The sequence below is a fragment of the Klenkia terrae genome (assembly GCF_037083865.1).
Classification (GTDB): Bacteria; Actinomycetota; Actinomycetes; order Mycobacteriales; family Geodermatophilaceae; genus Klenkia; species Klenkia terrae.
Genome location: NZ_JBAPLV010000004.1, coordinates 1 through 112,389, shown reverse-complemented (window position 1 = coordinate 112,389; position 112,389 = coordinate 1). Strand labels below are relative to the sequence as shown.

Sequence of the window (112,389 nt, the reverse complement as noted above, 5' to 3'; positions counted from 1 at the left end):
TCGTCATCACCGACCGGGACTACAACCTCGTGGGCCCGGGCGGGGAGCCGTACGTGGCGCCGATGAACCTGTACGACGGGCTCGTCGACACCAACGCGTTCGACTCCGACGTCCAGGTCCTCGGCGTGCCGTTGTCGGCGCTGCCCGAGGTGTCGGGCCGGATCACCTTCGGCGTCCAGTCGGCCAGCTACAACGGCACGGTGGACGACGTCGGCACGGTCAGCACCCCGGCCGGGACCGAGCTCGCGCCCCAGGCGATGAGCTTCGACCCGACCGCCCCGGGCCTGTCCTTCGACGTGGACGGCGAGTCCGCGCTGATGGTGCCGGCGACCGACGGCACGCAGCTGGCCGTCACCCAGGACGCCGCCTCCTACGCCGCGGACACCGCGGTCGGCGGGGACAAGGGCGCGATGGTCGTGCTGAGCCAGAACAGCGGCGCGGTCGGCCGGACCCAGTCGGTGGCCATCGCGCCGTCGGCCGGGGACGCCACGGTCACGACGGTGCCGCCGGCGGACTCCACCCCGGTGGACCCGACGACGCCGCCGGACGAGCAGGTGACCGAGCCGCCGGCGGCCGAGGCGACCGAGTCCCCGGCGTCCGAGGCCCCGGCGTCCACCGAGGTACCGCCCGCGGGCTGACGCCCGCACCGCACGACCCGACGCCCCCCGCAGGAGCCACCTGCGGGGGGCGTCGGTGCGTCCGGGTACGGCGGTGGACCGGCCGGGCACTAGCCTCTGACCCCATGCGCCTGGCAGTGATCCCTGGAGACGGCATCGGCCCCGAGGTGGTGGCCGAGGGCCTCAAGGTCCTCGGCGAGGTGGCCCCCGACGTCGAGACCACGCACTACGACCTGGGAGCTGCCCGCTGGCAGCGCACGGGGGAGCTGCTGCCCGACACGGTGCTCGACGAGCTGCGCGGCCACGACGCGATCCTGCTCGGCGCGGTCGGGGACCCCAGCGTGCCCAGCGGCATCCTCGAGCGGGGGCTGCTGCTCAAGCTGCGGTTCGAGCTCGACCACCACGTCAACCTGCGCCCGGCGAAGCTCTACGACGGCGTCACCAGCCCGCTGGCAGCCCCCGGCGACATCGACATGCTCTGCATCCGCGAGGGCACCGAGGGGCCCTACGTCGGCAACGGCGGGGTGCTGCGCCGGGACACCGCGCACGAGGTGGCCACCGAGGTCAGCCTGAACACCGCCTTCGGCGTCGAGCGGGTCGTCCGGTACGCCTTCGAGCGGGCCGTGGCCCGCCCGCGCAAGCACCTGACGCTGATCCACAAGACCAACGTGCTCACCCACGCCGGGTCGCTGTGGTCGCGCACGGTGGAGGAGGTCGCCGCGGAGTTCCCCGACATCACGGTGGCCTACCAGCACGTGGACGCCGCGGCGATGTTCTTCGTGACCGACCCGAGCCGGTACGACGTGATCGTCACCGACAACCTCTTCGGTGACATCGTCACCGACATCGCCGCCGCGGTGACCGGTGGCATCGGGCTGGCCGCCAGCGGCAACCTGGACGCCTCGGGCACCAACCCCTCGATGTTCGAGCCCGTGCACGGCTCGGCGCCCGACATCGCCGGGCAGGGCAAGGCCGACCCGACCGCGACCGTGCTGTCGGTGGGCCTGCTGCTGGACCACCTGGGCCGCAGCGAGCAGGCCCGCAAGGTCAACGCCGCCGTCGCCTTCGACCTGTCCACCCGGGACAGGGCCCAGCCGATCCGCACCAGCGACGTCGGCGACCGCCTCGCCGCCCTCGCCTCGGGCTGACCCCGCACCGACCGCACCGCCGCTCCACGGGCGCGCACCCGCACCGCGGGTGCGCGCCCGCGCTTGCTCCTCGCGGACCCCGGGTGCGACCATCTGCGGCGATGCACACCGCCGGCACGATCATCATCACCTAGCGCGCAGTCACCTCCCCGACTGCGCGCCGACCCTCCGTACCCCGGGGGGTTTTTTCGTGTCCGGACCCGCACACCCCCCGAGAGGCACGCCGTGACCGAGCAGCAGACCCCCGTCCGCCCCGTCGTCGAGGTCTTCGACACCACCCTGCGCGACGGTGCCCAGCGCGAGGGCATCACGTACTCGGTGGCCGACAAGCTCGCCGTCGCCCGGCTGCTCGACGACGTCGGGGTCGCCTACATCGAGGGCGGGTGGCCCGGGGCGCTGCCCAAGGACACCGAGTTCTTCGCCCGGGCCCGCACCGAGCTGCAGCTGCGGCACGCCGTGCTGGTCGCGTTCGGGGCCACCCGCAAGGCCGGGGTGGCGGTCGAGGACGACGCCCAGGTGCGGGCGCTGCTGGACTCCGGCGCCCCGGTGGTCTGCCTGGTCGCCAAGTCCGACCTGCGGCACGTCCGGGACGCCCTGCGCACCACGCCGGAGGAGAACCTGGCGATGGTGGCCGACACCGTCGCCTTCCTGGTCGGCCACGGCCGGCGGGTGTTCGTCGACTGCGAGCACTTCTTCGACGGGTACGCGTTCGACCCCGACCACGGGGTCGCCGTGCTGCGGGCTGCCTTCGCCGCCGGCGCCGAGGTCGGCGTCCTGTGCGACACCAACGGCGGGATGCTGCCCAGCGGCGTCGGCCGGGTGGTCGCCGACGTCCGGGCCCGGGTCGAGGGCCAGCTGGGCATCCACTGCCAGGACGACACCGGCTGCGCCGTCGCCAACAGCCTGGCCGCCGTCGAGGCCGGCGCCACCCAGGTCCAGGGGACGGCGAACGGGTACGGCGAGCGGGCCGGCAACGCCGACACCTTCACCCTGATCGGCAACCTGGTCACCAAGATGGGGCTGCCGGTCGTCCCCGCGGAGTGCCTGCCCGAGCTGAGCCGGGTCAGCCACGCGATCGCCGAGCTCGCCAACCTCACCCCCGACGACCACCAGCCCTTCGTCGGGGCCTCGGCGTTCGCGCACAAGGCCGGCCTGCACGCCAGCGCCATCAAGGTCAGCCCGGAGCTCTACAACCACCTGGACCCGGTCGTGGTGGGCAACGACATGCGCATCCTGGTCACCGAGATGGCCGGCCGCGCCTCGGTCGAGCTGAAGGGCCGCGAGCTCGGCGTCGACCTGGCCGGGCAGGGGGACGCCGTCGGCCGGGTCGTCGCTGCCGTCAAGGAGCGGGAGGCCCGCGGCTGGTCCTACGAGGCCGCCGACGCCTCCTTCGAGCTGCTGCTGCGCGGCGAGCTGCCCGACGCCCCGGCGCGGCTGTTCGAGCTGGAGAGCTGGCGCACCACCGTCGAGCACCGCCCCGACGGCCAGGTGGTCAGCGAGGCGGTGGTGAAGGTGCTGCTGCCCGACGGCCTCGGCGGCACCGAGCGGGTGGTCACGGTCGGCGAGGGCAACGGGCCGGTCAACGCCTTGGACACCGCGCTGCGGTCGGCCCTGGTGGGCCGCTGGCCGCAGCTGGCCGACGTCGAGCTGGCCGACTACAAGGTCCGCATCCTGGGCTGGACCGGCGGCACCAGCGCGACCACCCGGGTGCTCGTGGACACCGCGGACAAGGCGGGGGAGTGGACCACCGTCGGGGTGCACGAGAACATCGTCGAGGCCTCCTGGCTGGCGATGGTCGACGCCCTCACCTACGCCGTCACGGTGCGCTGACAGAAGGACCCCGTCGCCCCCCACGACGCGCTCCGCGCGCCGCGGGTCCCTGCGACGGGGCCGTTCCATCACCTCACCGTGGAGGCCAGCAGGCAGAACTCGTTGCCCTCCGGGTCGGCGAGGACGTACCAGGTCATCTCCTCGGTGCGCGGTCCCTGGCCGACGTCGGCCCGGGTCGCGCCGAGGTCCAGCAGCCGCTGCAGCTCGGCGTCCTGGTCCCGGTCGGTGGCGTTGAGGTCCAGGTGCAGCCGCACCTTGCCCGGGGTGGGGTCGGGGGTGGGCAGGAAGTCCAGCCCCGGCACCGGGCCCTTCTCGGGCTGACCGGGCGGGCCGAGGCTGACCACGCCGTCCTCCTCGCCGGTCACCTCCCAGCCCAGGACGTCGGCCCAGAAGCGGGCCAGGCGGGCGGGGTCGACGGCGTCGACGGCGACGGAGGTGATGCGGGCTGCCATGCCCGCCGATCCTGGCCCGGCACGGGCCCGACCGCACGCCAGTAGCCTCGACCCGTGCGCATCGTCCGTTACGCCTCACCCACCGGCATGTCCTTCGGCGTCCTCGACGGCGACGGCCAGGTCGCCCAGATCGAGGGCCACCCGTTCGGCCAGATCAGCTTCACCGGCCAGCGGCACGCCGCGGCCGACGTCCGGCTGCTCTCGCCGATCCTGCCCAGCAAGGTGGTGTGCGTCGGCAAGAACTACGCCGACCACGTCGCCGAGATGAAGACCGGTGATGCCCCGAAGGAGCCGCTGCTCTTCCTCAAGCCCTCCACCTCGGTGATCGGGCCCGGCGACGCCATCCGCATCCCGCCGGGCAGCACCAACGTGCACCACGAGGCCGAGCTGGCCGTGGTCATCGGCGCCCGCGGCGCCCGGCACGTGACCGAGGAGCAGGCGGTGGCCAGCATCTTCGGCTACACGATCGGCAACGACGTCACCGAGCGGGACATGCAGCGCGCGGACAACCAGTGGACCCGCGCCAAGGGCTTCGACTCGTTCTGCCCGATCGGGCCCTGGATCGAGACCGACCTGGCCGGCATCGGCAAGGACCCGGCCGACCTGCAGGTCACCTGCACCGTGGACGGCGAGCTGCGCCAGGACGGCCGCACCAGCCAGCTGCTGTTCGGCATCCCCACCCTGATCTCCTACATCTCCCAGGTCATGACGCTGCTGCCCGGCGACGTGGTGCTCACCGGCACCCCGGCCGGGGTCGGCCCGCTGCGCGCCGGTGGCTCGGTCACCTGCGCGATCGAGGGCCTGGGCGAGCTGACCAACAGCGTCACCGGCGCCGACACCGCCTCCACCGCCTCGTGACGGCCCCCGGCAGCAGCTCAGGGACGACGCCGGTCCGGACCCGGTTCTGCCCCTCGCCGACCGGCACGGTGCACGTCGGCGTCATGCGGGCCGCGCTGTTCAACTGGGCCTACGCCAAGCACACCGGCGGGCAGTTCGTCTTCCGCATCGAGGACACCGACGCCGCGCGCAACACCGAGGAGTCCTACCGCCACCTGCTCGACAGCCTGCGCTGGCTGGGCCTGGAGTGGGACGAGGGCCCCGAGGTCGGCGGCCCGCACGGGCCCTACCGGCAGTCCGAGCGCGGCGAGATCTACGCCGACGTGCTGGGCAAGCTGGTCGACGCCGGGCACGCCTACGAGTCCTTCTCCACCCCCGAGGAGGTCGCCGCCCGCCGGGTCGCCGCCGGGCAGGACCCCAAGCAGGGCTACGACGGCGCCGACCGGGAGACCACCGACGCGCAGAAGGCGGCCTTCCGGGCCGAGGGCCGGTCCCCGGTGCTGCGGCTGCGGATGCCCGACACCGACCTGTCCTGGCACGACCTGGTCCGCGGCGAGGTCACCTTCGCCGCCGGCGCCGTGCCGGACTTCGTCCTCGCCCGGGCCGGTGGGCAGCCGCTGTACCCGCTGGTCAACCCGGTGGACGACGCCCTGATGGGCATCACCGACGTGCTGCGCGGGGAGGACCTGCTCTCCTCCACCCCGCGCCAGCTGGCGCTGTACACCGCGCTCACCGACATCGGCGTCGCCTCCGGTACCCCGCGCTTCGGGCACCTGCCGCTGGTCATGGGGGAGGGCAACAAGAAGCTCTCCAAGCGCGACCCCACGTCGAACCTGGACCTGTACCGCGAGCGCGGCTTCTTGCCCGAGGGCCTGGTCAACTACCTGGCGCTGCTGGGCTGGGCCATCGCCGAGGACCGCGACGTGTTCTCGCCGGCCGAGCTGGTCGAGGCCTTCGAGGTCACCCGGGTCAGCCCCAACGCGGCCCGCTTCGACCTGAAGAAGGCCGAGGCGATCAACGCCACCCACCTGCGGGCCCTGCCGGTCGAGGAGTTCGTCACCCGGGTCACGCCGTACCTGGCCGGTGCCGGGCTGGTCGAGGCCACGCCGACCGCCGAGCAGCAGCGGGTGCTGGACGCGATCGCCCCGCTGGCCCAGGAGCGGATGGTCGTGCTGAGCGAGGCGGTGGGCCTGCTGGGCTTCCTGTTCGTGGACCAGGTCGTGCTCGACGAGGCCGCCGTGGCCAAGCAGCTGACCGGCCCGGACGCCGTCGAGGTGCTGGACGCCGCCACGGCCGCGCTGACGGCGCTGCCGGCGTGGACGACGCCGGACCTGGAGGCCGCCCTGAAGCAGGCGCTGGTCGAGGAGCTGGGCCGCAAGCCCCGGCAGGCCTTCGGCCCGGTGCGGGTGGCGATCAGCGGCCGCACGGTCAGCCCGCCGCTGTACGAGTCGATGGAGCTGCTGGGCCGCGAGGTCACCCTGGCCCGCCTGGCGGCGGCCCGGGAGGTCGCGACCGCGTGACCGAGCAGGGGTGGTCCTACGTCGGCCCGCCGGCCACCCGGCCGTGGGGCGCGGCCGAGCAGGTGCCGCGGTCCTGGGTGCAGGCACCCCCGCCCGCCGTCCCGCCCGCGCCGGTGCGGGCCGGGCGGCCGGTCACCCCGCCGGGGGCGCCGCCGTTCGACGTCCCGCGGCCCTACGCGTGGTTGATGCGCACCCGGGACTGGGCCTGGTGGCGGCCGCTGCTGGGCCTGCTGATGTTCGGCGTGCTCTACGCGGTGGCGTCGGTGCTCGTCGTCCTGGCGGTCCTGCTGACCGGCCTGGTGCCGGTGGCCGACCTGCTCGAGCTCACCGACCCGGGTGTGCTGCTGCTGACCAACCTGTCGCTGATCGTGGCCATCCCGATCGTGTGGGCGGCCTGGGCGGTCGCCCACGGGCTCGGGCGTGGCTGGTCCTCGTCGGTCACCGGGAAGCTGCGCTGGCGGCTGCTGGTGCCGCTGACGTGGCGGGCGGTGGCCACGCTCGGCGTGGGCGTCGTGGTCACCATCGGCATCTCGCTGCTCGAGCCCGGGACGACGGTGACCGGTCCGGTACCGGGCTACGTCTGGTTGCTGGTCGTCGTCCTGCTCACCACCCCGCTGCAGTCCGCGGCCGAGGAGTACGTCTTCCGCGGGTACCTGAGCCAGCTGGTGGCGGCCTGGTTCCGCACCGAGCGCACCGGCGCGGTGGTGGCCGCCGTCCTCACCGCGGCGCTGTTCTCGGCCGCCCACGCCCCGCCGGATGTGCTGACCTTCCTGGACCGCTTCGTGTTCGGGCTGGCCGCCTCGTGGGTGACCCGGCTGACCGGCGGGCTGGAGGCGGCCATCGTGCTGCACGCGGTGAACAACGTGGCGGTCTTCGTCCTGTCCGGCGCGGTGGGCGGCGGGGTCTCGACGCAGTCGCCGCCGGCCGGGGTGTTCCTGCTGGTGGTCCTGCTGGACACGGTCGCCATGGGGGCCTACGTGGCCCTGGTGGGCGCCGCGCGCCGCACGCTGGCGCCGGAGCTGCTCAGCCCCGCTGTCGACCTGCGCCGGGCGCCGGTGGCCTGGGCGCCCACCTGGGTGCCGGCGCCGCCGCTGCCCGCGCCGGTCCCCGCCGACGGCGGCCCCGAACCCGACGCGCGGTGGTCCCGGCAGGGGGGTGCGTGAGGCGCGCGGACCCATCGGGTAGTGTCTTCGACGGCGCCGCAAGGCCCGCACAACAGCACAGCCCATGGGGTATGGGGTAATTGGCAGCCCGACGGTTTCTGGTTCCGTTAGTCTAGGTTCGAGTCCTGGTACCCCAGCGAGGAACGCTCCATCTCCTCTGTACGATCAGCACTGCAGTTCTGGCCCCGTCGTCTAGCGGCCCAGGACGCCGCCCTCTCACGGCGGTAGCGAGGGTTCGAATCCCTTCGGGGCTACACCTCGAGAGCCCCCGACCCACCCGGGTCGGGGGCTCTCGGCATTCCTGGGCCCACCTGTGCAACAGGGTGCAACCGTTGACGGGCGGCCCGGCGGTGGTCTGTGATCGAGGTCTCAACCCCTCAGCGCGGAGGACCACATGAGCAGGCTCCGGTTCGGCATCTTCCTGGCCCCGTTCCACCCGGCGGGGGAGAACCCCACGACGGCCATCCAGCGCGACCTCGAGCTGGTCGCCCACCTGGACCGGCTGGACTACGACGAGGCCTGGATCGGCGAGCACCACTCGGCCGGCAGCGAGATCATCGCCTCGCCGGAGATCTTCATCGCCGCGGCCGCCGAGCGCACGAAGCGCATCAAGCTGGGCACCGGGGTGACCTCGATCAGCTACCACAACCCGCTGTGGGTGGCCGAGCGGATGGTCATGCTGGATCACCTGACCCGCGGCCGGGTGATGCTGGGCTGCGGTCCGGGCTCCTTGCCGACGGACTCGATGATGCTGGGGCTCAACCCCACCGACACCCGCGAGCTGCTGGCCGAGAACCTCGACATCATCATGCGGCTGCTGCACGGCGAGACGGTCACCGCGACGACCCGCACGCACACCCTGGTCGACGCCCGGCTGCACCTGCGGCCCTACAGCGACCCGTTGTTCGACGTGGCCGTCGCCGCGGTCGCCTCGCCGACCGGTCCCCGGCAGGCCGGCACGCACGGCATCGGGCTGCTGTCGATCGGCGCGACGCTGTCGCCGGACGGCTTCGACGCCCTCGCCCACCACTGGTCGGTCGTCGAGGAGCGGGCGGAGGCGAACGGGCAGACCGTGTCCCGCGCGGACTGGCGGCTGGTCGGGCTCATGCACATCGCGGAGACCCGCGAGCAGGCCTACGCCGACGTGCAGTTCGGGATCGAGAGCTGGTTCCGGTACTTCCAGAAGACCGCGGCCTTCCCGCAGATGGCGGTCGAGGGCGGCGACGTCAAGGAGATGATCGACTTCATCAACGACGCCGGCATCGGCGCGATCGGCACCGTCGAGGACGCCCGCAAGCAGGTGCAGAAGCTGTGGGACCAGTCCGGCGGGTTCGGCGCCATGCTGCTGCTGGCCCACGAGTGGGCCAACCCCGAGGCCACCCGGCGGTCCTACGAGCTCATCGCCCAGCACGTCTTCCCGCACTTCCAGGGCGGACAGACCACGCACGCCGAGGCCACCCTGGGGGCCAAGGATCGGGCCAGCGGCAAGCGGGAGGACTACGCCGCCCAGCAGATGCAGGCGGTCGCCACGATGACCGAGCGCTACGCCGCCGAGGTGGCCGCCAAGGGCTGAGTGCCCGGTCACGCCCTGGGTTGAGCCTGGTGCGGCCGGGGGACAGGAGCCCCCGGACGCACCCAGCGAGGGTGCCCACGACAGGAGCACCCATGGACCTCGGCATCAGCGGACGCACGGCACTGGTCACCGGCGCCGACTCCGGCATCGGGCTGGAGACCGCGCGGCTGCTGCTCGCGGAGGGCGTGCGGGTGGTGATCACCGACGTGGACCAGGCGGCGCTGGACGAGGCCGCTGCCGGGCTGGACGGCGACGTCACCGCGGTGGCCGCCGACCTCACCGACCCCGAGGACGTCGCCCGGCTGAAGGCCGCCGTCACCGAGGCCGTCGGGGACCCGGCGATCCTGGTCAACGCCGCGGGCATCACCGGTGCGCAGGGCCTCTTCCACGAGATCGACGAGGAGGGCTGGCGGTCCACCCTGGAGATCGACTTCTTCTCGGTGGTCCGCGTCGTCCGGGCCTTCGTCGACGGCATGCGCTCGGCCGGCTGGGGCCGGATCGTGCTGCTGGCCAGCGAGGACGCCGTCCAGCCCTACGTCGACGAGCTGCCTTACTGCGCCGCCAAGGCCGCCGTGCTCAGCCTGACCAAGGGCCTGTCCAAGAGCTACGGCTCCGAGGGCGTGCTGGTCAACGCCGTGTCCCCGGCCTTCATCGCCTCGCCGATGACCGACGCGATGATGACCAAGCGGGCCGACGAGAACGGGACCTCGTTCGACGAGGCGGTCGAGTCGTTCCTCGCCGACGAGCGGCCGGGCATGGAGCTGGGCCGCCGCGGCCAGGTCGAGGAGGTCGCCTCGGTGATCGCGTTCCTGTGCTCCGAGCGGGCCAGCTTCGTCAACGGCAGCAACTACCGCGTCGACGCCGGTTCGGTCGCCACGATCTGAGGACGTCCCGGCCCGGTCGTCGCTGTGCGGCCGGGCCGGTGTTAGCGTTCACAATCGTGATCGCGACCACTCGTCACCTGGCCGACGGCCGGGAGATCGTGTACTTCGACAGCGTCCCGACCCCGCGCGAGGCGGTGGACCCCCGCGACCTGCCCCCGGTGGCGACCCGCTCGCAGGTCCGCTGGGACCCGCTGCTGGGGGAGTGGGTGGTCATCGCCGCACACCGGCAGACCCGCACCTTCCTGCCGCCGGCCGACCAGTGCCCGCTGTGCGCCTCGACGCCGGCCCGGGCCACCGAGGTCCCCGAGGCCGACTACGAGGTCGCGGTCTTCGAGAACCGGTTCCCGTCGCTGTCCACCGAGGTCGACCGGGACGTCCCCGCGCACGCCGAGGGCAACCCGCTGGTCGCCCTGCGGCCGGGGGAGGGGCGCTGCGAGGTCATCGTGTTCACCAGCAACCACGACCGCTCGTTCGCCGACCTCGGGGCCGAGCGCGCCCGGCTGGTGGTCGACGCCTGGGCGCACCGCACGGAGGCGCTGTCCGCGCTGCCCGGCGTCGAGCAGGTGTTCCTCTTCGAGAACCACGGCGAGGAGATCGGGGTGACCCTCGCCCACCCGCACGGGCAGGTCTACGCCTACCCGTTCCTCGCCCCCCGGGTGCAGAAGATCCTGGGCCAGGTCGCCACCTACGAGGGCGACCTGTTCGCCGACGTGCTGGCCGCCGAGCGCTCCGGCCCGCGCGTGGTCGCGGCCAACGAGCACTGGACGGCGTTCGTGCCGGCAGCTGCCCGCTGGCCCTACGAGCTGCAGCTCTTCCCGCACCGCCGGGTCCCCGACGTCGCCACCCTGACCGACGCCGAGCGCGATGCGTTCGTCGAGGTGTACCTGGACGTCCTCGGCCGGTTCGCGCACCGGTTCGACGAGCCGATGAACTACATCTCTTCCTGGAACCAGGCCCCCGTGCACGCCGGCCGCGAGCAGTGGTGGCTGCACCTGCAGCTGTTCAGCTTCCAGCGGGCCCCGGGCAAGCTGAAGTACCTGGCCGGCTCCGAGTCGGGGATGGGCGCCTTCGTGTCCGACACCTCGCCCGAGGGCGCGGCCGACGCCCTGCGTGCGGTGGTCGTGCCGTGACCTCCCCGACGACGTTCCGGGACGTGTTCGGCGCCGACCCCGAGGGCGTGTGGCTGGCCCCGGGGCGGGCCAACGTGATCGGCGAGCACACCGACTACAACGACGGCTTCGTGCTGCCCATCGCGCTGCCGCACCGGGTGCTGGCCTCGGTGGCCCGCCGCACCGACGGCCTGCTCCGGATCGCCTCGGTGCAGCAGCCCGGTGCCGTGGTCGAGCTGCCGATGACTGAGGTCCGCGCCGGCAACCCGGCCGGCTGGGCCGGGTACGTGGCCGGCGTGGCCGAGCAGTTCGAGCTGCCCGGGGGCCTCTCGGTCCTGGTGGACGGCGACGTCCCCGCCGGGGCCGGGCTGTCCTCCTCGGCCGCGGTGACCTGCTCGGTGGCCCTGGCCCTGCGCGACCTGCTGCGGCCGGACCTGCCGCTGGACGCGCTGGTGGACATCGCCCGGCGGGCCGAGAACGACTTCGTGGGCGCGCCCACCGGGATCCTCGACCAGTCGGCGTCGCTGCTCTGCGAGGCCGGCCACGCGCTGTTCCTGGACACCCGGGACCGCAGCCGGCAGCAGGTGCCCCTGGACCTCGCCGCCGCCGGCCTCGCGCTGCTGGTGGTCGACACCGGGCACACCCACTCCCACGCCGACGGCGGCTACGGCGACCGCCGCCGGGAGTGCGAGCGGGCGGCCGAGGCGCTGGGCGTCCCCGCGCTGCGCGACGCCACCCCGGAGGCGGTCGAGGCGCTCGCCGACGACGTGCTGCGCCGCCGGGCCCGGCACATCGTCACCGACGACGAGCGGGTGCTGCAGGTCGTCGGCATGCTCACCGGCGGGGGCGACCCGCGGGCGATCGGCCCGGTGCTGACCGCCGGGCACGTCTCGCTGCGCGACGACTTCGAGATCTCCACGCCCGAGCTGGACGCCGTCGTGGACACCGCGCTGGCCGCCGGGGCGCACGGTGCCCGGATGGTCGGCGGCGGGTTCGGCGGCTCGGCGATCGTGCTGGTGGAGACCGCCGACCTGGACGCGGTCACCGCCGCCGTCCAGCCGGCCGGTGGCAGCTACCGCACCTTCGTCGCCGTCCCCTCGCCCGGCGCGCACCGCGTCGCCTGAGGGGTCCTCCGTGTTCGGGTTCCGCCGCCGTCCCACCGTGCCCCCGGCCCCCGTCGTGCCCTGGCAGGGCGCCGCGGTGCGGGCCGAGTTCGCGCCGCTGCCGGTCGAGCGCCGTCGCGACGTCCCGTCGGTGGTGCTGACCGCGGGCGGGGTCCGGGTGCAGCTGCACGCCTCCGACGTCCGCGCGGTCGGGCGCGGTCGGGCCGGCATCGCGGAGTCCGCCGTCCCGCCGCTGGCCTTCCTGTGCCGGCCGGGCGCCGCGGGCCCCGGGTCGGCGATGCACGACGACCTCGGGCACCTGCCGCCCGACTCCTGGGCGCTGGTCCTGGGCGACGCCCCGCTGGTCGCGGTCGCCGTGCTCGACGGCCCGCAGGCGGCGTCCTTCCTCGCCTGGGCCGCGGACCTCCCGGGCTGAGCACCGTGACCGACCTCCCCGGCCTGCGGGCGTCCTACGACCGGGTGGCCGACGCCTACGTCGAGATGGCCGCCGGTGACCTGGGGCCGCACCCCTGGCTGCGGGCCGCGCTGGCCGCCGTCGCCGAGGACGTGCGCGACCTGGGGCCGGTGCTGGACGTCGGGTGCGGTCCCGGCCTGGTGACGGCGCACCTGGCCGGGCTGGGGGTCGAGGTCTCCGGGGTCGACCTGTCGCCGGGGATGGTGGCCCACGCCCGCCGACTGCACCCGCACCTGCGGTTCGAGGTCGGCTCGGCGACCGAGCTGGACCCGGCGCCGGCGTCGCTGGGCGGGGTGCTGGCCTGGTGGTCGCTGTTCCACCTGCCGCGGCCGGCGGTCGCCGAGGTCGTGGCCACCCTGGCCCGCGCGCTGGTGCCCGGCGGCCAGCTGGTGTGGGGCACCCACGTGGGGGACGGCGAGGTCGAGCGCACCGTGGCCTACGGGGTCGACGGCATCACCTGGACGACGCACCTGTGGCAGCCGGCCGCCATGGCGACGGTGCTCGCCGACGCCGGGCTCGAGCCGGTCGCGGAGCTGAGCTTCCCGCCGATGTGGACCGCGCACCCGCAGGCGCTGCTGGTGGCCCGCCGGCCGGCCTGACCGGTCAGCGGACGGCGCGGCCGATCGCGGCGGCGGCGTCCAGCACGGCGCCGACGACGTCCGGGCTGGGCCGGCGACCGAGCCGCTCGACCGGCCCGGAGACCGAGACCGCGCCGAGCACCGCGCCGCCGGCGTCGCGCACCGGCGCCGACAGCGAGGCCACCCCGGGCTCGCGCTCGGCGACGCTGTGCGCCCAGCCGCGGCGCCGGACGTCGAGCAGCGTGCGGGCGGTGAACGAGGACGCCGACAGCAGCGGGGTGACCTCGTCGGCGGGGGAGAAGGCGAGCAGCGCGTGCGCGGCGGAGCCGGCGGTCATCGGCAGGCGGGCGCCGACCGGCACGGTGTCGCGCAGGCCGGTGAGCCGCTCGGCGGCCGCGACGCAGACCCGGGCCGAGCCGTCCCGCACGTAGAACTGGGCGCTCTCGCCGCTGGCGTCGCGCAGGGTGACCAGGTGCCGGCCGGCGGCGTCGGCCAGCCGGTCGGCCAGGTCGGTGCCGCCGCGGCCGAGCTCGGCGAGGGCCGCGCCGGGGGCCCAGGAACCGTCCGGGAGCCGCCGTACGAGCCGGTGACCCTCCAGGGCCACGGCCAGCCGGTGGGCGGTCGCACGGGGCAGACCGGTGCGCTGGACGAGCTCCGCGAGGCTCGCCGGCTCGTCCGCCACGGCGTGCAGGATCGAGACCGCTTTGTCCAGCACGCCGACGGGGTTAGGCTGTCCCACGAGCTGATACTTGCATCCCATCCAATGAGATGCAACCGAGCCTGAGGAGGCGCAGCCGTGGGGCAGACCCTGGCGCAGAAGGTCTACGAGCAGCACGTGGTGCGGCGCACCGAGGGCGAGCCGGACCTGCTCTACATCGACCTGCACCTCGTCCACGAGGTCACCAGCCCGCAGGCGTTCGACGGGCTGCGGGCCGCCGGGCGCACGGTCCGCCGTCCCGACCTGACGATGTCGACCGAGGACCACAACGTCCCGACGACGAACCTGCTGGCCCCCATCGCCGACCCGGTCAGCCGGGCGCAGGTCGAGGCGCTGCGCACCAACACCGCGGAGTTCGGCATCCGGCAGGCGCCGATGGGCACCCGCGACCAGGGCATCGTGCACGTCATCGGCCCGCAGCTGGGCCTGACCCAGCCGGGCATGACGATCGTCTGCGGCGACAGCCACACCTCCACCCACGGCGCCTTCGGCGCGCTGGCCTTCGGCATCGGCACCAGCGAGGTCGAGCACGTGCTGGCCACCCAGACGCTGACCCAGCGGCCGGCCAAGCAGATGTCGGTCCGGGTCGACGGCGAGCTGCCGGTGGGCGTCAGCGCCAAGGACCTCATCCTGGCCGTCATCGCCGAGATCGGGACCGGCGGTGGGCAGGGCCACGTCATCGAGTACCGGGGCAGCGCCGTCCAGGGCCTGTCGATGGAGTCGCGGATGACGATCTGCAACATGTCGATCGAGGCCGGTGCCCGCGCCGGGCTGATCGCCCCCGACGAGACCACCTTCGCCTACCTGGCCGGGCGCGAGCACGCCCCCACCGGCGAGGACTGGGACGCCGCCGTCGCCGCCTGGCGCGAGCTGCGCACCGACGACGACGCCGTCTTCGACCGCGAGGTCGTCATCGACGCCGCATCGCTGACCCCCTACGTCACCTGGGGCACCAACCCGGGCCAGGGCCTGCCGATCGGCGCCGCGGTGCCCGACCCGGCGTCCTTCGCCGACGAGTCCGACCGGGCGGCCGCGGAGTCCGCGCTGGCCTACATGGGCCTGACCGCCGGCACCCCGCTGCGCGACATCAGCGTCGACACCGTCTTCCTGGGGTCGTGCACCAACGGCCGGATCGAGGACCTGCGGGTGGCCGCCGAGCTGCTGCGCGGCCAGCACGTCGCCGCCGACACCCGGATGCTCGTCGTCCCCGGGTCGGTGTTCGTCAAGCAGCAGGCCGAGGAGGAGGGCCTGGACGCCGTCTTCACCGCCGCCGGCGCCGAGTGGCGCGGGGCCGGGTGCTCGATGTGCCTGGGCATGAACCCCGACCAGCTGGCCCCCGGCGAGCGGTCGGCCTCGACGTCCAACCGCAACTTCCAGGGCCGGCAGGGCAAGGGCGGGCGCACCCACCTGGTCTCGCCCGCCGTCGCCGCGGCCACCGCCATCACCGGGAAGCTGACCGCCCCGGCCGACCTCGTCCCCGCAGGAGCCTGAGCATGGACGCCTTCACCACCCACACCGGCACCGCGGCCCCGCTGCGGCGCAGCAACGTGGACACCGACCAGATCATCCCGGCCGAGTACCTCAAGCGGATCACCCGCACCGGCTTCGAGGACGGCCTGTTCGTCGCCTGGCGCACCAACGAGCCCGACTTCGTGCTCAACCAGCCGCAGTACGCCGACGCCTCGGTCCTGGTGGCCGGCCCCGACTTCGGCACCGGCTCCTCCCGCGAGCACGCCAACTGGGCACTGCTGGACGGCGGGTTCCGGGTGGTCATCAGCGCCCGGTTCGCCGACATCTTCCGCAACAACTCGACGAAGTCCGGGCTGCTGACCGTGGTGCTGCCGCCGGCCGACGTCGAGGCGCTGCAGGACGCCTGCGAGGCCGACCCGACCCTGCCGGTGACCGTCGACCTGGTCGCCAAGGAGGTCCGCTGGGCCGACCGGGTCAGCGGCTTCGAGATCGACGACTACACCCGCTGGCGGCTGCTCGAGGGCCTGGACGACATCGGGCTCACCGAGCGGCACCTGGACGACATCGACGCCTTCGAGGCCGCCCGCCCCTCGTGGAAGCCCCGCACGCTGGCCTGACCGCCGCGCCCGGCCCGGAGGCCGTCGTCCCGACCCGGGACGGCGGCCTCCGGTCGTCCCGGCCGGGAACCAGCGGGGTGCGGACGACGACCAACCCGGTGGATCCCCGACACGCGACCGAGAGGCCCTCCGTGCCCACCACCCGACCCCGCCGGGTCCTGCTGCTCCCGCTCCTGCTGCTCGCCTGCTGGCTGGGGGCCACCGGCACCGCCCAGGCGCACACCTCGCTGACCTCGTCCAGCCCGGCCGAGGGCAGCACCGTCACCGAGCCGCTGTCGGCGGTCACGCTGACCTTCAGCGGGTCGGTCCGCGGCCCGGAGGTGACGGTCGCCGGTCCCGACGGCGCCGTGGTGAGCACCGGGACGGCCACCGGCGAGGGCAGCGCGGTCACCGTCCCGGTGGCGCCGACCGCGACCGGCCCGCACACCATCACCTGGTCGGTCACCTCGGCCGACGGGCACGACCTCACCGGCACGGTCGCCTTCGACCACGCCGGCCCGGTCGCCGCACCCGTCGGACCGGAGCCGGCACCCAGCAGCGCGGCGGCCCCGAGCCCCGCGGCTGCCACCCCCGAGCCGGTCCCGGCCCGGCCCGCCGAGGCCGCCGCGGAGACCCCGGAGGACGAGGGCAGCGGCTCCGGCGTGGCGATCGGGGTCGCGGTGGCCGTGGTGCTCCTGGGTGCCGGCGGTGTCGCGGTCGGACGACGCCGGCGCGGCTGAGCGCCGGCGCCCCGGGTCAGGCCGGGGCGTCCGGGTCGGCCGGGAAGTCGCGGTAGTAGTCGGACAGCAGCGCCCCGGGCCGGCCGCCGAGCACCCAGACGCTGCCCTTGGCCGACGGCGGCCACAGCGCGCCCGCCGTCCCCGGGTAGCGGACGCCCAGCGCCATGAGCACCGAGGGGATCGCGCCGCCCTGGCTGCACACCACGGTGACCCCGGGCTGCGGGCGCGGCTCCAGCCAGCTCTCCACCAGGTCGATGCCGGCCTGCGGGTCGTCGCCGAAGCCGTCCTCGCCGAGCTCGGGCACCTGGCCCAACGGCACGCCCAGGGCGGCCGCCAGCGGGGTGACGGTCTGGACGCAGCGGACCGGGGGAGCGGCGAGCACCTCGGTGGGCGCAAAGGCGGTCAGCACCGAGGCGAGCCGGGCGGCCTGAGACCGACCGCGGCCGTCCAGCGGGCGGCCGGAGTCGGGTCCGTCGAAGTCGCTGCGCTCGCCGGCGCTGGCGTGCCGGACGAGCAGCAGGGTCGGCGACCGCGGCACGTCGGTGCGGGCCAGGTCGGCCAGCACCGCGGCGTCGTGCGGGTGGGTGACCAGCTCGGTCGCCGCGGGCACCGGCAGCCAGCGCAGCTCGTCGACCTCGTCGTTGACCACGAAGTCGCCGGCCACGTGCTGCATCGTCCAGTAGTCCACCCGCTTGGGGCCGTGCCGGTGGACGTACCGGGTCTGCACGCTGCGCCGTCCGACGGCCACCTGCAGACCGGTCTCCTCGCCGACCTCGCGGACCGCGGCCTGCAGCGGGTGCTCGCCCTGGTCGAGCTTGCCCTTGGGCAGCGACCAGTCGTCGTACTTGGGCCGGTGCACGACCGCGGTCTCCAGCACCCCGCCCGCACCCCGCCGCCAGACGGCACCGCCGGCGGCGGGCTGCACGCGCTCAGCCAGCGAGCTCACCGGCCATCACCCGCGCCTGGAAGTCGCGCTGCCCGGTCCGGGTCCAGCTGCCGTCGGCACCGAGCTGCCAGCTGCGGACGTCGTCGGCCATGGCGCCGTCGAACATGCGCTGCAGCTGCTCGGTGGCGTGCACGTCGCTGATCCGCAGCAGCACCTCGACCCGGCGGTCCAGGTTGCGGTGCATGAGGTCGGCGCTGCCCAGCCACCACTCGGGCGACCCGTCGTTGAGGAAGTTGCAGACCCGGGAGTGCTCGAGGAAGCGGCCCACGATCGACCGGACCCGGATGTTGTCGCTGAGCCCGGGGACCTGGGGCCGCAGGGCGCAGATGCCCCGGATCCACAGCTCGACCGGCACATCGGCGCCCGAGGCCTCGTACAGGGCGTCGATGAGCTCCTCGTCCACGAGGGAGTTCACCTTGATCCGGATGCCCGACGGGCGGCCCTCGGCGGCGTGCCGGGCCTCGCGGCGGATCTTCTCCAGCAGCCCGGCGCGGACGCCGTGCGGGGCCACCAGCAGCGAGCGGTAGGTGGTCTGCCGGGAGTAGCCGGTGAGGGTGTTGAACAGGTCGGTGAGGTCGGCGCCGACCCGCGGGTCCGCGGTGAGGATGCCGAGGTCCTCGTAGATGCGGGCGGTCTTCGGGTTGTAGTTGCCGGTGCCGATGTGGCAGTACCGGCGCAGCACCCCGTTCTCCCGGCGGACCACCAGGGCGGTCTTGCAGTGCGTCTTCAGGCCCACCAGGCCGTAGACGACGTGGCAGCCGGCGCGCTCCAGCGAGCGGGCCCAGCTGATGTTGGCCTCCTCGTCGAAGCGGGCCTTGATCTCCACGAGCACCACGACCTGCTTGCCCGCGGTGGCCGCCTCGATGAGGGCCTGCACGATCGGGGAGTCACCGGAGGTGCGGTACAGCGTCTGCTTGATCGCCAGCACCAGCGGGTCGGCGGCGGCCTGCTCGATGAACCGCTGCACGCTGGTGGCGAAGGAGTCGTAGGGGTGGTGGACCAGCACGTCGCCCTCGCGGAGTGTTGCGAAGACGCTCTTGGGCGTCTCGCCCTCGGACAGCCGGGGGTGCGTGCCGGGCACGAACGGGTCGTCCTTGAGCTCCGGGCGGTCCAGCCCGTAGAGGGCCATGAGGGCGGCGAGGTCGAGCAGCCCGGGCACGTGCAGCACGTCGTTGGGGGAGACCTCCAGCTCGTGCAGCAGGACGTCGAGGATCTGCGGGTCCATCGAGTCGGTGACCTCGAGCCGGACGGCGGGACCGAACCGGCGGCGGGCAAGCTCGCGCTCCAGGGCCTGCAGCAGGTCCTCGTCGCGGTCCTCCTCGACCTCGACGTCGGCGTTGCGGGTGACCCGGAACAGGTGGTGGTCGATGACCTCCAGGCCCGGGAAGAGCTGGTTGAGGTGGGCGGAGATGAGGTCCTCGAGGGGGAGGAAGACCGACTCGTCGTCCTCGGTCACCACGGGCACGAAGCGGGGGACGTTGTCGGGCACCTTGACCCGGGCGAACCGCGGGGCGCCGGTCTCGGGGTCGCGCACGGACACCGCGAGGTTCAGCGACAGGCCGGAGATGTAGGGGAACGGGTGCGCGGGGTCCACGGCCAGCGGGGTGAGCACCGGGAAGACCTGGTCGCGGAAGTACTCGCGCAGCCGCATCGACTCGCCGTCGGCGACCTCGCCCCAGTGCACGATGCGGATGCCGTGCTGCTCCAGGCGGGGCGCGACGTCCTGCACGAAGACGGCGGCGTGCCGGGCGACGAGCTCCTGGGTGCGGGCGGCGATGCGGGACAGCTGCTCGCGGATGGTCAGCCCGTCGGGGGAGCGCATCGTGAGACCGGTGCTGTGCCGGCGCTTCAGCCCGGCGATCCGGACCATGTAGAACTCGTCGAGGTTGCTGGCGAAGATCGACAGGAACTTGACCCGCTCGAGCAGCGGGGCGTCCGGGTCCTCGGCGAGCTCGAGCACCCGGGCGTTGAAGTCCAGCCAGGACAGTTCGCGGTTCAGGAAGCGGTCGGCGTGCTGGGCCGTCTCGGTCTGGGTCTCGGACACCGCGACATCTTCTCCTACGCCGGTGAACGGCTGGTGTTCACGCACAGGCCTCGTGCTCGGCCGCCCGGGTGCGCGGCCCGGCGCCCAGTGCCCGGGCCGCCGCGAGGTGCTCGGCGGTGTCGACGTCGCGGCGCAGACCGGGCCAGTCGCCGTCCAGCGCGAGGGCCCCGGACGCCGCGTGCGCCGCGGCCGAGCCGGGCCCGAACGACGGCGCGAGGTCTCCGGTGGTGACGGCCAGCAGGGTGGTGCCGGTGCCCTCGGCGTCGGCGACGAAGGAGCGGGGGACGGCGGCGGCGCGGGTCAGCGCGTCGTCCAGCTCGGCCGGGCGCAGGGCGGGGAGGTCGGAGTTCAGCGCAGCGACCCAGGCGGCGCCGGTCGCGGCCGCGCCGTGCCGCAGCGCGGCGTTGAGGCCACCGGCGGGTTCACCGGCCACCACGCGGGCGCCCAGGCGGGCGGCGACCGCGGCTGCCCGGGGGTCGTCGGTCACCACCCAGAGCGCGCCGACCGAGGGCGCCGCCGCCGCGGCCTCGAGGGTGTCGCCGAGCAGGGCGAGGACGAGCGCCTCGTGCTCGGCGCGGCCGCCGGTGGGCCCCAGCCGGGTCTTGGCCAGCGCGAGCCGCTTCGCGGGGACGACGACCGACCAGCGCTGCACCTGCGCAACGCTGCCACATCTCCCTGCACCTCGACGCCTGACCCGGATCTCCGCGGGCGGCCCTGCCCCGCCGGCCGCCCGGGTCCTGCGCTCGGCCGAGGGCCGGGCCGGGCCGCGGTACAGGTCCTCATAGGTGCCTTCGGGCGTCCCTCGGCCTTGTCTTGGTGACTGCGGTCGTCCGCGGCCTTGCCCGTGCGCCGGTCATCGAGCCCGTCCGTGCCGCCGGGGGCCTCCGTCCTTGGTCTCGTCCTCGCCTGGACTCCGCCCCCGGTCGCGCCCCGTTCGCTGAGGGAGCCAGCGGCCCTGGTCATGCTCCGGTCGCTGCGGATGCCCGCGGCCTTGCTCATGCCCCGGTCGCTGCGGGCGCCCGCAGCCTTGTTCATGCCCCGGGTCCCTGCCCGAGTCCGCTGCCGTCGAGCCGTTGTCCCGGTGCCCCGTCCTCGCGTGGTCCGTCTTGTCGATGCTCTCTGGCCCGGGCCATCGTGCCGGGGGGCTGCCGCCGGTCGCAGGTCCTGGACCGGCGCCGGCGCCAGCTCTGCACCTCTCAACCCGGCGGAGGCTCCGCGCGAACCACTCTCGGCGCAGAGCCACCGAACCCCTTCGATCACCCCCGGTGAGGGGTTCCGAACACAGAATTAGCTGGTCAGCGGCCCGTTCTGCAGCCCGTTTCTGTCAGACCCCTCTGGTGGACTAGGTCCATGACAGCGACGGCGCGACGGTTCCGGGTGGAGGTGACCCCCTACGTCACCGCCGTCCCCGTCGACGCCGCGCCGGTCCCGCGGCTGACCGAGCTCGCGGCCGCCGCCGGGCTCTCCGGTACCGAGCTCGATGCGGAGCTGGCGTCGGTGCAGAAGCAGATGTCGGCCCTGGCCGCGTACCGCGCCGGCCTGATCGAGCGCAAAGCCACCCTGGGCGCCCGCCAGCCCCTCCCGTTCGCGCCAGGCGCCCGGACCGACACCCGCCCCGACGCCGACCCGGACCTCGACCCCTCGGTCCAAGCCGCTGACGACTTCCTGCCCGATGAGGTCGCGGTGCTGCTGAACATGTCCGTCGGGTCGGCCCGGTACCTGGTCGACGACGACCTCACCCTGGTCCGGCAGTTCCCGGCGGTCTGGGAGGCGTTGGCTGATCAGCGGATCGACGAGACCCGCGCCAAGGCGATCGTGCGGGCGTTGCGCTACCAGGCCCGGTCGTGGGGCGGCCCGGTCGACGACGCGATCGTCGATGCCGTCGCCGCGCGCGGGGTGGCGTGGGCCGCGGCTGGGTGCGCGCCGTCGACGTTGCGGGACCGGCTCGAGGCCGCGCTGATCGCTGCTGACCCTGCGGCGGCGGACCGGCGGCGCGAGTTGCGCAAGCGGGAGGCCGGGGTGCGGGTGCAGGGGACGGGCGACGGCCTGGCCGACGTGCGGGTGGCCGGGATGGAGGCTGCGACCGCGAAGCTGGTGAAGGCACAACTGGCGGCGTTCGCGCGGGAGCGCAAGGCCGACGGTGACGACCGCCGGGCCGGGGAGATCGAGACCGAACTGGTGGCGACCCTCATCACCCGCCCCTGGGAAGCCCAGGACCCCGCGGTCGCTCACGTGACCATCAACGCCGACCTCGCCGACCTCCTCCCCGACGCCCCGGCGGAGGCCGACTCGGCAACAGCCGAGGGCACCGTTCCCAGCGACGACGCGGCCAATGACGGAGCGGCCGAGGACGAAGAGGCCGAAGAAGAGGCGCCCGAAGAAGAGGCGGCCGACGCCGACGCCGACGCCGAGCCGGCAACGCGGGACCCAAGGCCCTCGGGGGACCAGGCACGCCAGGACACCCCGGCCCGCGGCGGCAGTCGGGTAGGGCACGTCGGCGGGCTACCGGTGACCCCGGCCGCGGTTCGGTCGCTGCTGCAACGGATCGATGCCCTCGGCCTGACGCACCCCGACGGCGGAGACCTCGACCTCACCATCACCGGCGAGCGCGGCCGACTGCTCGCCGTCGCCACCCCCGAGGAGCTGGTCGCCGCTGCGAAGGGCGGGCGTGGACTCGGACCGCCACCACCGGCACCTGGCTACACACCGACCGCCGCCCAGTACCGGTACCTGCGCGCCCGCGACCGGCACTGCCGCTTCCCCGGCTGCCGACAAGTCGCCCGCGCCTGCGACGCCGACCACGTCATCCCCTACGACCACCACGACCCCGAACGCGGTGGACCGACCTGCGTCAGCAACCTGGCCATGCTCTGCCGACGGCACCACCGCCTCAAGACCCACGCGCTCGGCTGGCGGTTCGCCATCGACCCCGACGGCACCCTGCACGTCACCACCCCCGGCGGCACCACCCGCACGACCAGGCCCCCGGCGATGGGCGAGGTCCTCGACCTGCTCGACGAGCCGCGACCGCCCTACGACCCCGCCGCAGACCCACCGCCGTTCTGACCTGCGCGGGCCGAGATCGGCCGCGACCGGCCCGGCGGCCCGGCGGCCCGGCGGCCCGGGTGCAGCGTTCACCGTTCGTCGTGCTGCTGTTCCCTGCCGAGCACCTCGGCCAGCCCTAGGGTCGGAACATGATCCCGGTGGGGGAGCTCGTCGTGACGGGCGTCGTCGTGCTGGTCCTGGTGGTCGTCGGCGCACTGCTCCTGCGTCGGGCGGTGCGGCGCCGGCGGGAGGGCTGGTACGCCGCCGACGGCGACGGCCCGGCCTCCGACACCCGCGGCGCGGTCAACCGCAGCAGCTGGATGCTCGGCGGCGGAGGTGGTGGCGGGGGCGGCTGACCGTCGGGGTCAGTCGAACTGCGCGGCGTGCAGCGCAGCACCCGCCGGGGACAGGAACCAGGCCAGCAGCCCCAGCGCCACGGCCGCCACGACGACGTGCACCACCACCGTGCCGCGCCCGACGGAGCCGCCGCCGAGCCGCGCGGCCGACAGCAGCGCAGTCCCGCTCAGCACCAGCGCGACGAGTGCCCCCAGCAGGGCCAGCGCGGGGGAGACGAGGTCCAGGACCCGGCCCTCGGTCTGCAGCAGCCCCTCACCGCGCACCCACGGCAGCACGACCGCCCACCCGTACACCGCGGCCGGCACCAGCAGCACGGCGGCGGCGACCGCGGCCCGTCGGCGGGGAGGTGCGGGCGGGCGCCGGGCTCTCCCGGAGGGCGGTCACGGGCACAACGTGCTGGCCCACCCGGCGCGCGTCAACCCCCGTGCGACCTGGTCCGGTGGTTGACGGGGCAAACTGACCGGGTGAGTCCTGACGCCGTCCCCGGTCCGGGGAGTTCCTGGCCGCGGCGACGGTGGCGGCCGCGGCCGAAGCTGGACTGGGCGCTGACGATGTGCCTGCTCGTCGTGTGGCCGGTCTGCGGCCTGATCTACGACCTCCGCCTCCGGCACGCCGAGCGCATCCCGGCCACCGGCGGGGTCCTCCTGGTCGCCAACCACGTCTCGGTCCTGGACCCGCTGGCCTGCGCGATGCTGGTCTACGATGCCGGCCGGGTCCCGCGCTTCCTGGCCAAGTCCGCGGTGTTCACCGGCCTGGCCGGCACCATCCTGCGCGCCGCCGGCCAGATCCCGGTCTACCGCGGCACCTCGGCCGCGCAGTCCTCGATGAGCGCCGCCGAGCAGGCCCTGGCCGCCGGCGAGGTCGTGATCATCTACCCGGAGGGCTCCGTCACCCGGGACCCCGACTGGTGGCCCATGCAGCCGCGCACCGGCGCCGCCCGTCTGGCCCTCACCACCGACGCCGTCGTCGTCCCGCTCGCCCAGTGGGGCCCGCAGCGGGTGCACGACTACCACGCGAAGAAGCTGCACCTGCGGCTGCGCACCCGCGCCGACTACCTGGTGGGGGAGCCGGTCGAGATCGCCGACCTGCGGGACCAGGTGCGCACCGGCCGCCCGCTGTCGGCCGAGCTGCTCCAGCTGACCACCGACCGGCTCATGGGCCGGGTCCGCGACCAGCTCGGCGAGATCCGCGGCACCACGCCCCCGGTCGCGATCCACCCGCGGCCCGGCCGCACCCCGGGCGACCTGCCCGGCGCGGCGGGCGCCGCGTGACCCGCGCCGCGGTGCTGAGCGCGGGCAGCTGGGGGACGACGTTCGCCAAGGTGCTCGCCGACGCCGGTTCCGACGTCACCCTGCACGCCCGCCGTCCCGAGCTCGCCCGGGCCATCACCGCCGACCGGGTGAACGCCGACTACCTGCCCGGCATCACGCTGCCCGATCGCCTCCGCGCCACCGACGACCCGGCCGAGGCCCTGGACGGCGCCGACGTCGTCGTCCTCAGCATCCCGTCGCAGTCGCTGCGGGAGAACCTCTCCGCCTGGGCACCGCTGATCCCTCCCGGCGCCACGCTGCTGTCGCTCATGAAGGGCATCGAGCTGGGGAGCACCCGGCGGATGAGCGAGGTCATCTGCGAGGTCACCGGCGCCTCGGCGGACCGGGTCGCGGTGCTCAGCGGTCCCAACCTGGCCCGCGAGATCGCCGAGGAGCAGCCGGCGGCCACCGTCATCGCCTGCTCGGACACCGACCGCGCCGAGGCGCTGCAGGCGGCCTGCCACACCCGCTACTTCCGGCCCTACACCAACCCCGACGTCGTGGGCTGCGAGCTGGGCGGCGCGGTGAAGAACGTCATCGCCCTGGCCGCCGGCGTCGCCGAGGGGCTCGGCTTCGGCGACAACACCCGCGCCTCGCTGATCACCCGTGGGCTGGCCGAGACCATGCGGCTGGGCCTGGCCCTGGGCGCGGACCCGCTGACCTTCTCCGGGCTGGCCGGGCTCGGCGACCTGGTGGCCACCTGCTCCTCGCCGCTGTCGCGCAACCGCACGTTCGGCGAGCACCTGGGCCAGGGCATGAGCCTGGAGGAGACGATCGCGGCCACCCGGCAGACCGCCGAGGGCGTCAAGTCCTGCCGGTCGGTCCTGGACCTGGCCCGGGCGCACGGCGTCGACGTGCCGATCACCGAGGCCGTCGTCCGGGTGTGCCACGAAGGGGAGTCCCCGGCCCAGATGGTCCGGGAGATCATGAGCAGGGAGGCGAAGTCCGAGTGAGCTGGTCCGACGGCACCCGCGTGGTCCGCGGTGGTGACGAGCCCCCGATCCCGGGCACCCCGCTGCGGCCCAGCCCCGTCTTCGCCGCCCCGTACCACCTGGGCGAGGACCCCTACGCCGCCGACTTCTACGCCCGGCCCGGGCACCCCACGCTGCGCGTGTTCGAGGAGGCCGTCGGCGACCTGGACGGCGGGGACTGCCTGGCCTTCGCCACCGGCATGGCCGCCATCAGCGCGGCGATGTTCGCCGTCCTCCGGGCCGGTGACCGGGTGGTCATCCCCAGCGACGGCTACTACCAGACCCGCGCCCTGGGCGACGGCGAGCTGGCCCGGTTCGGCGTCGTGGTCGAGCAGGTGCCCACCCTGGAGATCGCCGACGCGGCCGCCCGCGGGGACCTGGACGGCGCCGCCTTGGTGCTGCTGGAGACGCCGTCCAACCCCGAGCTCGACGTCTGCGACATCGCCGCCGTGGCCGCCGCGACCCGGGCGACCGGCGCGGTCCTGGCCGTGGACAACACCACCGCCACCCCGCTGGGCCAGCGGCCGCTCGCGCTGGGCGCCGACCTCACCATCGGCGCGGACACCAAGGCGCTGACCGGCCACAGCGACCTGCTGATGGGGCACGTGTCCACCGCCCGCACCGACCGCGGCCGTGAGCTGCAGACCCGGCTCAAGGCGTGGCGGGACCGCACCGGCAACGGGCCGGGTGCCTTCGACGCCTGGCTGGCCCACCGGTCGATGAGCACCCTGGACCTCCGGCTGACCCGGCAGGCCACCACCGCGGCCGCCGTCGCCGAGCTGCTGGCCGACCACCCGGCCGCCACCGGGGTCCGCTGGCCCGGACGGCCGGGGGACCCCTCCCACGAGATCGCCGCCCGGCAGATGCTCCGGATGAACGGCGTGGTGTCGGCGACCCTGGCCGACGAGGCCGCCGTGCACGCCCTGGTCCGGCACAGCCGGCTGTGGCTGGCGGCCACCAGCTTCGGCGGCGTGCACTCCACCGTCGACCGCCGCGCGCAGTGGGGCGGGGACGCCGTCGCCGACGGGTTCGTGCGGTTCTCCTGCGGCATCGAGGACACCGCCGACCTGGTTGCCGACCTGACCACCGCCTTGGACGCCCTGGTCTGACCCCGGCCGATAGGGTCCGGGGCGATGACCGAGACACGCAGGACCAGGGTCGCCGTCGTCTTCGGCGGGCGCAGCGCGGAGCACGCGATCTCCTGCGTCTCCGCCGGCAGCGTGATGGCCGCGCTCGACCCCGAGCGCTACGAGGTGGTCCCGGTCGGGATCACCCGCGAGGGCGGCTGGGTGCTGCACGACGGCTCCCCGCTGGCCATCTCCGGCGGCCGGCTGCCCGAGGTCACCGGCGGGACGGCGGTGTCCCTGGTCGGCGACCCGGCCGGCCGCGGGCTGTCGGTGCTGGAGCCGGGCGAGGCGTTCGGCCGGCTGACCGACGTCGACGTGGTGTTCCCGGTGCTGCACGGCGCCTACGGCGAGGACGGCACCATCCAGGGCCTGCTGGAGATGAGCGGGCTGCCCTACGTGGGCTCCGGCGTCTTCGCCTCGGCGGCGTCCATGGACAAGGAGTTCACCAAGAAGCTGCTCACCGCGGCCGGCATCACCCAGGGCGACCACGTCGTGCTGCGCGACGCCGCGGGGGCGCTCACCACCGACCCGTCGGCGCTGTCGGCCAGCCAGCGCGAGCGGCTGGGGCTGCCGGTGTTCGTCAAGCCCTCGCGGGCCGGGTCCAGCATCGGCATCACCAAGGTCTCGGACTGGGCGGACTTCGACGCCGCCGTGGCCACCGCCGCCGCCGTGGACACCAAGGTCGTCGTGGAGGCCGCCGTCCCCGGCCGCGAGGTGGAGTGCGGCGTCCTCGCCGCCGTCGGGGGCGGGTTGCCCGACACCAGCCTGCCCGCGGAGATCCGGCTCAAGGCCGGCGTCGACTGGTACGACTTCGACGCCAAGTACCTCGACGACGCCGTCGACTTCGACGTGCCCGCCGACCTGACGCCCGAGCAGACCGCCGCCGTGCAGGAGGTCTCCCGCCGGGCCTACCTCGCGCTGGACTGCCGCGGCCTGGCCCGGGTGGACTTCTTCCTCGGCACCGACCCGGTCACCGGCGCCGACCAGCTGGTGGTCAACGAGGTCAACACCATGCCCGGCTTCACGCCCATCTCGATGTTCCCGCGCATGTGGGCGGCCTCCGGCGTCACCTACCCCGAGCTGGTCGACCGGCTCGTCGCCGGCGCCCTCGCCCAGGGGTGACCCGCCGGCTCGGTCTCGTGCTGGTCGGGCTGCTGGCCACCGGGTGCTCTGCAGCGGTCCCGGGCACGGCCACGCCGGTGGCCACCGCCAGCGTGGGGGGCCTGCCCGGCGACGCGGCCGGGCTCGGCGACCTGGTGCTCACCGACGTCCCGTCCGGCCTGCCGCGGGTCCCCGACGACGAGCTGGACCCGCCCGCCGGGCCCAAGACGCTGGACGACGTGGCCGGCTACGCCGACGACGCGCAGCGCGAGGCCGACGTGCTCACCGACTACGGCTACCGCTGGGGCTGGGAGCGGTTCTGGCGCGAGGAGGGCGGCCTCACCTCGGTCTTCCTCGACCAGTTCGACGGGACGACGGGCGCGGCCTCCTACGCCGCCGACCTCGCCCGCAACGACACCGACTACTACGGCGGCAACCCCGACCGCACCCCCGCGCAGCTCCCCGACGGCTGCGCCACCCTGTCGGTGGACGAGCCGGCCGAGGAGAGCGGGCTGACCGGGCCGGCCGCCTTCGCCTGGTGCGCACACGGCCCGTTCACCGTGTCGGTCGCGGTCGTCGGCGACACCTCCGACGCCGCGCTCGCCGAGGTGGAGGACCTGGTCGACGAGCAGCTGGACCGGCTGCCCCGCGGCTGAGCGGGGCGGAACGGTCAGCCCAGCGAGACCCCGTCCAGGTAGTGCCAGCGACCGGCCACCTTGGTGAACCGGCTGTGCTCGTGCTGGGCGTCCCGCCCCCCGTCGGCGCGGTAGGAGGCGCGGAACTCCACGGTGCCCTCGGCCGCCAGCAGGCCGCCGCCCTCGACGGCCAGCACGTCCAGGCCCAGCCAGCGGGTGTCCCCGTCGAGGTCCAGCGACGGCGGTCGGGTGTCGGGGTGCCAGGTCGCCAGCAGGTACGCAGCGTCGCCGACGACGAAGGCGCTGTAGCGCGAGCGCATGAGCTGCTCGGCGGTGCCCGCCGCGGCGGTCCCGTCGTGCAGCCGGCCGCAGCACTCGCCGTAGGTGAGCCCGGTCCCGCAGGGACAGCGCTGGGTCACCGGGGCTGCGGCTCGGCGTACGGGATCGCCCCGGCGATGACCGGGCTCAGCAGGGTGGGGATGGACCCGTCCTGGCTGGCCGGCACCGAGATCTCCACCGGGACCGTGCGGTCGACCGCGGTCCACACGTTGACCGTGGGGTCGGTGGTGTCGACGAACCACTGGACGCCGTTGACCTGGATCAGCTGGGGCCCACCCACGACGAACCCGGCCGGGGCGTCGGCGCCGCAGATCAGCACCTGCGCCGGGTCGCCCCAGGCGTGGGCGTAGGGCGAGTCCGAGTCGACACGTCGACTCGTCGACCCGGCCAGCTCCAAGGGGAGCTGGCTCATCAGCGCGGGGCAGGCGGCGTCGGCCTCGGGCGTGATCGGCGGGGTCTCCACCTCGACCGGGCTCTCATCGCGCTGGGTCGGGGTGGCCCCCGAGACGTCGGCCGCGGCATCGTCGTCCGAGCTGCCCGGGCCGAGGACCCGGATCAGCACCAGCAGCACGATGACCACCGGCACGGCGACCGCGGTGGCCACGATCGCCGCCCGCCGGACCGGGTCCGGCGGGGCCGGGGCGTCGATGCTCTCGGCCTCGACGGTGTCGGTGCTGTCGGCGCTGTCGGGCTCGGTGGTGCCCGGGTCGGGCTGGTCGCTCAGCGGACCGGCCTCAGAGGTTGACGACGGGGCAGGTCAGCGTGCGGGTGATCCCGTCGACCGACTGCACCCGCGCGACGACCAGGCGACCGAGCTCGTCGACCGAGCCGGCCTCGGCGCGCACGATCACGTCGTAGGGGCCGGTGACGTCCTCGGCCTTGGTGACGCCGTCGATCCCGCTGATGGTCTGGGCGACCGCGGCGGCCTTGCCGACCTCGGTCTGGATCAGGATGTAGGCGTGGACCACTGGAGAACCCTCCTCGGGCAGGGCGGCGCTGCCGCCGGACGGCGGCCTGGACGGCAACGTACCCCAGCGACCGGGAGCGCCCGGTGACGCGCCCTCGCCCCCCGGCGGGCACCGCGGACACCGTCGGCGAGGTGGGGGAGTTCGCCGTCGTCGACCGGGTCGTGGCCCGGGCCGGGACGGCCGCGCTGGCCGACGTCGGGCCCGGGGACGACGCCGCCGTCGTCCGCACCCCGGACGGCCGCGTGGTGGCCAGCACCGACGTCCTGGTGGAGGGCCGGCACTTCCGCCGGGACTGGTCCTCGGCGGAGGACGTCGGGCACAAGGCCGCGGCCGCCAACCTCGCCGACGTCGCCGCGATGGGTGCGGTGCCCACCGCGCTGCTGGTCGGGCTGGCCTGCCCGGCCGGCACGCCGACGAGCTGGCTGGAGGGCGTGGCCACCGGGATGGCCGCCGAGTGCGCACCGCACGGCGCCGCCGTCGTCGGCGGGGACACCGTGGCCAGCGCCCCGGACAGCGCGTCGGTCGTGCTGTCGGTGACCGTGCTCGGCGACCTGCAGGGTCGCGCCCCGGTCACCCGGGACGGCGCCCGGCCGGGGGACGTCGTGGCCGTCGCCGGTCGGCTGGGCTGGTCGGCGTGCGGGTGGGCGGTGCTCCGCCGCGGGTTCACCTCACCGCACGGGCCGGTCACCGCGCACCGCCGTCCGACCCCGCCCTACGCCGCCGGGCCGGCGGCCGCCGACGCCGGCGCCACCGCGATGTGCGACGTGAGCGACGGCCTGCTGGCCGACGCCGGGCACCTGGCCGCGGCGTCGGGGGTGCTGCTGGACCTGGACCGCGGCACCCTGGAGTCCTTCGTGGACCCGGCCGGGCAGCTGGCCCAGGTGGCGGCCGCGACGGGGGTGAACCCGTTGGGCTGGGTGCTGACCGGCGGGGAGGACCACGCCCTGCTGGCCACCTTCCCGGCGGCCGCCGACCTGCCGGCCGGGTTCGTCCGGATCGGTGTCGTGGAGGCCGGGCCGCCCGGCGTCCGGGTCGACGGCATCGACGGGGCCGACGTCGCCGAGGGGCTGGGGGAGGGCACCGGGCATGTCTCCTTCTGAGGGGCTGGTGCTGCGCGCCGCCGGCTACGACGACCCGCAGGTGCAGCAGATGGTCGAGGCGGTCCAGCAGGAGTACGTCGTCCGGTACGGCGGCCGCGACGCCATGGAGGTCGACCCCGCCGAGGTGCTGCCGCCGGCCGGGCTGCTGCTGGTCGCCGAGGTCGACGGCCGCGCGGTCGGGTGCGGGGCCTGGCGGGTGCACGACGCCGGGACCGTCGAGGTCAAGCGGATGTACGTGGCACCGGAGGCCCGCCGTCGCGGCGTCGCCGACGCCTTGCTCACCCGCCTGGAGGCCACCGCGGCGGCGGCGGGCCACCGGCGGGTGGTGCTCAACAGCGGTGACCGGCAACCCGAGGCGCTGGCGCTCTACGCCCGTGCCGGGTACACACCGGTCGCCGGGTACGGGGTCTACGCCGACGCGCCGGGCGCGGTGTTCCTGGGCAAAAACCTGGAGGAGGGGTCCTGATGGGGATCGTGACGGTGTCGGCCACGTTCGGCTGCGGTGGTGCGGAGATCGCCCCGGCGATCGCGGAGCGGCTGGGGCTGCCGTTCCACGACCGGGTCATCCCGGCCCAGGTCGCGCTGCGGCTGGGGGTGCCGGTCGAGGAGGCCGAGGCCAACGACGAGAGCGTCGTGCGCGGGCTGTGGCGGGTGGTGGCCTCGCTGGGCACCATGCCCGACCCGGTCGGCGGCGTGCTGCCGGCCTCCGCGGTGCCCGACGAGCGCAGCTACCGGGAGCAGACCGACCAGGTGGTCACCGACATCGCCGACGGCGCCGGGGGAGTGGTGCTGGGCCGGGCCGCCGCGCTGGTGCTCGGGGACCGCCCCGACGCGCTGCACGTCCGCCTCGACGGCCCGGAGCGCCGCCGGCTGCGGGCCGCGGTGGCCCACCTGGGCCGTCCCGAGGACCAGGTCCGGCGGGAGCTGGTGGCCGCCGACCGGGCCCGCACGGCCTACGTGCGGCACTTCCACCGCTGCGACCCCGCGGAGGCCCGGCACTACCACCTGGTGCTGGACTCCACGGTGCTCGACCACGACCTGGTCGTCGACCTCGTCGTGGCGGCGGCCCGGTCCCGGGGGATCAGCGGGTCAGCAGCGGGAGCATGACGTCGTCGACGACCTCCTGGGCCAGGTCGTCGTCCAGCGGTCGACCGAGGACCAGCCAGCGCTGCATCACCACGGCCGGCCCGGCCTCGGCCGCGGCCGTGCCGAGGCGCGTGGGGTCGAGCTCGCCGCGGGCGACCGCGGCGCCGAAGACCTGGCGGAAGGTGTCCCGCCAGACCCCCAGCGAACCCTCCTGGAAGGCCGCGGCCAGGTCCGGCTCGTGCGGCAGCACGCCGATCAGTGCCCGCGAGGCGTCCCCGAGCGGTCCGCGCAGCGTGAGGACCATGGCCCCGACCACCTCGAGCAGGTCGCCGCGGAGGGTGCCGGTGTCCGGTGCGGCGGCCTCGCCGCGGTTGAGCTCCCCGATGGTCTCGGCGACCATCTGCACCCGGGAGGACCACCGCCGGTAGATGCTCGCCTTGCCCACCTTGGCGCGGGCGGCCACGGCGTCCATGGAGATGCCGTCCCAGCCGCGCTCGGCCAGCAGCTCGAGGACGGCGGTCTTCACGGCCTCGTCGACGGCGGGGTCGCGGCGCCGACCGGGTCGGGCGGGGCTGTCGGGGGCGGGCTCGGGGTCACGGCGGAACTGCACTGCGCCGACGCTAACCGCTTAACTGCAGCAGGGCACGTCGGCCCGGAACGCCGACGACCCCGGTCACCGAGGTGACCGGGGTCGTCGTGGCATCCCTCCCGGAGGAGGGGCGGCCGTCAGCTGCGGGTGAGCTTGCCAGCCCGGATGCAGCTCGTGCAGGCGTTCACGCGACGGCGGGTGCCGTTGCCGACGACAGCCTTGACGGCCTGGATGTTCGGGTTCCAACGGCGCGGCGTCCGGCGGTGCGAGTGAGACACCGACATGCCGAAACCGGGCCCCTTGCCACACACGTCGCACACGGCAGCCACGGTCGATCACTCCTAGAGAAGACGTTCAGAAGGCGCGGGGTACGAGCCACCCGCGCGGATTGCTGGTCCACTGTAGCCGGTCCGCGCCCGGCGCGGTCGGCGGGCCCGTGGTGTCGGTGGCCACCGGTAGCCTCCGGCACGTGCTCACGGCGCTGGACGAGGCCGCGGTCGGCCGCTGGAGCCGCACCGCTGTCGATGCGCTGCGCGCGGCCCGGGGCCGGCTCGACGAGCTGAACGTCTTCCCCGTGCCCGACGGGGACACCGGCACGAACCTGCTGCTCACCGCGCAGGCCGCCGCCGAGGCCGCCGAACCCGGTGAGGACACCGGCACGGGTGATCCCGAGTCGGTCTGGACCCGGTGGGCCCGGGGCGCCGTGCTCGGCGCGCGCGGCAACTCCGGGGCGATCCTCGCCCAGCTGCTGCGCGGTCTGGCCGACGAGCTCGCCGGCGCCGGCGCCGTCGACGGCTCCACGTTCGCCCGGGCGCTGCGCCGGGCGGCAGGCACGGCCTACGAGGCCGTCGCCGAGCCCACCGAGGGCACCTTCCTCACCGTCGCCCGGTCGGCCGCCGAGGCGGCCGGGGCGGCGGTGGACCAGGGCCGGGCGGCGCTGGCCGAGGTGGTCCGGGCGGCGGCCGACGGCGCCCGCCGGGCCCTGCACGGCACCACCGACCAGCTCGCTGCGCTCCGCGACGCCGGGGTCGTCGACGCCGGGGGAGCCGGTTGGTGCGTGGTGCTGGACGCCCTGGTCACCACCGTCACCGGCACCGAGCCCGACCGCCCCCCGCTGGCCCGCCGTCCGCAGCGGCCGCACCGCCACGACGCCGGGCCGGGCGTGCAGCGCCCCGGCGCCGACCCCGGCAGCGAGGTCCAGTTCCTGCTCGCCGACTCCTCCGACACCGCTGTCGAGCGGCTGCGCACCGAGCTCGGCTGGCTGGGCGACTGCCTGGTGGTCGTGGGGGTGGACACCCCGACCGGGCGGGAGTGGAACGTCCACGTCCACGTGCACGACGTGGGCGCGGCCATCGAGGCCGGCATCCGCGCCGGCCGGCCGCACCAGATCGCGGTCACCGCGCTGGCCCCGGTCCGGCTGCCCGCCGCCGTCGCCGGGGTGCGCGCCACGCTGGCCCTGGTGCCCGACGGCCCGGCGGCCGAGGGCCTCGCCGAGCTGTTCGGCGGCGAGGGCGTCCAGGTGCTCGTGGTGCAGCTGCCCCAGGACCGCGACGACACCGCAGCGGCCGACGCCGTGCAGGACGCCGTCGCGCAGGCCGTGCTGGCCTCCGGTGCCGCCGACGTGGTCGTGCTGCCCGACGACCCGCTGCTGGTCGGCCCGGTGTCCCGGGCGGCCGCCGCGGTGCGCGGCGAGGGCCGCGACGTCGCCGTGGTGCCCACCCGCTCCCCGGTGCAGGGCCTGGCCGCGGTGGCGGTGGCCGACCCGGGACGGCGCTTCGCCGACGACGTGATCTCCATGACCGAGGCGGCCTCGGCGACCCGGTGGGCCGAGGTGGTCCTGGCCGACACCGAGGCGCTCACGTCGGCCGGCCGCTGCCACCCCGGCGACGCGCTCGGCGTGGTCGAGGGCGACGTCGTGGTGATCGGCGGCGCCCAGCTGACCGTCACCTGCGACCTGCTGGACCGGCTGCTGGCCGGCGGCGGCGAGCTGGTGACCCTGCTGGGCGGGCGGCTGGCCGAGGCCGCGGCCGCCCACCTGGCGGCCCGGCACCCCACGGTCGAGGTGTCCGTGCACCCGCTGGGTCAGGGGGCCCGTCCGCTGCTGATCGGGGTGGAGTGACCGTGCTGACCCTGGACACCCCGCTGACCAAGGTGGTCGGCGACCGCACCGCGAAGGCGATGGCCGACGAGCTGGAGCTGCAGACGGTCCGCGACCTGGTGCGGCACTACCCGAGCCGCTACGCCCGCCGCGGCGAGATGACCAAGCTGACCGACCTGCAGGTCGGGGACCGGGTGACCGTGCTCGGCCAGGTGCGCAAGGTCGACACCCGGCCGATGAAGAACCGGCGCGGCAGCATCACCGAGATCACCGTCGGCGACGGCGACAGCTCGATGCGGCTGGTCTTCTTCAACCACAAGCACGCCCGCCTGGCCGTCGGCGCCTGGGGCCTGTTCGCCGGCACGGTCAGCAGCTGGCACGGCCAGCTGCAGTTCAACCACCCCGACTGCCAGCTCCTGGACGAGTCCACCGACGCCCAGGAGTGGGCCACGGCGATGCTGCCGATCTACCCGGCCAGCAAGAGCGTGTCGAGCTGGGTGCTGCAGAAGTCGCTCAAGCTGGTCCTGGACTCCCCGGCCGCGGCCGACCAGCTGATGGCCGAGGACCCGGTGCCCGCGCCGGTGCGCGCCCGGCACGGGCTGATGTCCCTGGCCACCGCGATCTGGCTCAAGCACCACCCCGAGACCCCCGAGGACGTCGAGCGCGCCGACCACCGCCTCAAGTGGGACGAGGCACTCGTCCTGCAGGTGACCCTGGCCGCCCGGCGGCGCGCCGCGGCCCTGGAGCCCGGCATCGCCCGGCCCCGCCGGGCCGGGGGACTGGCCGACTCCGTGGACGCGCTGCTGCCCTTCGAGCTCACCGACGGCCAGCGCGAGGTCGGTGACGCGCTGGAGGCCGAGATCGGCCGGGAGCAGCCGATGCACCGGCTGCTGCAGGGCGAGGTCGGGTCGGGCAAGACCGTCGTCGCGCTGCGGGCCATGGCCCAGGTCGTCGACGCCGGCGGGCAGGCCGCGCTGCTGGCGCCCACCGAGGTGCTGGCAGCGCAGCACGCCCGGGGCATCGCCGGGCTGCTGGGCCCGCTGGGCCGGTCCGGGGAGCTGGACGGCGACCCCGACGGCACCCGGGTCACCCTGCTGACCGGCTCGCTGCGGACGGCGGCCCGTCGGGCGGCGCTGGCCGAGGTGGCCGACGGGCGGGCCGGCATCGTCGTCGGCACCCACGCGCTGCTGTCCGAGGGCGTGGAGTTCGCCGACCTCGGCCTCGTGGTGGTCGACGAGCAGCACCGGTTCGGCGTGGAGCAGCGCGACCGGCTGCGGGCCAAGGGCCAGCGGCCCCCGCACGTGCTGGTGATGACCGCGACCCCGATCCCGCGCACCGTCGCCATGACCGTCTACGGCGACCTGGAGACGCTCACCCTGCGCCAGCTGCCCGCCGGCCGCGGCGGGGTGAGCAGCTCGGTGGTGCCGGTGCGGGAGAAGCCGGCCTGGCTGGACCGCGCCTGGCAGCGGGTCCGCGAGGAGGTGGCCGAGGGCCGGCAGGCCTACGTGGTCTGCCCGCGGATCGGGGACGACGAGAAGGCCGACGAGCGGCCGGAGGACGCCGACGGCGCACCCGAGGGCGGTGCGGACGGCGGGAGCGAGCGGCGCCCGCCGCTGGCCGTGCTCGACGTCGCCGAGCAGCTGCGCGGCGGCCCGCTGGCCGGGCTGCGGGTCGAGGTGCTGCACGGCCGGCTGACCCCCGAGGAGAAGGACGCCCGGATGCGGGCCTTCGCCCAGCGGGAGGTCGACGTGCTGGTCGCCACCACGGTGATCGAGGTCGGCGTCGACGTGCCCAACGCGACCGTCATGGTCGTCATGGACGCCGACCGGTTCGGCGTCAGCCAGCTGCACCAGCTGCGCGGCCGGGTGGCCCGCGGCCGGCACCCGGGGCTCTGCCTGCTGGTCAGCGAGGCGCCCGTGTCGTCCTCGACGGGGGTGCGGTTGGCCCAGGTCGCGGCCACCACCGACGGCTTCGAGCTGGCCCGGCTGGACCTGGAGACCCGCCGGGAGGGCGACGTGCTCGGCGCCGCCCAGTCCGGCCGGCGCTCGGGGGTCAAGCTGCTGTCGCTGCTGCACGACGAGGAGCTGATCGCTGCGGCCCGGTCCGAGGCCGCCGACCTGCTCGAGTCCGACCTGGGCCTGGCCGAGCACCCCGAGCTGGCCGCGGCCGTCGCCGCCCTCAACGCCGGGGACCGCGCCGACTGGCTGGAGCGGGCATGACCCGGATCATCGCCGGCACCGCCCGCGGCCGGGTGCTCAAGGTGCCGGCCAGCGGGGTGCGGCCGACCGGCGACCGGGCCCGCGAGGCGCTGTTCAACAGCCTCGGGTCGCTGCTGGACCTGCCCGGGGCCCGGGTGCTGGACCTGTACGCCGGGTCCGGGGCCCTCGGGCTCGAGGCGCTCTCCCGCGGGGCCGCCGAGGCCGTGCTGGTCGAGTCCGGCCCGAAGGTGCTGCCGGTGCTGCGGGCCAACATCGCCGCGCTCGGCCTGCCCGGCGCCTCGGTGGTGGCCGGCTCGGTCCCCGCGGTCGTCGGCCGACCGGCGTCCGCGCCGTTCGACCTGGTGGTCGCCGACCCGCCCTACGCGGTCGAGCCCGACGTCGTGCTGGGGGTGCTGGCCGCCCTGTCGACGGGGGGCTGGCTGGCCCCCGAGGCGGTCGTGGTGGTCGAGCGACCGTCCCGCGAGCAGCCCTGGGAGTGGCCGACACCCCTGGTCGGTCTGCGCGACCGCCGCTACGGGGAGGCCCTGCTCCGGTACGGTCGCGCACCGTGAGGGCAGCATGAGGCGGGCGGTCTGCCCCGGGTCGTTCGACCCGGTGACCAACGGGCACGTCGACGTCATCACCCGGGCCGCGGCGCTCTACGACGAGCTCGTCGTGGCCGTGCTGGTGAACCCCGGCAAGGCCGGGCTCTTCGACGTCGAGGAGCGGATGGCCCTGCTGCGCGAGGCCACCGCCGGCCTGGCCAACGTCACCGTGGACTCCTTCAGCGGCCTGCTGGTGCAGTGGTGCACCGCGCACGACGTGCCGGTGATCGTCAAGGGCCTGCGGGCGGTCGGGGACTTCGAGTACGAGCTGCAGATGGCCCAGATGAACCGCGAGCTGGCCGGGATCGAGACGCTCTTCGTGCCCACCGCGCCCCAGGTCGGCCACCTGTCCTCCAGCCTGGTCAAGCAGATCTCCGCCTTCGGCGGGGACGTCTCGCACCTGGTGCCGCCGGGGGTCAACGCCCGGCTGGTGGCCCGGCGCGAGGAGGAGGGGGAGTCGTGACCGAGGTCGTGTACCGGTTGTACGAGGTCGTCGACGAGCTGGCCTCGGTCATCGAGAACGCCCGCAGCGTGCCGATGTCCTCGTCGTGCATGGTGCCGCGGGACCACCTGCTGGACCTGCTCGACGACCTTCGCGAGGGGCTACCCGAGGAGGTGCAGCAGGCCGGCGCGATCGTCGAGCAGCGCACCGAGATCCTCGAGCAGGCCCAGGCCGAGGCCGAGCGGCTCACCGGCCGCACCCGCACCGAGGCCGAGACGGTGGTGAGCACCGCCCGCCGCCAGCGCGACGAGCTGATCGGCACCGCCCGGCGCCAGCGCGACGAGCTGATCACCCAGGCCCAGGCCGAGGTCGAGGACCTGCTGTCCCGCGCCGAGGCCGAGGCCGACCGGATCCTGGCCGAGGCCGACCGGCAGGCCGCCGAGCTCCTGGCCGACGGCCGGGCGCAGCACGCGGCCCTGGTCGCCGCCGGGCAGGCCGAGCACGACCGCCTGGTCACCGAGACCGAGGTCTACCGCGGCGCGGTGGACCGGTCCGACGAGCTGGGCCAGCAGACGGCTGCGGAGGTCGCCCGGATGCGCACCGAGGTCGACGAGTACGTCGACAGCCGGCTGGCCGACTTCGGCACCACGCTGGGCCACATGGTGCGCTCGGTCGAGGCCGCCCGCGGCCAGCTGCGCCAGCCCTGACCCCGTCCACCGCACCGGGCCGCCCGGTGTAACCTGGGCTGCTCCCGCATGCGCTGCCCTGCACGCCCTGCGGTGACACCTGCCCCCGAGCACAGAGAATCCGTCATGCCTGCTGCCCCCTCGCCCCGCCGAGGCGCCGCGTCCCCCGACGCCCGGCGCCCCGGAGCCGACCCCTGGAAGGTCGACCTGCGCGAGCTGGGTCGCCGCGCCGGGTCGATGCGCGACTGGGAGAAGACCGTGCCGGCGTCCGAGCGCTGGGGCATCGAGATGATCGGCGTGCCCCAGGGCGCCCCCGTCGAGCTGCACCTGCGGCTCGAGTCGGTCATGGAGGGCGTCCTCGTCACCGGCGAGGTCGACGCCCCGGTCACCGGGCAGTGCGCCCGCTGCCTCGAGCCGGTCGAGGACACCCTGCACCTGGACGTGCAGGAGCTCTTCGCCTACGAGGGCAGCACCACCGAAGCCACCAGCGAGGAGGACGAGGTACGCCGGATCGACGGCGAGCGCCTCGACCTCGCGCCGCTGGTCCGGGACGCCGTCGTCCTGGCCCTGCCGCTCTCGCCCACCTGCACCCCGGACTGCTCGGGTCTGTGCGTCGACTGCGGACTGCGGCTCGACGACCTCCCGGCCGACCACACGCACGAGGTGCTCGACCCACGTTGGGCCGGGCTCGCCGACCGTTTCACCCCGTCTAAGGAGAACTGACCGTGGCTGTCCCGAAGAGGCGCACGTCGCGCTCGAACACCCGCTCGCGTCGCTCGCAGTGGAAGGCCACGGCCCCCACCCTCGCGCCGTGCCCGAACCGCGCGTGCGGCGAGCTCAAGCCCCCGCACATCGCGTGCCCCACCTGCGGCCAGTACGACGGCCGCCAGGTCATCGCGGTCTGACCCTGCTGGACCAGCACGATCCCGTCGTGACCGGAGACGCCCTCCCCGGGGGTGCCGAGCACGCCGACCGGGCCGCCGACTGGCTGCGTGACGCCCTGGGCGTCACGTTGCCCGGCGGCCTGTTGGCGTTGGCGCTGACCCATCGGTCCTTCGCCTACGAGAACGGCGGGCTGCCGACCAACGAGCGCCTGGAGTTCCTCGGGGACTCCGTGCTCGGCCTGGTCGTCACCGACGAGCTCTACCGCAGCCAGCCCGACCTGCCCGAGGGCCAGCTGGCGAAGCTGCGGGCCTCGGTGGTCAACATGACCTCGCTGGCCGGCGTGGCCCGGCTGCTGGGCGAGGGCGGCATCGGCCCGCACCTGCTGCTGGGCCGGGGCGAGACGGCCACCGGCGGCCGGGACAAGGAGTCGATCCTGGCCGACGCCCTCGAGGCGCTGCTGGGGGCGATCCACCTCGGGCTCGGGCTGGACGCCGCCGCCGCGATCGTGCACCGGCTGTTCGACCCGCTGCTCGTGGAGTCCGCGACGCTGGGCGCCGGCCTGGACTGGAAGACCAGCCTGCAGGAGCTGGGGTCGGCCCGGGGGCTGGGTGCACCGGTCTACCTGATCGAGTCCGAGGGACCCGACCACGCCAAGTCCTTCACCGCCACCGTGCTGCTGGCCGACGAGCCCCGCGGCGACGGGCACGGCCGGACCAAGAAGGCCGCCGAGCAGATGGCCGCCCAGAACGCCTGGCGTGCCCTGTCGGCGACCGGCACCGCGAAGGGCTGAGCGAGGTGCCCGAGCTCCCCGAGGTCGAGGTGGTCCGGCGCGGGCTGGAGCGCTGGGTGGCCGGCCGCACCGTCGCCACCGCGCAGGTCCTGCACCCCCGCGCCGTCCGCCGGCACCTGGAGGGGGCCGACCACTTCGTCGCCGACCTGACCGGGGCGACCGTGACCGGCGCGCACCGGCGCGGCAAGTACCTGTGGCTGCCGCTGGCCCGCGACGGGGTCGCCACCGGCCGGGTGCTGGTCGGCCACCTCGGCATGAGCGGCCAGCTGCTGGTGGAGAAGCCGACCGAGCCGCTGGAGAAGCACCTGCGGGCGCGGTTCACCTTCACCGACGGCGGCCGTGAGCTGCGCTTCGTCGACCAGCGCACCTTCGGCGGGCTCGCCGTCGAGGACGCCGGGCCCGAGGGCCTGCCCGGCCGGCTGCAGCACATCGCGGTCGATCCGCTGGTCGAGGAGTTCGACGTCGACGCGTTCGCCGCGGCGCTGCGCCGCCGGCGCACCGATGTCAAGCGGGCCCTGCTGGACCAGACGCTGATCGGCGGGGTGGGCAACATCTACGCCGACGAGTCGCTGTGGCGAGCGAAGCTGCACGGTGCCCGGCCGACCGAGAAGCTGACCCGCGCCCAGGTGGTGGACCTCGTCGAGGGCGTGCAGGACGTGCTGCGGGAGTCCCTGGCCCAGGGCGGCACCTCCTTCGACTCCCTGTACGTCGACGTCAACGGCCAGAGCGGGTACTTCTCCCGGTCGCTGGCGGTCTACGGCCAGGTGGACCGGCCGTGCCCGCGCTGCGGCACGCCGATCCGCCGGGAGTCGTTCATGAACCGGTCGAGCTACAGCTGCCCGACCTGCCAGCCGCGACCGAGGGCCCGACGGTCGTGACCCGCCGGGTGGTCGCCCTGGTCTCCGGCGAGGTGCAGGGCGTGGGCTACCGCTGGTTCGTCCGGGGTCTGGCGGGGGAGCGCGGGCTGGCCGGGTCCGCGACCAACCTGGCCGACGGTCGGGTGGAGGTGGTCCTGGAGGGGGCGGACGACGACGTGCGCGCCGTCGTGGACGCGCTGACCGGGCCGGGGGCCGCCGGTGCGCCGCGGGACGTCGCCCTGACCGATCAGGACCCCGTGGGCGAGGAGGGCTTCACCACCGGCTGAGCGGCGTGAGGCAGACGACACGACCGCGACACGGTGAACGCCTGACCACGGCGTTGACCTCGGGACGGGGGGCTGTCACCCTGGCAGCACCAGCCCGCGTTCCCGGTCCCCGGACGCCGCGGGACCACCCGTACGTCGAAAGGCCGTTGTCGTCATGGCCAAGGCCCTCATCGGATCCGTCGTCGCCCCGCGCGACCTGCGCGTCGCGGAGGAACTCGCCGCCCTGCGCGGCCGGGTACGCCGCCTGGAGGCGGAGGTGGCCGAGCTGCGCGCCGAGCGCGACGAGCGCATCGCCCACGAGCTGCTGACCATGGCCCACCCCGAGGTCGAGCCCGCCCTCTCCCGGTAGTTTTGGCCCCGTCCCGAGGCTCGCCGCGAGCCTGCGAGTGGTGAGGAGGACGGGGTCCTGTTTCTGTCGAGCCTGACGCTCAAGGGCTTCAAGTCCTTCGCGTCGGCGACGACCCTCCGGCTCGAGCCGGGCATCACCGCCGTCGTCGGACCCAACGGCTCGGGCAAGTCCAACGTCGTGGACGCCATCGCCTGGGTGCTCGGCGAGCAGGGCGCCAAGAGCCTGCGCGGCGGCAAGATGGAGGACGTCATCTTCGCCGGCACCGCCGGCCGTGCGGCGCTGGGCCGGGCCGAGGTGACGCTCACCATCGACAACGCCGACGGCGCGCTGCCGATCGACTACGCCGAGGTGGCGATCACCCGCCGGATGTACCGCTCCGGCGAGAGCGAGTACGAGATCAACGGCGACAAGGTGCGCCTGCTCGACGTGCAGGAGCTGCTCAGCGACTCCGGCATCGGCCGCGAGATGCACGTCATCGTCGGCCAGGGCCAGCTCGACGCCGTCCTGTCCGGCCGCCCGGAGGACCGCCGCGGGTTCATCGAGGAGGCCGCCGGCGTCCTCAAGCACCGCAAGCGCAAGGAGAAGGCGCTCCGCAAGCTCACCTCGATGCAGGCCAACCTGGACCGGCTGGCCGACCTCACCACCGAGCTGCGCCGTCAGCTCAAGCCGCTGGGCCGGCAGGCCGAGGTGGCCCGCCGGGCGGCCGGCATCCAGGCGGACCTGCGCGACGCCCGGCTCCGGCTGCTCGCCGACGACCTGGTCGCGCTGCGCACCGCGCTGGACGCCGACGTGGCCGACGAGACCGCGGCCCGCGAGCAGCGCTCCCGGGTCGAGGCCGACCTCGCCGCCGCGAGCGGGCGGCAGGCCGCGCTGGAGGCGGCGCTGGCCGCCGACGCCCCGGCGCTGACCGCTGCCCAGGACACCTGGTTCGGGCTCTCCACGCTGGCGGAGCGGTTCCGCAGCACCGCGCAGCTGGCCGGTGAGCGGCACCGGCACCTGTCGGCCCCGGTCGCCGTCCCGGCCGGCCGGGACCCCGACGCCCTCGACGAGGAGGCCGGCCGGGTGGAGGTCGCCGAGGTCGAGCTGGCCGACCAGCTGGCCACCGAGCGGAACCGGCTGACCGCCGCCACCGCGGCCCGCACCGACCTGGACGCCGCCCTGGCCGTCGCCGAGCGCGAGCTGGTGACCGCGGCCCGCGCGCTGGCCGACCGCCGCGAGGGCCTGGCCCGGCTGTCCGGCCAGGTCGCCGCAGCCCGATCGCGGACCGCGGCCGGGGAGGCCGAGGTCGAGCGCGCCACCCAGGCAGCCCGGGAGGCGCAGGCCCGCGCGGACGACGCCGCGGACCGGCTGGCCGCGGCCGGTCCGGAGGTCGAGCCCGAGGACGACGGCGCCGAGGAGTCGCTGCCCCAGGTGCGGGCGCACGAGACGGCGCGGGCGGCCCAGGTCGAGGCGGCCCGGGAGGTCACCCGGCTGGCCGACGCCGAGCGCGCCGCCGAGCGGGAGCGCGGCGCGGCCCGGGCCCGCCGGGATGCCCTGGCGCTCGGGCTGGCCCCGGTCGACGGCGCGGCCGCCGTCCTGGCCGCGGCCGACGACGGGGCGCTGGGCGGGGTGGCCGGCCCGCTGGCCGCCCGGCTGGCCGTGCACCCCGGGGACGAGGTGGCCGTCGCCGCCGCGCTCGGCGGGCTCGCCGAGGCCCTGGTGGTCACCGGGCCGCGGGCGGCCGCCGACGCGCTGGCCCACCTGGCCGACACCGCGGCCGGCCGGGTCGGCCTGCTGGTCGCCGGACCGGGGGAGGACGCCGTCCCGACCGCGCACGGCCCGCTCCCGGACGGCGCGCGGTGGGCGCTGGACCTGCTGGACGCCCCGGACGACCTGCGCCCGGCGCTGACCCGGGTGCTGGACCGGGCGGCCGTGGTGGCCGACCTCGCCGCCGCGGTCGCGCTGGTCACCGCCCGGCCCGACCTGCGCGTGGTGACCGCGGCCGGTGACTCGCTGGGGGCCGGCCGGGCGACGGGCGGCCAGCCGGATGCGCCCTCGGGCCTGGAGGTCCGCGCCCGGGTGGACGCCGCCGACGGTGACCTGGGCCGGGCCACCGCGCACGCCCGGGACCTCGCCGAGCAGCTGGCGCCGGCGCAGGTGGCGCACCGCGCGGCGACCGCCGCGGTCGAGGCGGCCGCCACGGCCCGCCGGGACGCCGAGCGGGAGCGCGCCGCCCGGGACCGGGAACGCGCCGGGCTGAGCGCCGACCTGCGCTCCGCCGTCGCGGAGGCGCAGCGCGCGGACGCCGCGCTGGTGCGGGCCGAGCAGGGGCTGGAGCAGGCGGCGGTGGCCGAGGCCGGGCTGGCCGACCGGCTCGCCGCGGCCGAGGCCGAACCGGTCCCCGACGAGCCCTCCCCGGCGCAGCGCGACCAGCTGCGGGCCGAGGTCGCTGCCGTGCGGGTCACCGAGACCGAGGCCCGGCTGGGCGTCCGCACCGCCGAGGAGCGGGCCCGGTCGCTGCACGGCCGCGCGGAGTCGCTGCGCCGGCAGGCCCGCCAGGAACGGGCCGCCCGCGAGCGCGCCGAGCAGGCCCGCCGCACCCGGGCGCAGGGCGCCGCGGTGGCCGCCGAGGTGCGGGCCGGCGCCGAGCACGCACTGGTGGTGCTGGGGACCTCCCTCGAGCTGGCGGTCGCCGAGCGCGACGCCCTGGCGGCGGCCCGGACCGGGCGGGAGGCGGATCTGCTCGCCGTCCGCACCCGGGTCCGTGAGCTGACCGCCGACCTGGACCGGCTGACCGGCGAGGTGCACCGCGACGAGGTGGCCCGCGCCGAGCAGCGGCTGCGCATCGAGTCGCTGGAGACCCGGGCGGTGGAGGAGCACGGCATCGAGCTCGACCAGCTCGTCGCCGACTACGGCCCCGCCGCCCCGGTCCCGGTGCCCGGCCCGCACCCCGACGACGAGCCCGAACCCGAGCCGGTGCCCTACGTCCGGGCGGTGCAGGAGCGCCGGGCGGCCGCGGCCGAGCGGGACCTCGCGGCGCTGGGCCGGGTCAACCCGCTCGCGCTGGAGGAGTTCGCCGCGCTGGAGGAGCGCAGCGCGTTCCTCACCACCCAGCTGGAGGACCTGCGGGCCACCCGCCGGGACCTGCTCACCGTCGTCCGTGAGGTCGACGACCGGATCCACGAGGTGTTCGCCGCGGCCTTCGCCGACGTGCAGCGGGAGTTCGAGCAGGTCTTCCAGACGCTGTTCCCCGGCGGTGAGGGCCGGCTGACCCTGACCGACCCCGAGGACCTGCTGACCACGGGCGTGGAGGTGGAGGCGCGGCCGCCGGGCAAGAAGGTCAAGCGGTTGTCGCTGCTGTCCGGCGGGGAGCGGTCGCTGACCGCCGTCGCGCTGCTGGTCGCGATCTTCCGGGCCCGGCCGTCGCCGTTCTACGTCCTCGACGAGGTCGAGGCGGCCCTGGACGACGTCAACCTCGGTCGCCTGCTGACCCTGGTGGAGCAGCTGCGGGACACCTCGCAGCTCATCGTGATCACCCACCAGAAGCGCACGATGGAGATCGCCGACGCGCTCTACGGCGTCTCGATGCGCGGCGACGGCATCACCGGGGTGATCAGCCAGCGCCTGCGCCCGGCGGGCTGAGCCCGCCCCCCGGGTCAGCCCGCGGGCTCAGCCCAGCAGCGCCCGGCGCAGCGCCTGCACCTGTGCGGTGGTGAAGTCGCGGGAGACCGGCGCGGACCGCTGCACGGCGTCGAAGCCGTGGTATGCGCCGGGCACCTCGACCAGCTCGACGTCGACGCCGGCCTCCCGCAGCCGGCGGGCGTGGGTGACGTCCTCGTCGTGGAAGAGGTCGTCGGTGCCGACGCCGATCCACGTCGGCGGCAGCCCGGCCAGGTCCTGCGCCCGCGCGGGCGCAGCGGTGGCCGGCACCTCGGTGCGGCCGCCCAGGTAGGCCGACCAGCCGAAGCGGTTGGACCCCGGGGTCCAGATCCGCACCGCGCTGGTGTCCAGGTCGGTCCGGGTGGTCGTCCGGTCGTCGAGCATCGGGTAGACCAGCAGCTGGAACGCCAGCTCGACGCCCCGCTCCCGGGCCAGCAGGGCGGCCCCGGCGGCCAGGTTGCCGCCCGCGCTGGCACCCCCGACGGCCACCCGGCCGGCGTCGACGTCGGCCCGGCCGACGAGCCAGGTGAGCGCGGTCCAGCAGTCCTCCAGCGGCACCGGGTACGGGTGCTCCGGCGCCAGCCGGTACTCCACCGACGCGACCACCGCGCCCAGCTCCTCGCTCACCCGGCGGCAGAACACGTCGTCGGTCGCGGCGGTGCCCAGCACCAGGCCGCCGCCGTGCACCCACAGCAGGGCCGGGAACGGACCCGGGCCGGCGGGCCGGAACAGCCGGACCGCGACGTCGGGCGACACCGGGACGACGGGCACCCGGCCGTCGGGGCGGGCCAGCCGGCCCAGCGTGCGGACCACGCACAACGACCGGGGGCCCAGGGACACCCGGGGGAACCGGCGGGCGGCCTGCAGGTCGGGGTGGAACGGGGGCATCGCGGTCAACCGATCTCGAGGTCGAGCTGGAGGGGGTGGTGGTCCGAGCAGGTCGAGCCGTCCAGCACCTCGGCGCCGCGGACGCCCACGCCGGGGGAGACCCAGACCTGGTCGATCCGGACGCGGGGACTGCGGGCCGGGTGGGTCAGGCCCTGCTCGCGCTTCCACAGCTGCCAGCCGCTGGCCTGGTCGGCGCGGGAGCCGGCGGCCTGCCAGCCGTCGCGCAGCCGCTGCCGCAGCGGGGCCAGCTCGGGCGCCGTCGGCCCGCAGTTCAGGTCACCGACGACGACCGCGGGTCCCTCGGCCGGGAGCAGCCCCACCAGGGCCTCGGCCTGCGCCGCCCGCGCCCGGGCGGACTGGCTGGACAGGTGCGTGGTCACCACGGTCAGCGCGCTGCTGCCCAGCCCCAGCAGCGCCCGGACGGCGCTGCGCGGCTCGCCCTCGCCCGGCAGCGCCAGCACCTGCTCGTCGAGGACCGGCAGCCGGGACAGCAGCGCGTTGCCGTACCGCCGCGCGGGGGCGCCGGCGACGCCCTTCTCGATCGCCGAGGCCCAGACCAGCTCGCGGTCCAGCGCCCGGGACAGCACCTCGGCCTGGTCGACGTCCTCGCTGCGCGGCCCGAAGTTCCGGTCCACCTCCTGCAGGCAGACGACGTCGGCGTCGGTGCGCTGCAGCAGCTCGGCGACCCGCACCAGGTCGTGGCGGCCGTCGTCGCCGACGCCGTGTCGGATGTTGAACGTGACCAGCCGGAGCGCCGCCATGGCCCCACCTTCCCAGGCGCGCCCGGCCGGGGCGATGTTGCATGGGGGCATGCGCATCTTCTTCACCGGCGGCTCCGGCAAGGCCGGGCACCACGTGGCCCCCTACCTGGCCGACCAGGGCCACCAGGTCACCAACGCCGACCTGACCCCGCTGCGGCACGAGGGCATCGCCGACCTGCGGGTCGACCTGACCGACCTGGGTCAGACGTACTCCGCGCTGGCTGGGGCCGCGCGCCCGGCGGAACTCGACCTGCCCGCGGTGCCGGCCTACGACGCCGTCGTCCACTTCGCCGCCGTCCCGGCGATCCTGCTGTCCGCCGACGCGACGACCTACGCGACCAACGTGCTGAGCACCTACAACGTGCTGGAGGCGGCCACCCGGCTGGGCATCGGCAAGGTGGTGTTCGCCTCCTCGGAGACCACCTACGGCATCTGCTTCGCCCAGGGCGAGCGCCGTCCGCAGTACCTGCCCGTCGACGAGGAGCACCCCACGGTGCCCGAGGACTCCTACGCGATGAGCAAGGTGGCCGGCGAGGTCACCGCGCGGTCGTTCCAGGCCCGCACCGGGGCCGACGTGTACGGGCTGCGGGTCAACAACGTGATCGAGCCGCACGAGTACGAGCAGCTGTTCCCGGCCTTCCTCGCCGACCCTGCGCTGCGCCGGCGCAACGTCTTCTCCTACATCGACACCCGCGACCTGGGCCAGTTCGTCCAGCGCTGCCTCACCACCGACGGGCTGGGCTACGAGGTGTTCAACGTGGCCAACGCCGACACCTCCGTGGCCGCGACGACCGAGGAGGTCCGGGAGCGGTTCTACGACGGCGTCGAGCTGCGCCGGGAGATGGGCCCGCACGAGACCTTCTACTCGATCGAGAAGGCCCGCCGGCTGCTCGGCTTCCAGCCGCAGCACTCCTGGCGCGACGTGCTGGCCGACCCGCGGGCCTGAGCCCGGGCCGGCAGCGGCTCAGGCGAGCTCGGTGTCCAGCACCCGGGTGAACACCGGCGCCCCGTCGTCGTCCCGGCTGGTGGCCCACAGCCGGAACCGGGCGTCCCGGCCCTGGAACACCAGCTCGCCCAGCTCGTTGCCGAAGAACGGCCCGGCCTGCTTGCGCCACTCCAGGCCGGTGCGGGGCACCCGGGCGGCCTTGGTGATCGAGCCGGTGAGCGCCCGGGCCCAGCGGCTCCAGCCGATCCGGAAGCCGATCTCGATGGCGTGCGGTGCCTGGTTGTGCAGGGGCGACACCGTCAGCTGGTGCACCCGCCCGGTCAGCCCGCCGGGGGCGACCAGCTCGGCGGCGTAGGCGTGGTGCACGTCACCGGACAGCACCAGGGTGGTCGCCGGGGCCGGCCCCGCCTCGCCGCGGGCGACCGAGACCAGCAGGCGGCCCAGCCGCTCGAAGGACTGCCCGAACGCCGCCCAGTGCTCCAGGTCCGCGGCCTGGCGCAGCTTCTCGGCCAGCCGGCCCAGCAGGCGGCCGTGGTGCCGGACGGCGAGCGTCTCGTCCCACCGCTCGATGTCGTGGATCGCGTGCGGCAGCAGCCACGGCAGCGACGTGCCGACCAGCACGTGCTCGACGCCGTCGGACACCGCCTCCCGCACCGCCTCCTCCACCCAGGTGAACTCGGCGTCGTCCAGGATCTGCCGGTCGCGCTCGGCCAGCACCCGGCCCGCCCGGCTGTCCACCATGACCAGCCGCACGTGGTCCCAGTGCCGCACGTAGCTCCAGCGGAACGCGGTCGGGTCGCCGTCGGCGCGCTCGGCCATCGCGGTGAGCATGGGCTCGGCGTCGTCGTGGCCCTGCATCTGCTGCCAGGTGTCGTTGGCGGCCAGCTCGGCCGGCGACAGGTTGCCCAGGTGCTGGTAGACGAAGTAGCTGGTCAGGCCGCCGGTGATCCGGGCGCGCCACCAGGGCTCGTCGACCACGGAGTCCCGCCAGGCCGCCGAGGTGTTCCAGTCGTCGATCATCTCGTGGTCGTCGAAGATCATGGCCGACGGGATGGTGGACAGCAGCCAGCGCACCTCGGGGTCGCCCCAGGACTCCCGGTACAGCCGGGTGTACTCATCGAAGTCGGCGACCTGGGTGCCCGGCGCCACCGACACGTCCCGGCGCCCGGCCAGCCACGCCTGGGTGGGCGGGGTCGTCTCGTCGGCGTAGACCTGGTCGCCCAGCAGCACCAGGGCGTCGGGCCACTCCGCCTCGTCCTGGCCGGCCAGCCGGGTCGCGTAGCAGTCCAGCGCGTCGGGCGGGATGCCGTCGCGGACGTCGACCGACGCGGGGGTGGCGTACCGGCAGGACCCGAAGGCGATCCGGAAGGGCCCGGGGCCGCCGGGCGTGCGGATCCGGCTGGGCGGGAAGGCCGAGTGCCGCGACGGCCACGCCGGGACGTCGTCGAGGTGCACCTCGTAGGGGGTCGTGCTGCCGGGGGCCAGGCCCTCGACCACGAGCAGCGCGAAGTGGTGGCCGCCCACGCAGAACGTGCGCGCGGTGGCGTCGAGGACCCGGACGGTGCACGCGCGGTCGGTCTCGACCCAGACGGTGGCGGACACCGGGTCCACGTGGCGGAGCAGGGGGCCGAGGACCAGCCGCGGGTTGTCGGGCACGCGACCAGCTTCCCGCACCGCACCCGGTGGCGCGCAGCGCGGGCTGGGAGACTGCTGTCCATGGAGTTCGTGATCATCGCCGTGGCGATCGTCGTCCTCGCCCTGCTCGTCGGGGCGGGGCTGCTGGTCGGCCGCGGCCGCCGCACCACCCGCCTGGACGACGACGCGGCCGCCGGCACGACGCTCACCCGGCCGCGCCCCACCGACGTCGTCCCCCCGGCGGCGCCACCGGCCACCGCGCCGCCGACCGGCACCCCGACCGACGAGGACGTCGTCCCGGTCGACCTGCCGCCGGCCGAGCCCGAGCCCGGGCTGGTCTTCGACGTCCCGCCGCCCTCGGCCGGTCGGCTGGTCCGGCTGCGCAGCCGGCTGGCCCGCTCGCAGTCCTCGCTGGGCCGCGGCCTGCTGACGGTGCTGGCCCGGGAGAAGCTGACCGAGGACGACTGGGAGGAGGTCGAGGAGACCCTCCTGGCCGCCGACGTCGGCGTGGCCGCCACCACCCAGATCGTGCAGCGGCTGCGCACCCAGTCCCTGGTGCTGGCCACCGGGGACGCCGGGGCGCTGCGGGAGCTGCTGGTCACCGAGCTGGCCGCCGTCCTCGGGCCGGACATGGACCGCACCCTGGCCACCGACCGCGAGCTCGACCGCCCCGCGGTGGTGCTGGTGGTCGGGGTCAACGGGGCCGGCAAGACCACCACCTGCGGCAAGATCGCCCGGGTGCTGGTCGGCGACGGGCGCAGCGTGCTGCTCGGTGCCGCCGACACCTTCCGCGCCGCGGCCGCCGACCAGCTGGAGACCTGGGGCGAGCGGGTCGGCGTCCCCACCGTGCGCGGGGCCGAGGGCGGCGACCCGGCCTCGGTCGCCTTCGAGGCGGTCAAGGTGGGCAAGGCCGCCGACGTCGACGCCGTCCTGATCGACACCGCCGGCCGGCTGCACACCAAGAGCGGCCTGATGGACGAGCTGGGCAAGGTCAAGCGGGTCGTGGAGAAGCAGAGCCCGGTCGACGAGGTGCTGCTGGTGCTGGACGCCACCACCGGCCAGAACGGCGTGGTGCAGGCCCGGGTGTTCACCGAGGCGGTCACCGTCACCGGGATCGTGCTCACCAAGCTCGACGGCACCGCCAAGGGCGGCATCGTGGTCTCGGTGCAGCGCGAGCTGGGGATCCCGGTGAAGCTGGTCGGGCTGGGGGAGGGGGCCGACGACCTGGCCCCGTTCGAGCCCCGCGCCTTCGCCGAGGCCCTGGTCGGTTAACCCGCGACCGGGTCCTGCTGCCAGCGGTCCTCGATCCGGCCGTAGCGCCAGACGGCCAGGGCCACCGCCCAGGTGACCACGAACAGGCCGACGATCGCGAAGCCGACGTAGTCCAGGTCCAGCGAGGCGATCCAGGCCAGCGGGCCGCCGTCGATGCCCAGCCGCTCCACCAGCAGCCCGATGAGCACCATCGTGCCGACGACCAGGGCCACCAGGACCGACAGCACCGTGATGGTCAGGTTGTAGAAGACCTTGCGGACCGGCTTGACCATCGCCCAGCCGTAGGCCCGGGTCATCAGGATGCCGTCGGCGGTGTCGAACAGGCTCATGCCGGCCATGAAGAGCACCGGCAGCACGACGATGGCGTACCAGGGCAGCACGAAGGCCGCGGAGCCGGCGATGAGCACCAGCAGGCCGACCTGGGTGGCGGTGTCGAAGCCCAGGCCCATGAGCAGGCCGACCGGGTACAGGTGCCAGGGCTCGGACACCCGCCGGGTCACCCGGCCCAGGATCCGCGCCATGAACCCGCGGTTGTGCAGGTGGTGCTCGAGCTGGGCCTCGTCCAGCTCGCCGGACCGCATGCCGCGGAACACCTTGGCGATGCCGACCACCGACACCAGGTTCATCAGCCCGATCAGCAGCAGGAACCCGCCGGCCACCAGGGTGCCGATCAGCCCCAGGGTCTGCGCGCTGGAGGAGTCGCCGTCCTGCATGACACCGGCCACCGACTCGACGCCCACCGCGAGCAGCACGCTGGCCACCAGCACCACCGACGAGTGACCCAGGGAGAACCAGAACCCGGTCCCGACGGCGGACCGGCCGTCGCCGACCAGCTTGCGGGTGGTGTTGTCGATCGTGGCGATGTGGTCGGCGTCGAAGGCGTGCCGGACGCCGAGCAGGTAGGCGGTCAGCCCGACCCCGACCCCGAGGACGCCGGCGCTGCCCAGCTCCAGCCGCTGCGGTGCTACGCCGAGGACGAGCACCCCCCAGCCGACGACGTGCAGCGCCACGACGACCAGGGTCATCACGGTGATGCTGCGCTTGTCCTGCGCGCTGAACCGTGCGCCCGTCGCGGGGCTGGTGGGCGACGTCGTCGCTGCCGTGGTCACGGCGGGACTCTAGTGCGACTTCCCCGCATCTGCACAAGGGTTGCAACAAGGCGCGAACGAGGGTGGCCGCGGACACGTCTGCGGGGTCGGCAACAGCACCGCAACACGGGCCCGCGACACGCGCAGCGGAGTTCACGGTGCGGAAACACGCGCGCGCAGCCCCCGGAAACACGGGATCGGCACTGTCTCACCACATCACCCCGCCCTCCCGGGCTCCCGATGCGGCCGATGGCCGACGACCCCTGATCAGGAGGTTGCCGTGGTCAACACCGGCGACACCGCCTGGATCCTCACCAGCGCGGCTCTCGTGCTGCTGATGACGCCAGGTCTCGCGCTCTTCTACGGCGGCATGGTCCGCGCGAAGAGCGTCCTCAACATGATGATGATGAGCTTCGGAGCGGCTGCGCTGATCAGCGTGCTCTGGGTGCTCTACGGCTACTCGTTCGCCTTCGGCAACGACGTCGGTGCCGGGCTGCTCGGTGACCCCACCGAGTTCTTCGGGCTCAAGGGCCTGATGGAGGACCTCACGGCCGAGGGCGGGCTGCCGGTCATGGCGTTCGTCGGCTTCCAGGCCGTCTTCGCGATCATCACCGTCGCGCTGATCTCCGGTGCCATCGCCGACCGCGCCAAGTTCGGCGCCTGGATGGTGTTCGCCGGCGTCTGGGCCACGATCGTCTACTTCCCGATCGCGCACTGGGTCTTCGACTTCACCCTCACCGCCGACGACGGCACGGTCACCCACGTCGGTGGCTGGATCGCCAACAACCTGGCGGCGATCGACTTCGCCGGCGGTACCGCCGTCCACATCAACGCCGGTGCCGCGGGCCTCGCCCTGGCCCTGGTGCTGGGCAAGCGCCGCGGCTTCGGCCGCGAGGCGATGCGCCCCCACAACCTGCCGCTGGTCATGATCGGCGCCGGGCTGCTCTGGTTCGGCTGGTTCGGCTTCAACGCAGGCTCCGCCCTGGCCGCCAACAACACCGCCGCGGTGGTCTGGGTCAACACCCTGGTCGCCACCGGTGCCGCCGCGCTGGGCTGGCTGCTGACGGAGAAGATCCGCGACGGCCACTCCACCTCCCTGGGTGGTGCCTCCGGCGTCGTCGCCGGCCTGGTCGCCATCACCCCGGCCTGCTCCGCGGTCTCCCCGGTCGGCGCGATCATCCTGGGCGCGATCGCCGGTGTGCTCTGCGCCCTGGCCGTCGGCCTGAAGTACCGCTTCGGCTACGACGACTCCCTCGACGTCGTCGGCGTCCACCTGGTCGGTGGCCTCTGGGGCACCATCGCCATCGGCTTCCTGGCCGACCCCGACGCCCCCGCCGGCGTGGAGAGCCTCTTCTTCGGCGGTAGCGTGGACCAGCTGTGGCGCCAGGTCGTCGGCGCCCTCGCCGTCCTCGTGGTCTCCTTCGTCCTCACCTACCTGATCGGCCTGGCCATCGAGAAGACGATGGGCTTCCGCATCACCGAGGAGGACGAGGTGGCCGGGATCGACAACGTCGTGCACGCCGAGTCCGGCTACGACTTCACCAGCCTGAGCGGCGGGAGCGGCTCCGCGCTGCACCAGGCCACGACGGCCAAGACCGTGGAGGGTTCCCACTGATGAAGCTGGTCACCGCGATCGTCAAGCCGTTCAAGCTGGACGACGTCAAGAACGCCCTCGAGCTCATCGGCATCGCAGGCCTCACGGTCAGCGAGGTCCAGGGCTTCGGCCGCCAGCGCGGCCACACCGAGGTCTACCGCGGTGCGGAGTACCAGGTGGACTTCGTCCCCAAGGTGCGCATCGAGGTCGTCGTCAGCGAGACCGACGCCGCCCGCGTGGTCGACGCCGTCGTGGAGTCCGCCTCCACCGGCCAGATCGGCGACGGCAAGGTGTGGGTGACCACGATCGACGAGATCGTCCGGGTCCGCACCGGTGAGCGCGGGGCCGACGCCCTGTAGCTCCACCGCACGACCCGTCGGCCGGGGTGGAGGGATGCGTCCCACCGCCCCGGCCGACGGCGTTGCGCCCCCGCTGCGCGGCACCGCCGCCGCCCACCCGGAAGAGGAGCCCGTGGTCGACCCCGCACCCGCACCGCAGGACCCGCAGGACGACGCACCCCGGCCGCACGACCTGGGCGCCCTGGACCGGGCCGGCCGGGTGGCGGCCCTGGACGGCTGGCTGGCCGGTCTGCTCGCCGGCGCCGTGGCCGCCGCCCCCGCGCAGAAGGTCCGCCGGGGTCAGTCCGCGCCCGAGCCGGGCACCGGGATCGCGCTGGTCGCGGTCGGCAGCCTGGGCCGGCGCGAGCCCGCGCCCTACGGCGACCTGGACCTGGTGCTGGTGCACGACGGCCGGCCCGCGATCGCCGCGGTGGCCGACGCCCTCTGGTACCCGATCTGGGACGCCGGGCACCAGCTCGACCACTCGGTGCGCACCGTGGCCGAGGCGGTGCAGGTGGCCGGCACCGACGTGAAGGCGGGCCTGGGCCTGCTCGACGCCCGGCTGGTCGCCGGGGACGCCGAGCTGGCCGCGGGGCTGCGCACCGCCACCCTCGCCGGCTGGCGGCAGTCGGCCAGCCGGCTGCTGCCCGAGCTGCGTGACCTCCGCCGCGGCCGGATCCGCACCGTCGGCGAGCTGGGCTTCCTGCTCGAGCCCGACCTCAAGGAGGCCTACGGCGGGCTGCGCGAGGGCCAGGTCCTGCGCGCGCTGTCCCTCGCCCAGCTGGTCGACCAGCCCCCGGCCGACGCCGAGGAGGCCTACGCGTTCCTGGTCGACGTCCGCGACGAGCTGCGCCGGCGCACCCGCCGGGCCACCGACGTGCTGGTCCGGCAGGAGCAGGCCGGTGTCGCCGACGCCCTGGCGCTGGCCGACGACGACGTCCTGCTGCGCCGGGTGAGCCTGGCCGGCCGACGGCTGGCATTCGTCGCCGACGAGGCCTGGCGCCGGGTGGACGCCGCCCTGGTGCGCCGCCCGCGCGCCCGCTATCGGCGGGTGCAGCGCGAGCCGCTGGCCGAGGGCGTCGTGCGCCAGGGCGACGAGGTGGTGCTGGCCCGCGAGGCCCGCCCGGCCGCCGACCCCGGCCTGGTGCTGCGCGCCGCCGCCGCGGCCGCGCACGCCGACCTCCGGCTGTCGCCGTACACGCTCAAGGTGCTCGCGGTGCACGCCCCGCCGCTGCCCGAGCCGTGGACGGCGGAGGTGCGCTGGTCGTTCCTGCGGCTGCTGGCCAGCGGGCGCAGCGCCGTCCCGGTGCTGGAGCAGCTGGACCAGGAGGGCCTGCTGGTCCGGATGCTGCCGGAGTGGGACCACGTCCGGTCCCTGCCCCAGCGCCACCCCTGGCACCGGTTCACCGTCGACCGCCACCTGGTGGAGGCCGCCGCGGCCGGGGCCGAGCTGACCCGGGACGTCGACCGCCCCGACCTGCTGCTGGTCGGCGCGCTGCTGCACGACATCGGCAAGGGCCGGCCCGGGGACCACTCCGAGGTGGGCGGCGTGCTGGTCCGCGGCATCGCCGCCCGGATGGGCTTCCCGCCGGCCGACGTCGACGTGCTCGTCGCCATGGTCCGGTTCCACCTCGTGCTGCCCGACGTGGCCACCCACCGCGACCTCGACGACCCGGCGACCATCGACCGGGTGGTGGAGACCATCGGCGGGGACGGCGCGCTGCTGCAGCTGCTGCACGCCCTGGCCCAGGCCGACGGCGCGGCCACCTCCAGCTCGGCCTGGTCGCCGTGGAAGGCGCACCTGGTGGCCGCCCTCGTCGGCCGGGTGGCCGCCCGGCTGGGCTCGACCGCGGTGCCCGAGCCGGTGCTGGAGCCCAGCGACCCGCAGGTCGAGGCGCCGGCGCCGGAGATCCCGGGCCCGACCCGGCCGGTGACCGTCGGCGTGGAGGACGTGGTGGACGGCCAGCAGGTCACCATCGGCGCCCCCGACCGGCCCGGTCTGTTCAGCGTCTGCGCCGGGGTGCTGGCGCTCAACCAGCTCGACGTCCGCGCCGCCCGGGTGACCGTGGACGCCGGGTACGCGACGTCGGTCTTCGCCGTCCGGCCGCGGTTCGGCCGCCCGCCGGTGCCGGGCATCCTCGCCGACGCCGTCCGGGCGGCGATGGAGGGCACCCTCCCGCTGGGGGAGCGGCTGGCCCAGCGCGAGCGGGACTACAGCCAGGACGGCTCCCGCGGCGCCCCGCCCCGGGTCGCCTGGTTCGACGCCGAGGCGACCGGCGCGGCGAACACGCTGGTGGAGGTGCGGGCCGCCGACCGGACCGGCCTGCTCTACCGGCTCACCGCGGCGCTGGCCGCCGAGGGCCTGGACGTCCGGGGCGCGACGGTGGAAACCCTCGGGGCCGACGCCGTCGACGCCTTCTACCTGGCCGACCCCTCGGGCACCCCGGTCGACGAGGGCCAGCGGGAGCGGGCGGCGCGCTCGCTGCTCGCCGCGGCGTCGGGCACGGCACCGGACCCGGCCCCGCGCTGAGCCTGGATACCCTGGGGCCCGTTGGTTCCACCGCTGCTGAGGACGTGTTGTGTTCGAGACCCTCTCCGACCGGCTCGACAAGGTCTTCACCGGGCTGCGCGGCAAGGGCCGCCTGTCCGAGGCCGACATCGACGCCACGGCCCGCGAGATCCGCATCGCGCTGCTCGAGGCCGACGTCGCGCTGCCAGTGGTGCGCGAGTTCATCACCGCGATCAAGGAGCGGGCCCGCGGCGCCGAGGTCAGCCAGGCGCTGAACCCGGCGCAGCAGATCATCAAGATCGTCAACGAGGAGCTGATCGGCGTCCTCGGCGGGGAGACCCGGCGGATCCGCTACGCCAAGAACTCCCCGACGGTGATCATGCTGGCCGGCCTGCAGGGCGCCGGCAAGACCACGCTGGCCGGCAAGCTCGGCCGCTGGCTCAAGGCGCAGGGGCACACCCCGCTGCTGGTGGCCTGCGACCTGCAGCGCCCCAACGCGGTCAACCAGCTGTCCATCGTCGCCGGCCAGGCCGGCGTGGACGTCTACGCCCCGCAGCCGGGCAACGGGGTGGGCGACCCGGTCGCGGTGGCCCGTGAGTCGATCGAGCACGCGCGGCGCACCATGCACGACGTCGTCGTCGTCGACACCGCCGGCCGGCTGGGCATCGACGCCGAGCTGATGGCCCAGGCCGCCGGCATCCGCGACGCCGTCCAGCCCGACGAGACGCTCTTCGTCGTCGACGCGATGATCGGCCAGGACGCCGTCACCACCGCGATCGCCTTCCAGGAGGGCGTCGGGTTCTCCGGCGTCGTGCTCACCAAGCTCGACGGCGACGCCCGCGGTGGTGCCGCGCTGTCGGTGCGCGGGGTGACCGGGCAGCCGATCATGTTCGCCTCGACCGGTGAGAAGCTCGCCGACTTCGACGTCTTCCACCCCGAGCGGATGGCCTCGCGCATCCTCGGGATGGGCGACGTCCTCACCCTGATCGAGCAGGCCGAGCAGGCCTTCGACGCCGACCAGGCCGAGGCCATGGCGAGCAAGCTCGCCAGCCGCGAGGGCTTCACCCTCGAGGACTTCCTCGAGCAGATGATGGCCATCCGCAAGATGGGCCCGATCGCCAACCTGCTGAAGATGCTGCCCGGCGCCGGGCAGATGAAGGAGCAGCTGGCGAACATCGACGACCGCGACCTCGACCGCACCGCGGCGATCATCCGGTCGATGACCCCGGGGGAGCGGGTCACCCCCAAGATCATCAACTCCTCCCGCAAGGTGCGCATCGCCAACGGCTCCGGCGTCACCGTCACCGAGGTGAACTCGCTGCTGGAGCGGTTCGTGCAGGCCCAGAAGATGATGGGCCAGATGGCCGGCTCCATGGGCATGCCGGGCATGGGCCCGATGTCGAAGAAGGCCCGCGGCCGGCAGCAGCAGGCGGTCGCCCGCAAGGGCAAGAAGGGCAAGAAGGCTCCGGCCCGCCGGCAGATCGGTGCGGGGTCCGGCATGCCACCGGGCGGGATCCCCGGCCTGCCGCCGGGCCAGGCGATGCCGGACCTGAGCAAGCTGGACTTCAGCCAGTTCAAGGACCGCTGACCGCCGTGCTGCACCTGTCGGGGGTGCTGCTGCCCGAGGGCGAGCAGCGCGACCTGTGGGTGCGGGACGGCGCGATCACCTTCGAGCGGGTGCCCGGCGCCGAGACGGTCTCCCGGGGCGGCTTCGTGCTGCCCGGGCTGGTCGACGCGCACTGCCACGTGGGCATCGCCCGCGGCGGCGGCCCCGTCGACGACCTCACCGCCGCCCGGGAGCAGGCGCTGGTCGAGCGGGACGCCGGGGTGCTGCTGCTGCGCGACTGCGGCTCCCCGGTCGACACCCGGGCGCTGGACGACGACCCCGACCTGCCGCGGATCCTGCGCGCCGGGCGGCACGTGGCCCGGGAGCGCCGCTACATCCCCGGGCTGGCCGTCGAGGTCGAGCCGGCCGACCTGGTCGAGGAGGTGCGCCGGCAGGCCCGCCGCGGCGACGGCTGGGTGAAGCTGGTCGGCGACTGGATCGACCGCGGGGCGGGTGACCTGGGTCCGCTGTGGCCCGACGACGTGCTGGCCGCCGCGGTCTCGGCCGCGCACGCCGAGGGCGTCCGGGTCACCGCGCACACCTTCGGCACCGACGCGCTGCCGGGCCTGGTCGGGGCCGGCATCGACTGCATCGAGCACGGCACCGGCCTGACCGAGGACCTGATCGGCGAGATGGCCGCGCGCGGCACGGCCGTCGTGCCGACGCTGGTGAACGTGGCGCACTTCCCGGGCTTCGCCGACGCGGGGGAGCGCAAGTTCCCCTCCTACGCCTCCACGATGCGCCGGCTGCACGCCTCGTCGGGGGCCGTCGTCCGGGCGGCGTACGAGGCCGGGGTGCCGGTGTTCGCCGGCACCGACGCCGGCGGCGGGATCGACCACGGGGTGGTCGCCGACGAGATCCGCGCGCTGCACGCCGCCGGGCTGCCGCGCGCCGCCGCGCTGGCCGCCGGCTCGTGGGCCGCGCGGGAGTGGCTGGGCCTGCCCGGCCTGGTGGAGGGCGCGCCCGCCGACCTGGTCGTCTACGCCACCGACCCGCGGGAGGACCTGGACGCCCTGACCGGCCCCGAGCTGACCCTCCTCCGCGGCCGGGTGGTCAGCGCTCCCCGGAGTTGATCATCGTCATCCGCAGGTCGGACCCGCCGCCCGCCGGCGTGTCCCACCTGCACCTCACGATGATCAACGAGGCAGCTCGAGCTTGAACCCGGTGTGCGAGGCGCGGAAGCCCAGGCGCTCGTAGAAGCGGTGGGCGTCGGCGCGCTGCGCGTCGTTGGTGAGCTGGACCAGCGCGCACCCCCGTCCCGCTGCCTCCTCGACCGCCCAGCGCACCAGCGCGGACCCCAGCCCGGAGCCGCGGTGGTCGCGGTGCACCCGGACCGCCTCGACCTGCCCGCGCCGTGCTCCGCCGCGGGACAGGGAGGTCAGCACGCTGAGCTGCAGGGTCCCCACCACCATGTGCTCGGCCTCGGCGACGACCAGCAGGTGCGCCGGGTCGGCGTCCACCTCGGCGAACGCGCGCCGGTACGGGGCCAGGTCGGTCGGTGACTCCCGCGTGCGACCCAGCGGGTCGTCGGCGAGCAGCCCGACCAGGGCGGGGACGTCGTCGGCCCGGGCCCGGCGCAGGGTCGCCGCGGGGGTGAGCGCCACGGACAGGTCCACGCCGGCACCGTAAACCGGTCGCGGGTGGCCCGGAGGGTGCTGGGAGGATGCAGCCCGTGCTGCTCAAGATGTCCACCCTGTTCGTGCGCACCCTCCGGGACGACCCGGCCGACGCCGAGGTCCCCAGCCACCGTCTGCTCGCCCGCGGCGGGTACATCCGCCGGGCGGCCCCCGGTGGGTTCACCTGGCTGCCGCTGGGCTGGCGGGTGCTGCGCAACGTGGAGCGGATCGTCCGCGAGGAGATGGACGCGATGGGCGCCCAGGAGGTGCACTTCCCGGCCCTGCTGCCCCGCGAGCCCTACGAGGCCACCGGCCGCTGGACCGAGTACGGGGACAACGTGTTCCGGCTCAAGGACCGCCGGGGCGCCGACTTCCTGCTCGGCCCCACCCACGAGGAGATGTTCACGCTCCTGGTGAAGGACCTCTACGGCTCCTACAAGGACCTGCCGGTCTCGCTGTACCAGATCCAGACCAAGTACCGGGACGAGGCGCGGCCCCGGGCCGGGCTGTTCCGCACCCGCGAGTTCGTCATGAAGGACAGCTACAGCTTCGACGTCGACGACGCCGGGCTCGAGCGCTCCTACGCCGCCCACCGCGAGGCCTACACCCGGGTCTTCGAGCGGCTGGGCCTGGAGTACGTCATCGTCTCGGCGACGTCGGGGGCCATGGGCGGCTCCCGGTCCGAGGAGTTCCTGACCCCGACGGCCATCGGCGAGGACACCTTCGTCCGCTCGGCCGGCGGCTACGCGGCCAACGTGGAGGCGGTCACCACCGTCGTCCCCGAGTCGATCCCGCTCAAGGGCCTGCCCGCCGCGCACGTCGAGGACACCCCCGACACCCCGACCATCGACACCCTGGTGGCCGTCGCCGTCGAGCGCTTCCCGGACGCCGGGTACACCGCGGCGCACACGCTGAAGAACGTCGTCGTCCAGCTGCGGCACCCCGACGGCACCGCGCAGCCGCTGGTCATCGGCCTGCCCGGCGACCGGGACGTGGACACCAAGCGGCTGGAGGCCCAGGTGGCCCCGGCCGAGGTCGAGCCGTTCACCGACTTCGCCGCGCACCCCGCGCTGGTCAAGGGCTACATCGGGCCGCAGGTGCTGGGGGAGGAGTCGGCCTCGGGCATCCGCTACCTGGTCGACCCCCGCGTGGTCCCCGGCACCCGCTGGATCACCGGGGCCAACGAGCCCGGCAAGCACGTCTTCGACCTCGCCGCCGGCCGGGACTTCACCTGGGACGGCGTGATCGAGGCCGCCGAGGTGCGCGCCGGCGACCCCGCCCCCGACGGCTCGGGCCCCCTGGAGCTCGCCCGCGGGGTCGAGATGGGCCACGTGTTCGCCCTGGGCCGCAAGTACGCCGAGGCGCTGGACCTCAAGGTGCTCGACGAGAACGGCAAGCTGGTCACGGTGACCATGGGCTCCTACGGCATCGGGGTCTCCCGGGCCGTGGCCGCGATCGCCGAGTCCACCCACGACGAGCTGGGCCTGGTCTGGCCGCGCGCGGTCGCCCCCGCCGACGTGCACGTCGTGGCCACCGGCAAGGACGCCGCGGTGTTCGAGGCTGCCCTCGCGCTGTCCCAGGAGCTGGTCGCCGCCGGGCTCACCGTGCTCTACGACGACCGGCCCAAGGTCAGCCCCGGCGTGAAGTTCAAGGACGCCGAGCTGCTCGGGATGCCGACCATCGTCACCGTCGGCCGCGGCCTGGTCGACGGCGTCCTGGAGCTGCGCGACCGGGCCACCGGCGAGCGCGAGGAGATCCCCGTCGACGGCGCGGCCGCCGCCGTCCTGGCCGCCGTCCGCGGCTGACGCCCCCGGCGTGGATCAGCTCAGCTGATCCACGTCCGTCCTGGCTCACCGACGCCGGTGAGCCAGGACGCACGGTGCTGCACCCAGCTGATCCACGCCGGTCAGCGGGCGACCAGCTCCACCTCGAAGCCGTCGGCGTCCTCCAGGTAGGCGGCGCGGTGGTCCCGGCCACCGGCGAACGGGTGCCGGTCGCCGAACAGCAACCGCCACCCGTGGGACGGCGCCGCGGCCACCAGCTCGTCCAGGTGGCCGGCCGCGACGTGGAACGCCAGCAAAAGGACCCCGTCCTCCTCACGACTCGCAAGCTCGCCGCGAGCCTCTGGACGGGGCCGAGCACCACGTAGAGGTCGCCGTCCCGCCACGACCGCCCGTGGTCCCACGCCTGGTACGGCTGCGCGCCCAGCGCCGTCAGCAACCACCCTCACGAGCGCTCGGCGCGCGTGAGGTCGGGCACCCACAGCTCCACGTGGTGCAGCAGCATCCGGCGTCCTCCCGTCGTCTGGCATGATGAGCGGTCGAACACGTGACCCGGCGGCCCTCTCACCGTCGACGAGCGTGTCCAGCCGCACCGCCCCCGGACGCAACCCCACACGTCTGCCGGGGTGGGCACCCCGAATCTCGTACGAGGAGCACACCACACACCGTGGCCACCAAGATCAAGCTCATGCGTCTCGGCAAGAAGCGCGCGCCGTACTACCGCATCGTCGTCGCCGACGCCCGCACCAAGCGCGATGGCCGGTCGATCGAGACCATCGGTCTGTACCACCCCAAGGAGGACCCCTCCTACATGGAGGTCGACGCCGAGCGCGCCGCCTACTGGCTCGGTGTCGGCGCCCAGCCGACCGAGGCCGTGGCCGCGATCTTCCGCGTGACCGGTGACTGGCAGAAGTTCAAGGGCGAGCCGGCGCCGGCCCCCATGCGCGTCGCCGAGCCCAAGCCGGACAAGAAGGCCACCTACGAGGAGGCCGCCCGCGCGGCCGCCGACGAGCCCGCCGCCGGTGCCACCACGCCGAAGAAGAAGGCTGCGGTCAAGGCCGACGCCACCCCCGAGGCCGAGGCCAAGCTGGCCGAGGACGCCCCTGCCGACGGCTCCGCCGGCAAGACGGCCGCCGAGTAACCCGTGCTCGAAGAAGCGCTCGAGCACCTGGTCAAGGGCATCGTCGACAACCCCGACGACGTCGCCGTCGACCTGATCGACGGCCGCCGCGGCAAGACCCTCGAGGTCCGGGTGCACCCCGAGGACCTCGGCAAGGTGATCGGCCGTGGCGGACGCACCGCCAAGGCGCTGCGCCAGGTCATGACCGGTGTCGGGGGGCGCGGCCTGCGGGTCGACGTCGTCGACACCGACGGGCGCTGAGCACCACCCCGCACCCGCAGGACAGCTCACCGGACACCGTGGTGGTCGGCCGCATCGGCCGGCCCCACGGTGTCCGTGGTGAGGTGACCGTCGAGGTGCGCACCGACGACCCCGACCGCCGCTTCACCGCCGGCGCGGTGCTGGCCACCGAGCCGGCCGAGCGCGGTCCGCTCACCGTCGAGTCGGTGAAGTGGCACTCGGGCACGCTGCTCCTGCGGATCGCCGGGGTCGAGGACCGGCAGGCCGCCGAGGCCATCCGCAACACGATGCTCGTGGTCGAGGTCGCCGACCTCCCCGAACTCGACGACGACTCGTTCTACGACCACCAGCTCGTCGGGCTCACCGTCCAGCTGGTCGACGGCACCGTGGTGGGCACCGTGTCCGGGGTCCGGCACGACGCCGCCGAGCTGCTCGTCGTCCGCCGCCCCGGCACCCACGACCTGCTGGTGCCGTTCGTGACCGCGATCGTGCCGACCGTCGACCTGGCCGCCGGCCACCTGGTCCTGACCCCGCCCGAGGGGCTGCTGGAGCTGTGAGGATCGACGTCCTCACGATCTTCCCGGAGTACCTCGCCCCGCTCGGCCAGGCCCTGTTGGGCAAGGCCGCGGCCAAGGGCCTGGTCGAGATCGGCGTGCACGACCTGCGCCGGTGGACCGACGACGTGCACCGCACCGTCGACGACAGCCCCTACGGCGGTGGCCCCGGCATGGTCATGCGCCCTGAGCCGTGGGGCCGCGCGCTGGCCGAGGTCCGCCCGCCCGGCACCCGGCTGGTCGTGCCCACCCCGGCGGGCCGGCCGTTCACCCAGGCCGTCGCCGCGCAGTGGGCCACCGAGCCCGGCCTGGTGTTCGCCTGCGGCCGCTACGAGGGCATCGACCAGCGGGTCGCCGACGCCGCGGCCGCCGCCGGCCCGGTGTCCGAGGTCAGCATCGGCGACTACGTGCTGGCCGGTGGGGAGTCCGCCGTCCTGGTGATGGTCGAGGCGGTCACCCGGCTGCTGCCCGGCGTGGTCGGCAACGCCGAGTCCGTGGAGTTCGACTCGCACGCCGACGGCCTGCTGGAGGGCCCGTCCTACACCCGCCCGGCCGTCTGGGAGGGGCACGCCGTCCCGCCGGTGCTGCTGTCCGGCGACCACGCGGCGATCGCCCGCTGGCGGCGCGCGGAGTCGATCCGGCGCACGGCCGACCGACGTCCCGACCTGCTGGCCGGGGTGGAGCTGACCGCGGCCGACCGCGCCGCGCTGGACGCCGACGCGTGAGCTGGGTCCGGCCCACCGCCCGCGTGCTGGTGCTGTCGCCGGAGGGCCGGGTGCTGCTGCTGGGGGCCCGGCTGACCGGTCCGGACGCCGTCCCCGGGGACGTCCTGTTCTGGTGCACCCCCGGCGGCGGCGTCGAGGACGGCGAGACGCTGCGGGCGGCCGCCGCCCGTGAGCTGGCCGAGGAGGTCGGGCTGGTCGTCGCGCCCGAGGACCTGGAGGGCCCGGTGTGGCTGCGCCGGCACCTGGGCCGGTTCGGCGACCAGGAGATCGACAGCCGCGAGACCTTCTTCCTCCTGCGGGGCGTCGAGCACGTGGTGCAGGTCGGGGCCCGCACGGAGCTCGAGGTGCTGGCCGACGAGCCGCACCGCTGGTGGAGCCGGGACGAGGTGGCCGCGTCGGGGGAGGCGTTCGCCCCCGGGGACCTCGCCGACCTGCTCCCCGACCTGCTGGCCGGGCCCTGGACCGGCCCGCCGCGGGTGGTCGAGGGCTGAGATCACAGGCCCCCGGCACCCGGGGGCCGGCAGGTGTGGCAGGATAGGACGCTGCTGCTGCCGCTCTGCATCGAGCGCGGTTCCCCGGATCAGACGCCGAGGCCGCTGCGCGCCCGGCAGGCAGCCCGGATACAGACACCGCTAGGACTGAGGACTGCTGCGATGAACACCCTGGACGCCCTCGACGCCGAGTCGCTGCGCGACGACATCCCCGACTTCCGCCCCGGGGACACCGTGAAGGTGCACGTGCGGGTCATCGAGGGCACCCGCTCGCGCATCCAGGTGTTCCAGGGCGTCATCCTGCGTCGCCAGGGCGGCGGGATCCGCGAGACCTTCACCGTCCGCAAGGTCAGCTTCGGCGTCGGCGTGGAGCGCACTTTCCCGGTGCACACCCCGGTCGTCGAGCAGATCGAGGTGCTGACCCGCGGTGACGTCCGCCGGGCCAAGCTGTACTACCTCCGCGACCTGCGCGGCAAGGCCGCCAAGATCAAGGAGAAGCGCGAGGTCCGCGAGGCCGTCGCCCGCTGACCCTGCGCCACCCGCACCACCCCAGCGCCACCCAGGACGGCCCGGCTGCGACACGCAGCCGGGCCGTCCTGCGTCCCGGGGGGCTCGTCGGCGGCGGAACGTACGCTGACCGGCGATGAGCACCGACCGGGCACGCGGCCCCGCCGACGACGACAGCGCCGGCCACCGCGCCGAGGGTGCCCGCGACGAGGTGCCGGTCGGGCGGTTCTCCCGCCGCGCCCGCCGCCGCGACCGCGAGGAGCAGAAGAAGGGGTCGCTGCTCAAGGAGTTGCCGATCCTGCTGGTCGTCGCGTTCGTGCTGGCCCTGCTGGTCAAGACCTTCCTCGTGCAGGCCTTCTTCATCCCGTCGGGGTCGATGGAGACCACGCTGCACGGCTGCACCGGCTGCACGGGGGACCGGGTGCTGGTCACGAAGCCGCCCTACTGGTTCTCCGACCCGCAGCCCGGCGACATCGTCGTCTTCCAGGGCCCGGACACCTGGACGCCGGAGGTCGAGGTCGCCGAGCCCACCAACTGGTTCTCCTCGGCGGCGCTGTTCCTGGGCCGGGCGATCGGGGTGGCGCCGCCCAGCGAGGACGACTACGTCAAGCGGGTCATCGCCACCGGCGGCCAGACCGTGCTGTGCTGCGACGACCAGGGCCGGATCACCGTCGACGGCCAGCCGCTGGACGAGCCGTACATCTACCAGAACACCCCGCCGGAGTCCCGTTCGTTCGGACCGGTCACCGTGCCCGAGGGACGGCTCTGGGTGATGGGCGACCACCGGTCGGCGTCGGCGGACTCCCGCTCCCACGTCTCCGACCAGTACTCGGGGACGATCGCCGTGGACGACGTGATCGGCAAGGCCTCGGTCATCGTCTGGCCGTTCAGCCGGTTCACCTTCCTGGACAGCCCGGACATCCAGCCCCAGCAGGTCGAGGGCGCCGCGCCGCAGGCCGACGTGGTGGCCGTGGCCCCGGTCCTGCTCGGCCTGGCCGGTGCCGTGCCGGTCACCGCCTGGCGCCGTCGCCGCTACGGCTGATCCGCGACGCCATTCGGGAATGGCATTGCGTGTTTCTGGTGATGTTCGAGAAAAATCATCAGAAAGTGTTCAAGCACCCCGTGGGGTGAGTCGATGAACTCATTGTCAGTCATCGCTCTCGAAACGGAGAAATCGCAATGTCCAGCACCCCGGCCGGAACGACCCGCGGCGTCACCCGCGTGCTGCTGCTCGCCGACGCCCCGGTCCTGCGCCGCGGCCTGGTCAGCATGATCAACGAGACCGCCGGCATGCAGGCCGTCGGCGTCCCCGGCGAGGTCCGCCGGGCGCTCACCCTGGTCGAGTCCGCCCGCCCCGACGCCGTCGTCGTCGAGCTGGGTGCCGGCCGCGCCGCCACCCTGAACGTCTGCCGCGACCTGCGCCGCCGCTACCCCCGCGTCGCCATCGTCGCCCTGGCCACCTCCGAGGACCCGGCCGTGGTGAACGAGGCCCTGGCCGCCGGCATCCGCGGCTACCTGCTGATGAACACCTCGCCCACGCTGCTGGGCTGGTCCGTGCTGGCCGCCCGCGCCGGGCGCACCGTCGTGGACCCCCAGATCCGCCGGGTGGAGCCCAGCGAGGTGCCCGCCGCCAAGGAGCTCACCCCCTCCGTGCCGCTCACCCGCCGCGAGTCCGACGTCCTCGACGAGCTCATCCAGGGCCAGAGCAACCGCGCCATCGGCCGGAACCTGTTCATCAGCGAGGACACCGTCAAGAGCCACGTCAAGGCCATCCTGCGCAAGCTGGGTGCCCGCGACCGGGCGCACGCCGTCTCGCTGGTGCTCTCGGCCCGCAACGGCAGCACCTGCACCTGCTCGCACGGCCACACCGCCGAGGTCCCCGCCGACGTCGAGGCCGCCGCGGTCTGACCCCCCGACCCGTGCGGTCGGGGTGTCCGCCTCCTCGGCGCCCCGGCCGCACTCCCACCCTCCGACCCCCGGGCCGGTCCCCGTCGCCCGGGGGCCGGCCCGTGACACGTCCCGGGCGTCGTAGGGTCGGGAGGCGATGTCTGCTCCCGCCCGCCGTGCCCCCGCCCGGCCCGACGCCCTCTGGTCCATGGAGGGCTCCCTGCGCCGCCGCGGGTTCGCCGCCGTCGCCGGCGCGGACGAGGCCGGGCGCGGTGCCTGCGCCGGACCGCTGGTGGCCGCGGCGTGCATCCTCCCGGCCGGACGACGGGGCCGGGTGCCCGGCCTGGCCGACTCCAAGCTGCTCACCGCCGCCGCCCGCGAACGCGTCTACGCCGAGGTCGTCGACCGCGCCCTGGCCTGGTCGGTGGTCGTCGTCGACGTCCCCGAGCTCGACGAGCGCGGCATGCACGTCACCAACATCGAGGCCCTGCGCCGCGCGGTGGGCACGCTGGCGGTCACGCCGGACTACGTGCTCACCGACGGCTTCCCGGTGCCCGGGCTCGCCCAGCCAGGCCTGGCGGTGTGGAAGGGCGACCGGGTCGCGGCCTGCGTCGCGGCGGCGTCCGTGCTGGCCAAGGTCACCCGGGACGCGATGATGGTCGACCTGCACGGCCGGTTCCCGCACTACGAGTTCGACGTGCACAAGGGCTACATCACCGACCTGCACACGGCCGCGTTGGACCGGTTCGGCCCCTGCCCGGAGCACCGGCACCGGTTCGTCAACGTGGCCCGGGCCCGCGACGCGCACGCCGCGCGGACCGCCCCCGGGACCGCGCGCGGCCCGATGGACGATGATGGCCGCGTGCACCAGTCCCCGACGCCCGTGGAGAACTCGCGATGAGCACCGAGGACCTCGAGAAGTACGAGACCGAGATGGAGCTGCAGCTCTACCGGGAGTACAAGGACATCGTCCGGCAGTTCTCCTACGTGGTGGAGACCGAGCGGCGGTTCTACCTGGCCAACTCGGTCGACCTGCAGGTGCGGGAGGCCGGCGGCGAGGTCTACTTCGAGCTGAAGCTGTCCGACGCCTGGGTCTGGGACATGTATCGACCGGCCCGGTTCGTCAAGAACGTGCGGGTCGTGACGTTCAAGGACGTCAACGTCGAGGAGCTGGACAAGCCCGACCTCGAGCTGCCGGAGAACCCGCGGATCACCTGATCCCCAGCACATCCGCGCCGGTCGTGCGCGCCGTCGTCCACATCCGGGGGCGCCGTCCACAGATCGGCGCAGGGCACCCCGCGGAGCACGTGTGCGCGGAACGGTGACGGGGTGCCCCCACCTCCCGCCCGTCCACCGCTCACCAGGTCCCAGCTCGGCGCCCTCGGCGAGGACATCGCCGTCCGGTACCTCACAGACCACGGCCTGCTCGTGCTGGACCGCAACTGGCGGCACGCCCGCGGGGAGCTCGACGTGGTGGCCCGCGAGGCCGACGCGCTGGTGTTCTGCGAGGTGAAGACCCGGCGCGGCACCGGCTACGGCGTCCCGGCCGAGGCGGTCACGGCGGTCAAGCGCCGCCGGCTGCGGACGCTGTCCGGGTTGTGGCTGCAGGCCCACGAGGCGCACGCCGCGCAGCTGCGGTTCGACGTCGTCGCCGTGCTGGCCCTGCCCGGCCGCCCGGTCCAGGTCACCCACCACCGGGCAGCGTTCTGATGCTGGCCCGCACCTGGTCGGTGGGTCTGGCCGGCGTCACCGGCACGCCCGTCGAGGTCGAGGTGGACAACGCGCAGGGCCTGCCGGGCATCGCCCTGGTCGGGCTGCCCGACGCCGTGGTCCGCCAGTCGCTGGACCGGGTCCGCGCGGCGCTGGGCAACGTCGGCCACGCCCTGCCGCAGCGCAAGTTCACCATCGGGCTGTCCCCGGCGTCGATGCCCAAGCAGGGCAGCGGGTTCGACCTGGCGATCGCGGTCGGGCTGCTGGCCGCGTGCCAGGTGGTGCCGCGCACCGGGCTGGACGACCTGGTGTTCCTCGGCGAGCTCGGGCTCGACGGCTCGGTCCGCGAGGTGCGGGGCGTGCTGCCCGCCGTGCTGGCCGCCTCGCGCACCGGGCGCACCCGGGTGGTGGTGGCCCGGGCCAACGCCGACGAGGCGTCCCTGGTGCCCGGGGTGGAGGTGCTGGCGGTCGGCGAGCTGGCCGAGGTCCTCGCCCACCTGGCCGGCCGGGTCCGGGTGGCGCCGCACCGGCGCCGTCCCGGTGGCCCGCCCGCGCCGGGGCCCGACCTGTCCGACGTGGTCGGTCAGGCCACCGGCCGCCGGGCACTGGAGGTGGCCGCGGCGGGCGGGCACCACCTGTTCCTGTCCGGTCCACCGGGTGCGGGCAAGACCATGCTCGCCGAGCGGCTGCCCGGGTTGCTGCCGGCGCTGGCCGACGACCTGGCGACCGAGGTCACCGCGATCGCGTCGGTGGCCGGCACGCTGCCGCCCGGTGCACCGCTGATCACCCGGCCGCCGTTCGAGGCGCCGCACCACTCGGCGACCGCGGTCAGCCTGGTCGGCGGCGGCTCCGGGCAGATCCGGCCCGGCGCGCTGTCCCGGGCGCACGCCGGTGTCCTCTTCCTGGACGAGGCGCCCGAGTTCCCGCGGGCGGTGCTGGACACCCTCCGCCAGCCCCTGGAGCGGGGCACGGTGACCATCCACCGGGCGCACGGGTCGGCGACCTTCCCGTGCCGCTCCCAGCTCGTCCTGGCCGCCAACCCGTGCCCCTGCGCCTCCCCGGCCGGCGACGCGTCGTGCACCTGCGGCTCGGTCGAGCGCCGCCGGTACGCCGCGCGGCTGTCGGGCCCGCTGCTGGACCGGGTCGACCTCCGGGTGCAGCTGCCGCCGGTCACCCGGGCCGGCTGGCTGGACGGCCGCACCACGCCGGAGTCGACGGCCGCCGTCGCCACCCGGGTGGAGCAGGCCCGCGCCGCCGCGGCCGACCGGCTGGCCGGCACCGGCCTGCGGACGACGGCCGAGGTGCCCGGACGGCTGCTGCGCGAGAGGTGGCCGGTGCCGCGGGGTGCGCTGCAGCTGGCCGAGCGCGCCCTGGAGCGCGGCGCGCTGTCGGTGCGGGGGCTGGACCGGGTGATCCGGGTGTCCTGGACGATCGCCGACCTGGCCGGCCGGGCGGTCCCCGGGGCCGACGACGTGGCCGAGGCCCTGGGGCTGCGGCTGACCGGGGCAGCGGCGTGAGCGCGGTGCCGGGCGGCCCGCTGCCGGCCGCCCTCGCCGGGGACGCCGACGACCCCGGGCGGTCGCGCCGCGCGCGGGCGTGGCTGTCCCGCGCCTTCGAGCCGGGCACGGCGGAGGTGGTGCGCTGGGTGGAGCAGCAGGGTCCGGTCGCCGCCGTCCGCGCCCTGCTGCGGGGGTCTGCGCCGCCCCGGGTGCTCGCCCTCGCCGGCTCCCGGCTGGCCGAGGACCGCACGGCCGACGACCTGGCGGCCGCGGCCCGCATCGGCGCGCGGCTGGTCACCCCGGAGGACGAGGAGTGGCCGACGGTGGCCCTGCACTGCCTGACCCTCGCCGCCGCGGGCGGGGACCAGGGCGGCGACCGGACGACGGCGCTGGTGCCCCCGCTGGCGTTGTGGGTGCGGGGGCGGCCGCGGCTGGACCACGCCACGGTCCGGTCGGTGGCCGTGGTGGGGTCCCGGGCGAGCACCGCCTACGGCAACCACGTCGCCGCCGACCTCGCCGCGGGGTTGGCGGACCGCGGGTGGTCGACGGTGTCCGGGGGAGCTCTGGGCATCGACGCCGCCGCGCACCGCGGCGCGCTGGCCGCCGGCGGGACGACGGTGGCGGTGCTGGCGTGCGGGGTCGACCGGGTCTACCCGCGCCAGCACGAGGCGCTGTTCGCCGCCGTCCTGGCCGAGGGCCTGCTGGTCAGCGAGTGGCCGCCGGGCTGCGCGTCGCTGGGGCACCGGTTCCTGGTCCGCAACCGGCTGATCGCGGCGCTCACCGCCGGCACGGTGGTGGTCGAGGCGGCGGCCCGGTCGGGGGCGCAGGCCACCGCCCACCGGGCCCGCGGCCTGGGCAAGGTGGTGATGGCCGTCCCCGGCCCGGTCACCAGCGCGATGAGCGTGGGCTGCCACCAGCTGCTGCGCGCCGACGACGGTGTGCAGCTGGTCAGCTCGGCCGCCGAGGTGCTGGAGGCGGTGGGGGAGCTGGGGGTCGACCTGGCCGACCCGCCCGCGCGGCCCGACGACGTCCGCGACGACCTGCCCGACGTGGCCCGCCGGGTGCTGGACGCCTGCCCGGTGCGGGTCGGCGTGCCGCCCGAGCGGCTGGCCGCGATCGCCGGCTGCGCCGAGCTCGACGCGCTGCGGGTGCTCCCGGTGCTGGAGCTGCACGGGCTGGTCGAGCGCACCGGCACCGGCTGGCGGGTGGCGCGGGGGAGGAGCCCGGGGGTGCACGCTCGGTGATCGGCTGCGACGGCGCTCACCCGGGGGCCTGCACCTGCGTGCCCGAGGGGATGGCGTGCGCGGCGTGGCCGGTTGACCAGCCGGGGCGGCCTCGCGCAGGCTCGCCGTCATGACCAGCCGGACCGCCCTGGCGCGTGCGGCGCTGCCGCCGACGCTGGCCGAGCCGCTGGACGCCTGGGTCGAGCACCTGGTCGCCGGGCGGGACCTGTCCGAGCACACGGTCCGCGCCTACACCGGCGACGTGGTCTCGCTGCTGGACCACCTGGTCCGCCTGGGCGGCACCCGGGTGACCGACCTGGACCTCGCCGCCCTGCGCAGCTGGCTGGCGCTCGGGCGCACCCGGGGCGACAGCCGGGCCACCACCGCCCGCCGGGCCGCCTCCGCGCGCGGGTTCACCGCCCACCTGCGGCGCAGCGGCCTGACGACGGAGGACGTCGGCCTGCGGCTGGCCAGCCCCCGCTCGCACCGCACGCTGCCCGACGTGCTGACCGCCGACCAGGCGCGGGCGGTGTCCGAGGTGCCCCGCCCGGTGGCCGAGGACGCCCCGCCCGCCGACGCCGCCCTCGCGCTGCGCGACGCGCTGGCCGTGGAGCTGCTCTACGGCAGCGGGATCCGGGTGGCCGAGCTGGTCGGCCTGGACGTCGACGACGTGGACCACGGCCGACGGCTGCTGCGGGTGCTGGGCAAGGGCCGCAAGGAGCGCAGCGTCCCGTTCGGCATCCCGGCCGAGCAGGCACTGCGCCGCTGGCTGGCCGACGGCCGCCCGGTGCTGGCCCGCGAGGGCAGCGGACCGGCCCTGCTGCTGGGCGTGCGCGGCGCGCGGATCGACCCGCGGGAGGTCCGCCGGGTGGTGCACGCGGCCACCGCGGCGGTGCCCGGGGCGCCCGAGCTGGGCCCGCACGGGCTGCGGCACTCAGCCGCCACGCACGTGCTGGAGGGGGGCGCGGACCTGCGGTCGGTCCAGGAGCTGCTCGGTCACGCTAGCCTCGCGACGACGCAGATCTACACGCACGTGACGGTCGAGCGGCTCCGGGCGGTCCATGCGGCAGCCCATCCGCGGGCCTGAGGAGGAGCACACGGTGACGGGGACGACCAGCACGGCACAGGAGCGCTCGCGTGGCTGAGGCCCGGGTGGACGACCAGGCGGCCCGGGACGCGGACGCCGCGCTGGCCGACCTGTGGGCCCGGTACGTCGCGGGCCGGGACGGCGGCCTGCGGGACCGGCTGATCCTGCACTACGCCCCCCTGGTCAAGTACGTGGCCGGGCGGGTCGGCTCCGGCCTCCCCGCGCACGTGGAGCAGGCCGACCTGGTCTCCTACGGCACGTTCGGCCTGATCGACGCGATCAGCCGCTACGAGCCCTCGCGCGAGGTCAAGTTCGAGAGCTACGCGATGGCCCGCATCCGCGGCGCGATCATCGACGAGCTGCGCTCCACCGACTGGATCCCGCGCTCGGTGCGGATGAAGGCCCGGGAGTTCGAGCGCACCGTGGCGTCGCTGGAGACCACGCTGCAGCGCAGCCCCACCGACAGCGAGGTCGCCGACGCGATGGGCGTCGAGGTGGAGGAGATCCGCAAGTTCCTCGGCCAGCTCTCGCTGGTCAACGTGGTGGCCCTCGACGAGCTCCTGGGCGACGACGACGGCGGCGCGCCGCGGCTGGTCGACACCCTCAAGGACACCTCCGCGCTGGACCCGCAGGCGATGGCCGAGCACGGCGAGGCCCGCCAGCTGCTGGCCCGCGCGGTGGAGCAGCTGCCCGACCGGGAGAAGGTCGTGGTGAGCCTCTACTACTTCGAGGGCCTCACCCTGGCCGAGATCGGCCGGGTGCTCGGGGTGACCGAGAGCCGGATCTGCCAGCTGCACACCAAGGCCGTGCTGCACCTGCGCACCAAGCTCGCCGACATCGCCTGAGCGCCGGTACCGCCGGGGGACACATCCCGGCGTAGCACCCCCCTCGACCCGGGTAGCGCGCCGTGGTGGACCAGCTGACCGGACCCCGCCGCCCCGCCCCGCCCACCGTCGTCGACGCCACCCCGCTCTGGGTGGACTCACGCCTGCGGTACGAGCTGGGCCTGCGGGTCGAGGGGGCGGCGCTGGCCCGCCTGGGTGCGCACGGGGCCCGGTGCCTGGACGTCGGCACCGGCCGCCGCGGCCTCGGTGCGCGGGTCGCGGTCTCCGCCCTGGGCGCCACCGCGGTCCGCGCGGTCGACCTGCACCCGGCCTCGGTCGAGGCGGCCCGGCGTGCCCTGGCCGACCTGGGCGACCGGGTCACCGTCGAGCGCGCCGACGCGGCCGCGCTGCCGGTGGGCTCCGCCAGCCAGGACCTCGTGGTCTCGATGCACACGCTGCACCACGTCCCGGACTGGCCGGCCGTGGTCGCCGAGTACGCCCGGGTGCTCCGGCCCGGCGGGCAGCTGGCCTACGCCGAGCTGACGTCGGCGCTGATCGACGCCCGGTGGTTCCGCCTGCTGTCCCGGCACCCGGCGGACCGGTTCACCGAGGACGACCTGCTCCGCGGGCTGGAGGAGGCCGGCTTCGACGTCCCCGCGCGGACGCACCGCAGCCGGGTCGGGGGACGGTGGCTGCTGGGCGTGGCCACCCGCCGGTGACCGGGTCGGCGCGGGACGTGCTGACCCGGGCGCTCCGCCTGCTGGTCCGCCACCGCCGCACCGCCTACCTGACCGCCGCGCTGGCCACGGCGGTCAACACCGTCCCCGACGTCGTCCGTCAGCTCCTGGTCCGGGACGACCCCAGCCGCTGGCACGCGCTGGCGGTCGACGTCGTCGGCGTGCTGACCGCGGTCCTCGCGCAGCTGTGGGTCACCGGTGCCCTGGTGGACCTGCCCGGGGGAGGGGTGGCGCGTCGCCGCGGGGCCCTCGCCCGGGGCACCCGCGTGGGTCTGCGGGCGGTCCGCGCGGCACCGGCGACGGTGCTGGCCGGGGTCGTCGCCGGGGGTGCGGTCTCGGCGGTCCTCACCCTGCCGGCCTCGGTCGCGGCGCTCGGGGCGGGCCAGGTGCTCGGCCCGCTGCGGGACCCGGACGCCGGCGCCTTCGCCGTCGCCACCGTCAGCGACGTCGTGGCCAGCGCCGCCACCTTGCCCTTCCTGGCGCTGGTCCTGGTGCTGGTCGGCGCCGGCAGGGTTCGGGACGGGGGCGACCGGGTTACCGGGGAGCCATGACCGATCCCTGGGCCACCACCCGCCTGTCCGTCGGCTCCCTCTCGATGTGGCTGGGCACGGTCGCCCTGTTCGCACCGCGGCGGATGGCCCGGCTGCTCGGGGTGCACCCCCGGGCGACGGAGCACGACCGCGCCCTGCCGTTGCTGGTCCGGCTCGTCGCCGCCCGCAACATCGCCATGGGTGCGGCCGTGCTGGTCAGCCCGCCTCCCCAGGCGCAGCGCACCACCGAGGTGACCCTGCTGCTGACCGGCATCGACGCGGCTGCGGTCCTGGTGGCCACGCGGAAGTCCGACACCGCGACCCGCAGCGCGGTGCTGTCCCTGCTGGTCCTCGCCACCAGCGCTGCCGGGGCCCTGCGCTGGCACCGTCGGTGAGCACGCCGACCGACGACGGGGTGCAGCAGGCGGTCGAGGGCGAGCTCGCCCTGCTGCGGCCGCAGGTGCGGTCCTCGGCGCAGGCCGGGGAGCTCCTGCACCCGGACTTCGTGGAGTTCGGGTCCTCCGGCCGGGTCTGGACCAGGCCGGAGATCGTGGCGGCGATGGCGGGGGAGCTGTCCCTGGCCGGCGTCGAGCTGGTCGTGTCCGGCATGGGCGGCACCCGGCTGGCCGACGACGTCGTCCACCTGACCTACCGCACCGAGCGCGACGGGGTGGCCGTGGGGCGCAGCTCGGTCTGGCGGCGCACGGGCGACCGCTGGCAGATCTGGTTCCACCAGGGCACGCCGCTCAGCCCCACGGCAGCAGCCGCACCCGCGGAGGGGTGAGCAGCAGCAGCGGGTCCAGGTAGGTCTCCCCGGTCCGGGCACCCCAGTGCAGGCAGGCCTCGACCGGGCAGCCCGCGTGACCGGCCAGCAGCACGCCGACCGGTGCGCCCCGGGCCACCGGCTGCCCGGCCGCCACGGTCGGCTGCACCGGCTCGTAGGTGGTCCGGACGCCGTCGGGGTGGTCGACGCTGACCACCGGTCGGCCGGCCACCATGCCGGCGAAGGCCACCACGCCCGCGCCCGCGGCGAGCACCGGGGCACCGGCCGGGCCGGCCAGGTCCACCCCGCGGTGGCCGGGCCCGTACGTGCTGGCCGGCGGTGCGAACGGGCGGGTCACCGACGGCGTCCCCGCCAGCGGCCAGCCGTAGGTCCCGACCGGCACGGGCGGCGCGGCCACCGCCGGGGCGGCCCCGGTGAGCAGGGCGCCGGTCAGCGCGGCGAGCAGGACCAGGCGCAGCACGGGCATGACCGCAGGGTGCCGCGGAGGACCGCCCGGCAGGGCCGGCGAGGCCCGGCTGTGGACGGCGGGCCCGGCTGTGGAGGACCGCGGTCGGGGGTCCCCGGGGTGCGGGTATGCTCGCCCCTGCGACCGGTCTCGCGACCGGTCGACTTCGCGCGTCCTCCTCCCACCGCCACGCGGTGGGGCGGATGCCACCTCGGTCCCGCTCCGGCGGGGGAGTGGCCCGCTCAGGACGCCAGGGCGGTGCACCACCCGGTGCCCGCGACAACCGAGTAGCGCGGTGGACCGGCCGGAGGGTCGGGTGCCGCGCGTGCACACAGAGAGGCGGCGCCACGTGGCAGTCGTCAGCATGAAGAACCTGCTCGACAGCGGGGTCCACTTCGGGCACCAGACCCGTCGCTGGAACCCGAAGATGAAGCGCTTCATCTTCACCGAGCGCAACGGCATCTACATCATCGACATCCAGCAGACGCTGGGCTACATCGACCAGGCCTACGAGTTCGTGAAGCAGACCGTCGCCCACGGCGGTTCGATCATGTTCATCGGGACCAAGCGCCAGGCCCAGGAGGCCATCGCCGAGCAGGCGACCCGCGTCGGCATGCCCTACGTGAACCAGCGCTGGCTGGGCGGGATGCTCACCAACTTCCAGACCGTCTACAAGCGGCTGGAGCGCCTCAAGGAGCTCGAGGACCTCGAGCAGACCGGTTCGCTGGTCAGCCTGTCCAAGAAGGAGCAGCTGGTCCTCTCCCGCGAGAAGGCCAAGCTGGAGCGCTCCCTCGGCGGTATCCGCGACATGAAGAAGGTCCCCAGCGCCGTCTGGGTCGTGGACACCAAGAAGGAGCACATCGCCGTCGGCGAGGCCCGCAAGCTGGGCATCCCCGTCGTGGCGATCCTGGACACCAACTGCGACCCCGACGAGGTCGACTACAAGATCCCGGGCAACGACGACGCGATCCGCAGCGCCGCCCTGCTCACCCGGGTGATCGCCGACGCCGTCGCCGAGGGCCTCATGGCTCGCTCCGCCGCGCAGGCCAACGCCGGTCGCGGTGAGGACGGCGCTGCGCCGGCCGCCGCCGACGCCGAGCCGCTGGCCGACTGGGAGAAGGAGCTGCTGACCGGTGGTCAGGGCGCCGACGCCGCTGCGCCGGCCGACAGCTCGGTCCCGGCCGACGCCGCTGCCGAGACCCCGGCGGAGACCCCTGCCGAGGTCCCCGCGGTGACCGAGGCCGACCAGGCGCCGAACGCCGGCGACCCGGCCGTCACCGAGATCGTGCAGGACAGCACCACCCAGGCGTGACCCGACGGCGCCGCCGTCCGTCCACCCGGGCGGACGGCGGCGCCGCGGCATGTCCCCCCACACCCAGCACAGAAGAGGAAGTGACATGGCTGCTGTCACAGCGACCGACGTCAAGCGTCTGCGCGACGCCACCGGCGCCGGCATGATGGACTGCAAGAAGGCCCTGACCGAGTCCGACGGCGACTACGACAAGGCCGTCGAGCTCCTGCGCGTCAAGGGCGCCAAGGACGTGGGCAAGCGCCTGGAGCGCTCGACCACCAACGGCCTGGTCGTCACCCGCGACGGCGCGATGCTCGAGCTCGACTGCGAGACCGACTTCGTCGCCAAGAACACCGACTTCGCCGCGCTGGCCGAGCGACTGCTCGACATCGCGCTGCAGAGCAAGCCGGCCGACGCCGCTGCGCTGCTGGCCACCGAGGTCGACGGCCAGACCGTGGAGAAGCTCGTCGAGGGCGAGTCCGCCCGCATCGGCGAGAAGCTCGTGCTCTCCCGCTTCACCGTCTTCGACGGCCCGACCGCGGTCTACCTGCACAAGCGGGCCACGGACCTGCCCCCGGCCATCGGCGTCGCGGTGCAGTACTCCTCGGGCACCGAGGAGGCCGCCCGGTCGCTGGCGATGCACATCGCCGCTGCCCGTCCGCGCTTCCTCACCCGCGACGAGGTCCCGGCCGAGGCCGTCGAGACCGAGCGCCGCGTCGCCGAGCAGACCGCGAAGGAGGAGGGCAAGCCGGAGCAGGCGATCACCAAGATCGTCGAGGGCCGGGTGAACTCCTACTACAAGGACTTCGTGCTCCTCGAGCAGCCCTCCATCACCGAGCCCAAGCGCACGGTGAAGCAGGTCATCGACGAGGCCGGCCTGACCGTGGACCGGTTCGCCCGGTTCGAGGTCGGCCAGAGCTGACAGCAGGACCCGCACGTCGCCACGGATGAGGACCACGTGACCCAGACCCCCGCACTGCCGCTCTCGGCCCCCACCGCCTTCCAGGCCGCCGGGGCCGGCGGCTACGACCGGGTGCTGCTCAAGCTCTCCGGTGAGGCCTTCGGCGGAGGTGGGGTCGGGGTCGACCCGACCATCATCCGCGACATCGCCGAGCAGCTGGCCGTCGTCGTCTCCCGGGGCACCCAGGTGGCCATCGTCGTCGGCGGCGGCAACTTCTTCCGCGGCGCCGAGCTCTCCCAGGCGGGCATGGACCGCGGGCACGCCGACTACATGGGCATGCTCGGCACGGTCATGAACTGCCTGGCCCTGCAGGACTTCTGCGAGAAGGCCGGCATCGAGACCCGGGTGCAGACCGCCATCACGATGGGTCAGGTCGCCGAGCCCTACATCCCGCGCAAGGCCATGCGGCACCTGGAGAAGGGCCGCGTGGTCATCTTCGGCGCCGGCGCCGGCATGCCGTACTTCTCCACCGACACCGTGGCCGCCCAGCGGGCCCTGGAGATCGAGTGCCAGGTGCTGCTGATGGCGAAGAACGGGGTGGACGGCGTCTACGACGACGACCCCCGCACCAACCCCGCCGCCACGATGTACACCGACCTGGACTACGCCACGGTGCTCACCGACCAGCTGGCCGTCGCCGACGCGACCGCGATCAGCCTGTGCATGGACAACCGCATGCCGATCGTCGTGTTCAACCTGCTCCGCGACGGCAACATCGCCCGCGCGGTGGCGGGTGAGAGGATCGGCACGCTGATCAGCCGGTCCGCCTGAGGCCCAGCCCGCACGACCAGAACAGACCGGCCGCAGGGCCGCAGGAGGAGAACAACGTGATCGACGACACCCTGCTCGACGCCGAGGACAGGATGGACAAGGCGCTCTCCGTGGCCCGCGAGGACCTCGGCTCCGTGCGCACCGGCCGGGCCGCCCCGTCGATGTTCAACCGCATCGTGGTCGAGTACTACGGCGCGATGACCCCGGTCCCGCAGATGGCCTCCATCACCGTGCCCGAGGCCCGCATGGCGGTCATCAAGCCCTACGACGCCGGCCAGCTGGGCGCCATCGAGAAGGCGATCCGCAACTCCGACCTGGGCGTCAACCCGACCAACGACGGCCAGCTGATCCGGGTCAACTTCCCGCAGCTGACCGAGGAGCGTCGCCGCGACCTGGTCAAGCAGGCCCGCAGCAAGGGCGAGGACGCCAAGATCGCGATCCGCAACGTCCGCCGCCGGGCCAAGGAGGAGCTGGACCGGATCAACAAGGACGGCGAGGCCGGCGAGGACGAGGTGCGCCGCGCGGAGAAGGAGCTCGACGACCTCACCGCCCAGCACATCACCGGCATCGACGACGCGATGAAGAACAAGGAAGCCGAGCTGCTCGAGGTCTGACCGACCCCCGCCGCCACCGCCGATGGCCTCCTCACCGCACCCGCAGCCCGGTCCCGACGGACCGGGCTCCGGCCGTTCCCGGCTGGCCGAGCCCACCACCGAGGCCCTGCCGCTGGTCGGCCGGCCGGCGCCGGCCGCGGACGGCCCCCGGCCGGAGATCCCGCCACCGGCCAACCCCGCCGACGACGGCGACGAGCCCCCGCTGACCGCGCTGCCCGACGCCCTGGGCGCCGAGGCCACCGGCGAGCCGCCGGCCGACACCCCCAGCGGGGCACCGCGGACCAGCCGGACCGGTCGCAACCTGGGTGCGGCGATCGGGGTCGGCGCCGGCATGGGGGCGGTGGTCATCGCCTCCCTGTTCCTGTACCGGCCCTCGTTCCTGCTGGTCGTGGCGCTGGCCGTGGTGGTCAGCGTGACCGAGCTGGTGCGGGCGCTGGACCGGGGCGGCTACCGGCCGCCGCTGCCGCCGGTGCTGGTCGGCGGGCTGCTGATGGTGGGCCTGGCCTGGACCCGCGGCGCCTCGGGCCTGGTCGTCGCCTTCCTGCTCACCGTGCTGGCCGTGCTGCTCTGGCGGCTGGGCGACGGCCCGGTGGGCTACCTGCGCGACGCCTCCGCGGCGGTTCTGGTGGCGCTGTACGTCCCGTTGCTGGCCGGGTTCGCCGTCCTGCTGCTGACCCCGGCGGACGGCACGGCCCGGGTGCTGCTGTTCATCGCCACCGTGGTCTGCAGCGACGTCGGCGGCTTCGCCGCCGGCGTGCTGTTCGGCAAGCACCCGATGGCCAAGTCGATCAGCCCGAAGAAGTCCTGGGAGGGCTTCGCGGGCTCGGTGCTGGCGTGCGCGGTCATCGGCACCCTGGTCATCACGCTGACCTTCCACGGGCCCTGGTGGGGCGGCATCGCCTTCGGGGTGGCCATGGCGGCCACCGCCACCCTCGGCGACCTCGCCGAGTCGCTGATCAAGCGCGACCTCGGGATCAAGGACATGGGCACGATGCTGCCCGGGCACGGCGGCCTGATGGACCGGATGGACTCGTTGCTGCCCTCGGCCGTGGTGGCCTACCTGCTGCTCACCGCGATCGTCCCGGGCTAGAGCGCCGGCAGGTCGGTCGCCGTCCGCGGCTCCGGCCACGGCACGGCCCGCACCACCGCGGCGGCGGGCAGCCGACCGTAGAGGTGCGGGAAGCGCATGGACTCCGGGTCACCGGGGACGCCGGGCTCGTAGCGCACCGGGTCGGTCAGCCGGTCCTCGTCCACCACGAGCAGCAGGACGTCGTCCCGGCCGGCGAACAGCCGCTGGGCCGGCAGGTGGACCTGGTCGGGTGTAGACAGGTGCACGAAGCCGACCTCGGGCAGCGGGTCGACACCGCCCCGGGCGGCAGCGGTGTCCCAGTCCTCGACGGTGCACAGGTGCAGCAGCACGCCGCCAACCTAGGCTGCCCGCGATGGACCAGCAGCCCGACCCCACCGACGACCCCGGTCCGGTCGACGAGCCCGACCAGGTCGGCGAGCCAGGCCCCACCGAGTGGCCGACGTCGGTCGGGGTCGGTCCGTGGGCCGGGCCGTGGCCGACGGACCCTAGGTACGACCCGCAGCTGCTGGCCGAGGGCGACCGTCGCAACGTCGTCGACGGCTACCGGTACTGGACCGTCGAGGCGGTGGTGGCCGACCTGGACCGCCGGCGGCACCCCTTCCACGTGGCCATCGAGAACTTCGGCCACGACCTGAACATCGGGACGGTGGTGCGCACCGCCAACGCGTTCCTGGCCGCCGAGGTCCACGTGGTCGGCCGCCGCCGCTGGAACCGCCGGGGGGCCATGGTCACCGACCGCTACCAGCACCTGCGCCACCACCCCGACGTCGCCGCGCTGCTGGACCACGCCCGCGCCGAGGGGCTGGCCGTGGTCGCGGTGGACAACGGTCCCGGCGCCGTGCCGCTGGAGACCGCCGACCTGCCGGCGGCCTGCGTGCTGCTCTTCGGCGAGGAGGGACCCGGCCTCACCCCCGAGGCGCGGGCCGGCGCCGACCTGACGGTGGCGATCGCCCAGTTCGGGTCCACCCGGTCGCTGAACGCCGGGGTGGCGGCCGGGATCGCGATGCACGCCTGGATCCGGCAGCACACCAGCCCCACCGGTCACGGCGGCTGACCGCACCCCGGCCCGGGCCGTGGCGCCTCCCGCGTCGGGCGCCGGTGGTCGGTCAGCATGGCCTGCGTCCGGGACCCGCCGGGCCGGAGGGAGGTCCCGTGAGCAGCTCCGTGGTGCCGCGGCCCGGACCGGCCTGGGACGACGGCTGGTTGCCCGAGTGGCTCACCGCGGGGGACGCCGTCGCCCCGTCCGACGCCGCCGGGGACCCCGTCCCGGAGGTCCCGGCGGTCGACCCGCCCCCTGCCCGGTCCCCGGGCTCGGTGGGCCGCCTGGTCGTGGCCACCGGTGCGGTGGTGCTGGTCGTCCTCGCCGCCGTCCTGGCGTCGCTGGGCAGCCCGACGGCCCCGGCACCCGCGTCCGCCGCCGTCCCCGCCGCGGCGGGCACCGCGGGGACGGCGGTCCCGCTGGCCCAGGGCGACCCCGCCCCGCCGACCGCCCCGGCGGTGGCTCCGTCGTCGACGCCGGTCGCCGACGCCACCTCGCCGGCCGTGCCGCGACCGTCCGCCGGAGCCGTCGACGCAGTCCCTGCTGCCCCCGCGCTGCCGGCGGTCCCCACCCCGGACCCGACCGCAGCACCGTCGCCCCCGGCAGCGGGGCCGGCGGACCCGGCCGTGGTCCCCGTGGTGGTGCCCACCGACGCGGGCCCGACCGCGCCCACCACCAGCGCCTCGGGCCCCGGCCCTGCCGACCCGGGGACGCCCGACCCGGGCACGGACCCGGCGTCGACCGACCCGGCGACGTCCTCCGCGCCCACCACCGCAGCACCCACCGAGCAGCCCACGGCGCCGTCGGCCGGGCCGACGACCGACCCCGCCGGGCCGGTGACGACCGACCCGCCGGTCTGAGCCGGGACCGATCTCACCGTCCCGACGAGGACACGGGGCACCTGCCGGTGGGACAGTGGTGCGGTCATGACTGCTGAAACCACCGCTCCCCGGGCCCCGCTGCCCCTGGTCTTCGACGCCCCCCGCCGGGCGGTGAAGCCTCCGCGGCACCTCGCCGACCTGACCCGCGAGCAGGCCCGCGCGGCCGTCGTCGAGCTGGGCCACCCGGCCTTCCGGGCCGACCAGCTCGCTCGCCACTACTACGCCGGGGTGACCGACCCCGCGGCGATGACCGACCTGCCGGCGGCGACCCGCACCGAGCTCGTCGAGGCGCTGCTGCCGGGGCTGCTGACCGTCGTCCGGCACCAGAGCGCGGACGGCGGCCGGACCCGCAAGACCCTCTGGCGGCTGCACGACGGCGCCCTGGTGGAGAGCGTGCTCATGCGCTACCCCGACCGGGCCACCGTGTGCATCTCCAGCCAGGCCGGCTGCGGCATGGCCTGCCCGTTCTGCGCCACCGGGCAGGGCGGGCTGACCCGCAACCTGTCCGCGGCCGAGATCATCGGCCAGGCGGTCGCGGCGGCCGCGGCGATGGCGAACGGGGAGATCCCCGGGGGCCCCGGCCGGTTGTCCAACGTGGTCTTCATGGGCATGGGCGAGCCGTTGGCGAACTACAACCGGGTGCGCACCACCCTCGGCGCGCTGCTCGCGCCGGCGCCCTACGGCCTGGGCCTGGCCCAGCGCTCGGTCACCGTGTCGACCGTGGGCCTGGTCCCGGCGATCCGCCGGCTGACCGAGGAGGGCCTCAACCTGACCCTGGCGGTCAGCCTGCACGCGCCCGACGACGAGCTGCGCAACACCCTGGTGCCGGTCAACACCCGGTGGAACGTCACCGAGGTGCTCGAGGCCGCCGACGCCTACGCCCGGAAGACCGGTCGCCGGTACTCCATCGAGTACGCGCTGATCCGGGACGTCAACGACCAGCCCTTCCGGGCCGACCTGCTCGGGTCACGGCTGGCCAAGCGGCTCGCGCACGTGAACCTGATCCCGCTCAACCCGACGCCGGGGAGCCAGTGGGACGCCAGCCCGCTGCCGGCCCAGCGCGAGTTCGTGGCCCGGCTCCGCGCGCACGGCGTCTCGACGACGGTGCGCGACACGAGGGGCCAGGACATCGACGGCGCGTGCGGCCAGCTGGCGGCCAGCGAGGACGTCGGTGTGCCCGGCGTGGCCCTGCCCCAGCCGCAGCTCGAGCCCACCGTGGAGCTGGGCGCCGAGTCCGACGACTGACCTGCTCGGCTCCGTCCGCCCACGGGGCGGACGGAGCCGGTCGGTCACTTGGAGCGCCAGGCGTTCTTCCGGCGGCGCCAGTCCCACACCAGGATCACCAGCAGGATGACGACGAAGGCGTTGAGCCAGATGTTCTCGACGTCGCCCTCGTGGTTGGTGAACTGCATCGAGAAGAGCACCAGCGCGGCGACGAAGACGCCGATGCGGCCCTTGCGGCCGGTCTCGCCGTGCCAGCCCCAGTCCTCGGGGCGGTCGATGTCGTGGACCGGCTCGGAACCCGCCCGGACGATCGCCTCCTCGCGGTTGGACTGGGCGACGACGGTCGCGCTGGTCTGCTGGCCGAGGTGGTCGTTCGCGCTCACCGCCCCATCATGGCAGGCGCACACCCGCCGCACCCGGCAGCCGGGCGGGTCGGCCAGGATGGCCGCATGAGCGAGCCCCGCACGGTCACCGTCCTGGGGTCCACCGGCTCCATCGGCACCCAGGCGATCGAGGTGGCCCGGGCCAACCCGGACCGTCTCCGGATCACCGGCCTGGCCGCGGGGGGCAGCGACATCGCCCTGCTGGCCGAGCAGGCGCTGACCCTCGGGGTCGACACGGTGGCGGTCGCCCCGGCGACCGCGGCCCAGGACCTGCAACTGGCCTTCTACGCCACCGCCCAGCAGCGCGGCTGGGCGACGGGGGACTACCGGCTGCCCGAGATCCTGGCCGGCCCCCGCGCCGCCGAGGAGCTGGCGATCCGCCCGGCCGACGTCGTCCTCAACGGCATCACCGGCTCCATCGGGCTGGGCCCGACCCTGGCCGCGCTGGGTGCCGGGCGCACCGTCGCGCTGGCCAACAAGGAGTCCCTCGTCGCCGGCGGCGCCCTGGTCACGGCCGCGGCGGCCCCCGGCCAGCTGGTGCCGGTGGACTCCGAGCACTCCGCGCTGGCCCAGTGCCTGCGCGGCGGTGCCCGCGGCGAGGTGGCCCGGCTGGTGCTCACCGCCAGCGGCGGGCCCTTCCGCGGCCGCAGCGCCGCCGAGCTCACCGACGTGACGGTCGAGCAGGCCCTGGCCCACCCGACGTGGGCGATGGGGCCGGTGGTGACCATCAACAGCGCCACCCTGGTCAACAAGGGCCTGGAGCTGATCGAGGCGCACCTGCTCTTCGACGTGCCCTACGCCGACATCGACGTCGTGGTCCACCCGCAGTCGATCGTGCACTCGATGGTCACCTTCGCCGACGGCGCGACCATCGCCCAGGCCAGCCCGCCGGACATGCGGCTGCCGATCGCCCTGGCGCTGGCCTGGCCCGACCGGCTGCCGCACGTGCAGCCGGCCCTGGACTGGTCGGCCGCGCAGTCCTGGGAGTTCGCCCCGCTGGACGCCGAGGCGTTCCCCGCCGTGCGGCTGGCCCGGGCGGCCGGGGAGGCCGGCGGCGTGGTGCCCGCGGTGTTCAACGCGGCCAACGAGGAGGCGGTGGCCGCGTTCGTGGCGGGTCGCCTGTCGTTCCCAGGGATCGTGCAGACGATCGCGCGTACCCTCGACGCGGCGCCGGACCTCGGCGTCCCCACCCGTGTCGAGGACGTGCTGGCCGCCGAGAGGTGGGCCCGGGAGCACGCCCGCCGCACCGTCGCCGGAGGTTGAGCTGACCGGGTTCCTGCTGACCGTCCTGGGGATCGTCGCCTTCTTCGCCGGGTTGCTGTTCTCGATCGGCTTCCACGAGTTCGGCCACTTCTACTGGGCGCGGAAGTTCGGCATGCGCGTGCCGCAGTTCATGGTCGGCTTCGGGCCGACCCTGTTCTCCCGCCGTCGCGGCGAGACCGAGTACGGCGTGAAGTGGATCCCGCTGGGCGGCTACATCCGCATCGTCGGCATGATCCCGCCGGCCGAGGCGGGCGAGAGCAAGCGCGCCACCCGCATGCGCAGCTTCATCGCCGAGGTCCGCGGCGCGGCGCTCAACGACGTCCTGCCCACCGACGGCGACCGGGTCTTCTACAAGAAGCCCTGGTGGCAGCGGGTGGTCGTGATGTCGGCCGGTCCGCTGCACAACCTGCTGCTGGCCGTCGTGCTGTTCACCATCACGCTCACCGCGATCGGCACCCAGGTGCTCACCACGACCCTGGCGTCGGTGCCCGCCTGCGTGATCCCGTCCAACGCGGAGACCCTGACCCAGGACTACACCGACGCCCAGCGCTGCTCCACCCCGCTGGTGACCACCGGCGCGGACGCCGGCCAGGTCTGCGAGGAGGGGACGGCGGACTGCGCCGTGCCGGCCGCGAGCCCCGCGGCCGAGGCGGGCCTGGAGCCCGGCGACACCATCACCGCGATCGACGGCCAGCGTCTGGACCCGACCGGTTGGGACTCCTGGACGACGGTGCAGACCGCCGTCCGCGGGGCGCCCGACCGGCAGCTCACCCTCACCGTCGAGCGCGACGGGCAGGAGCGCCAGGTCGAGATCACCCCGATCCCGAACACCGTGGCCGACCTGGACGGCGAGGGCACGGTCACCGCCGGCTACCTCGGCGTCAGCCCGGCCGACACCCTGGCCCGGCAGTCGATCACCGAGGTGCCGGCCTACTTCGGCAACATCGTGGCCCGCTCGGTGGACCGCCTGCTGGAGATCCCGCAGCGCATCCCGGCGCTGTTCGGCGCGGCCTTCCTCGGCGACGAGCGCGACGAGAACGGCCCGATCGGCATCGTGGGCGTCGGCCGCATCTCCGGCGAGGTGTTCTCCCTCACCCAGTTCAGCGGCCTGGAGAAGCTCAGCTTCTTCCTCGGCCTGCTCGCCAGCGTCAACCTGGTGCTGTTCCTGTTCAACCTGCTGCCCATCTACCCGCTGGACGGCGGGCACGTGGCCGGCGCCCTGTACGAGAAGGCCCGGTCCACCGTGGCCAGGATGCGGGGCAAGGCTGACCCGGGCCCGTTCGACATCGCCCGGCTGATGCCGGTGGCCTACCTGGTCGCCGGCTTGTTCATCGCGCTGTCGGGTCTGCTGCTGGTGGCCGACATCGTCAACCCCATCACGCTGCAGTAGAGGACACTGGGAATCGTGAGCGTCTCCCTCGGCATGCCTGCCCCACCGCCCCCCGTCCTGGCCCCGCGACGCAAGACCCGTCAGCTGGACGTCGGCGGGGTCGGCGTCGGCAGCGACTCCCCGGTCAGCGTGCAGTCGATGTGCACGACCAAGACCGCCGACATCAACGCCACGCTGCAGCAGATCGCCGAGCTGACCGCCTCGGGCTGCCAGATCGTGCGGGTCGCCGTCCCGGACACCGACGACGCCGAGGCGCTGCCGATCATCGCCAAGAAGTCGCAGATCCCGGTCATCGCCGACATCCACTTCCAGCCGCGGTACGTGTTCGCCGCGATCGAGGCCGGCTGCGCCGCCGTCCGGGTGAACCCGGGCAACATCAAGAAGTTCGACGACAAGGTCGGCGACATCGCCCGCGCGGCCAAGGAGCACGGCACGCCGATCCGGATCGGGGTCAACGCCGGCTCGCTGGACAAGCGGCTGCTGGAGAAGTACGGCAAGGCCACCCCCGAGGCGCTGGTGGAGTCCGCGCTGTGGGAGTGCTCGCTGTTCGAGGAGCACGACTTCCGCGACATCAAGATCTCGGTCAAGCACAACGACCCGGTCGTCATGGTGCGGGCCTACGAGCTGCTGGCCCAGCAGTGCGACTACCCGCTGCACCTGGGCGTGACCGAGGCCGGTCCGCAGTTCCAGGGCACGATCAAGTCCGCCGTGGCCTTCGGCGCGCTGCTGAGCCAGGGCATCGGCGACACCATCCGCGTCTCGCTGTCCGCGCCCCCGGTCGAGGAGGTCAAGGTCGGCCTGCAGATCCTGGAGTCGCTGAACCTCAAGCCGCGCCGGCTGGAGATCGTGTCCTGCCCGTCGTGCGGGCGCGCCCAGGTCGACGTCTACAAGCTGGCCGACGAGGTCACCGCCGGGCTCGAGGGCATGGAGATCCCGCTGCGCGTGGCCGTCATGGGCTGCGTCGTCAACGGCCCCGGCGAGGCCCGCGAGGCCGACCTGGGTGTGGCCTCCGGCAACGGCAAGGGCCAGATCTTCGTCAAGGGCGAGGTCGTCAAGACCGTGCCCGAGTCGATGATCGTGGAGACCCTCATCGAGGAGGCGTTCCGGATCGCCGAGCAGCAGGCCGACGCGGGCGTGGCCTCCGGCGCGCCCACCGTCAGCGTCTCCTGACCCGGTGACCGTGCTGGGCGCCCGGGCCGCCCGGGTGCTGGACGCCTCCGACGAGCGGGCGGTGCGCGAGCTGCTGGACACCGACCCGGTGGCCACCTGCATGCTCGCCGGCCGGGTCGAGACCCACGGCGTGGACCCGGCGTCGCTGGGCGCCCCGCTGTGGGGCGTGGGGGCGCCGGGCCGGCTGGACGCGGTCTGCCTGGCCGGGGCGAACCTGATCCCGTTCGCCCGGCCGGGCACCGAGGTCGAGGCCGCCCGGGCCTTCGCCGACCGCGCCCGACGGGCCGGCCGACGGTGCTCGACCATCGTCGGCCCGGTGGCCGCCGTCGCCCCGCTGTGGGACCGGCTGGCCCCGCACTGGGGTCCTGCCCGCGACATCCGGCCGCGGCAGCCCCTGCTGGCCATCGACGGGCCCCCGCTGGTGGCCGCCGACACCCGGGTCCGCCCGGTCCGGCTGGCCCAGCTGGAGACCCTGCTCCCGGCGGCCATCGCGATGTTCACCGAGGAGGTCGGGGTGAGCCCGCTGCGGGTGGACGGCGGCGCCGGCTACCGGGCCCGGGTCACCGAGCTGGTGCGGGCCGGTCAGTCCCTGGCCTGGATCGAGGACGGCGCCGTGGTGTTCAAGGCCGAGGTGGGCGCGGTCTCCCGCCGGGCCTGCCAGGTGCAGGGCGTGTGGGTGGCCCCCGAGCACCGCGGCCGGGGGATCGGCCAGGCGGGCACCGCCGCGGTCGTCGAGTACGCCCGCCGGTCCATCGCCCCGGTGGTCAGCCTGTACGTCAACGACTTCAACGCCGCGGCCCGCGCGGCCTACCACCGGGTGGGCTTCCGCGACGCCGGCACGTACGCGTCGGTGCTCTTCTAGGACCGTCGGGGTCCCGTGCCAGAGTGCAGGGGTGAGCACACGACGGGGCGCGGTCCTGCTGGTGACGACGGCCCTGCTGGCCGTGCCGGTGCTGGCCGCCTGCTCCTCCGACGACCCCGCCGACGGCGCCCGGTCGGCCGCGCAGGCGTTCCTGGACGCCTGGACCGGCGGGGACCTCGAGGGCGCGGCCGGCGACACCGACGACCCGGCCACGACCACCGCGCTGCTGCAGCAGACCGCCACCGACCTGCCCGACGCCACCCTGGCCGCCGACCTCGGCGAGGTGACGGTCACCGGGGACGACGAGACCGCCGCCACCGCCGGGTGGACGGCGACCTGGGACCTCGCGGCGGCCCCCGACTGGACCTACACGGCCACCCTCGACCTCACCCGGGCCGACGCCGATGCCGACTGGCAGGTCGTCGCCGAGCCCACCGTGGTGCACCCGGAGCTGGGAGTGGGCCAGCACCTGCAGCTGTCGCGGGCCCTGCCCGAGCGGGCCGCGATCACCGACGCCTCCGGCGCCCCGCTGTTCACCGAGACCGAGGTGGTGAACGTCGGCGTCGACAAGGCCCAGGTCACCGACCTGCCGACGCTGGCCGCGGCGCTGGGCGCGGCCACCGGCATCGACCCGGCCACCATCACCACCGACGTCGAGGCCGCGGGCGAGGGCCAGTTCGTCCCGGTGATCACCCTGCGCCGTCCGGACTTCGAGGCCATCCGGGCCCAGGTGTTCGACCTGCCCGGGGCGGTCTTCCCGACCTCCACCCGCGTGCTGGCCCCCACCGCGCAGTTCGGCGCCGCCCTGCTGGGCCGGGTCGGCGACGCCACCGCCGAGGCGATCGAGGAGACCCCCGGCGAGGACGGCCAGCCGCTCTACGCCGCCGGGGACTCCCTGGGCCTGTCCGGGCTGCAGCGCGCCTACCAGGAGCAGCTCACCGGCACCGCCGGCTTCACGGTGTCCGTGATCAGCCTGGACACCAGCACCGGCGACACCGGCACGGTCGTGGGCTCGGTCGACCCGGTGCCCGGCACGCCGGTGCAGGTGCCGCTGGTCCCGGCGATCCAGTCCGCGGCCGACGCCGCGGTCGCCGGGCAGTCCCTGGCCACCCACGTCGTGGTGGTGCGCCCGGGCACCGGCGAGGTCCTGGCGGTGAGCTCGAACGCGGCCGCCAACCCGGCGAACGCGCTGAGCGGGCAGTTCCCGCCCGGCTCGAGCATGAAGACGATCACCGCGACCGCCCTGCTGCAGGCCGGCGCGGTCACCCCCGACACCGCGGTCGCCTGCCCGGGCACCACCACCGTCGACGGGCGCGAGTTCGAGAACGAGGACCAGTTCGACCTGGGCACCGTGCCGTTCACCGAGGCCTTCGCGCAGTCGTGCAACACCACCTTCATCCAGCAGGGCCTGACGCTGCCCGACGACGCGCTCAGCGCGGCGGCGGCGAGCTACGGGGTGGGCACCGACTGGCAGCTGCCGGTCGGCATCTTCTCCGGCAGCGTGCCGGCGACCAGCACGGGAACGACGAAGGCCGCCGACGCCATCGGCCAGGGCGAGGTGCTCATGAGCCCCGCGCAGCTGGCCCTGGTGGCCGCGGGCATCGCCAGCGGCACCCCGGCCGCGCCGGTCGAGGTGGTCGGCGCCGACCCGGCCGGTGCCGCGCCGGCCGGCCCGGGCCAGGCGGTGCTGGACCAGCTGCGGCCGATGATGCGCCAGGTGGTGCTCTCCGGGACGGCGACCGGGCTGGCCGGGCAGGGCGAGGTCTACGGCAAGACCGGCACCGCCGAGTTCGGCACGAACACGCCGCCGGACTCGCACGGCTGGTTCGTCGGCTACCAGCTCGGCGGGCCGCAGGGCGACATCGCCTTCGCCGTCCTGGTGGAGGCCGGGCAGTCCAGCAGCGTCGCCGTCCAGGTGGCCGACGCCTTCCTCGCCGGGCTGGGCTAACCGCCGGGGTTGAGCACCTGGTTGCCGATGATGACCGCCGAGATGCCGCCGAAGACCAGGACCGCGACGACCATCACGACCAGGCGGTAGCCGCGCACCCGGATGGCCTTCGGCAGCGCGGTCCGGTTGAGGCGGATCAGCAGGATCGAGTAGACGAACATCATGAAGCCGCCGACCACGGAGCTGATCACCAGCAGCACCAGCGGCTGGTCGAAGCCGGACAGCAGCACCACGGCGCCGACGACGAGCAGGCCCCAGACGACGGTGGAGTAGATCCGGCTCTCGCTCCAGCGCTGCGACCCGGCCAGGTAGGTCACCTTGACGGTGTCGGCCACCAGCCGGGCTGTGTAGTCGCAGATGCCCAGGGCGGCCGCGTACAGCGACACCGCGCCGATCCACCAGAAGAACGTGCCGAACCAGCTGCCCACGGTGTCGGTGAGCACCTGGCCCTCGGTCTGCAGGAAGCTGATGTCGTTGCCGGGGGTGTCGGCGCCGAACACCGTGGCGTAGGCGATGACCGACGTCGCCGAGATGGTCAGCCAGGTCAGGAACCAGAAGCTGACCATCTGCTCGGTGTTGGCGACCCGCCACCAGCCCTTCCAGCGCCGCAGGTTCTCCGGCGTGGCCGGGAACAGGAAGCCCGTGGACGGCTTCGCCTGGTCCTCGCCGGTGACGGGGGAGACCAGGCGGGGGATCCGGGCACCCATGCCGAAGCCCTTGTCCCGGATCCAGTTGCTCTGCACCAGGTTCTGCCCGCCGCCCCCGCCGGCGAACGCCAGCGCGCCCAGCACCAGCGCCAGGCCGAGCTGGCTGGGCACCGACCCGAAGTCGGTGACGACCCGGCGGGTCTCGGCCACGTCGTCGGCCCCCACGACGGCGACGAACGCGATCACGATGAACGCCAGCACCGCGCCGACCTTGACGAACTCGATCCGCTCCACGGCGGTGTAGACCACCGGCGACAGCGTCAGCACCAGCCCGATCGAGCCCAGCATCAGCAGGGCGATGAGGGTGACGTCCCCGCCGCCGACCGCGTAGGTCAGCACCGTGGCCGAGCTGGTCGCCCACCCGGGCCACAGGTTGGCCAGGATCGTCAGCAGCCCGAAGACCAGGCCCCAGTGCCGCCACAGCCGGGAGAACCCGGTCAGCGCCGTCTCCCCGGTGGCCAGGGTGTACCGCTCGATCTCCATGTTGATGAACAGCTGCAGGGTCACCCCGACGAACGCCGCCCACAGGAACGACAGCCCGACCTCGCTGGCGATGTAGGGGTAGAGCACGAACTCACCCGACGCCAGCCCGATGCCCGCGCCGATGACGCCGGGGCCCAGGACCTTCCGCAGCGGCCGGGGCTCGGGCAGGTCGGCGGTCCCCGGCAGGGGCAGGGCACCCCGGGCGGTGGGGAACCGGCGTCCGGGTTCCTGGGCGGCGAGGGGGTCGGTCTCGGGCTCGGCCATGCCGCCGATCATCGGGGCCGCACAGCCGGCTCGCAGGTTCAGGCCGCGGGCAGGCCCGGGGTCGCCGTCGTCACCGGGGTGACCCCGGCCTGCGGCCGCCAGGACACCGCGCGCACCTCCGCGGCGCAGGCGGCGGCCACGGCGGTCTCGCGCACGGAGCGCTCGGCGGCCTGGTCCAGGACCCAGACCCAGGCCGACGTCGTGCCCTCCTCCAGGGTGACCGCCAACCGGGCGGCGTCGACGGCGGACAGCACCGGGAACGGCAGCTGGTAGGCCGCCTGTGTCGGCACCGGGTCGGCGCCCCGTGCGGTCAGCACGGCGGCCACCTGGTCCCGCAGGTCGCGGTGGGACTCGGCGGCCGCGACGACCGGGGTGCGGTCGGCACCGGCCAGGGCCGCGCCGACGGTGCCGTAGCCCCAGACGGCGGCGTGCTCGGCGGCCAGCGCCTCCTGCAGCGCGGCGGTCTCGGCGCGGGCGGACCCGGCCTCGCCGTCGTCGGAGGAGGACGTGGACGCGGGGGAGGGGGACGGGGAGGTCATGCCAGCTGCCCGTCCTGGCCGCGCAGCCCGGCGGCGATGCTGCCCAGCAGGGCCGCCCGGGCGCCGGTGAAGTCCAGGCAGGCGGTGGCGTGCGACTGCGCCGCCGCGGCGACCTGGGCGCGCAGGTCCGCCCGGGGGTCGCCCGTCGCCGCCGGCGCCGTCCCGCCCGAGGGGGTCGCCGACCCGGTGACCGAGGGGGCCGCCGCCCGCAGCCGGTCGAGCTGGGCCTGCGCCTGGTCGGCCAGCGCGGTGGCCGCGGCCGCCAGGTCCGGCGCCGCGGTGAACGCGGTGGCGTAGGCGGCCACCAGCTGCTCCTGCACCGCCACCTGCTCGGCGAGCTGGTCCACCTGGGCCGGGGTGACGGCGTCGGCGCCGGGCGGGGCGTCGGTGCACCCGGCGACCACCGCCAGCAGCGGGAGGGCCCCGGCGGCGACCAGCAGCGACCGGCGGGACAGCGTGCCCGCGGCGGCCGGGTGGACGGGGCGGGTGGACATCGGGCACATCCTGGCAGCAGCCCCGGGGCCGGGCACGCCCGCCGGGCCGGGAGCGGGCCCGCGGGCGGTACCGTGGGGCTTCCGTCGCGGCTCCCCGCGACCGTCGCCGCGTCCGGTGCCCGCTCCCCGGTCCGCCCGGGACGCGCACCGGTCCGCCACCAGCCCGCCCGAGGAGGCCCCCGGTGTCCACGTCCGGCTCCCGCTCCGGTCCCGTCGCCGCCCAGCGGCTCACCGGCTGGTTCACCCCGGTGGTCACCGCCGCCGGCTACGACCTCGAGGACCTCGACGTCCGGGCCGCCGGCACCCGGTCGGTGGTGCGGGTCGTCGTGGACCGGGACAGCGGCGTGAGCCTGGACGACGTCGCCGAGGTCAGCCGCGCGCTGTCCGACGTGCTCGACGTCCAGGACGACGACCCGGGCCGCTCGCCCTACGTCCTGGAGGTCACCAGCCCCGGCGTGGACCGGCCGCTGACCCTGCCCCGGCACTGGCGGCGCAACGTCGGCCGGCTGGTCACCACCAGCGTCGGCGGCGCCGAGGTGCTGGGCCGGGTCGTGTCGGTCGACGACGCCGAGGGCGTGACCCTGGCGGTCGAGAAGGGCGGGGCCAAGAAGGGCCAGGTCCGCAAGGCCGCCGGCGACCGCACGCTGGGCTGGGACGAGCTCGGCGAGGGCCGGGTGCAGGTCGAGTTCAACCGCCCGGCCGGCCACCGCGACGAGCACCTGGTGCACGAGGGACCCGCGGACGACGACGACGAGCCGCTCACCGCCGACGACGTCGACGAGCTGGACGACGGCACAGACGAGCAGGACGACGCGCACGACGGGGCCGCCGACGCGGCCCAGGACCAGGACCAGGAGAGACAGTGAACATCGACGTGACCGCCCTCAAGGCGGTCGAGCGCGAGAAGGGCATCCCGGCCGACACCGTGCTGCAGGCGATCGAGACCGCGCTGGTCACCGCCTACCGGCACGCCGAGGGTGCCGCCAAGCACGTCCGCGTGCAGATCGACCGCAAGAGCGGCGAGGTCGCCGTGCTGGCCCAGGAGCTGGGCGAGGACGGCGAGGTCGTGCACGAGTGGGACGACACCCCCACCGACTTCGGCCGGATCGCGGCCAGCACCGCCAAGCAGGTCATCGTGCAGCGGCTGCGCGACGCCGAGCACGAGAAGACCTTCGGCGAGTACATCGGCAAGGAGGGCGACATCGTCGGCGGCGTCGTCCAGGCCCACGAGCGCCGCAACAGCGAGGGCACCGTCCTGCTGGACATCGGCAAGGTGGAGGCGAACCTGCCCTCCACCGAGCAGGTCCCGGGCGAGACCTACCCGCACGGCAGCCGGCTGAAGGCCTACGTCGTGTCGGTCGCCCGCACGTTCCGCGGGCCGCAGGTCACCATCTCCCGCAGCCACCCCAACCTGGTGCGCAAGCTGTTCGCCCTCGAGGTCCCCGAGATCGCCGACGGCAGCGTCGAGATCGTGGCGGTCGCCCGCGAGGCCGGTCACCGCTCGAAGATCGCCGTCCGCACCTCGGTGCCCGGGCTGAACGCGAAGGGCTCCTGCATCGGCCCGATGGGCCAGCGGGTGCGCAACGTGATGAGCGAGCTGCACGGCGAGAAGATCGACATCGTGGACTGGTCGGACGACGAGGCCACCTTCGTCGCCTCCGCGCTGTCCCCGGCCCGGGTGACGAGCGCCCGGGTGGTCGACCCGGCCGCCCGCGCGGTGCGCGTCGTCGTCCCGGACTACCAGCTGTCGCTGGCCATCGGCAAGGAGGGCCAGAACGCCCGCCTGGCCGCCCGCCTGACCGGCTGCCGGATCGACATCCGCAGCGACGCCCAGCCCGAGTCCGAGGACACCGTGTCCCCGGGCGTCGGCCGGGCCCCGCTCCGCTCGGCCCCGCGGCCGGCGGGGGAGACCGGTGGCCTGCCCGGTCGGGGTGGCCCCCAGCGCGGCGGCCCGCGGGACGCCCGCGGGGGTCCCGTCCGACGGCCGGAACACCGCGGGCCGTCGGCGCGCTAGACTCGTCGATGGCCGAGACGCCGATCCCTGTCCGCACCTGTGTGGGCTGCCGACGACGCGCCCCGGTCACCGAACTGCTGCGCGTCGTCGTGCGGGACTCCCGGCTCACCCCGGACCCCGCCCGGCGGCTCCCGGGACGGGGTGCCTCCGTGCACCCCACCCCCGAGTGCCTGCGCGCAGCGGATCGGCGTCGGGCCTTCCCGCGGGCGCTGCGCGTCAGCGCCCCGCTGGAGACCGGACCGCTGCAGGACCACGTCGACCCGGCGCGGACCGGCAGTGCACAGCACCAACCGTCGGACCGGCACCCGGCCGGTCCGCTCGTCGAGAGCAGGACGTCCTCGGATGACCCACCCGTGAAGTCGCACCGATGACCATGTACCACTGACGACGAGGTCGAGCGGGCTAGCCGCCGGCCTCACCACTGAGGAGACCCGTGCCAGGCAAAGCCCGCGTACACGAGCTCGCTAAAGAGCTCGGTGTCGACAGCAAGGCCGTACTCGCCAAGCTCAAGGAGCAGGGCGAGTTCGTGAAGTCCGCATCGTCCACCGTCGAGGCCCCCGTGGCCCGCCGTCTGCGCGAGGCCTACGGGTCCACGACGCCGACCCCAGGTCCCCGGCCCGCCCCGCGCCCGGCCGCCCCGGCGCCTGCGGCCCCGGCGGCCAGTGCCCCGACCGCGCCGGCGCAGTCCGCGCCCCCCGCAGCTCCGGCTGTCTCGACCCCTGCCCCCGGACCCCGTCCGGTGGGCCGCCCGCCGGGTGCTGCCCCGCGGCCCGGCCCGCGGCAGGCCCCGGCCCCGCAGGCCCCCGCAGCCCAGGCACCCGCCGCGCAGGCGCCGGCTGCCCAGGCTCCGGCTGCCCAGGCCCCCTCCACCCAGACCCGTCCGGGCCAGGGTGCGCCGGGCCAGGGTGCTCCGCGTCCGGGTGCCCCCCGGCCGGCTGCCCCCGGCGGCTCGGCGCCCACCCAGGCCGGTCCCGGCCAGGGCGCCCCGCGCCCCGGCGGTGCCGCTCCGCGGCCCGGCCCCCGTCCGGCCCCGCGGCCGGGCAACAACCCCTTCAGCAGTGCGCCGCGTCCCGCCGCGCCCGGCCGCCCCGGCGGTCAGGCCCCCGGCGGCAGCGCGCCCGCGCAGGGTGCCCCGGGCCAGGGCGGTCCCCGTCCGGCCCCCGGTGCCGGTGGGCCCCGTCCGCCGTCGGGCCCCGGTGGCCCGCGTCCGGCTGCCGGTCCCGGTGGACCGCGCCCCAACCCGGGCATGATGCCGCAGCGTCCCAGCCCGGGCATGATGCCCGGCCGGGCTGCCGGTCGTCCCGGTGCCCCCGGTGGCCGTGGCCGTCCGGGTGCCCCCGGTGCCGGTGGCGGCTTCCGCCCCGGTGGCGGTGGCGGTGCCCCCGGTGGCGGCGGCGCTCCCGCGGGCGGTTTCCGTCCCGGTGGTGGCGGTCGCGGCCGTGGTCGCGGTGGCTCCGGTGCCGGTACCGCGGGTGCCTTCGGGCGTCCCGGTGGTCGCGGACCCGTCCGCGGGCGCAAGAGCAAGAAGCAGCGGCGTCAGGAGTTCGACTCCATGTCGGCGCCCTCGATGGGTGGCGTCAGCCTGCCCCGCGGCAACGGGCAGACCGTCCGGCTGCCCCGCGGTGCCTCGCTGACCGACCTCGCCGAGCGGATCGACGCGCAGCCGGCCGCGCTGGTGACCGCCCTGTTCCACCTGGGCGAGATGGTCACCGCCACGCAGTCGGTGAACGAGGACACGCTCCAGCTCCTCGGTGCCGAGATCGACTGGGTCATCCAGGTCGTGAGCCCCGAGGACGAGGACCGCGAGCTCCTCGAGACCTTCGACCTCACCTTCGGCGACGAGGAGGGCGACGAGACCGACTGGGACTGGCGTCCGCCGGTCGTCACGGTCATGGGTCACGTCGACCACGGCAAGACCAAGCTGCTGGACGCCCTCCGCAACACGAACGTCGTGGCGAAGGAGGCCGGTGGCATCACCCAGCACATCGGCGCCTACCAGATCGTCACCGAGCTGGACGGCGTCGAGCGGCCGATCACCTTCATCGACACCCCGGGTCACGAGTCGTTCACCGCGATGCGTGCCCGTGGCGCCAAGGTGACCGACATCGTGGTGCTGGTCGTGGCCGCCGACGACGGCGTCATGCCCCAGACGGTCGAGGCGCTCAACCACGCCCAGGCCGCCCAGGTGCCGATCGTGGTCGCGGTGAACAAGGTGGACAAGGAGGGGGCCAACCCCGCCAAGATCCGCCAGCAGCTCACCGAGTACGGCCTGGTCGCCGAGGAGTACGGCGGCGAGACGATGTTTGTCGACGTCTCGGCGACGGCGCGCACCGGCCTGGAGGACCTCGAGGCCGCGGTGCTGCTGACCGCCGATGCGTCGCTGGACCTGCGCGCGAACACCGAGCAGGACCCGCAGGGCGTCGTCATCGAGGGCAAGCTGGACAAGGGTCGGGGCCCCGTCGCCACGGTCCTGGTCCAGCGCGGCACGCTCCGCGTCGGCGACTCGATCGTGGCCGGCGACGCCTACGGTCGCGTCCGGTCGCTGCTCGACGAGCACGGCAACAAGCTGAAGGAGGCCCTGCCGGCCCGCCCCGTGCAGGTCGTGGGTCTCACCTCGGTGCCCCGCGCCGGCGACACGTTCCTCGTCGTCGAGGAGGACCGCACGGCCCGGCAGATCGCCGACCGCCGCCAGGCCCGGATCCGCAACGCGCAGAACGCCTCGGCGCGCAAGCGGATCAGCCTCGAGGACCTGGACGCAGCCCTCAAGGAGAGCCGCGAGCTCAACCTGATCATCAAGGGCGACAACTCCGGCACCGTCGAGGCGCTGGAAGAGGCGCTCATGAAGATCGAGGTCGACGACGACCTGTCGCTGCGGGTCATCCACCGCGGCGTCGGCGGGATCACCAAGAGCGACATCGACCTGGCGCTGGCCGACGACGTCATCGTCCTGGGCTTCAACGTCCGGGCCGAGGGCCAGGCCACCGAGCTCGCCAACCGCGAAGGCGTGGACGTCCGGTACTACTCGGTCATCTACCAGGCCATCGAGGAGATCGAGGCCGCGCTCAAGGGCATGCTCAAGCCGATCTACGAAGAGGTCCAGCTGGGCCGCGCGGAGGTCCGCGAGGTCTTCCGGGTGCCCAAGATCGGCAACGTCGCGGGTTCGCTGGTGCGCAGCGGCACGATCGTGCGCAACAGCAAGGCCCGGCTCATCCGCGACGGTGCGGTCGTCGCCGACAACCTGTCGGTCGACTCGCTCCGCCGCTTCAAGGACGACGCGACCGAGGTCCGCGAGGGCTACGAGTGCGGCATCGGGCTGGGGTCGTTCAACGACATCAAGCCCGAGGACGTCATCGAGACGTTCGAGCTGCGCGAGAAGCCCCGCGCCTGACGGACGGGACCCCGCTGCCTCCGGGCAGCGGGGTCCCTCCCGCACGTCCACCGGGAGGTTCGGTTGTTCACCGGTTCGCTGACCGCTGACCTGCTGCTCGGTGACGTGCACTCGCTGAAGGGCAAGCGCGCCGTGGTGAAGCCGATCGTGGCCGAGCTGCGGCGCCGCTTCGCCGTCGCGGCGGCGGAGGTCGGCGACCAAGACCTGCACCGCCGCGTGCAGGTCGGGGTCGCCACCGTGGCCGGCGAGGCCAGGCAGGTGACCGACGTCCTGGACGCGTGCGAACGGATGCTGGCCGAACGGCCCGAGGTGACCCTGCTGGCCACCCACCGACAACTGATCAGCGACACCGATTCCTGAGAGGTCCTCGCTATGGCCGACGCGGCCCGTGCACGGAAGCTGGCGGTGCGCATCCGCCAGATCGTCTCCGCCACGATCGAGATGCAGATCAAGGACCCCCGGCTGGGGATGGTCACCATCACCGACTCGCGGGTGACCAGCGACCTGCGCGAGGCCACGCTGTTCTACACCGTGTACGGCGACGCCGAGGCCGTCGCCGACTCCGCGGCGGCGCTGGCCAGCGCGACGGGGGTGCTGCGCTCCACGGTCGGCAAGCAGACCGGCATCAAGTTCGTCCCCACGCTGGAGTTCATCGCCGACGTCGTCCCGGACACCGCCCGCGAGCTCGAGGAGGCCCTCGAGCGGGCCCGCCGGGCCGACGAGGAGCTGGCCCGGGCCCGGGAGGGTGCCGCCTACGCCGGCGACGCCGACCCGTACCGCAAGCCCGCCCTCGACGACGAGGACGACGACGGCACCGAGGGCACCACCGACGACGTCACCGACGGCACCGCCGACGGCGGCGTCCCGGCCGACGACGAGCTCGACACCCACCGGCAGAGGAGCACCCCGTGACCGAGGCGGTCGACCCCGACCCGAACACCCCGCAGGAGGACCAGCCGGGCTCGACCCTGGGTGGTCGGACCGTGCCGGGGGACCGGCGTGACCCCACCGCGGGCGGTCGGGACGGCGAGGCCGGCTCCGCCGACCCGGCCACCGACCCGAACGCGGCCTCCATCGCCGCCGACGAGCCCACCGACGGCGGCCCGCCCATCCCGGTCGCCGGCGGCTCGCCCGGCGAGGAGCCCGACGAGGTCCCGCACGCCTCGTCCGGCCCGACCGACAGCTGATCCCGGTGGCCCCCGAGGGTGCCCTGGGTGCCGCGGTCGCCCTGCTGTCCCGGGCCGCCGACGACGGCGCGGTCGTCGTCCTGTCGGCGCACGTGCAGCCCGACGCCGACGCCCTGGGCAGCACGCTGGCGCTGGCCGAGGGGCTGCGCCGGCGCGGGGCCCGGGTCACCGCGACCTTCCCGGGGCCGTTCGTGCTGCCCGCCTCGCTGGGGTGGCTGCCCGGCGCCGACCGCCTGGTGCCCGCCGACGCGTTGCCCGTCGCCCCTGACCTCGTGGTCGGGCTGGACGCCGCCGACCTCCGCCGGCTCGGCGAGGTCGGACCGGTGCTGGCCGCGGCCCCGCAGTCCCTCGTCGTGGACCACCACGCGTCCAACCCCGGCTTCGGCGCGGTCCGGCTGATCGACGCCGACGCCGCGGCCACCGTCGTCCTGGTCGCGGACCTGCTCGACGGCCTCGGCGTCGACCTGGACGTCGACCTCGCCACCTGCCTGTACGCGGGGCTGGCGGCCGACACCGGGTCCTTCCGCTTCGGCAACACCTCCCCGGGTACGCACGCCCTGGCCGGCCGGTTGCTGGGCACCGGGATCGACCACGCCCGGATCAGCCAGCGGTTGTTCGACACCGCGCCCTTCGGCTGGCTGGCGCTGCTGTCGCTGGCGGCCGGCCGGGCCGCGCTGGAGACCGGCACCGGCGCCGGCCTGGTGTGGACCTGGGCGACCGCTGCCGAGGCCGCCGGGCACGGGTTGGCCGCCGACCACCTGGAGGCCCTGGTCGACGTGGTGCGCTCGGCGCAGGAGGCCGACGTGGCCTGCGTGCTCAAGGGCGACGACGACGGCAGCTGGAACGTCTCGCTGCGCTCCCGGGGCGGCACCGACGTGTCCGCGATCGCGCAGGCGCTCGGCGGCGGCGGCCACCGGATGGCCGCCGGCTTCACCTCCCACGTCGGCCGCGAGGAGACGATGGCCGCCATTCGGGGACACCTGATGTCGGCCTCCGGCCTCCACCCGCGGCCAGGGGCCGTCCCCGACCGGGCATGAGCCGGCTCGGACGACCCGGTCGGGAGCCCTCCGGGCCCCGCGACCGGTCCGTCCCCGCCCTGGCGCTGCCGGCGCTGGTCGTCCTGGCGGCCGAGCCGCTGTACCTGCTGGTCGACACCGCGGTCATCGGCCACCTGGGCACCGTCCAGCTGGGCGGGCTGGCCGTGGGCGGTGGGCTGCTCGCCCCGGTCGTCGGGCTGCTGAACTTTCTGGCCTACGGGACGACGGCCCGCGCGGCCCGGCGGGCGGGCGCCGGGGACCGGGCGGGCGCCGTCGCCGAGGGCGTGCAGGCCACCTGGCTGGCCCTGGGCCTCGGCCTGCTGGGCGTCCTGGGCTTCCAGCTCGCCGCCGGACCGCTCACCCGGCTGCTCGCCGGCGGGGCGGGACCCGTGGCGTCGGCGGCCGAGGGGTGGCTGCGGATCGCCGTCCTCGGCCTGCCCATGCTGCTGGTCGCCCTGGCCGGCAACGGTTGGCTGCGCGGGGTCGCCGAGCTGCGCCGCCCGGTCCGGTTCGTCGTGGCCGGGAGCCTGGTGAGCCTGGCGCTCAACCCCCTGCTGGTCTACCCCGCCGGGCTGGGGCTGGAGGGTTCGGCGGTGGCCAACGTCGCCGGCCAGACCGTGTCCGCCGTCCTTTTCCTGGCCACCCTGCGCCGCGAGGGCGTCCCGCTGCGGCCCCGGCTGCCGGCGGTCCTCGCCCAGCTGACGATCGGCCGCGACCTGCTGCTGCGCGCCGCCGTCCTGCAGGGCGCCTTCGCGGTGGCCGCCGCCGTGGTGGCCCGGTCGAGCACCGCGGAGCTCGGCGCCCACCAGATCGCGCTGCAGCTGTGGCTCTTCCTGGCCCTGGTCCTGGACGCCTACGCGATCGCCGCGCAGACCCTCGTGGGCCAGGCGCTGGGTGCCGGCCGGGTGGACGAGGCCCGCGGCGCTGCCCTGCGGGTCGCCCGGTGGGGGCTGGGCACCGGGGTGGTCGTGGCGGCGGCCCTGCTGCTGGCCCGTCCGGTGGTGGTCCCGCTGTTCACCGACGACCCGGCCGTGCTGGCCCAGGCCGCGGTCGTCTGGTGGTTCCTGGCCCTGATGCAGCCGGTGGCCGGTGTGGTGTTCGCGCTGGACGGCGTCCTCATGGGCGCCGGCGACGTGGCCTACCTGCGAACGGTGACCATCGGCTCCTCGCTGGTCGGCTTCGTCCCGCTGTCGCTGCTGTCGGTCCCGCTGGGCTGGGGGCTGCCCGGGGTGTGGAGCGGGCTGACCCTGTTCGTCGCGCTCCGGCTGGTGGCGGTGGTGGCCCGGGTGTCCGGCCACCGGTGGACCTCTGCGACGGTGGTCCGGTGAGCCCGAGGAAGCCCGACGCCGACGTCCCGCCCGGCCTGCTGGTCGTGGACAAGCAACCGGGGATGACCTCCCACGACGTGGTGGCGATCGCCCGGCGGGTGCTCTCGGTGCGCAAGGTGGGCCACGCCGGGACGCTGGACCCGATGGCCACCGGCGTCCTCGTGCTGGGCGTCGGCACCGCGACCCGGCTGCTGGGGTACCTGTCGGGGAACGACAAGAGCTACGCGGCCACCGTCCGGTTCGGCCAGACCACGGTCACCGATGACCGGGAGGGCGAGGTGCTCGAGACCACCTCCGCCGCGCACCTCGCCGACGACGACGTCCGCGCGGCGCTGGCCGCCCAGACCGGGCCCCTGCAGCAGGTGCCGTCCTCGGTCAGCGCGGTGAAGGTCGACGGCGTGCGCTCCTACGACCGGGTGCGGGCCGGCGAGGAGTTCGAGCTGGCCGCCCGCTCGGTCACCGTGCACGCCCTCGCCGTGCACGGGATCCGCCGTCCGACCGCGGACCTGGTCGACGTGGACGTCGACGTCACCTGCTCCACCGGCACCTACATCCGGGCCATCGCCCGGGACGCCGGGGCCGCCCTGGGCGTGGGCGGCCACCTCACGGCGCTGCGGCGCACCCGGTCGGGTCCCCTCGACGAGGCGGTGGCCCGGCCGGTCGAGGAGGCCGCCGCGGCGCTGCTGGCCGGCGGCGGTACCGGGTTCGTGCCGCTGACCACCGCCGCGACCGCGGTCTTCCCCGAGCGCCGGGTGACCGCCGCGGAGGCGGTGGACCTCGGCCACGGCAAGCGGGTCGCGGCGACCGGGGCGCCCGGCCTGCACGCGGCCGTCGACCCCGACGGGCGGCTGGTCGCCCTCGTCGAGGACGCCGGGACGACGGCCCGGGTCGGGGTCGGCTTCCCCGCCTGAACGGGCTGCGGACCCCCGGGGGCTGGGGCAGGCTGGAGGCATGAGCGTCGTGAAGATCAACGTGCTGACCGTGCCGGCCGAGGCCCGCGAGCGGTTGGAGGACCGCTTCAGCAACCGGGCCGGGGCCGTGGAGGCCTCCGACGGGTTCGAGTGGTTCGAGCTGCTCCGCCCGGTGGAGGGCACCGACTCCTACCTCGTCTACACCCGCTGGCGCAGCGAGGCCGACTTCGAGGCGTGGCAGAACGGGCAGGACTTCGCCCGGGGCCACTCCGGCGGCGGGTCGGGGATGGCCCCGGCCGCCACCGGGTCCAGCGTGTGGTCCTTCGAGGTGGTCACCCAGGCGTCGCCGAAGGCATGACGGCCCGTTCGACGTCCCGTTCGACGTCCCGGACCGTGGTCGCCCCCCGGACGGCGGCCGCCCAGCGCTCCTCCCGCCCGGCGGGGGTGAGCACCTGGTCGGCCGTCGTGGCCACGAAGTCGGCGACGACGGCGGCGAACCGGGCCGGGTCGTCGACCTGCGGGAAGTGCCCGGCCCCGGCGAAGACCTCCAGCCGGCTGCCGGGCAGCTGAGCGTGCAGGTCGTGGGCGTGCCGCACCGGGATGACGGTGTCCGAGCCGCCCCAGACCAGCAGGAGCGGGAGGGCCTCGGCGAGGTAGAGGCGGTCGGCGGCGCTCACCCGCTGGCCCCCGGCGTCCAGGACGGCGCGGGCGGTGTGCACGAAGGCCGCGCGGGAGTCCGCGTCGGCGAGCGTGTCCAGCCCGGTGACCACCTGGGTGGTGCCCGGCGGGGTGAAGCGCTGCAGCGGGCCCAGCACCTGCCGGCCCGCCGCGCGGGTCCAGCGGTTGAACACCGCGGGCAGCACCCACTCCGCGCCCGGCAGGGTCACGGCGCGGAGGGCGGGGGAGACGTCGCGGCCCAGGCCGCCGGAGTCCACCAGCACCAGCCGCTCGACCAGGGCGGGGAACTGGTGGGCGAACTGCAGGGCGATGCCCCCGCCCAGGCTGTGCCCCACCACGGTGGCGGCCTCGGCGCCCAGCACGGTGAGCAGGTCGCGCGCCTGGGTGGCGAACGAGCCCAGGCTGTAGTCCCCGGCCGGCTTCTCCGACTGCCCGTGGCCCAGCAGGTCCGGGGCGACCACCCGGTGCGTGCGGGCCAGCTCGCCCAGCGCGGGACCGAAGCTGGCCCCGGACCCGAGCAGGCCGTGCACCAGCAGGAGCACGGGGCCGTCCACGCCGCCGATCCGGGCGTGCAGGTCGTGCCCGTGCAGGCGGACCCGGATCCGCCGCACGCGGGTCGACGTCCATGGTGTGTCCGCGGGTGACATGCACCGAGCCTAGGACGCCGGGCAGCCCGGCAGTGCAGCTCCGCCGTCGCGGCCGGGCCGGGGGACCGGGGCTAGTCTCGGGTCGCCGGGCACGTGCCCGGCGTCGTCCCGATCCGAAGTGGGAGCCATGACCGACATGCTCAGCCCCAGCCGTACCTCCTCGCGCACCTTCGCCGAGGGCGTGCCGGTGGTGGTGGAGCAGGCCACCCCGCGCCCGGCCGCCGAGCGCCAGCAGCTGCTGGCCGACCCGGGCTTCGGCAAGGTGTTCACCGACCACATGGTGGTCGCGCGGTACGTCGCCGGTCGGGGCTGGACCGAGGCGAAGCTGACCGGCTACGCGCCGCTGCAGCTGGACCCGAGCACCGCCGCGCTGCACTACGCGCAGTCGATCTTCGAGGGGCTGAAGGCCTACGCCCAGCCCGACGGCTCGGTCTCGATCTTCCGGCCGGAGCAGAACGCCGCGCGGATGGCCCGCGGCGCGGTCCGCATGGCCATGCCGCCGGTCCCGGCCGAGGGCTTCCTGTCCGCCGTCGACGCCCTGGTCGACGCCGACCGCGACTGGGTCCCCACCGGCCCGGACCAGACCCTCTACATCCGGCCCTACCAGCTGGCGGTCGAGCCCTTCCTGGGCGTGCGGCCGGCGGCGGAGTACCTCTTCGTCGTCATCGCCAGCCCGGCCGGGGCCTACTTCCCCCGCGGCGTGCAGCCGGTGTCGGTCTACCTCTCCGAGGACTACATCCGCGCCGCCCCCGGCGGCACCGGCGACGTCAAGTGCGCCGGCAACTACGCCGCCAGCCTGCTGGCCCAGGAGCAGGCCATCGCGGCCGGCTGCGACCAGGTCGTCTGGCTGGACGCGACGGAGAAGAAGTACGTCGAGGAGATGGGCGGGATGAACCTGTTCTTCGTCCTCGGCACCGGCGCCGACGCCGAGCTGGTCACCCCCGAGCTCACCGGCACCCTGCTGCCCGGCATCACCCGCGACTCGCTGATCACCGTGGCCCGCGAGATGGGCCACCGGGTGACCGAGCGCCGGTTCACCGTCGAGGAGTGGCGGGCCGGCGTCGCCGACGGCACGGTCACCGAGACCTTCGCCTGCGGCACCGCGGCGGTCATCACCCCGGTCGGCGAGGTCAAGGCCCGCACCGGCGACTTCACCGTGGGCGACGGCACCCCCGGCACGCTGACGATGGCGCTGCGCGAGCGGCTGCTGGACATCCAGCACGGCCGGGTCGCCGACGACCACGGCTGGCGGCACACCGTCACCGCGGGCTGAACCGGTGCAGAGATGGCGCGGGCTGGAGGCCACCCCGGCCGACCTGGGTCGCACGGTGGTCACCGTCGGCATGTACGACGGCGTCCACCTGGGGCACCAGCAGCTGGTGGCCGCGGCGGTCGCGAAGGCGCGGGGGCTGGGTCGACCGGCCCTGCTGCTGACCTTCGACCCGCACCCGGCCGAGGTGGTCCGCCCCGGCTCGCACCCGGCCATCCTCACCTCGCCGGACCGCAAGGCCGAGCTGGTCGCCGACCTGGGCGTCGATGCCATGTGCGTGCTGCCGTTCACCCCGGAGTTCAGCCGGCTGTCCCCGGAGGGCTTCACGCACACCGTGCTGGTCGAGCACCTGCACGCGGCCGCGGTGGTGGTGGGGGAGAACTTCACCTACGGCCACCTCGCCGCCGGTGACGTCGCCTCCCTGACCCGGGAGGGCCGCCGGTTCGGCTTCGCCGTCGAGGGGCTCGGGCTGCAGACCGCCAGCGCCACCGACGTGGCCGACGACGGCGAGGTCACCATCTCCTCGACCTACATCCGCGCGTGCGTCTCCGCCGGTGACATGCGCTCGGCCGCCCGTGCCCTGGGCCGCCCGCACCGGGTGGACGGCGTCGTCGTCCGCGGGGACCGGCGCGGGCGCGAGCTCGGCTACCCCACGGCCAACGTCGAGTCGCCGAAGTTCACCGCCGTCCCCGCCGACGGCGTCTACGCCGGCCGGTTGGTGCTGCAGGACCCGCACGGCCGCAGCGGCGAGAGCTTCCCCGCCGCCATCTCGGTGGGCACGAACCCGACCTTCCAGGGCACCCGGCGCACCGTGGAGGCCTTCCTGCTCGACTGGTCGGGCGACCTCTACGGCGAGCACGTCGGCGTCGAGTTCGTCGAGCGCCTGCGCCCGATGGTCGCCTACCGGGGCGTCGAGGCCCTCATCGAGCAGATGGACCAGGACGTGGTCCAGGCGCGGGTCGTCCTGCAGGTGCCGTGACGAGTGGGGCCCGGAGGGTCCCGCAAGGATCGGCAGGGGGGCTCGTCGGAGGTCGGGACGGCACCTGGCCGCGGTCGGAGTCCGCAGGACGACCATCAGCACCGTGTAACCTGGTGGGAGCGTCGGGAGACCGACGCGTGTGCATGCTGCCCCCGTGACACCGACCGGGGGCCACACGTGACCTGCCCAGGAGGCACCACATGGCGCTCGACAGCGCGACGAAGAAGCAGATCATGACCGAGTACGCCACGGTCGAGAGCGACACCGGTTCCCCCGAGGTGCAGGTCGCGATGCTGACCCGACGGATCAGCGACCTGACCGAGCACCTCAAGATGCACAAGCACGACCACCACAGCCGGCGGGGCCTGCTCCTGCTGGTGGGCCGGCGTCGCCGGCTGCTGAACTACCTGGCGAAGACCGACATCAGCCGGTACCGCTCGCTCATCGAGCGGCTCGGCCTGCGCCGCTAGCCAGTCGAGGGGACCGCTCCGCACCGCGGAGTCGGTCCCCTCACTCGTGCGGCACCCGTCGCACGGGCCCAGGCGGCCACGCCCGGCCCTGGTCGCGCCACCCCGGCGCACGGCCCGGTCCTCGGTGGTGGCCCCCGGGATGCGGCAGGCGCACGCCCCGCAGCCCGAGGGCTTCGATCGAAGACCGGTCCCAGGGACCACCCGGTGCACCGCCGCCGAACCAAGAGGGCGCCGCCGCATGCGGCGCAGGAAGAGGACACGATGTCCGCACCCACCACCGACGTCGTCGACTACGACGAGGACGGCGTCTTCACCGCCTCCGCCGTGATCGACAACGGGTCCTACGGGTCCCGCACCGTCACCTTCGAGACCGGCCGGCTGGCCAAGCAGGCCGCCGGCTCCGTCGTCGCCACCATGGGCGACACCACGCTGCTGTCGGCCACCACGGCCGGCCGCCAGCCCAAGGACCACTTCGACTTCTTCCCGCTGACGGTGGACGTCGAGGAGCGGATGTACGCGATCGGGAAGATCCCCGGTTCGTTCTTCCGCCGCGAGGGCCGCCCGTCCGAGGACGCCATCCTCACCTGCCGGCTGATCGACCGCCCGCTGCGCCCGACCTTCGCCAAGGGCCTGCGCAACGAGGTACAGGTCGTCATCACCGTGCTGAGCCTGGACCCCGACCACCTGTACGACGTGCTGGCGATCAACGGCGCCTCGGCGTCCACCCAGCTGTCGGGCCTGCCCTTCTCCGGCCCGGTCGGCGCCACCCGCGTCGCGCTGATCAACGGCCAGTGGGTGGGCTTCCCGACCCACACCGAGCTCGAGGACGCCGTCTTCGACATGGTCGTGGCCGGCCGCGTGCTGCCCGATGGCGACGTCGCGATCATGATGGTCGAGGCCGAGGCCACCGAGAAGACCATCGACCTGGTCGCCGGTGGGGCCACCGCCCCGACCGAGGAGGTCGTCTCCCAGGGCCTCGAGGCCGCCAAGCCGTTCATCAAGGCGCTGTGCGACGCCCAGTCCGCGCTGGCCGGCAAGGCCGCCAAGCCCGAGGCGCACTTCCCCCGCTTCCTGGACTACCAGGACGACGTCTACGCCGCGGTCGAGGCCCAGGCCACCGAGAAGCTCACCGCTGCCCAGGCCATCCCGGGCAAGGCCGAGCGCGAGGACGCCACCGACGCGCTCAAGGACGAGGTCAAGGCCGCGCTGGCCGACCAGTTCGAGGGTCGCGAGAAGGAGGTCTCCGGTGCCTTCCGCGCGGTGACCAAGAAGGTCGTGCGCCAGCGCATCCTGCGCGACAAGGTCCGCATCGACGGCCGCGGCGTCACCGACATCCGGCCGCTGTCGGCCGAGGTCGAGGTGCTCCCGCGGGTGCACGGCTCGGCGCTGTTCGAGCGCGGCGAGACCCAGATCATGGGTGTCACCACGCTGAACATGCTCCGCATGGAGCAGCAGCTGGACACGCTGAACCCGGTGACCCGCAAGCGCTACATGCACAACTACAACTTCCCGCCGTACTCCACCGGCGAGACCGGCCGCGTGGGTTCGCCCAAGCGTCGCGAGATCGGCCACGGTGCCCTCGCCGAGCGGGCGCTGCTGCCGGTGCTGCCCGACCGCGAGGCGTTCCCCTACGCCATCCGCCAGGTCTCCGAGGCGCTGGGCTCCAACGGCTCGACGTCGATGGGCTCGGTCTGCGCCTCCACCCTGTCGCTGCTCAACGCCGGCGTGCCGCTGCGCGCCCCGGTCGCCGGCATCGCCATGGGTCTGGTCTCCGACGAGGTCGACGGGCAGACGCAGTACGTCGCGCTCACCGACATCCTCGGCGCCGAGGACGCCTTCGGGGACATGGACTTCAAGGTCGCCGGCACCAAGGACTTCGTGACGGCGCTGCAGCTGGACACCAAGCTCGACGGCATCCCCTCCGACGTCCTCGCTGGTGCGCTGACCCAGGCCCGCGCGGCCCGGCTGCACATCCTTGACGTCATGCTCGAGGCGATCGACGGTCCCGACGAGATGAGCCCGTTCGCCCCCCGGGTGACCACGGTGCGCATCCCCGTCGACAAGATCGGTGCGGTGATCGGGCCCAAGGGCCAGATGATCAACGCGATCCAGGACGAGACCGGCGCGGACATCACCATCGAGGACGACGGCACGATCTACGTCGGCGCCTCCGACGGCCCGTCCGCCCAGGCCGCGGTCGACCGGATCAACGCCATCGCCAACCCGACGCTGCCCAAGGTCGGCGAGCGGTTCCTGGGCACGGTCGTCAAGACCACCGCCTTCGGTGCCTTCGTCTCCCTGCTGCCCGGCCGCGACGGCCTGGTGCACATCAGCAAGCTGGGCAACGGCAAGCGGATCGCCAAGGTCGAGGACGTCGCGAACGTCGGCGACAAGCTGCAGGTCGAGATCACCGACATCGACGCCCGCGGCAAGATCAGCCTGGTCCCGGTCGTCGAGGGCGGTGCCTCCGCGGAGGCGCCGGCCGAGGCCGCCGACGCCCCTGCGGGTGAGTGACCACGGCTGACACCAGCCTGGACGGCGCCGGGGTGGGTGCGGCTGCGGCCGCGCCCACCCCGGTGGTCGTCGGGCACACGGAGGTCCTCGACGTCGACGAGTTCGGCGGTCGCGTCGAGCGCACCGAGCTGCCCGGTGGGCTGCGGGTCATCACCGAGCTGATGCCCGGTGTCCTGTCGGCCACCGTGGGCATCTGGGTCGGTGTCGGCTCCCGGGACGAGACGCCGGTGCTGGCCGGGTCCTCGCACTTCCTGGAGCACCTGCTGTTCAAGGGCACCCGGTCGCGCACGGCGCTGGAGATCGCCACGGCGATGGACGCCGTCGGCGGTGAGATGAACGCCTTCACCGCCAAGGAGCACACCTGCTACTACGCCAACGTGCTCGCCAGCGACCTGCCGTTGGCGGTGACCCTGCTCGGTGACCTGGTCACCGATGCGCTCAACACCGCCCCGGACCTGGAGTCCGAGCGCACGGTGGTGCTCGAGGAGATCGCCATGCGCGACGACGAGCCCGCCGACGCCGTCCACGACCTGTTCGCCGAGACGCTCTTCGGCGACACCCCGCTGGGCCGGTCGGTGCTGGGCACGGTCGGGTCCATCGAGTCCCTGACCCGCGAGGACGTCGACGGCTGGTACCGCGGCCGGTACGCCGCCCCCTCGATCGTGGTGGCCGCCGCCGGCCGGGTCGACCACCGCGAGGTCCTGGAGCTGGTCCGGCAGGCGTTCGGCGAGCGGCTGTCCGGCGACACCCGCCCGGACCCGCTGCGCACCGGGGACGACGGGGTGTCCACCGCGCCGGCCCGGCGCACCGGCCTGATCCACCGCCGCACCGAGCAGACGCACCTGCTGCTGGGCTCGGTGGGCATGGGGCGGCTGGACGACGCGCGCTACGCCGCAGCGGTGCTGGACGCCGCCGTCGGCGGGGGGATGAGCTCCCGGCTGTTCCAGGAGATCCGCGAGAAGCGGGGCCTGGTCTACAGCGTGGGCTCCGCCCTCACGCACTACGCCGGGACCGGGGTCTTCTCCGTCTACGCAGGCTGCGCGCCCAAGCGGGTGCCCGAGGTGCTGCGGCTGATCCGGGAGTCCCTGGGTGAGGTCGCCGCGCACGGCATCACCGACGACGAGGTGGCCCGCGGCATCGGCCAGCTCAAGGGCGGCCTGGTGCTCGGTCTGGAGGACACCGGGTCCCGGATGAGCCGGCTGGGCAAGAGCGAGCTGTCCTACGGGGAGTACCTGCCGGTCACCGAGGTGCTCGCCCGGTTGGACGCCGTCGGTGCGGACGCGGTGCGGGCGGTCGCGGCCGACCTGTTCACCCGGCCGACGGCGCTGGCCGTGGTCGGGCCGTACCGGGACAAGGACCTGGAGCGGCTGTCGGCATGAGGGAGTGGTTCGGCGAGCACGGCGCACTGGCCCGCGGCGCGTTCGTGGTGACGGTGCTGGTGTCGCTCGCCGTCCTCTTCGCCCCGCCCGGCGACGTCCCGCCCAGCCCCTACGGCATCGACAAGGTCGTCCACGCGGCCCTGTTCGCCGCGCTGGCGTTCACCGCCCGCTGGGCCGGGGTGGGTCAGGCGGTCACCGCCGGGCTGGTGGTGCTCTACGGCGCCGTCAGCGAGGTGGTGCAGGGCACCGACCTAGTGCAGCGGGACGCCTCGCTGGGGGACCTGCTGGCCGACGTCGTCGGCGTCCTGGTCGGGCTGGCCCTCTGGCGGCTCGCGGAACAGGTCCGGCCGCGTCCCTGACCGGCCCGGGGTTGCATCGGCGTCCGGGGTTGGTGAGAGTGCCGACATGACCACCAGCAGCCCCACCACCCCTGCCCCTGAGGCCCCGCTCACGTCGGTCGCCGTCCTCGGGGCCCGCGGTCGCATGGGGGTGGAGGTCTGCAAGGCGGTCAACGAGGCCGAGGACCTCGAGCTCGTGGCCATGGTGGAGGGCAGCGAGTGGCTGTTCAACGTCGCCGACGGCGGCGCGCAGGTCGCGGTCGACTTCACCCGCCCGGAGTCGGTGATGGAGAACATCAGGTTCTGCATCGACCAGGGCATCCACTGCGTGGTGGGCACCAGCGGGTTCGACGAGGCCAAGATCGCCACCGTCCGGGAGTGGCTGGCGCCCAAGCCGGACCTCGGCGTCCTGATCGCGCCGAACTTCGGCATCGGTGCCGTCCTGCTGATGAAGTTCGCCGCCGAGGCGTCCCGCTTCTTCTCCTCCGTCGAGCTGGTCGAGCTCCACCACCCGGGCAAGGTGGACGCCCCGTCGGGCACCGCGACCCGGACCGCGCAGCTGATCGGCGAGGCCCGTCGCGCGGCCGGGCTCGGGCCCGCCCCGGACGCCACCCAGGCGGAGGCCTCGCTGCCGGGGGCCCGCGGGGCACTGGTCGACGGCGTGCCGGTGCACGCGGTCCGGCTCGCGGGGTTGGTCGCGCACCAGGAGGTGCTGCTCGGTACCCAGGGCGAGACGCTGACGATGCGCCACGACTCCTACGACCGGGCGTCCTTCATGCCCGGGGTGCTGCTGGCCGTGCGCGAGATCCAGCGCCGGCCCGGCCTGACCATCGGGATCGACTCCCTGCTCGGTCTCTGACCCCGTCCGCGGGGGCGGGGGACCGGGTCGAACCCGGCCCGACACCCCCGCGACACACCGCGGACACGTGACCTGCGTCGTAGACGGGTCCGGATCGGAACCTGGTTGACCTGCGGTTTGTCCTCCGCGGCCCACCGCGCCGACCCCTGCGGGCCACATCGGGGACCCCCCGGGTTTGACGACCCCCACCCCATGGCGTAACTTTCTCTTTGCGCCGGGAACGACCGAGAGGCCGGACCTGAAGCGCCGAGCAGGACAAACCAAGCCGTTCACGAAGGCCTCCGGGTCGGGTTGAACGCGCGTCCGCTCCTTGAGAACTCAACAGCGTGCCGAAAGTCAGTGCCATATGTTT

At 74.9% G+C, this 112,389-nt stretch carries 119 protein-coding genes, 2 tRNA genes and 1 pseudogene (1 of these 122 only partly in view); 98 read left to right on the top strand and 24 right to left on the bottom strand.

Annotated features, from left to right (window positions below; translation table 11 throughout):
* From UXQ13_RS06090 to cimA, 3 genes are all read left to right on the top strand, one after another.
* A protein-coding gene (locus UXQ13_RS06090; RefSeq protein ID WP_225234883.1) for a S8 family serine peptidase crosses the window boundary here: on the top strand, positions 1-638 show its 3' portion. Its footprint begins 2,830 nt before the window's first position; the window shows 638 of its 3,468 coding nt (coding positions 2,831-3,468); its start codon lies beyond the left edge, outside the window; its stop codon occupies positions 636-638.
* A gap of 104 nt (positions 639-742) precedes the next feature.
* The gene (locus UXQ13_RS06085) at positions 743-1,765 is read left to right on the top strand and encodes a 3-isopropylmalate dehydrogenase (protein WP_225234884.1); all 1,023 of its coding nucleotides are present in this window, start codon (positions 743-745) and stop codon (positions 1,763-1,765) included.
* Positions 1,766-1,990: 225 nt separating this feature from the next.
* A complete protein-coding gene (gene cimA, locus UXQ13_RS06080; RefSeq protein ID WP_225234885.1) occupies positions 1,991-3,595 on the top strand; it encodes a citramalate synthase in 1,605 nt (534 codons plus the stop codon).
* Positions 3,596-3,663: 68 nt separating this feature from the next.
* Here cimA and UXQ13_RS06075 read toward each other — a convergent pair whose 3' ends face one another.
* Positions 3,664-4,047, bottom strand: a complete 384-nt coding sequence (locus UXQ13_RS06075) for a VOC family protein (protein WP_225234886.1) — start codon at positions 4,045-4,047, stop codon at positions 3,664-3,666.
* Positions 4,048-4,101: 54 nt separating this feature from the next.
* Here UXQ13_RS06075 and UXQ13_RS06070 point away from each other — a divergent pair, with 54 nt between their 5' ends.
* The 11 genes from UXQ13_RS06070 (at position 4,102) to UXQ13_RS06020 (ending at position 13,310) form a co-directional block, all read left to right on the top strand.
* Entirely contained in the window at positions 4,102-4,905 is an 804-nt protein-coding gene (locus UXQ13_RS06070; protein WP_225234887.1) for a fumarylacetoacetate hydrolase family protein, read from the top strand.
* Complete coding sequence (gene gltX / locus UXQ13_RS06065) at positions 4,902-6,404, top strand: glutamate--tRNA ligase (RefSeq protein WP_225234888.1); 1,503 nt, start codon at positions 4,902-4,904, stop codon at positions 6,402-6,404. Before UXQ13_RS06070 ends, gltX begins: the two co-directional genes overlap by 4 nt.
* Positions 6,401-7,567, top strand: a complete 1,167-nt coding sequence (locus tag UXQ13_RS06060) for a CPBP family intramembrane glutamic endopeptidase (RefSeq protein WP_225234889.1) — start codon at positions 6,401-6,403, stop codon at positions 7,565-7,567. Before gltX ends, UXQ13_RS06060 begins: the two co-directional genes overlap by 4 nt.
* 65 nt (positions 7,568-7,632) lie before the next feature.
* Positions 7,633-7,704, top strand: a tRNA-Gln gene (locus UXQ13_RS06055).
* Positions 7,705-7,748: 44 nt separating this feature from the next.
* Positions 7,749-7,821, top strand: a tRNA-Glu gene (locus tag UXQ13_RS06050).
* Positions 7,822-7,961: 140 nt separating this feature from the next.
* Complete coding sequence (locus UXQ13_RS06045) at positions 7,962-9,140, top strand: LLM class flavin-dependent oxidoreductase (protein ID WP_225234890.1); 1,179 nt, start codon at positions 7,962-7,964, stop codon at positions 9,138-9,140.
* A 92-nt stretch (positions 9,141-9,232) separates the two neighbouring features.
* Positions 9,233-10,024 (top strand): SDR family NAD(P)-dependent oxidoreductase, encoded by a 792-nt coding sequence (locus UXQ13_RS06040; protein ID WP_225234891.1) that lies wholly within the window; start codon positions 9,233-9,235, stop codon positions 10,022-10,024.
* A 56-nt stretch (positions 10,025-10,080) separates the two neighbouring features.
* Positions 10,081-11,154 (top strand): galactose-1-phosphate uridylyltransferase, encoded by a 1,074-nt coding sequence (gene galT, locus UXQ13_RS06035; protein ID WP_225234892.1) that lies wholly within the window; start codon positions 10,081-10,083, stop codon positions 11,152-11,154.
* Positions 11,151-12,257, top strand: coding sequence for a galactokinase (gene galK, locus UXQ13_RS06030; RefSeq protein ID WP_225234893.1), 1,107 nt, complete (start codon positions 11,151-11,153; stop codon positions 12,255-12,257). The genes galT and galK overlap by 4 nt, the downstream gene beginning before the upstream one ends.
* Before the next feature lie 10 nt (positions 12,258-12,267).
* The gene (locus UXQ13_RS06025; RefSeq protein ID WP_225234894.1) at positions 12,268-12,672 is read left to right on the top strand and encodes a hypothetical protein; all 405 of its coding nucleotides are present in this window, start codon (positions 12,268-12,270) and stop codon (positions 12,670-12,672) included.
* A gap of 5 nt (positions 12,673-12,677) precedes the next feature.
* Positions 12,678-13,310 (top strand): class I SAM-dependent methyltransferase, encoded by a 633-nt coding sequence (locus tag UXQ13_RS06020; protein ID WP_225234895.1) that lies wholly within the window; start codon positions 12,678-12,680, stop codon positions 13,308-13,310.
* A 4-nt stretch (positions 13,311-13,314) separates the two neighbouring features.
* On the opposite strand, the gene UXQ13_RS06015 is transcribed toward UXQ13_RS06020, so the two are convergent.
* Entirely contained in the window at positions 13,315-14,004 is a 690-nt protein-coding gene (locus UXQ13_RS06015; protein ID WP_263639387.1) for an IclR family transcriptional regulator, read from the bottom strand.
* A gap of 81 nt (positions 14,005-14,085) precedes the next feature.
* Between UXQ13_RS06015 and leuC the strand changes: the two genes are divergently transcribed.
* From leuC to UXQ13_RS06000, 3 genes are all read left to right on the top strand, one after another.
* Entirely contained in the window at positions 14,086-15,498 is a 1,413-nt protein-coding gene (gene leuC, locus UXQ13_RS06010; RefSeq protein WP_225234897.1) for a 3-isopropylmalate dehydratase large subunit, read from the top strand.
* Positions 15,499-15,500: 2 nt separating this feature from the next.
* Positions 15,501-16,094: a 3-isopropylmalate dehydratase small subunit gene (gene leuD / locus UXQ13_RS06005; protein WP_225234898.1), complete on the top strand. Its 594-nt coding sequence runs from the start codon at positions 15,501-15,503 to the stop codon at positions 16,092-16,094.
* Positions 16,095-16,225: 131 nt separating this feature from the next.
* On the top strand, positions 16,226-16,813 hold the full coding sequence (locus UXQ13_RS06000) for a copper resistance CopC family protein (protein WP_225234899.1): 588 nt from the start codon (positions 16,226-16,228) through the stop codon (positions 16,811-16,813).
* Between the two features lie 16 nt (positions 16,814-16,829).
* Here UXQ13_RS06000 and UXQ13_RS05995 read toward each other — a convergent pair whose 3' ends face one another.
* The 3 genes from UXQ13_RS05995 to cofC are packed head-to-tail and all read right to left on the bottom strand — an operon-like array spanning position 16,830 to position 20,455.
* Positions 16,830-17,759 carry an NUDIX hydrolase gene (locus tag UXQ13_RS05995; RefSeq protein WP_225234900.1) on the bottom strand — a complete coding sequence of 310 codons (930 nt, stop codon included), beginning with the start codon at positions 17,757-17,759 and terminating at the stop codon, positions 16,830-16,832.
* Positions 17,743-19,803, bottom strand: a complete 2,061-nt coding sequence (locus UXQ13_RS05990; RefSeq protein WP_263639388.1) for an RNA degradosome polyphosphate kinase — start codon at positions 19,801-19,803, stop codon at positions 17,743-17,745. Before UXQ13_RS05990 ends, UXQ13_RS05995 begins: the two co-directional genes overlap by 17 nt.
* A gap of 37 nt (positions 19,804-19,840) precedes the next feature.
* Positions 19,841-20,455: a 2-phospho-L-lactate guanylyltransferase gene (gene cofC, locus UXQ13_RS05985; RefSeq protein WP_225234902.1), complete on the bottom strand. Its 615-nt coding sequence runs from the start codon at positions 20,453-20,455 to the stop codon at positions 19,841-19,843.
* A gap of 698 nt (positions 20,456-21,153) precedes the next feature.
* Between cofC and UXQ13_RS05980 the strand changes: the two genes are divergently transcribed.
* Positions 21,154-22,869, top strand: a complete 1,716-nt coding sequence (locus UXQ13_RS05980) for an HNH endonuclease signature motif containing protein (RefSeq protein ID WP_336391938.1) — start codon at positions 21,154-21,156, stop codon at positions 22,867-22,869.
* Between the two features lie 128 nt (positions 22,870-22,997).
* Complete coding sequence (locus tag UXQ13_RS05975) at positions 22,998-23,204, top strand: hypothetical protein (protein ID WP_225234904.1); 207 nt, start codon at positions 22,998-23,000, stop codon at positions 23,202-23,204.
* A 9-nt stretch (positions 23,205-23,213) separates the two neighbouring features.
* Here UXQ13_RS05975 and UXQ13_RS05970 read toward each other — a convergent pair whose 3' ends face one another.
* Complete coding sequence (locus UXQ13_RS05970) at positions 23,214-23,519, bottom strand: hypothetical protein (RefSeq protein WP_225234905.1); 306 nt, start codon at positions 23,517-23,519, stop codon at positions 23,214-23,216.
* A gap of 150 nt (positions 23,520-23,669) precedes the next feature.
* Between UXQ13_RS05970 and UXQ13_RS05965 the strand changes: the two genes are divergently transcribed.
* Genes UXQ13_RS05965 through UXQ13_RS05945 form a run of 5 tightly spaced genes read left to right on the top strand, consistent with a single transcriptional unit; the run spans position 23,670 to position 28,370 of the window.
* Entirely contained in the window at positions 23,670-24,476 is an 807-nt protein-coding gene (locus UXQ13_RS05965) for a lysophospholipid acyltransferase family protein (RefSeq protein WP_225234906.1), read from the top strand.
* Entirely contained in the window at positions 24,473-25,468 is a 996-nt protein-coding gene (locus UXQ13_RS05960) for an NAD(P)H-dependent glycerol-3-phosphate dehydrogenase (RefSeq protein ID WP_225234907.1), read from the top strand. The genes UXQ13_RS05965 and UXQ13_RS05960 overlap by 4 nt, the downstream gene beginning before the upstream one ends.
* Entirely contained in the window at positions 25,465-26,595 is a 1,131-nt protein-coding gene (locus tag UXQ13_RS05955; RefSeq protein WP_225234908.1) for a cystathionine gamma-lyase, read from the top strand. The genes UXQ13_RS05960 and UXQ13_RS05955 overlap by 4 nt, the downstream gene beginning before the upstream one ends.
* Before the next feature lie 24 nt (positions 26,596-26,619).
* Positions 26,620-27,735: a D-alanine--D-alanine ligase family protein gene (locus UXQ13_RS05950; RefSeq protein WP_225234909.1), complete on the top strand. Its 1,116-nt coding sequence runs from the start codon at positions 26,620-26,622 to the stop codon at positions 27,733-27,735.
* Complete coding sequence (locus UXQ13_RS05945; protein ID WP_225234910.1) at positions 27,732-28,370, top strand: DUF7373 family lipoprotein; 639 nt, start codon at positions 27,732-27,734, stop codon at positions 28,368-28,370. The genes UXQ13_RS05950 and UXQ13_RS05945 overlap by 4 nt, the downstream gene beginning before the upstream one ends.
* 14 nt (positions 28,371-28,384) lie before the next feature.
* On the opposite strand, the gene UXQ13_RS05940 is transcribed toward UXQ13_RS05945, so the two are convergent.
* The 3 genes from UXQ13_RS05940 to UXQ13_RS05930 form a co-directional block, all read right to left on the bottom strand.
* Complete coding sequence (locus tag UXQ13_RS05940; RefSeq protein WP_225234911.1) at positions 28,385-28,768, bottom strand: YchJ family protein; 384 nt, start codon at positions 28,766-28,768, stop codon at positions 28,385-28,387.
* Complete coding sequence (locus UXQ13_RS05935; protein WP_225234912.1) at positions 28,765-29,292, bottom strand: DUF3515 domain-containing protein; 528 nt, start codon at positions 29,290-29,292, stop codon at positions 28,765-28,767. The genes UXQ13_RS05940 and UXQ13_RS05935 overlap by 4 nt, the downstream gene beginning before the upstream one ends.
* Positions 29,293-29,422: 130 nt before the next feature.
* A complete protein-coding gene (locus tag UXQ13_RS05930) occupies positions 29,423-29,656 on the bottom strand; it encodes an Lrp/AsnC family transcriptional regulator (RefSeq protein ID WP_091242759.1) in 234 nt (77 codons plus the stop codon).
* Between the two features lie 83 nt (positions 29,657-29,739).
* On the opposite strand from UXQ13_RS05930, the gene UXQ13_RS05925 reads away from it, so the two are divergent.
* Genes UXQ13_RS05925 through UXQ13_RS05915 form a run of 3 tightly spaced genes read left to right on the top strand, consistent with a single transcriptional unit; the run spans position 29,740 to position 31,863 of the window.
* On the top strand, positions 29,740-30,756 hold the full coding sequence (locus tag UXQ13_RS05925; protein WP_336391937.1) for a thiamine-phosphate kinase: 1,017 nt from the start codon (positions 29,740-29,742) through the stop codon (positions 30,754-30,756).
* On the top strand, positions 30,743-31,222 hold the full coding sequence (locus UXQ13_RS05920) for a GNAT family N-acetyltransferase (protein WP_225234914.1): 480 nt from the start codon (positions 30,743-30,745) through the stop codon (positions 31,220-31,222). Before UXQ13_RS05925 ends, UXQ13_RS05920 begins: the two co-directional genes overlap by 14 nt.
* Positions 31,222-31,863, top strand: a complete 642-nt coding sequence (locus UXQ13_RS05915) for a cytidylate kinase-like family protein (RefSeq protein WP_225234915.1) — start codon at positions 31,222-31,224, stop codon at positions 31,861-31,863. Before UXQ13_RS05920 ends, UXQ13_RS05915 begins: the two co-directional genes overlap by 1 nt.
* On the opposite strand, the gene UXQ13_RS05910 is transcribed toward UXQ13_RS05915, so the two are convergent.
* Together UXQ13_RS05910 and rpmB are read right to left on the bottom strand one after the other, a co-directional pair.
* The gene (locus tag UXQ13_RS05910) at positions 31,838-32,452 is read right to left on the bottom strand and encodes a TetR/AcrR family transcriptional regulator (protein WP_336391936.1); all 615 of its coding nucleotides are present in this window, start codon (positions 32,450-32,452) and stop codon (positions 31,838-31,840) included. The genes UXQ13_RS05915 and UXQ13_RS05910 overlap by 26 nt on opposite strands.
* A gap of 116 nt (positions 32,453-32,568) precedes the next feature.
* Complete coding sequence (rpmB, locus tag UXQ13_RS05905) at positions 32,569-32,751, bottom strand: 50S ribosomal protein L28 (RefSeq protein ID WP_455428610.1); 183 nt, start codon at positions 32,749-32,751, stop codon at positions 32,569-32,571.
* Positions 32,752-32,900: 149 nt separating this feature from the next.
* Here rpmB and UXQ13_RS05900 point away from each other — a divergent pair, with 149 nt between their 5' ends.
* From UXQ13_RS05900 to smc, 12 genes are all read left to right on the top strand, one after another.
* Positions 32,901-34,550, top strand: a complete 1,650-nt coding sequence (locus UXQ13_RS05900) for a DAK2 domain-containing protein (RefSeq protein ID WP_225234917.1) — start codon at positions 32,901-32,903, stop codon at positions 34,548-34,550.
* A gap of 2 nt (positions 34,551-34,552) precedes the next feature.
* Positions 34,553-36,748 (top strand): ATP-dependent DNA helicase RecG, encoded by a 2,196-nt coding sequence (recG, locus tag UXQ13_RS05895; protein WP_336391935.1) that lies wholly within the window; start codon positions 34,553-34,555, stop codon positions 36,746-36,748.
* Positions 36,745-37,299 carry a 16S rRNA (guanine(966)-N(2))-methyltransferase RsmD gene (gene rsmD / locus UXQ13_RS05890; RefSeq protein WP_225234919.1) on the top strand — a complete coding sequence of 185 codons (555 nt, stop codon included), beginning with the start codon at positions 36,745-36,747 and terminating at the stop codon, positions 37,297-37,299. Before recG ends, rsmD begins: the two co-directional genes overlap by 4 nt.
* 7 nt (positions 37,300-37,306) lie before the next feature.
* Complete coding sequence (gene coaD / locus UXQ13_RS05885; RefSeq protein ID WP_225234920.1) at positions 37,307-37,795, top strand: pantetheine-phosphate adenylyltransferase; 489 nt, start codon at positions 37,307-37,309, stop codon at positions 37,793-37,795.
* A complete protein-coding gene (locus UXQ13_RS05880; protein WP_225234921.1) occupies positions 37,792-38,481 on the top strand; it encodes an SPFH domain-containing protein in 690 nt (229 codons plus the stop codon). Before coaD ends, UXQ13_RS05880 begins: the two co-directional genes overlap by 4 nt.
* A gap of 105 nt (positions 38,482-38,586) precedes the next feature.
* Complete coding sequence (locus UXQ13_RS05875) at positions 38,587-39,183, top strand: YceD family protein (RefSeq protein WP_225234922.1); 597 nt, start codon at positions 38,587-38,589, stop codon at positions 39,181-39,183.
* 2 nt (positions 39,184-39,185) lie between these two features.
* Positions 39,186-39,365 carry a 50S ribosomal protein L32 gene (rpmF, locus tag UXQ13_RS05870; protein ID WP_225234923.1) on the top strand — a complete coding sequence of 60 codons (180 nt, stop codon included), beginning with the start codon at positions 39,186-39,188 and terminating at the stop codon, positions 39,363-39,365.
* 26 nt (positions 39,366-39,391) lie between these two features.
* A complete protein-coding gene (gene rnc, locus UXQ13_RS05865; RefSeq protein WP_225234924.1) occupies positions 39,392-40,135 on the top strand; it encodes a ribonuclease III in 744 nt (247 codons plus the stop codon).
* A 5-nt stretch (positions 40,136-40,140) separates the two neighbouring features.
* Positions 40,141-41,013: a bifunctional DNA-formamidopyrimidine glycosylase/DNA-(apurinic or apyrimidinic site) lyase gene (gene mutM, locus UXQ13_RS05860; protein ID WP_336391934.1), complete on the top strand. Its 873-nt coding sequence runs from the start codon at positions 40,141-40,143 to the stop codon at positions 41,011-41,013.
* Positions 41,010-41,279 (top strand): acylphosphatase, encoded by a 270-nt coding sequence (locus tag UXQ13_RS05855; RefSeq protein ID WP_225234926.1) that lies wholly within the window; start codon positions 41,010-41,012, stop codon positions 41,277-41,279. The genes mutM and UXQ13_RS05855 overlap by 4 nt, the downstream gene beginning before the upstream one ends.
* 154 nt (positions 41,280-41,433) lie before the next feature.
* A complete protein-coding gene (locus tag UXQ13_RS05850) occupies positions 41,434-41,628 on the top strand; it encodes a hypothetical protein (RefSeq protein WP_225234927.1) in 195 nt (64 codons plus the stop codon).
* A gap of 57 nt (positions 41,629-41,685) precedes the next feature.
* Positions 41,686-45,249, top strand: coding sequence for a chromosome segregation protein SMC (gene smc / locus UXQ13_RS05845; protein ID WP_336391969.1), 3,564 nt, complete (start codon positions 41,686-41,688; stop codon positions 45,247-45,249).
* 27 nt (positions 45,250-45,276) lie between these two features.
* Here smc and UXQ13_RS05840 read toward each other — a convergent pair whose 3' ends face one another.
* Both UXQ13_RS05840 and UXQ13_RS05835 read right to left on the bottom strand, forming a co-directional pair.
* The gene (locus UXQ13_RS05840) at positions 45,277-46,155 is read right to left on the bottom strand and encodes an alpha/beta hydrolase (protein ID WP_336391968.1); all 879 of its coding nucleotides are present in this window, start codon (positions 46,153-46,155) and stop codon (positions 45,277-45,279) included.
* Between the two features lie 5 nt (positions 46,156-46,160).
* Positions 46,161-46,916 (bottom strand): endonuclease/exonuclease/phosphatase family protein, encoded by a 756-nt coding sequence (locus UXQ13_RS05835; protein ID WP_225234929.1) that lies wholly within the window; start codon positions 46,914-46,916, stop codon positions 46,161-46,163.
* A gap of 49 nt (positions 46,917-46,965) precedes the next feature.
* Here UXQ13_RS05835 and UXQ13_RS05830 point away from each other — a divergent pair, with 49 nt between their 5' ends.
* On the top strand, positions 46,966-47,862 hold the full coding sequence (locus tag UXQ13_RS05830) for an NAD-dependent epimerase/dehydratase family protein (protein ID WP_225234930.1): 897 nt from the start codon (positions 46,966-46,968) through the stop codon (positions 47,860-47,862).
* A gap of 18 nt (positions 47,863-47,880) precedes the next feature.
* Here the strand turns inward: UXQ13_RS05830 and UXQ13_RS05825 are convergent, their stop codons facing one another.
* Positions 47,881-49,518: an alkaline phosphatase D family protein gene (locus UXQ13_RS05825; protein ID WP_225234931.1), complete on the bottom strand. Its 1,638-nt coding sequence runs from the start codon at positions 49,516-49,518 to the stop codon at positions 47,881-47,883.
* Positions 49,519-49,578: 60 nt separating this feature from the next.
* Here UXQ13_RS05825 and ftsY point away from each other — a divergent pair, with 60 nt between their 5' ends.
* Positions 49,579-50,769, top strand: coding sequence for a signal recognition particle-docking protein FtsY (gene ftsY, locus UXQ13_RS05820; protein WP_225234932.1), 1,191 nt, complete (start codon positions 49,579-49,581; stop codon positions 50,767-50,769).
* Here ftsY and nicT read toward each other — a convergent pair.
* Positions 50,766-51,878, bottom strand: coding sequence for a Nickel transporter NicT (gene nicT, locus UXQ13_RS05815; protein WP_225234933.1), 1,113 nt, complete (start codon positions 51,876-51,878; stop codon positions 50,766-50,768). The two genes, ftsY and nicT, sit on opposite strands and share 4 nt — an antisense overlap.
* Positions 51,879-52,137: 259 nt before the next feature.
* On the opposite strand from nicT, the gene UXQ13_RS05810 reads away from it, so the two are divergent.
* From UXQ13_RS05810 to UXQ13_RS05790, 5 genes are read left to right on the top strand one after another with little or no spacing between them, the layout of a single operon-like run.
* Positions 52,138-53,472 (top strand): ammonium transporter, encoded by a 1,335-nt coding sequence (locus tag UXQ13_RS05810; protein ID WP_225234934.1) that lies wholly within the window; start codon positions 52,138-52,140, stop codon positions 53,470-53,472.
* Positions 53,472-53,810, top strand: coding sequence for a P-II family nitrogen regulator (locus UXQ13_RS05805; protein ID WP_056288122.1), 339 nt, complete (start codon positions 53,472-53,474; stop codon positions 53,808-53,810). The genes UXQ13_RS05810 and UXQ13_RS05805 overlap by 1 nt, the downstream gene beginning before the upstream one ends.
* Positions 53,811-53,844: 34 nt before the next feature.
* On the top strand, positions 53,845-56,319 hold the full coding sequence (locus tag UXQ13_RS05800; protein WP_225234935.1) for a [protein-PII] uridylyltransferase: 2,475 nt from the start codon (positions 53,845-53,847) through the stop codon (positions 56,317-56,319).
* A 49-nt stretch (positions 56,320-56,368) separates the two neighbouring features.
* Positions 56,369-57,886, top strand: coding sequence for a signal recognition particle protein (gene ffh, locus UXQ13_RS05795; RefSeq protein WP_225234936.1), 1,518 nt, complete (start codon positions 56,369-56,371; stop codon positions 57,884-57,886).
* A gap of 5 nt (positions 57,887-57,891) precedes the next feature.
* Positions 57,892-58,977 carry an amidohydrolase family protein gene (locus tag UXQ13_RS05790; protein ID WP_336391933.1) on the top strand — a complete coding sequence of 362 codons (1,086 nt, stop codon included), beginning with the start codon at positions 57,892-57,894 and terminating at the stop codon, positions 58,975-58,977.
* A gap of 63 nt (positions 58,978-59,040) precedes the next feature.
* On the opposite strand, the gene UXQ13_RS05785 is transcribed toward UXQ13_RS05790, so the two are convergent.
* A complete protein-coding gene (locus UXQ13_RS05785) occupies positions 59,041-59,520 on the bottom strand; it encodes a GNAT family N-acetyltransferase (protein WP_336391932.1) in 480 nt (159 codons plus the stop codon).
* A 47-nt stretch (positions 59,521-59,567) separates the two neighbouring features.
* On the opposite strand from UXQ13_RS05785, the gene UXQ13_RS05780 reads away from it, so the two are divergent.
* Positions 59,568-61,325, top strand: coding sequence for a proline--tRNA ligase (locus tag UXQ13_RS05780; protein WP_225234939.1), 1,758 nt, complete (start codon positions 59,568-59,570; stop codon positions 61,323-61,325).
* Positions 61,326-61,426: 101 nt separating this feature from the next.
* Here UXQ13_RS05780 and UXQ13_RS05775 read toward each other — a convergent pair whose 3' ends face one another.
* The gene (locus tag UXQ13_RS05775; RefSeq protein WP_336391931.1) at positions 61,427-61,600 is read right to left on the bottom strand and encodes a VOC family protein; all 174 of its coding nucleotides are present in this window, start codon (positions 61,598-61,600) and stop codon (positions 61,427-61,429) included.
* Positions 61,601-61,968: 368 nt separating this feature from the next.
* Between UXQ13_RS05775 and rpsP the strand changes: the two genes are divergently transcribed.
* The 19 genes from rpsP (at position 61,969) to UXQ13_RS05680 (ending at position 75,219) form a co-directional block, all read left to right on the top strand.
* Positions 61,969-62,442 carry a 30S ribosomal protein S16 gene (gene rpsP / locus UXQ13_RS05770; protein ID WP_336391930.1) on the top strand — a complete coding sequence of 158 codons (474 nt, stop codon included), beginning with the start codon at positions 61,969-61,971 and terminating at the stop codon, positions 62,440-62,442.
* A 3-nt stretch (positions 62,443-62,445) separates the two neighbouring features.
* Complete coding sequence (locus tag UXQ13_RS05765) at positions 62,446-62,682, top strand: RNA-binding protein (protein WP_225234941.1); 237 nt, start codon at positions 62,446-62,448, stop codon at positions 62,680-62,682.
* 38 nt (positions 62,683-62,720) lie between these two features.
* On the top strand, positions 62,721-63,218 hold the full coding sequence (gene rimM / locus UXQ13_RS05760; protein ID WP_336391929.1) for a ribosome maturation factor RimM: 498 nt from the start codon (positions 62,721-62,723) through the stop codon (positions 63,216-63,218).
* A complete protein-coding gene (gene trmD / locus UXQ13_RS05755) occupies positions 63,215-63,940 on the top strand; it encodes a tRNA (guanosine(37)-N1)-methyltransferase TrmD (RefSeq protein WP_225234943.1) in 726 nt (241 codons plus the stop codon). Before rimM ends, trmD begins: the two co-directional genes overlap by 4 nt.
* Positions 63,937-64,431, top strand: a complete 495-nt coding sequence (locus tag UXQ13_RS05750; RefSeq protein WP_336391928.1) for an NUDIX domain-containing protein — start codon at positions 63,937-63,939, stop codon at positions 64,429-64,431. The genes trmD and UXQ13_RS05750 overlap by 4 nt, the downstream gene beginning before the upstream one ends.
* A 162-nt stretch (positions 64,432-64,593) precedes the next feature.
* Positions 64,594-64,959: a 50S ribosomal protein L19 gene (gene rplS / locus UXQ13_RS05745; RefSeq protein ID WP_225234945.1), complete on the top strand. Its 366-nt coding sequence runs from the start codon at positions 64,594-64,596 to the stop codon at positions 64,957-64,959.
* 115 nt (positions 64,960-65,074) lie between these two features.
* Complete coding sequence (gene lepB / locus UXQ13_RS05740) at positions 65,075-65,980, top strand: signal peptidase I (protein ID WP_336391927.1); 906 nt, start codon at positions 65,075-65,077, stop codon at positions 65,978-65,980.
* 137 nt (positions 65,981-66,117) lie between these two features.
* Positions 66,118-66,846, top strand: coding sequence for a response regulator transcription factor (locus tag UXQ13_RS05735; RefSeq protein WP_336391926.1), 729 nt, complete (start codon positions 66,118-66,120; stop codon positions 66,844-66,846).
* A 136-nt stretch (positions 66,847-66,982) separates the two neighbouring features.
* Positions 66,983-67,726: a ribonuclease HII gene (locus UXQ13_RS05730; RefSeq protein WP_336391925.1), complete on the top strand. Its 744-nt coding sequence runs from the start codon at positions 66,983-66,985 to the stop codon at positions 67,724-67,726.
* The gene (locus tag UXQ13_RS05725) at positions 67,723-68,043 is read left to right on the top strand and encodes a DUF2469 domain-containing protein (RefSeq protein WP_091242871.1); all 321 of its coding nucleotides are present in this window, start codon (positions 67,723-67,725) and stop codon (positions 68,041-68,043) included. The genes UXQ13_RS05730 and UXQ13_RS05725 overlap by 4 nt, the downstream gene beginning before the upstream one ends.
* Before the next feature lie 111 nt (positions 68,044-68,154).
* Positions 68,155-68,535 (top strand): YraN family protein, encoded by a 381-nt coding sequence (locus tag UXQ13_RS05720; protein WP_225234949.1) that lies wholly within the window; start codon positions 68,155-68,157, stop codon positions 68,533-68,535.
* Complete coding sequence (locus UXQ13_RS05715; protein ID WP_336391924.1) at positions 68,535-70,052, top strand: YifB family Mg chelatase-like AAA ATPase; 1,518 nt, start codon at positions 68,535-68,537, stop codon at positions 70,050-70,052. The genes UXQ13_RS05720 and UXQ13_RS05715 overlap by 1 nt, the downstream gene beginning before the upstream one ends.
* Positions 70,049-71,278 carry a DNA-processing protein DprA gene (gene dprA / locus UXQ13_RS05710; RefSeq protein ID WP_336391923.1) on the top strand — a complete coding sequence of 410 codons (1,230 nt, stop codon included), beginning with the start codon at positions 70,049-70,051 and terminating at the stop codon, positions 71,276-71,278. Before UXQ13_RS05715 ends, dprA begins: the two co-directional genes overlap by 4 nt.
* Before the next feature lie 109 nt (positions 71,279-71,387).
* Positions 71,388-72,344: a tyrosine recombinase XerC gene (locus UXQ13_RS05705; protein ID WP_336391922.1), complete on the top strand. Its 957-nt coding sequence runs from the start codon at positions 71,388-71,390 to the stop codon at positions 72,342-72,344.
* Between the two features lie 50 nt (positions 72,345-72,394).
* Positions 72,395-73,189, top strand: a complete 795-nt coding sequence (whiG, locus tag UXQ13_RS05700; RefSeq protein ID WP_225234953.1) for an RNA polymerase sigma factor WhiG — start codon at positions 72,395-72,397, stop codon at positions 73,187-73,189.
* 65 nt (positions 73,190-73,254) lie between these two features.
* Positions 73,255-73,887 (top strand): class I SAM-dependent methyltransferase, encoded by a 633-nt coding sequence (locus UXQ13_RS05695; protein ID WP_336391921.1) that lies wholly within the window; start codon positions 73,255-73,257, stop codon positions 73,885-73,887.
* Positions 73,857-74,456: a hypothetical protein gene (locus UXQ13_RS05690; protein WP_336391920.1), complete on the top strand. Its 600-nt coding sequence runs from the start codon at positions 73,857-73,859 to the stop codon at positions 74,454-74,456. The genes UXQ13_RS05695 and UXQ13_RS05690 overlap by 31 nt, the downstream gene beginning before the upstream one ends.
* The gene (locus UXQ13_RS05685; protein ID WP_336391919.1) at positions 74,453-74,830 is read left to right on the top strand and encodes a DUF4267 domain-containing protein; all 378 of its coding nucleotides are present in this window, start codon (positions 74,453-74,455) and stop codon (positions 74,828-74,830) included. The genes UXQ13_RS05690 and UXQ13_RS05685 overlap by 4 nt, the downstream gene beginning before the upstream one ends.
* A complete protein-coding gene (locus UXQ13_RS05680) occupies positions 74,827-75,219 on the top strand; it encodes a nuclear transport factor 2 family protein (RefSeq protein ID WP_336391918.1) in 393 nt (130 codons plus the stop codon). The genes UXQ13_RS05685 and UXQ13_RS05680 overlap by 4 nt, the downstream gene beginning before the upstream one ends.
* Here the strand turns inward: UXQ13_RS05680 and UXQ13_RS05675 are convergent.
* Positions 75,182-75,685, bottom strand: coding sequence for a M23 family metallopeptidase (locus tag UXQ13_RS05675; RefSeq protein ID WP_336391917.1), 504 nt, complete (start codon positions 75,683-75,685; stop codon positions 75,182-75,184). The genes UXQ13_RS05680 and UXQ13_RS05675 overlap by 38 nt on opposite strands.
* A gap of 328 nt (positions 75,686-76,013) precedes the next feature.
* Between UXQ13_RS05675 and rpsB the strand changes: the two genes are divergently transcribed.
* The 5 genes from rpsB to UXQ13_RS05650 all read left to right on the top strand — a co-directional run bounded on the left by rpsB (position 76,014) and on the right by UXQ13_RS05650 (position 80,391).
* Entirely contained in the window at positions 76,014-76,976 is a 963-nt protein-coding gene (gene rpsB / locus UXQ13_RS05670; protein WP_225234959.1) for a 30S ribosomal protein S2, read from the top strand.
* An 85-nt stretch (positions 76,977-77,061) separates the two neighbouring features.
* Positions 77,062-77,877, top strand: coding sequence for a translation elongation factor Ts (gene tsf, locus UXQ13_RS05665; protein ID WP_336391916.1), 816 nt, complete (start codon positions 77,062-77,064; stop codon positions 77,875-77,877).
* Positions 77,878-77,913: 36 nt separating this feature from the next.
* Positions 77,914-78,687 carry a UMP kinase gene (gene pyrH, locus UXQ13_RS05660; protein WP_263639390.1) on the top strand — a complete coding sequence of 258 codons (774 nt, stop codon included), beginning with the start codon at positions 77,914-77,916 and terminating at the stop codon, positions 78,685-78,687.
* 56 nt (positions 78,688-78,743) lie between these two features.
* A complete protein-coding gene (frr, locus tag UXQ13_RS05655; protein WP_225234961.1) occupies positions 78,744-79,301 on the top strand; it encodes a ribosome recycling factor in 558 nt (185 codons plus the stop codon).
* Positions 79,302-79,323: 22 nt separating this feature from the next.
* Entirely contained in the window at positions 79,324-80,391 is a 1,068-nt protein-coding gene (locus tag UXQ13_RS05650) for a phosphatidate cytidylyltransferase (RefSeq protein ID WP_336391915.1), read from the top strand.
* On the opposite strand, the gene UXQ13_RS05645 is transcribed toward UXQ13_RS05650, so the two are convergent.
* The gene (locus UXQ13_RS05645) at positions 80,388-80,720 is read right to left on the bottom strand and encodes a DUF952 domain-containing protein (protein ID WP_336391914.1); all 333 of its coding nucleotides are present in this window, start codon (positions 80,718-80,720) and stop codon (positions 80,388-80,390) included. The genes UXQ13_RS05650 and UXQ13_RS05645 overlap by 4 nt on opposite strands.
* 23 nt (positions 80,721-80,743) lie before the next feature.
* On the opposite strand from UXQ13_RS05645, the gene UXQ13_RS05640 reads away from it, so the two are divergent.
* The 3 genes from UXQ13_RS05640 to rlmN all read left to right on the top strand — a co-directional run bounded on the left by UXQ13_RS05640 (position 80,744) and on the right by rlmN (position 83,556).
* Complete coding sequence (locus UXQ13_RS05640; protein WP_336391913.1) at positions 80,744-81,445, top strand: TrmH family RNA methyltransferase; 702 nt, start codon at positions 80,744-80,746, stop codon at positions 81,443-81,445.
* A 98-nt stretch (positions 81,446-81,543) separates the two neighbouring features.
* Positions 81,544-82,290 carry a hypothetical protein gene (locus UXQ13_RS05635; protein WP_336391912.1) on the top strand — a complete coding sequence of 249 codons (747 nt, stop codon included), beginning with the start codon at positions 81,544-81,546 and terminating at the stop codon, positions 82,288-82,290.
* A gap of 66 nt (positions 82,291-82,356) precedes the next feature.
* Positions 82,357-83,556 carry a dual-specificity RNA methyltransferase RlmN gene (gene rlmN, locus UXQ13_RS05630; RefSeq protein ID WP_336391911.1) on the top strand — a complete coding sequence of 400 codons (1,200 nt, stop codon included), beginning with the start codon at positions 82,357-82,359 and terminating at the stop codon, positions 83,554-83,556.
* Positions 83,557-83,600: 44 nt separating this feature from the next.
* Here the strand turns inward: rlmN and UXQ13_RS05625 are convergent, their stop codons facing one another.
* A complete protein-coding gene (locus tag UXQ13_RS05625; RefSeq protein WP_225234966.1) occupies positions 83,601-83,918 on the bottom strand; it encodes a DUF2631 domain-containing protein in 318 nt (105 codons plus the stop codon).
* Positions 83,919-83,984: 66 nt separating this feature from the next.
* Between UXQ13_RS05625 and dxr the strand changes: the two genes are divergently transcribed.
* Genes dxr through UXQ13_RS05600 form a run of 5 tightly spaced genes read left to right on the top strand, consistent with a single transcriptional unit; the run spans position 83,985 to position 90,551 of the window.
* Positions 83,985-85,181, top strand: a complete 1,197-nt coding sequence (gene dxr, locus UXQ13_RS05620; protein ID WP_336391910.1) for a 1-deoxy-D-xylulose-5-phosphate reductoisomerase — start codon at positions 83,985-83,987, stop codon at positions 85,179-85,181.
* The gene (locus UXQ13_RS05615) at positions 85,111-86,571 is read left to right on the top strand and encodes a M50 family metallopeptidase (RefSeq protein ID WP_225234968.1); all 1,461 of its coding nucleotides are present in this window, start codon (positions 85,111-85,113) and stop codon (positions 86,569-86,571) included. The genes dxr and UXQ13_RS05615 overlap by 71 nt, the downstream gene beginning before the upstream one ends.
* Before the next feature lie 15 nt (positions 86,572-86,586).
* Positions 86,587-87,741 carry a flavodoxin-dependent (E)-4-hydroxy-3-methylbut-2-enyl-diphosphate synthase gene (ispG, locus tag UXQ13_RS05610; protein WP_225234969.1) on the top strand — a complete coding sequence of 385 codons (1,155 nt, stop codon included), beginning with the start codon at positions 86,587-86,589 and terminating at the stop codon, positions 87,739-87,741.
* Positions 87,742-87,745: 4 nt separating this feature from the next.
* Positions 87,746-88,603 (top strand): GNAT family N-acetyltransferase, encoded by an 858-nt coding sequence (locus tag UXQ13_RS05605; protein ID WP_336391909.1) that lies wholly within the window; start codon positions 87,746-87,748, stop codon positions 88,601-88,603.
* Positions 88,604-88,634: 31 nt separating this feature from the next.
* Positions 88,635-90,551 carry a penicillin-binding transpeptidase domain-containing protein gene (locus UXQ13_RS05600; RefSeq protein WP_336391908.1) on the top strand — a complete coding sequence of 639 codons (1,917 nt, stop codon included), beginning with the start codon at positions 88,635-88,637 and terminating at the stop codon, positions 90,549-90,551.
* Here UXQ13_RS05600 and UXQ13_RS05595 read toward each other — a convergent pair.
* Genes UXQ13_RS05595 through UXQ13_RS05585 form a run of 3 tightly spaced genes read right to left on the bottom strand, consistent with a single transcriptional unit; the run spans position 90,548 to position 93,038 of the window.
* Complete coding sequence (locus UXQ13_RS05595; protein ID WP_336391907.1) at positions 90,548-92,005, bottom strand: Nramp family divalent metal transporter; 1,458 nt, start codon at positions 92,003-92,005, stop codon at positions 90,548-90,550. The two genes, UXQ13_RS05600 and UXQ13_RS05595, sit on opposite strands and share 4 nt — an antisense overlap.
* Positions 92,006-92,043: 38 nt before the next feature.
* On the bottom strand, positions 92,044-92,544 hold the full coding sequence (locus tag UXQ13_RS05590; protein WP_336391906.1) for a ferritin-like domain-containing protein: 501 nt from the start codon (positions 92,542-92,544) through the stop codon (positions 92,044-92,046).
* Positions 92,541-93,038 (bottom strand): hypothetical protein, encoded by a 498-nt coding sequence (locus tag UXQ13_RS05585; RefSeq protein ID WP_336391905.1) that lies wholly within the window; start codon positions 93,036-93,038, stop codon positions 92,541-92,543. The genes UXQ13_RS05590 and UXQ13_RS05585 overlap by 4 nt, the downstream gene beginning before the upstream one ends.
* Positions 93,039-93,220: 182 nt before the next feature.
* Between UXQ13_RS05585 and rimP the strand changes: the two genes are divergently transcribed.
* The 12 genes and pseudogenes from rimP (at position 93,221) to UXQ13_RS05525 (ending at position 103,261) form a co-directional block, all read left to right on the top strand.
* On the top strand, positions 93,221-93,904 hold the full coding sequence (gene rimP, locus UXQ13_RS05580; protein WP_336391904.1) for a ribosome maturation factor RimP: 684 nt from the start codon (positions 93,221-93,223) through the stop codon (positions 93,902-93,904).
* Complete coding sequence (nusA, locus tag UXQ13_RS05575) at positions 93,901-95,052, top strand: transcription termination factor NusA (RefSeq protein WP_225234976.1); 1,152 nt, start codon at positions 93,901-93,903, stop codon at positions 95,050-95,052. The genes rimP and nusA overlap by 4 nt, the downstream gene beginning before the upstream one ends.
* A gap of 8 nt (positions 95,053-95,060) precedes the next feature.
* On the top strand, positions 95,061-95,423 hold the full coding sequence (locus UXQ13_RS05570) for a YlxR family protein (protein WP_336391903.1): 363 nt from the start codon (positions 95,061-95,063) through the stop codon (positions 95,421-95,423).
* A 62-nt stretch (positions 95,424-95,485) separates the two neighbouring features.
* Positions 95,486-95,629 (top strand): annotated as a pseudogene (locus UXQ13_RS05565) (translation initiation factor IF-2 N-terminal domain-containing protein); the annotation flags it as partial.
* 975 nt (positions 95,630-96,604) lie between these two features.
* The gene (gene infB / locus UXQ13_RS05560) at positions 96,605-98,440 is read left to right on the top strand and encodes a translation initiation factor IF-2 (RefSeq protein ID WP_225234979.1); all 1,836 of its coding nucleotides are present in this window, start codon (positions 96,605-96,607) and stop codon (positions 98,438-98,440) included.
* Between the two features lie 63 nt (positions 98,441-98,503).
* Positions 98,504-98,800 carry a DUF503 domain-containing protein gene (locus UXQ13_RS05555; RefSeq protein ID WP_336391902.1) on the top strand — a complete coding sequence of 99 codons (297 nt, stop codon included), beginning with the start codon at positions 98,504-98,506 and terminating at the stop codon, positions 98,798-98,800.
* A gap of 12 nt (positions 98,801-98,812) precedes the next feature.
* On the top strand, positions 98,813-99,352 hold the full coding sequence (rbfA, locus tag UXQ13_RS05550; protein ID WP_336391901.1) for a 30S ribosome-binding factor RbfA: 540 nt from the start codon (positions 98,813-98,815) through the stop codon (positions 99,350-99,352).
* Positions 99,349-99,627: a hypothetical protein gene (locus UXQ13_RS05545; protein ID WP_225234982.1), complete on the top strand. Its 279-nt coding sequence runs from the start codon at positions 99,349-99,351 to the stop codon at positions 99,625-99,627. The genes rbfA and UXQ13_RS05545 overlap by 4 nt, the downstream gene beginning before the upstream one ends.
* A gap of 5 nt (positions 99,628-99,632) precedes the next feature.
* Positions 99,633-100,664 carry a DHH family phosphoesterase gene (locus UXQ13_RS05540; RefSeq protein ID WP_336391900.1) on the top strand — a complete coding sequence of 344 codons (1,032 nt, stop codon included), beginning with the start codon at positions 99,633-99,635 and terminating at the stop codon, positions 100,662-100,664.
* On the top strand, positions 100,661-101,992 hold the full coding sequence (locus UXQ13_RS05535; RefSeq protein WP_225234984.1) for an MATE family efflux transporter: 1,332 nt from the start codon (positions 100,661-100,663) through the stop codon (positions 101,990-101,992). The genes UXQ13_RS05540 and UXQ13_RS05535 overlap by 4 nt, the downstream gene beginning before the upstream one ends.
* Positions 101,989-102,903 (top strand): tRNA pseudouridine(55) synthase TruB, encoded by a 915-nt coding sequence (truB, locus tag UXQ13_RS05530; protein ID WP_336391899.1) that lies wholly within the window; start codon positions 101,989-101,991, stop codon positions 102,901-102,903. Before UXQ13_RS05535 ends, truB begins: the two co-directional genes overlap by 4 nt.
* A 40-nt stretch (positions 102,904-102,943) precedes the next feature.
* The gene (locus tag UXQ13_RS05525) at positions 102,944-103,261 is read left to right on the top strand and encodes an antibiotic biosynthesis monooxygenase family protein (RefSeq protein ID WP_225234986.1); all 318 of its coding nucleotides are present in this window, start codon (positions 102,944-102,946) and stop codon (positions 103,259-103,261) included.
* On the opposite strand, the gene UXQ13_RS05520 is transcribed toward UXQ13_RS05525, so the two are convergent.
* Entirely contained in the window at positions 103,236-104,192 is a 957-nt protein-coding gene (locus UXQ13_RS05520; RefSeq protein WP_225234987.1) for an alpha/beta fold hydrolase, read from the bottom strand. The two genes, UXQ13_RS05525 and UXQ13_RS05520, sit on opposite strands and share 26 nt — an antisense overlap.
* 163 nt (positions 104,193-104,355) lie before the next feature.
* Here UXQ13_RS05520 and UXQ13_RS05515 point away from each other — a divergent pair, with 163 nt between their 5' ends.
* From UXQ13_RS05515 to dapB, 7 genes are all read left to right on the top strand, one after another.
* Entirely contained in the window at positions 104,356-105,501 is a 1,146-nt protein-coding gene (locus tag UXQ13_RS05515) for a branched-chain amino acid aminotransferase (protein ID WP_225234988.1), read from the top strand.
* Between the two features lie 4 nt (positions 105,502-105,505).
* Positions 105,506-106,477, top strand: coding sequence for a bifunctional riboflavin kinase/FAD synthetase (locus tag UXQ13_RS05510; protein WP_225234989.1), 972 nt, complete (start codon positions 105,506-105,508; stop codon positions 106,475-106,477).
* Between the two features lie 200 nt (positions 106,478-106,677).
* The gene (gene rpsO, locus UXQ13_RS05505) at positions 106,678-106,947 is read left to right on the top strand and encodes a 30S ribosomal protein S15 (protein WP_225234990.1); all 270 of its coding nucleotides are present in this window, start codon (positions 106,678-106,680) and stop codon (positions 106,945-106,947) included.
* A 261-nt stretch (positions 106,948-107,208) separates the two neighbouring features.
* The gene (locus UXQ13_RS05500) at positions 107,209-109,461 is read left to right on the top strand and encodes a polyribonucleotide nucleotidyltransferase (RefSeq protein WP_225234991.1); all 2,253 of its coding nucleotides are present in this window, start codon (positions 107,209-107,211) and stop codon (positions 109,459-109,461) included.
* Positions 109,458-110,840, top strand: a complete 1,383-nt coding sequence (locus UXQ13_RS05495; RefSeq protein WP_225234992.1) for a M16 family metallopeptidase — start codon at positions 109,458-109,460, stop codon at positions 110,838-110,840. Before UXQ13_RS05500 ends, UXQ13_RS05495 begins: the two co-directional genes overlap by 4 nt.
* Positions 110,837-111,199 (top strand): VanZ family protein, encoded by a 363-nt coding sequence (locus UXQ13_RS05490; RefSeq protein ID WP_225234993.1) that lies wholly within the window; start codon positions 110,837-110,839, stop codon positions 111,197-111,199. The genes UXQ13_RS05495 and UXQ13_RS05490 overlap by 4 nt, the downstream gene beginning before the upstream one ends.
* 46 nt (positions 111,200-111,245) lie before the next feature.
* Positions 111,246-112,037 (top strand): 4-hydroxy-tetrahydrodipicolinate reductase, encoded by a 792-nt coding sequence (gene dapB / locus UXQ13_RS05485; RefSeq protein WP_225234994.1) that lies wholly within the window; start codon positions 111,246-111,248, stop codon positions 112,035-112,037.
* Positions 112,038-112,389 lie beyond the last annotated feature (352 nt).

Bases quoted from the DNA above. Each gene is read 5' to 3' on its own strand.
- UXQ13_RS06085 (WP_225234884.1), top strand. From the start codon at position 743: ATGCGCCTGGCAGTGATCCCTGGAGACGGCATCGGCCCCGAGGTGGTG.
- UXQ13_RS06075 (WP_225234886.1), bottom strand. From the start codon at position 4,047: ATGGCAGCCCGCATCACCTCCGTCGCCGTCGACGCCGTCGACCCCGCC.
- UXQ13_RS06045 (WP_225234890.1), top strand. From the start codon at position 7,962: ATGAGCAGGCTCCGGTTCGGCATCTTCCTGGCCCCGTTCCACCCGGCG.
- UXQ13_RS06040 (WP_225234891.1), top strand. From the start codon at position 9,233: ATGGACCTCGGCATCAGCGGACGCACGGCACTGGTCACCGGCGCCGAC.
- leuD (WP_225234898.1), top strand. From the start codon at position 15,501: ATGGACGCCTTCACCACCCACACCGGCACCGCGGCCCCGCTGCGGCGC.
- UXQ13_RS05980 (WP_336391938.1), top strand. From the start codon at position 21,154: ATGACAGCGACGGCGCGACGGTTCCGGGTGGAGGTGACCCCCTACGTC.
- UXQ13_RS05975 (WP_225234904.1), top strand. From the start codon at position 22,998: ATGATCCCGGTGGGGGAGCTCGTCGTGACGGGCGTCGTCGTGCTGGTC.
- UXQ13_RS05950 (WP_225234909.1), top strand. From the start codon at position 26,620: ATGACCGAGACACGCAGGACCAGGGTCGCCGTCGTCTTCGGCGGGCGC.
- UXQ13_RS05920 (WP_225234914.1), top strand. From the start codon at position 30,743: ATGTCTCCTTCTGAGGGGCTGGTGCTGCGCGCCGCCGGCTACGACGAC.
- UXQ13_RS05915 (WP_225234915.1), top strand. From the start codon at position 31,222: ATGGGGATCGTGACGGTGTCGGCCACGTTCGGCTGCGGTGGTGCGGAG.
- rsmD (WP_225234919.1), top strand. From the start codon at position 36,745: ATGACCCGGATCATCGCCGGCACCGCCCGCGGCCGGGTGCTCAAGGTG.
- coaD (WP_225234920.1), top strand. From the start codon at position 37,307: ATGAGGCGGGCGGTCTGCCCCGGGTCGTTCGACCCGGTGACCAACGGG.
- UXQ13_RS05875 (WP_225234922.1), top strand. From the start codon at position 38,587: ATGCCTGCTGCCCCCTCGCCCCGCCGAGGCGCCGCGTCCCCCGACGCC.
- UXQ13_RS05850 (WP_225234927.1), top strand. From the start codon at position 41,434: ATGGCCAAGGCCCTCATCGGATCCGTCGTCGCCCCGCGCGACCTGCGC.
- UXQ13_RS05840 (WP_336391968.1), bottom strand. From the start codon at position 46,155: ATGCCCCCGTTCCACCCCGACCTGCAGGCCGCCCGCCGGTTCCCCCGG.
- UXQ13_RS05835 (WP_225234929.1), bottom strand. From the start codon at position 46,916: ATGGCGGCGCTCCGGCTGGTCACGTTCAACATCCGACACGGCGTCGGC.
- UXQ13_RS05830 (WP_225234930.1), top strand. From the start codon at position 46,966: ATGCGCATCTTCTTCACCGGCGGCTCCGGCAAGGCCGGGCACCACGTG.
- ftsY (WP_225234932.1), top strand. From the start codon at position 49,579: ATGGAGTTCGTGATCATCGCCGTGGCGATCGTCGTCCTCGCCCTGCTC.
- UXQ13_RS05805 (WP_056288122.1), top strand. From the start codon at position 53,472: ATGAAGCTGGTCACCGCGATCGTCAAGCCGTTCAAGCTGGACGACGTC.
- UXQ13_RS05800 (WP_225234935.1), top strand. From the start codon at position 53,845: ATGCGTCCCACCGCCCCGGCCGACGGCGTTGCGCCCCCGCTGCGCGGC.
- UXQ13_RS05780 (WP_225234939.1), top strand. From the start codon at position 59,568: ATGCAGCCCGTGCTGCTCAAGATGTCCACCCTGTTCGTGCGCACCCTC.
- rplS (WP_225234945.1), top strand. From the start codon at position 64,594: ATGAACACCCTGGACGCCCTCGACGCCGAGTCGCTGCGCGACGACATC.
- lepB (WP_336391927.1), top strand. From the start codon at position 65,075: ATGAGCACCGACCGGGCACGCGGCCCCGCCGACGACGACAGCGCCGGC.
- UXQ13_RS05735 (WP_336391926.1), top strand. From the start codon at position 66,118: ATGTCCAGCACCCCGGCCGGAACGACCCGCGGCGTCACCCGCGTGCTG.
- UXQ13_RS05730 (WP_336391925.1), top strand. From the start codon at position 66,983: ATGTCTGCTCCCGCCCGCCGTGCCCCCGCCCGGCCCGACGCCCTCTGG.
- UXQ13_RS05725 (WP_091242871.1), top strand. From the start codon at position 67,723: ATGAGCACCGAGGACCTCGAGAAGTACGAGACCGAGATGGAGCTGCAG.
- UXQ13_RS05715 (WP_336391924.1), top strand. From the start codon at position 68,535: ATGCTGGCCCGCACCTGGTCGGTGGGTCTGGCCGGCGTCACCGGCACG.
- UXQ13_RS05705 (WP_336391922.1), top strand. From the start codon at position 71,388: ATGACCAGCCGGACCGCCCTGGCGCGTGCGGCGCTGCCGCCGACGCTG.
- UXQ13_RS05685 (WP_336391919.1), top strand. From the start codon at position 74,453: ATGACCGATCCCTGGGCCACCACCCGCCTGTCCGTCGGCTCCCTCTCG.
- UXQ13_RS05675 (WP_336391917.1), bottom strand. From the start codon at position 75,685: ATGCCCGTGCTGCGCCTGGTCCTGCTCGCCGCGCTGACCGGCGCCCTG.
- tsf (WP_336391916.1), top strand. From the start codon at position 77,062: ATGGCTGCTGTCACAGCGACCGACGTCAAGCGTCTGCGCGACGCCACC.
- UXQ13_RS05650 (WP_336391915.1), top strand. From the start codon at position 79,324: ATGGCCTCCTCACCGCACCCGCAGCCCGGTCCCGACGGACCGGGCTCC.
- UXQ13_RS05640 (WP_336391913.1), top strand. From the start codon at position 80,744: ATGGACCAGCAGCCCGACCCCACCGACGACCCCGGTCCGGTCGACGAG.
- rlmN (WP_336391911.1), top strand. From the start codon at position 82,357: ATGACTGCTGAAACCACCGCTCCCCGGGCCCCGCTGCCCCTGGTCTTC.
- dxr (WP_336391910.1), top strand. From the start codon at position 83,985: ATGAGCGAGCCCCGCACGGTCACCGTCCTGGGGTCCACCGGCTCCATC.
- UXQ13_RS05595 (WP_336391907.1), bottom strand. From the start codon at position 92,005: ATGGCCGAGCCCGAGACCGACCCCCTCGCCGCCCAGGAACCCGGACGC.
- UXQ13_RS05590 (WP_336391906.1), bottom strand. From the start codon at position 92,544: ATGACCTCCCCGTCCCCCTCCCCCGCGTCCACGTCCTCCTCCGACGAC.
- UXQ13_RS05585 (WP_336391905.1), bottom strand. From the start codon at position 93,038: ATGTCCACCCGCCCCGTCCACCCGGCCGCCGCGGGCACGCTGTCCCGC.
- UXQ13_RS05570 (WP_336391903.1), top strand. From the start codon at position 95,061: ATGGCCGAGACGCCGATCCCTGTCCGCACCTGTGTGGGCTGCCGACGA.
- infB (WP_225234979.1), top strand. From the start codon at position 96,605: ATGTCGGCGCCCTCGATGGGTGGCGTCAGCCTGCCCCGCGGCAACGGG.
- rbfA (WP_336391901.1), top strand. From the start codon at position 98,813: ATGGCCGACGCGGCCCGTGCACGGAAGCTGGCGGTGCGCATCCGCCAG.
- UXQ13_RS05535 (WP_225234984.1), top strand. From the start codon at position 100,661: ATGAGCCGGCTCGGACGACCCGGTCGGGAGCCCTCCGGGCCCCGCGAC.
- UXQ13_RS05525 (WP_225234986.1), top strand. From the start codon at position 102,944: ATGAGCGTCGTGAAGATCAACGTGCTGACCGTGCCGGCCGAGGCCCGC.
- UXQ13_RS05515 (WP_225234988.1), top strand. From the start codon at position 104,356: ATGACCGACATGCTCAGCCCCAGCCGTACCTCCTCGCGCACCTTCGCC.
- rpsO (WP_225234990.1), top strand. From the start codon at position 106,678: ATGGCGCTCGACAGCGCGACGAAGAAGCAGATCATGACCGAGTACGCC.
- UXQ13_RS05500 (WP_225234991.1), top strand. From the start codon at position 107,209: ATGTCCGCACCCACCACCGACGTCGTCGACTACGACGAGGACGGCGTC.
- UXQ13_RS05490 (WP_225234993.1), top strand. From the start codon at position 110,837: ATGAGGGAGTGGTTCGGCGAGCACGGCGCACTGGCCCGCGGCGCGTTC.
- dapB (WP_225234994.1), top strand. From the start codon at position 111,246: ATGACCACCAGCAGCCCCACCACCCCTGCCCCTGAGGCCCCGCTCACG.